This is a genomic window from Paenibacillus sp. PL91 (genome assembly GCF_012935325.2).
Classification (GTDB): Bacteria; Bacillota; Bacilli; order Paenibacillales; family Paenibacillaceae; genus Pristimantibacillus.
Map to the genome: position 1 here is coordinate 230,686 of NZ_JABBYG020000006.1, position 115,343 is coordinate 346,028.

A 115,343-nucleotide genomic window follows, 5' to 3' on the forward strand; every position below is an offset into this window, starting at 1 on the left:
AACCAATTCCTTCAGCTTCTCGTTTGTTCCAAAATGCGGATCAACCTTCATATAATCCTGCGTATCGTATTTATGGTTGGTCGTCGCTTCGAATAGCGGCGTGAAGTAGACCGCATTTATGCCAAGCTCGGAGATATGATCCAAGTGATCGATGACACCCTGCAGATCGCCGCCAAAAAAGTTTTGAGGAGTCGGCTCGCCGCCCCACGGCAGGACGTTTTTAGGACTCAGCGACGGATCGCCGTTCGCAAACCGCTCCGGAAAGATTTGATAGAATACAGCGTCCTTCACCCATGCCGGCGGCTCGAATACGTCGATCGGATTAATATAAGGGAAGTCAAAAAATGAATTGGAGTTATCAGGAAGCGTATGCTCAAAGCCTTTGTCGGAGAAAAGAATCGTCTCAGCACCGCTCGTTAAGCGGAACGCATAGCGCAGCCGGCGAAAAGGCGGAATAACGGCCGTTTCCCAATAATCGAACAGCGCATCGGAAGAAAAAATACGCATCGGGACGTTCGTGATGGTTTGATTCCATGCATACTTGTCGCCGACGATTGCTTCTACTGCCGCAACATCGTCTTTTTTGGTGCGCAAGCGGAGATGCAGCGTTTTGCCGTCGTAGGCGTACGCCCAGTTTTGTTTTGGTCTGTGATATACAGCTTCTAATAACATCATGAATCGCTCCTTATAAATCGTATAGAAAAGAGGGTGAAAACGCGAAAAAAGGTACAACCTCTGCTCATAAAGCCGAGGTTGTACCTTTTCCCATAACACGTTCAGGCGCCGCTTACGCGAAGCATATTGCGAACAAATGGTTGCGGTAGCATTGCCTTTCTATTGTAACTCTCAACCACTTTATTATACATAATTTGCACGTATTGTACCAGTCACTTTGCAAAAAAAAGTTTAGGCATGGACCTCTGCATGCGCCTGTGATTCCAAGAAGCGCTCGCAATCAAGAGCAGCCATACAGCCGCTTCCGGCAGCGGTAATCGCTTGACGGTAAGTGCGGTCTTGAACGTCGCCGCAGGCGTATACGCCTGGGATATTCGTCTCCGAGGTGCCTGGCTTCACGATAATGTAGCCTTGCTCATCGGTGTCGATTTGGCCGCCAAGGAAGCTTGTATTCGGCGTGTGGCCGATCGTAACAAATACGCCGTCTGTCTCGAGAAGCTCTTCTTCGCCCGTTTCATTATTGCGCACCTTCAACCCTTGCAAGCCCATGCCAGTTGCAGCGACTTCAAGCGGTGTGCGGTTCAAGCTCCATACGATTTTGTCGTTGGCGCGAGCGCGGTCCTGCATGATTTTTGAAGCGCGCAGATCGTCGCGGCGATGTACAAGTCTTACTTCGGAAGCGAAGCGGGTAAGGAATACGGCTTCCTCCATCGCGGAGTCGCCGCCGCCGACTACGATAATCTTTTTGCCGCGGAAGAAGAAGCCGTCGCACGTCGCGCAAGTGCTGACACCGCGTCCGATATTTTCTTGCTCGCCCGGAATGCCCAAATATTTGGCCGAAGCGCCAGTCGAGATGATGATCGATTCCGCCTGCAGTTCGCCAATGCCTTCCACGTCAAGCGTATAAGGACGTTTGCTGAAGTCTACGCTCTTCACGGAGCCTGTCTTGAACGTAGCGCCGAAACGCTGCGCTTGCTTGCGCATGTTGGACATCAGCTCGCTGCCTAGGATGCCGTCAGGGAAGCCTGGGAAGTTCTCAACCTCCGTAGTAGTCGTAAGCTGGCCGCCTGGCTGCCAGCCTTCAATAACGAGCGGCTCCATGTTCGCGCGGGCCAAATAAATAGCAGAGGTTAGTCCGGCAGGACCTGTACCGATAATAATCGTTTTATAAGTCATCTATGTTCTCCTCCAGTTAGAAATGCTCTGAGATAATAAATACTACTTTAAAATTATTATAATCTAGTATCAAAGTCAATATGATTCATCCATCATTCATGCATCGTTCATGTAACGTTCATGTTCATATTGTAAGCTGGTTGCATGAACGATATATGCAAGCTTGGAGGACGTACATAATGCCAAAAATCGTCGTAGCAGATGATGATCCGAACATTCGCGAGCTGGTCGGCCTGTTCTTGAAAAGAGAAGGCTATCAGGTCATTGAAGCGATAGATGGAGTAGATGCGCTTGAAAAGCTGGAAGCGATTCGCCCTGATCTGGCGATTATCGATGTGATGATGCCGCGCATGGATGGCTGGGCGTTATGCGCGGCCATGCGCTCCAGCTATGATATCCCGCTGCTGATGCTGACTGCCAAGGGAGAGACCTCGCAGAAGGTGAGGGGCTTCGAGCTTGGAGCGGATGATTATATGGTCAAGCCGTTTGATCCGCCGGAGCTGATCGCTCGGGTGAAGGCGCTGCTCAAGAGATACCGAATTACAGCATCTCAGACGGTCGAATTTGGCGATGTCATCATGAATCAAACCGACTTCCATATGTTCGCAAGCGGAGAGAGATTCACATTGCCGCCGAAGGAGTTCGAGCTCCTCTTCAAGCTGGGGAGCTATCCTGGGAAAACCTTCGCGCGGGATCAGCTTATTGAACAGATATGGGGGATGGATTACGAGGGCGACGAGCGAACGGTTGACGTACATATCAAAAGGCTTCGCGATCGTTTTTCCGAGGAGCAATACCGCTTCCGCATCGTAACGATACGAGGCCTTGGCTACCGGCTGGAGGAATGGGCATGATTCGGAGCTTGTATGTTCGCATAACGGCTACTTTTCTCATTATTGTTTTGATCAGCATTGGCGTTGCCTTTCTTTTTACGAATCAAATGTTTAAACGGGATGCAAGGGGACAGCTGCCGAACCAAATGGAGAAGTCGATAGAGCGAATCGAGCAGCTGTATGCGGTGTCTAAGCCGGCTTCGATACAGGAGTTTTTGGATGAGATGTCGACCTTGCAGGGGCAATCGATTATCGCAGTAAGCAGTACCAATCGGGTAGTGACTGTCGGTGAGCGAAGTCAGTTTATGCTGGCGAGAATTACATATGAACAGCTGGTTAAAGTTTTCAGAGGCAGCATAGTGCGGCTGGATGTATTCAGCAGCGCAGAAGGCGAGCCTCCCATGCCGCCGGCCTTTGGCAAAATGGTGCAATTCGGCAATGAGAATTGGGCATTATTCGTTCAACCCGACCGTTTTCCGCAAAATAGCAACTTCATATGGACGGCTGTCACGCTGCTCTTAACGCTGCTTGTGGTCGGAAGCGTCCTTATATTGGTGGCGGCTCGGTATTTGGTTAGGCCGTTAAAAATGATGACGAACGCCGCAACGCGAATGTCGGAAGGGGATTTTACCGTTCGCTTGCCTGCAAGGCGCGGCGATGAGCTTGGCGAGCTGGCCGAGAGCATGAACAAAATGGCGCTTAGCTTGTCGCAGCTTGAAATGATGCGGCAGGACTTCGTATCGAACGTGTCGCATGAAATCCAGTCGCCGCTCACCTCGATTGGCGGCTTCGCCGAGGCGCTGCGCAGCGAGGACGTAACCGAAGCTGAACGGGAACGCTATATTAACATCATCAAGCAAGAGAGCATGCGGCTTTCGCGTTTAAGCGAAAATCTGCTCAATTTGGCATCGCTGGATTCGCAGCAGCATCCGTTTCACCCAGAGTCCTATCGATTGGATCGCCAGCTTCGCGATGTCGTATTGGCTAGCGAGCCGCACTGGATCGCCAAGCGGCAGACCGTTGAGCTGTTAATGGAAGAAACGACGATTATTGCAGATCGGGATCAGCTTAATCAGGTGTGGATGAATCTGCTTTCCAACAGCATGAAATTTACGCCGGAGGACGGCAAGATCTCCTGCTTCCTATCGGAGCAGGACGGCTTCGCAGTCGTACGCATTTCGGACACGGGTATCGGAATAAGCGAGGCGGATCGCGAGCGCGTGTTCGAGAGATTTTATAAAGGAGATGTATCGAGGGATAGAAGTCAAGGCGGCAGCGGGCTCGGGTTATCTATAGTCCAGAAGATTGCGTTAATTCACGGCGGCAGCATTATGCTCGAGCCGGGTGCCGACCAGCTTGCCGGCGCAAGCTTTATTATTCGGCTTCCGCTTGCGCCGCCTGCCTAGCGAATAGCGCTGTAAAGCATGGATAAATAAGGGTAGAAACGTTATGATGAAGGGAGTAATAGCGTGTAATGTAACGATGTGGAGGAGAAGCTACAATGGAGAAGCGGATACGGAAAGCGATTATACCTGCCGGAGGGCTGGGCACCCGGTTTTTGCCGGCCACGAAGGCACAGCCGAAGGAAATGCTACCGATCATCGATAAGCCAGCTATTCAATATATAGTAGAAGAGGCAGTCCAATCCGGCATCGAAAGCATCGTAATCGTCAGCGGCCGCAACAAGCGGGCTATCGAGGACCATTTTGACAAATCGGCTGAGCTAGAAATGGAGCTGGAGGCCCGTCACAACGAGGAAATGCTGGATATGGTACGCAAAATATCGCAGCTCGCGGACATTTATTACGTTCGCCAGAAGGAGCCTCTGGGCCTGGGCCATGCTGTGTTGTGCGCGCGCCGCTTCATTGCGGACGAGCCCTTCGCCGTATTGCTAGGCGATGATATTTTGAAATCGGACCCGCCTTGCCTGCGCCAGATGATGGACGTGTACGAGCAGCAGCACTCGTCCGTCGTTGCCGTTATGGAGGTGCCTTGGGATCAGACGCATAAGTACGGCATCGTCGATATCGAGCGCGGCAAGCAGGTTGCGCGCGTACGCGATATTATAGAGAAGCCGGCGCAAGGACAAGCTCCATCCAACTATGCGGTTGTCGGCCGCTACGTCCTCGACCCTGTTATTTTTGACCTGCTGGAGAAAGCGACGCCGGGGAAGGCTGGGGAAATCCAGTTAACGGACAGCTTGCAGCAGTTAAACCGAATTTCTTCGTTATCCGCCTACCGCTTTGACGGACGCAGGCATGATGTCGGCGATAAGCTCGGCTTTGTGCAGGCTACGATTGATTTTGCATTAGAGCGTGCTGATCTGGGCGATGAGGTCAGAAGGTATCTGCTGGAGAGGCTGAAAGAGTCGAACGGATAACGCAATCATTTGAAGGCCGCCGCCGGGCGGCTTTTTCTTATTTTAGTGTACAGCCGCCAGCAATGATAAGATCATGTACGTACAAGTTAAGCATATGCTATACTACTGGCATACAACTACGGAGCTGAGGTGTGAAGTGAAGGAACAGCAAACGCCCAAATATATGCAATTAAAGCAGCAAATTTTATCCTGGATCGTCACGGCGCAGTTTAAGCCGCATGATAAGCTGCCTTCGGAGAACGAGATTGGCAAGCAGTTCGAAATGAGCCGCCAAACCGTTCGTCAGGCGCTAGGCGATTTGGAGCAGGAGGGGTGGCTTTATCGCGCCCAAGGGAAAGGTACGTTCGTCTCCGATCAATCGGCGCCAGAGCGGAAGAACTCCCCGCAAGGGATGACGATCGGCATGATTACGACGCATATTTCAGATTATATTTTTCCTACTATTGTTAGGGGCGTTGAATCGAGCCTGCGTGCGGTTGGCGCAAGATTGCTGCTCGCAAGCACCGATAATGAAAAGGAGAAAGAGAAGGACAGCTTGGAGTCGATGCTTCGCGAGCCGCTGACCGGACTGATTATCGAGCCGACGAAGAGTGCTGAAGGAAATCCGAACTTTAACTATTTTTTGGCGCTGGATGCGCTCAAAATTCCTTATATTATGCTCAATGAGCGTTACAGCGACGTGGATGCGCCATGTCTCCGGGTTGATGATGAGCTTGGCGGCTACCGGGCTGCTGAGCATCTCATTAAGCTTGGACATACGCGTATTGCCGGATTTTTCAAAACCGATGATTTTCAAGGCGTTCACCGGATGCGCGGCTTTCTAAGAGCCCACCGAGAGCAGGGACTGACGGTTCCGCCGGATTATTTGCTCCGCTACTCTACGGAGGAGAAGCAAGACAAGCCGGCACAGGCGCTGTCCGCGCTGCTTCAGCGAGAGCCCGGGGAGCGCCCGACCGCTATTATTTGCTACAATGACGAGCTTGCCGTTAGGATGCTCGATATCGTGCGGCAAATCGGACTTGCAGTGCCAGAGGATTTATCCATCGTTGGCTTCGATGATGCAAACCTGGCAACCGCTACAGAGGTGAAGCTGACGACCGTTGCCCACCCGAAAACCGAAATGGGGGCAGAAGCCGTCGTCATGCTGCTCGGCATGGTGGAGAAGCAGCAGCGCCGCCAGACGGTGGACAAGGTCTATGACCCGCAGCTCGTCATCCGTGAATCGACGCAGCCTCCCAAAAGCTAACCCTACGCTGATCAGTTCAACTGTGTAGGCAGGCCATCAACAAAAAAACACGTGACACACTTGTACGTACAACTTATAATAAAAACAGAGCTATTCGATGGTAATGTCCGTATAAGTGGTAATGGGCAAGTACATGAATGCAAGTTTGAAGGGAGCGTACAATTCTCATGTTGGAAGCGTTGAAGCATGCGGTTTGGGAAGCGAATATGGATCTTCCGAAATACGGGTTGGTCACTTTTACTTGGGGTAACGTAAGCGGCATCGACAGGGAGTCCGGCTATGCAGTCATTAAGCCTAGCGGCGTCCCTTATGAGGAGTTAAGAGCGGAGCAAATGGTTGTGGTGGATTTGGAAGGCAACGTGGTTGAAGGCAGCCTTCGTCCTTCCTCGGATACGGCAACGCATGTGTTATTGTATAAAGCATTTCCAACGATTGGCGGAATCGTCCATACGCACTCGCCATGGGCGACAAGCTGGGCGCAAGCGGGACGCGCCATTCCGGCGCTAGGCACGACGCATGGCGACTACTTCTACGGCGAGGTGCCTTGCACGCGCGCGATGACGGAAGCGGAAATCAAAGGCGCCTATGAGCTGGAGACGGGCAACGTGATCGTTGAAACGTTCGAGGCAAACAACATTGATCCGAATCAAGTGCCTTCGGTGCTCGTAAATAGCCATGCGCCATTTTGCTGGGGCAAGGACCCGCATAATGCGGTCCATAATGCGGTCGTGCTTGAGGAAGTGGCGAAAATGGCGCTGCATACGTTCCAGCTTAATCCGAACGTGCAGCCGATGGATCAATCGCTGTTAGACCGTCACTATTTGCGGAAGCATGGAGCAAACGCCTACTACGGCCAAAAATAAGGAGGACTCGGATAATGAGCAAAAAATATGCAATTGGCGTTGATTACGGCACGCAATCGGGACGCGCAGTTCTTGTTGATCTCTCTAACGGTGCTGAGGTAGCGGAGCACGTCACGCCTTATACGCACCACGTAATCGATGAGAAGCTGCCGGTCTCAGGCATTAAGCTGGAGTATGACTGGGCGCTGCAGCATCCGCTTGATTATATTGAAGTGCTGGAATTGTCCGTTCCTGCCGTGATGAAGGAATCCGGCATTGATCCTGCCGACGTTATCGGCCTAGGTATCGACTTTACCGCTTGCACCATGCTTCCGATTGATGCAGCGGGAGAGCCGCTTTGCACGCAGGATGCCTACAAGGATAATCCGCATAGCTGGGTGAAGCTGTGGAAGCATCACGCCGCCCAAGATGAGGCTAATCTTATTAATGAGATGGCTGTGCAGCGCGGTGAGAAATGGGTGCCGCGTTACGGCGGCAAAATTTCATCCGAGTGGATGATGGCCAAAGCTTGGCAAATTTTGAATGAAGCGCCCGAGATCTATGAAACTGCAGATAAATTTGTAGAAGCTACGGACTGGGTTATCGGCCAATTGACCGGCAATATCGTGCGCAATAGCTGTACTGCCGGCTACAAGGGGATGTGGCATAAGCAAGAAGGCTATCCGAGCAAGGAATTTTTCAAAGCGCTTGATCCGCGCCTTGAGAATCTGACGGAGACGAAGCTGCGCGGCGAGGTCGTTCCACTTGGCTCTAAGGCTGGCGAATTGCTTCCTGCTATCGCTGCTCGCATCGGACTGGCGCCAGGCACTGCGATTGCAGTCGGCAATGTGGACGCGCACGCGGCCGTTCCGGGTGTTGGCGTAGTTACGCCAGGAAAGCTGGTTATGGCGATGGGAACATCGATCTGCCATATGCTGCTCGGCACGGAGGAGAAGGAAGTGGAAGGCATGTGCGGCGTCGTTGAGGACGGCATCATTCCGGGCTACTTCGGCTATGAAGCGGGACAATCAGCGGTTGGCGATATTTTTGAATGGTTCGTAGAGGAATCGGTTCCTGCTTATGTCCTGCAAGAAGCGGAGCAAGCTGGCGAGAACGTCCATGTATATTTGACGCGCAAAGCAAGCGAGCTGAACGTTGGAGAATCCGGCTTGCTGGCGCTGGACTGGTGGAACGGCAACCGTTCGGTATTGGTGGATACGGACCTGACGGGTACAATCGTAGGCTTGACCTTGCTGACGAAGCCTTGGGAAATCTACCGTTCCCTGCTTGAAGCAACGGCCTTCGGCACGCGCAAAATCGTCGATGCGTTCCACAGCAACGGCGTAGAAGTCAATGAGCTTTACGCATGCGGCGGCTTGCCGCAGAAAAACGCGCTGCTCATGCAAATTTATGCGGATGTCACGAATCGCGAGATTAAGGTTGCCGCATCGAAGCAGACGCCTGCTCTTGGCGCAGCGATGTTCGGAGCGGTAGCGGCTGGCGCGGCGAAGGGCGGCTTTGACAACATCGTCGACGCCGCCCAGAAGATGGCCCGCGTACGTGAGGAAACGTTTAAGCCGATTCCGGCAAACGTTGCGGTATACGAGAAGCTGTATGCGGAATATAATCTGCTTCATGACTACTACGGCCGTGGTTCAAACGACGTGATGAAGCGTCTTAAGGCGATTAAAGAAGAGCAAGCTTAAACAGTTTACCGGATTAATTCTATACAAGAGAAGCCATACAAAACAAAAACGACTCCTGCAGCTATTGAAGCGGCGGAGTCGTTTTTGTTTGCCAACTTTGAGGATTGCAGGACCTTCGACAGCGTTCGGATTAGCGACCTGCGCATTCTGTCGAACTTGTACAGAAATTGTATAGTTTTGACTAGTAATATAGTAGTAGCTCTAAAGTATGACATTTAGGAAGGAGTTAGGTGTTTTGGACTTACCCGAAAAAAGATCCAAGGAAGGGAGATTGCACATATTGGAGTCTAGAAGTGTAAGAATGAAGAGCCGTAAGCAAAACCGCTTATGGGGGAAAAAGAGTCTCGCCTTATTTATGGCAATTGCCATATTATTGGTGCAGCTTCTTCCGGTTCCCTATTTTGTGAACGCTGCAGGAACGGATACGGGAGCTACATACTTCACCGGTATGGATAACTGGAAGGGCGGCGCTGCTGACAGCACGGCTGACAACGATATGGACAAGCTTGTCGGCAACGAAGGTGCCGAGAGCGCAAATGTGTATCCGATCGAATTTAAGATTAAAGATGTTAAGGCAAAGCCTACAAAAAGCGCCTATATGCTTGTTCGGGCTTATGATGTAGACGAGTATGATGAAGCGAATAAAAGCGGTACGGGCGAGTGGGACCGCGTCTATTTTTCATCCCAGCCTGAGGACATCGCATTGGCTGCTCCGACTACACCTTGGCGCTCGACGGGTTTCGGCAGTGCTACATACAAGAAGGAGTTTTCTCAAGCGTTCTACTTGGGAGCCCTGTCAGGAAAAGACAGCACATGGAATACAACAGTCATTGAAATTAAAGCAGATCAATGGGACCGAATCGCTGCTAATCAAGACCAATACGTAGGCATTTCCGTTCATCATTATTTTGATCATCCAAATGCCAAAAATGACTGGGTAACCAACGTGGATTGGGGCCAGCTTGTCATCGATGGCGGCATAAAGCAAACCGGTGAAATCACGGGTGCGACGGTAGCAGTCGGAACGAACAAGATAACGATTGACACGGGATTTTTGCCGAAAGAAGCCGGAGACTTCTACATGGAAGTCAACGTCATCCAGAAGACGCAAATCGGCACCAAAATCGTGGATCAAAACGTAGATTTGGAAGAGAAAAGCTTTTTAAACGCCAAACAAGGGGAACCGAACACTTGGGGTAATATTGAGCTTTCTGTTCCAGGAGCCGATCCCAATAAGGATTATACGGTGAATATCATGCTGTTCGATAAGCAGGCAGACAAAGCTCAGCCCGGCACCGCACAGCATATCTACTCCTTATCGACCTTGGACCCTGCTGTAAAGGATATGGCGAAGACTGGCCTTCAGTATGAGCCAACGACATTCGCATTAACAGATTTTAGCAGCAAGTATTATCGCGTGACTGGACAAGCACAGCCGACTAAGCTTGAGAAGGTGAAAATTGTCACGCTTCCGAGCGGGGGTACACTTAAGCTGCTGAATGCGGATGTGGCACTTGGCGATGAGATTGCTAAGGCTGACCTTGCTAACCTGACCTTTGTTCCTGCTGCTGAAGGGTTTACGGGATCCGCGTCATTTGATTGGAACGGCTATGATGGTACCAAGTATGCTGCTATCGATGCGAAAGTAACCATCACGGCAAATGCCGCTCCTGTAGTGGCTAATATCGCCAAGATGATTAATCAAGGCGAGACATTGGCTTTAGGAGCAACTGATTTTACAAGCCAATATACAGATGCAACTACGCCAAGCGAGAGCTTGAGCAGGGTGAAAATCACTTCATTGCCTGATCCGGCGCTAGGAAAACTATGGATCAAGACGGGCAGTAATCCAGCCGTAGCGGTTACAGTTGGCAGCGAAATTAGCGCAGCTGATTTGGGCAAGCTTATCTTTGTTCCGGCAAACGATGCCGTAGGCGCGGCTTCGTTCCAATGGAACGGCTCGGATGGCAAGCAATATGCGAAGGATGCGAAGACGGTGACCATTACCATCAATGCTGCGCCGGTAGTAAGCGATATCTCTTTCGCAGCTATAGCAGGTACGTCGGTTTCTTTGAAAGCAACGGACTTCGCTAACCCTAAGGCATATGCCGATGAGGAAAATGAAGCGCTAACGAAGGTACGCATTACGCTGCCAGCGAACTTTGCAAATAGCGGAAAGCTGATTTATACCTTAGCAGGCATTGAGACTCAGGTTGTATCGGGAACAGTCATTACGATTACGGATCTGAATAGCCTGCGCTTCGTGCCAGCCCTGAATTTGGCAGAAGAAAGCACGGTCCTATTTGATTGGGAAGGGTATGACGGCAATCAGTACTCCTTAGCGCCAGCTAAAGCCAGCATTACCTACACAAACGATCCTGTTGTCAGCAATATTGCCAAAACAGGGCTTCAATATGACCCAACCAGCTTTCAGGCAGATGAGTTCAAAAGCCATTATTCGAAGGCTAACGGAGCTTCTAACGCGAATGAACTTAAGCTTGTAAAGATTGTTACGCTGCCTGCAGCGGAACAAGGTGAACTATTCTTAAACGACGAAGCCGTTGCTGCTGGTGACGAAATCGCCATCGGTGACATTGCAAAACTAACCTTCGTTCCTGCATCAAGCGGGTTCACAGGTACAGCTGCTTTTGGTTGGAATGGCGAAAATGGCCAAAAGTACGCAGCGCTATCTGCTGCTATAACCATTACAGCTAATGCCGCACCGACGGTAGATCCGATTAACAAGTCGATTTTGAAAGGCGAGACGGTACCATTTAAGCCGGCAGGCTTTGCATCCGCATACAGCGACTCGGATCATGAGAGCATAGATAAAGTGAAGCTTGTAACGCTTCCTGATCCGGGTAAAGGCCAGTTAGTCCTGCAACTTGGAGACGGACCGGCAATGCCGATAACAACGCCGGGCTTTGAGATTAAAGCCGCAGAGCTGAGTGGATTAACCTTCATTCCTGCTTCTGGCGCGACAGGCTCGGTAACCTTCGACTGGAGCGGCTCGGATGGCAAGCAATATGCGAAGGATAACAAAAAGATAACGATTAACATCAACACACCGCCAGTTGTTGGCGATATCATCAAGGCTGGCCTATCGGGTAGAGTCATTGATTTTAAAACGATTGATTTCACAGAATCGCCACGTTTTACAGATGCGGATGGTGATCTATTAAGCACAGTTATTGTTACCCTTCCTGCACATTTTGAAGAGAGCGGTACACTTTGGTACACCTCTTCAGTAGGAGAATCCGTATATGTGGAGCAAGGCAGTGCCGCTCCGATTGCAAAAAACGTACTGGCAAGCTTGAAATTCCAGCCTTCAGTTCATTTGGCAGAAGGCAGCACGGTTGAATTCGAATGGAGCGCAAGCGACGGCAAGCAATATGCCGAAGCGCCAGGCAGGGTATTGATTGCATACAACGGAATGCCTGTTGCGGAGCCCATTACTGCAAATGTGGAAGAAGGCACAACTGAAATCATCATTACGTTTAAAGGGACGGACATGGAGACGGTGACGGAGCTCGTGTACGGATTAGAGAGCAATCCAGGCAAAGGCTCGCTCAGGCCCGCAGATGATGATGTTTCAGGAGATACTTGGATCTATACGCCAGATCCTGACTTTATTTCTGGACAAGATAGCTTCATGTACAGTGTAACGGATCAAGACGGACAGACTTCGGCTCCAGCAACCGTAACCATTAATATCCATAGAGCGCTGGATGGCTGGGTGGGCGACAAGGCCCAAGGTGACTCCACGGTATTTAAAATCATACCGGGCGAACAGCTTAAGCTGGGCGCTGTAAGCTCGTTGCTCGCGGAGAAGGTATATGCGAATGTGAACGGTATTAGGGTACCTCTTACACTTGTTAATCAGGACAGCTTTGAGCTGGACGGCTATAAAAAGTGGGAGAATACAACGTATTTGCTGCCTGAGGTGACTGTGGCGAACCAATACCAAGTTGATTTTACAGCAGTAGATGTAGAGGGAGGCCAATTAGCCCCTGAAATCAGACTGCTTGATAACGATTTTGAGTTGCTAAAAGCAGATCTTCAACTTACAGCAAGCCCGGAGAACATTTTGGGCGATGGCAAATCGAGTACCGAGCTATCAGCCGTGCTGACAAATGCTGACGGATCGCCAATTGCAGGAGTAAACGTTATTTTCACGGCTCCCGTAGATAAAGGTGAATTTGTAGGCGGCAATACAGCGGTGACGGATGAGCAAGGGATAGCAAGGGTTACTTATAAGTCGGAGAAAATTATGGGTGTCGACGAGCAGCTCATTCCTATTCGGGCGAATGTGTACGATAAGGCACTTGGCCTGAAGGCTCAGGATGTGGTTACCATTACATTCCTGCCTGCCGCAGTGAAAGGTTTTATTACGAAAGGCAGCTCAAATATGCCTGTAGCGGGAGCTAGCGTTCGCGTGACGCTTGATCTTGATGGAGACGGCATGATTACGGCAGGAGTAGATTTTGATCAAACGATCGTAACCGATGAAAGCGGAGCCTATTATGTTGTTGTACCGAAGGGTGACGTTATTTACGATTTGGATGTGACGCAATCGGTATATGTAGGCGGTGTTGCTACACCTGTTACGTACAAGCAAACAGCTCAGGTTGGTGAAGTTACTGGCTCGGTGGAAGAAAACTTCGACTCTGAGAAAACGGTAACGGGCATCGTGCTGCTTAAACAGCCGGACGGGAAGTCTTCCTTGTTTGGCGGCGAGCTGCTTGCCAAGACGACGATTTATTTGAAGCAAGCGGATGGCAGCTATGTATCAGAAGCCGGAGCTCCGAAAGCTTTTGCACTCAATGGACAAGGTGTATTTAATGCGGATGGACTGGCTATCGGCGAGTACGAACTTGAAATTAAATATGAGGTTGAGCCGGGCAAAGCGATCACATTTAGTCGGACTTCGGTGAGCGTAACAGCCTCCGGTGAGATGAATATTTCTGAAGCATTGGTCGATCCTTACGGTACGATTACCGATTCAGTAACGAAGGCTGTTATTGAAGGGGCAACGGTAGTGCTGCATTATGCAGACACTTTTCGCAATAAAGGCAAAGGCATTACGCCGGGAGCAAAAGTGACCTTGCCGGCTTTGGTAGGTTTTGCGCCGAATGACAATGCTAGTCCGGAGCAGCTAAGCGATGCATTTGGTTTCTATGCGTACATGGTCTACCCAGAAACCGATTATTATCTTGCTGTAACGAAGAACGGATACCAAAGCTACTTTAGCCCAATTCTTTCAGTAGAATGGGAAATTGTCAGACATGATTTGGAGCTGATTCCAGTTGCAGCGGATGTGCAAGCTGCGCCGTCAGCTGATCCGACGCTAACCCTTTCCATAGATAAAAACAAGGTAAAGGAAGGCACAAAATCAACGGTTTCAGTTGAATACAAAAATGCTTCCGGCAGCGCGCTTGCTGCTGGCGAGATTAAAGTGACGATTCCGGCAGGAGCTGTTATTGTAGATGCAGCTGGGGGAATCGTAAACGGAAACTCGGTAGTGTGGAAGGTTACAAATGTACTTGCAGGACAAAGCGGAGGCTATAAGCTCGTTATCGAATGGCCGCTTATGAAAGCAGCAGATACAGCATTCGATATTCCAGGCGAGCTTCTTGCTAACGGCACAACAATTAAATCATCTGTGAAAATCAATGTATACTCCGAGCGTTTTGGAGAGCTCGCGCATTATCGTTATATTTTGGGTTATCCCGACAAGGAGTTCAAGCCAGAAGGTTCGCTGACTCGTGCAGAGCTAGCCGCAATTGTTGCAAGGCTTACTGAAAACGAGGATGTTAACTATCCAATGTCTTATAATGATATTCGCAAGGATCACTGGGCGACGAACTACATTGAAATCGCAACAAAAAACAAATATTTCAGCGGCTACGAAGACGGCTCCTTCCGGCCTGATGCGTCTGTTACAAGAGGAGAGCTTGCATCCGTAATGGCAAGGTTCCTCAAGCTTGAAGTGAGCGCACCTGCGACAACACACTTTAAGGACACAACAGGTCATTGGGCAGCAGATACAATCGAAGCATTGTATAATGGCAAATTCCTTACCGGTTATCCAGACGGCAGCTTTAAGCCGACAAAAGAAATCGTTCGGGTCGAGGCTGTTACGATGATTAACCGTATGCTTTACAGAGGTCCATTGCAGGGCCTTGATCAACAATTCCCAGACATGCCGCAAAACCACTGGGGCTTTGGAGATGTGCAGGAAGCAACCATTTCTCACAGCGCCAAGCGTAAAGAAGATGGCAGCGAGAAATGGATCGCAAATCTTAGTGACGATGTAAAATAAACAACATTAATAAAGGCAGCTTCTCTGGTCAAAAACCATGAGGGGCTGTCTTTATTTGGTTAACTAAATTTCCCACTAATTTAAATGGAGATTACTTACTATTTCATATAGAATAGATAGATATGTAGAGAGAGAATCATGTGCTGGGAGATGAACGGAAGTGTATTGCCATCATTGCGGAAAGAAGCGGACCGACGATGCCATCTATTGCAGCCAGTGCGGCAGACTGCTTGCTATGGAAGAGGGGACGACAGCGGCAGTTTATGAGAATCAGACTGTGGTTTTATCGGAGACAGCCGTTTCTATAGAGACTTCATATGAGAGAGAATTAGCCAGTATGAACACCAGCTTGACTAGTGCTGTACGGAGAAGGAACACGAAGCGAACGATTTGGGCATGGTTAATGCCCATTATGCTTGCCATTGTCACGGCGGGATCTTTGTTTAGCTACTTTCTCTATCAATCAGGAATGAATGATAGAGTCGTCCAGCTTCATGCTAAGGCGAAGGAGGAGGCGCTGGCAGGCAAGTATGCGGAAGCGCAGGCGCTGCTTAAGGAAGCGCTGACCGTTCGTCCAGGCTTTGCTGCGGCGAAGAAGGATGCAGAGGTTGTTGAACATGTCGCCGCGCTGTCCCAATCTCTTGCGATTGTTGGCAAGAAGCTCGAGGAGCAGAAGCAAACGGAAGCGGAGGAGTTGTTAGAGCCGCTTAAGAGCGAGTTGAAGGGTCATACTGAGCCTATCTATGCCAAGGTGAAAGAACAGCTCGGCGAGTATAAGGTGCAGCTTGAACTGATGAAGCTGACGGAAGAGCTTGCTGATTTGAATACGGTGGACGAGCTTGCAGCAAAGCTTAATGTGGCGAATCATTTAGAGGGTGAAGAAGCCTCTGCCGTGCAGGAGCAGATTTTGGCGAAAATCGTAGATATCAGCTGCACGGAAGCGGAAGCTTTCCTTAAGACCAAGCAGTACTCAGACGCCCTAGAGGTAACGGAAAGGGCACTGGAATTCGCCAAAGACAACGAGCAGCTAGCCGCGCTTGAGAAAAAGATCAATAAAGCGCAATCCGACTATGAGAAAACGGAGCAGCAGCGGTTGGAGCATGCGATGCAGCAAGCGGCAGCTGAGGATTTAAAAAACCAGACAGCGGCTGTAGAGGTCATTAAGATTGATTCGATGCTTGATGAGTTTGGTGACCTTACGATTACTGCGGAGCTGAAAAATGCAGCCACGCGGCCTATTTATTCGATTACCGTGAAGTTTAAAGTTTATGATGCGGCAGGCGTAGAGGTAGGCTCAGGCACCGCAGCAGCCACCCCGGATTACGTCGATGCAGGCGAGAAAATGAGCTTCACCAGCACCGTTTACGGCATACATGTTGAAAATACGACCGTTGTCGTTGATCATGCGACTTGGTATTTGGATTAAAGGGGGCGATGAGATGAGTAGACGAGCATGGATCAGCGCCATCGCATCAACCCTGATTTTATGCGGAGGCTTGGCTGCCGCCTGGGGTATTCATACCGAGGTGCCTAAACAGCTTACAGGCAAGCCGCTGCTTGCGGTTACGGCAGAGAAAAAGACAAAGACGCTTAAGGACATCATTTTCGAGACGCAGAAGCTCGTCGTGATGATCGAGACGGAAGATGGCGATCAAGGCTCAGGCTTTCTCTATAATTTGGAGGGCGATCTGATCACGAACGCGCATGTCGTAGCTGGCTCCCATAAGGTGAAAATTAAAACGGCGGATGCGCGCGAGCTGGACGGCGAGGTTATCGGCATAAGCACGGAGACCGATATTGCCGTCGTCCGCGTAGCCGCTCTTGCAGGCACGGAGCCGCTGCAGGTTGTACGTGACGAGAAAGCGGAGGTAGGCGATGAGGTGCTTGCTGTAGGCAGTCCGCTTGGTTTTCAAAATACGGTTACGACCGGTATTATTAGCGGCCTAGGCAGAAGCTTTGAGATTGAGCCGTATTTGTACTCCGATTTATACCAAATCTCTGCCCCGATTGCTCCCGGCAATAGCGGAGGACCACTCGTTGATCGTAAGACGGGTGATGTGCTCGGCATTAACTCGGCGGGCTACGAGCAGGGCTCCATTGGCTTCAGTATTCCAATAGCGAACGTCATTGAGATAGCAGAGGGCTGGTCCAAGGAGCCGATGACGGAGCTTCCAGAGCTTGAGCAATCAGAGGAATCGGCTGATTTGGAGGATAATGCGTCGGTAGAAGAGTTCGCGGGTTACCTCGTTACGCATTTCTATGACAGTCTGAACAATGCCGATTACGTCTATGCGTACTCGCTGCTTGGCGGCAACTGGAAGGAAGGCACCAGCTACGAGAAGTTCAGGGAGGGTTACTTGGGTACGCTGAACGTCGTAATTGACAATATGCATGTTTATGACAGCAAGAACGAGAAGGCAACGGTTATTGCAGTCATTTCAGTAGACGAGCGGGTTGACGGCAAAAACGTGCTTAGCAAATACCAAGTGACCTATGAGGTTGGCTACGAAAATGATCAGCTAAAGCTTATTAGCGGCAAAGGAAAGGCGATTAAGTAAGAGGCTGCGGTGGCTGTGTAAAGAGAAAGAGAGAAAGAGCTAGAAAAAAACGAAACAGTTAGAAAGACCGAAAGAGCTAGAAAAAACCGTCCGGGGGTGACGGTTTTCTCTAGCTCTTTGTATTGAAGCTTCGATTTAGATTTCTTCTGAAGGGATGAAGCCTTCGTTTTGGTCAGAAAATTCCGCTTCGCTATCTTCCTCGCGTGGGAAAGGTCTAAAAATGAGCTCCAGAGCAACAGAGTCATTGCGCTGAACGGGGAAGTTAAGCAGCGTTGCTGGAATAATGCGTCCATTTAATAGCAGGCGGTAGCTAATATTGCCGCCAATCGGAATGCCGCTAACGGAAACGATTTGCCCGTTAAAGTTGAAACGTACGACTCCTGTTTCAGCAAGAGCTTGATAAATTGACAAGCCCGGACGGAAAGGCACGCGATAAGCTTGCGTCACGTACGGGAATATTCTTCCTCCATTAATGACGACCGTTACAGAAGCTTGCGGTACAGGAGGGAATGGGAACGGAATCGGAAATGGAATAGGGAACGGGAAAGGGAATGGCCCCGGTCCTGGCGGGAATGGCCCCGGCCCTGGCGGGAATGGCCCCGGCCCTGGTGGGAACGGCCCCGGCCCTGGCGGGAATGGCCCTGGCCCTGGCGGGAACGGCCCTGGCCCTGGCGGGAACGGCCCTGGCCCTGGCGGGAACGGCCCTGGCCCTGGCGGGAATGGCCCCGGCCCTGGCGGGAATGGCCCCGGCCCTGGCGGGAATGGCCCTGGCCCTGGCGGGAAGCCGCCCGGTCCACCCGGTCCGCCGCCTGGCGTAGGCATCGGCATGATCATGCGTGGTCCACCGCAGCCGCAGTCACTGCCGGCTTGTGCGTATTGCCGCGGAGCTGCAACAAATTGTTGCTCATTAGCGTAAGTATAGTCCATGCAAGCACTCAGTCTCCTTCACGAAACAGTTTAGGCATATATCCTTCTGTATCGTATGCGGCATACGCCTATGCGGTGTTCGCCAGTTTTTATAAAGGGAGCGATAATCCAAATAACTCCTGCTTCGTAATTGTGGCAACCGGAAACCCGCGACTTTGTCTGTATAGCAAAATATACATAGCAAAACAAGCTCTCAGATCGACTGTAGAAGCTCGTTTTATCTAGTGGATTTCATATTCGAATAGGAAAAATTATTCCAAATACAATGTTTTTACTGAGCTCGGCAAATACCCTCAACCGAAATGATTCCCGTGGGGCAGCTCGGGAAAAATAACGGGAAATTGTCCAGTTAATTTTGCGTTTAGAAAGCATTTCGATCATTTAACTGGAAAAACTCACGTTAAATAAAGCATATTCATCTCAACTGAGCCATATTTAAAAAATTAACGGGAGAAATTCCTTATATTTCCGATTTTCGTCCAAAATCATTCGAATTAACAGGAGTTTTTCCTGTTAATCATGCTGATGGTTGCCTGGAGCAATAGCTTGGCTGATACTGCCGTCTGCACCTGCGCAACGTAGGTAGTGGATGTTTCGGTTGAGGCTTGTGTCTGAATCTGCGCGACGTAGCTTGTGGATGTTTCGGTTGAGGCTTGTGTCTGCATCTACGCGACGTAGGTGGTGGATGTTTCGGTTGAGGCTTGTGTCTGCACCTGCTCGACGTAGGTGGTGGATGCTTCGTTTGAAGTTCAATCTGCACTTGTACAACGTTGGTGGTAGATGCTTCGTTTGATGCTCCGACTGCACCTGCACAACGTTTATGGTGGAAGCTTCGTTTGATGCTCCGTCTGCACCTGCACAACGTTTGTGGTGGAAGCATCGTTGATGCTCTGTCTGCACCTGGACAACGTTGGTGCTAGATGCTTCGTTTGATGCTCCGTCTGCTCCTGTACGACGTAGGTGGTGGAAGCTTCGTTTGATGTTCAATCTTCAATTGTACAACGTAGGTGGTGGATGTTTCGGTTGAGGCTTGTGTCTGCACCTGTGAAACGTAGGTGGTTGAAGCTTCCACAGTTCCTGCGCAGCGTTTCGCTGGCACTCCTCTCCGCGCGCAGAAGCGCTGCTTTCCTCCTAAGGACCAAGTTGACTGTCCCGTGTATTCACAAAACTGAAAATAAACAAAACAAAACGAGCCCCAGAATCGCTTCCAAGGCTCGCTTTGCATCGAGGGAGTCGTATAAGAATCCCTTAATATTTAGTTGATTCCCAAAACACTACTCTATTAATGAGGCAGCGTCAGTTAGGAAAAACGATATTATTTTACAGCTGCTTCGTAACGTTTGCCAACTTCATCCCAGTTAACTACGTTCCAGAACGCCGCGATGTAATCAGGGCGTTTGTTTTGGTAGTTCAGGTAGTAAGCGTGCTCCCAAACATCAAGACCAAGAATTGGCGTTTCGCCTTCCATGATCGGGCTGTCTTGGTTCGGCAAGCTGTATACTTTCAATTTGCCGTTTGCTACTGCTAGGAATGCCCAGCCGCTGCCGAAACGAGTTGTAGCTGCTTTAGCGAAGTCTGCTTTGAAAGTGTCAAAGCCGCCAAGCTCGCTGTCGATTGCTGCTGCAAGAGCGCCAGTAGGTGCTCCGCCTGCGTTTGGAGCGATTGTTTCCCAGAACAAGCTGTGGTTAGCATGTCCGCCGCCGTTGTTGCGAACAGCAGTACGGATTGCTTCTGGAACGCTAGCAAGATCGGAGATCAAAACTTCGATTGATTTGCTTTGCAATTCTGGAGCGGACTCCAAAGCAGCGTTAAGGTTAGTCACGTATGCATTATGGTGACGGCCGTGGTGAATTTCCATTGTAGTCGCATCGATATGCGGCTCAAGTGCGTTGTGCGCGTACGGCAAAGCAGGTAGTTGATGTGCCATTTTTTACAGCCTCCTAATTATATGTAGTTATCCAAATCCATTATCCCTTATCCGATTGAATAAATCAACATTAATCAACATTAATGTTTCAAAAGTCGCATGTGAGTAGGACGTTCAAACATACCTGAAATAGGGTAACACCATCCTGCATAAATTATGCGAGATAGTCGTTTCGAAACGTGTCCGTTAACAAAAAAAGCGATTAAAACGATGTAAGCGCTTAATATAAAGCGTTTTCAGGAGATAATCGATGATTTGTTTAATTTTTTTAAGGAATATTAAAGATAGAAGCAGGATTTCGTTAAAATTTGTCGTAATTAATCTAAATGCAGTACTATGACATGGTATAGAAGGTGTAATTTTAATGAATGTTCGTTCCTTCCAGTTGTCCGATTACCGACCAATTACAGCACTACTCGAGGATGTACTTACAGAAGAGTGCTACGAACAAACGATGGAGGCTTTTGCCCGCCAGTTGTCATGGGATAGTGATTTAGTTTTAGTCGCTGTCGAAAATTCCGAAATTGTGGGCATGATTATCGGTACGATTGATAATAACAAAGGTTATTATTATCGAATTGCCGTCTCTCCTCTCCACCAACGGAAAGGAATCGGTAGAACGCTTATCCAGGCATTGCGCCAGCGCTTCGAACAGCGCCATGTCACAAAGATACTAATAACCGCGGATGAGCATAATGAACCAGTTCTGCCGCTGTATGAGTCAATGGGCTATGTGGCCAACGATTTTATCAGATCATTTCAGAAACTGAGCATTGTTGCGGGTTAACGCGAACTTTACTGCATGTTAGATTGTACGCAGGGCATATCTGCATCGCCATTGCTTTTGGCGGTGAGATATGCTTTTCTTATTACTATATACTTTTACGAGGAGAACGGGATGGAACCATATCGGCACTGTGTCATCAAAAGCTTCAAACATAACGGTCACATTCACCGTACATGGCAGCAGAATTGGCTCGTCCCGGATGAGCTGCGTGCTGATGAGCATAAAGAGGAGTCGATGATCGTACTCATTAACCGCCAAACGCCGATTCAAGAGTCTGATGGCAAAGTATGGATCAGCCGCGTTCCCGCAGTCTCCTTTTTTATACCAGGGCAGTGGTTTAATATCGTCGCTTTGCTTGAAGAGGGAGGCGTCCGCTATTATTGCAACATTGCTTCGCCGCCTTACTTGCAAGGGGATGTGCTTACCTATATTGACTATGATTTGGATGTTATCCGGACGGTAGACGGCGAAAGGTTCGTTGTCGATCAGGATGAATACGAGATGCATAAAGCAGCTTACCACTATCCGAAAATGGTTGACGACAAAGTGCAGGAAGGTCTGGATGCGCTTTTGCAGCGGATTGATCAAGGGCGTGCGCCCTTTCAAGATCAACGAGTGATCCGCTATTATGAGGAATGGCGCAAACGCATGGATGAGGTGGAGCAATGAGCCCGTTTAATCAGGACCAGGAGGCAGAGAAGACCGCTGGCGAAGCTGCTGCAAGCAATACTACATGGCTGGAAGAGCTGCTGGACTGGACCAAAACATTAGTGTTTGCTTTTGCCGTTGTAATGCTTCTGCATTTTTTTGTATTTAATCTCTCCAAGGTCGAGGGGCATTCGATGGAGCCGACGTTAACGGCGCATGAATGGCTCTTTGTTAATAAATTCATCTATTTGGTTGGCAAGCCCAAGATCGGGGATGTCGTTATTTTGAAGGAGCCGAACACAGCCGCAAAAGAAGAGAAGTATCTGGTGAAAAGGGTAGTAGGCTTACCGGGCGATCGTATCGAGGTTCAAAATCAGCGACTATATCGCAATGGCAATCTAGTGGACGAGCCGTACACGGATACATTAATTGAAGATATGAGCTATGGACCGGAAGTAATCGGCGAGGGGCTGTATTTTGTCATGGGAGATAATCGACATGCAAGAGCCAGTCTGGACAGCAGGACATTTCATGCAGTGCCGGAAGAGCTGATAAAGGGCCGAGCCGATTATATTTTATGGCCATACAAGGAAATAAGAGGGCTGTAGCGCGGTGTGTTCGGAGTAAGTTTGCAACGCAGACCCAGTCTAGTTACATGCTAACGAACTAGGTTTGCTGCGCAAAATCTTTAAGGAGGGGTCGACAATGAAGGACGTTATCATCTATACAGACGGCGCTTGCTCCGGCAACCCGGGTCCGGGGGGCTGGGGAGCGGTGCTGTTTTTTGGCGTTCATCAGAAGGAGATTTCGGGCGGCGAAAAGCACTCAACAAATAACCGCATGGAAATTCAGGCGGTAATCGAAGGCTTGAAGCTGCTGAAGGAGCCCTGTCAAGTAAAGGTGTATAGCGATTCGGCGTATGTCGTGAATTGCTTCCAGAAGGGCTGGATCAACGGCTGGCTGCGCAACGGTTGGAAGAACAGCAAGAAGGAGCCCGTAGAGAACCAGGAGCTGTGGAAGGCGCTTTGGGAGCTTATGCAAAGGCATAAAGTAGAATACGTGAAGGTAAAAGGCCACAGCGATAACGAATGGAATAATCGCTGCGACGAGCTGGCTCGTGCAGCTATTAAAAGGTTATAGCTTATGACAAATAGATGGGCAAAGCTGAAAGAAGAAATGCTGGAGGCGGCACCAAGCCTTGGCATCGACAAAATCGGAATCGCCTCCGCCGATCCTTTCGTTTCTTTAAAACAAATTTTGATCAGGCATCGCGAACTCGGGAGAGAATCCGGCTTTGAGGAGCCGGACATTGAGAAGCGCACGAATCCGGCGCTGCTATTCGAAAATCCGCAGTCGATCATTGCGATCGCAATCGCGTATCCCTCGAAGCTGAAGGACCCTCCCAAATCGGAGCCAGGGGCAAGGCGGGGCATTATGTCGCGCTCGGCTTGGGGTGACGATTATCATAAGGTGCTGAGGAATCGGCTTGCCAAGCTGGAGGCATGGCTGAGAGAGCGAGTGCCGGAACTTCGCGCTGAAAGCATGGTCGATACGGGCGCCTTGTCCGATCGCGCTGTGGCAGAGCGTGCTGGCATAGGCTGGAGTGCGAAAAATTGCTCAATCATTACGCCCGAGTTTGGCTCGTGGATCTATTTGGGCGAGATGATCACGAATTTGCCTATTGAGCCGGATGAGCCGATTACGGATAGCTGCGGTTCCTGCACAAAATGCATTGACGCATGCCCGACGGACGCCTTGGTTGGGCCGGGACAATTGAATGCCAGCCGGTGCATTTCCTTCGTGACGCAAACGAAGGGAATGGTCTCGGACGAGTTTATGCGCAAAATCGGAAATCGGCTGTATGGCTGCGATACCTGCCAGACCGTCTGTCCGATAAATCGGGGCAAAAACTGGACACACCAGCCGGAGCTGCAGCCCGACAACGAGCTGGCAAAGCCGCTGCTCGTCCCCTTGCTTACGATAGGAAACAAGGAGTTTCAAGCGAGATACGGGAGCACCTCCTCGGCATGGCGCGGCAAAAAGCCGATCCAGCGCAATGCGGTGATCGCGCTTGGCAACTTCAAAGAGGCAAGCGCGGTGCCGGATTTGATTCGTGTGCTTGAGCAAGATACGCGGCCGGTGCTTCGCGGTACCGCAGCATGGGCGCTTGCGCGAATCGGCGGCGAGCAGGCCGAGGAGGCATTGCTTGCAGCTTCGAGCAAAGAGAGCGACGAGGAAGCGCTGCAGGCGATAGCAAATGCGCTTGCTCAAATCAACAAAGACGCTGAGAAGATGACGGAAGCAGGTGGCGTGATTGACTGAGCGGCTATACGCGGCCGAGATTGATTCGCCTATCGGAGCGATGACATTAACAGCAACGGACACAGGCATTTGCCATTTGGATTTCTCTTCGTACGCGGATGCCTTGGATAGGCTTCAGCCATGGGCGCTTCGCCATATAGGACCGCATATCTCAGACATTATGCTGGTTGATGCGCCATCCCACCCGCTGCTGAAGGAAGCAGACAGGCAGCTAAAGCTATATTTTGCCGGAGGACTGCAGCAGTTCGAGCTCCCTATTCAGATGTACGGTACGCCGTTTCAGCAGAAGGTGTGGGCAGCTTTGCAGCAAATTCCATTTGGCGAGACACGCACCTACAAAGATATTGCGGTGATGCTTGGCCAGCCAGGCGCGATGCGGGCCGTAGGCGGCGCGAATAATCGCAATCCCGTATCGATCATTGTGCCCTGTCATCGCGTGATTGGGGCGAGTGGCCAGCTGGTCGGTTATGGCGGTGGCCTTCCGATCAAGATGGCGCTGCTTGATCTGGAGTCAAGGACATAATACGTTCGAATTTGTCTGCCTCAAAATGGTTGCGATAAGTGCTAAGCTGTTCATTGCGAACATAGGGTGAACATGCTATCATGGGAACATTATACACAGCAGGAGATTTAGAAAGGATCAGGTGGATGTATGTCTTGGGTTAATATTGTGGTACCAATCGTAACTTTATTGGCAGGAGCTGTAGGGGGCTTTTTTGTAGGCGTTTTCTATCTGCGCAAGCAGCTTGAGAAGATGCAAAACGATCCTGAGATGATTCAAAAGATGGCTAAGCAAATGGGATACAACTTGAATAAACAGCAAATGCAAAAAGCTCAGCACATGATGAAAAATCAAAAAATGCCTCGCAGATAAAGAAAAGCGTAATGGTAGCCGGAAGGAGTGTTCAGAAATGGCGGGTAGGAAAGACTACGTCAATTCAAGTGTGACGAGCAATCGGGAGCAGATTGAACACCACGTGAGAGAAATATTGAAGCTGATTGGCGAAAATGTGGAGCGCGAAGGCTTGCTTGAAACGCCTGCACGCGTAACTCGGATGTATGAGGAAATTTTTGCTGGCTATGAGGTAGATCCACGCGAGGTGCTTGGTGTCACATTCGATGAGCAGCACGAGGAGCTTGTCATCGTCAAAGACATCGTATATTACAGTCAGTGTGAGCATCATATGGCGCCGTTTTATGGGAAGGCGCATATCGGTTACATTCCAAGTGGCAAAATCGCCGGGCTCAGCAAGCTGGCTCGCCTTGTAGAGGCAGTTACTCGCCGCCTGCAGGTGCAAGAGCGCATCACATCGCAAATCGCGGATATCCTTGCTGAGGAGCTGCAGCCAAATGGCGTGATGGTCGTCGTGGAAGGCGAGCATCTATGCATGTGCGCACGCGGCGTGAAGAAGCCTGGCAGCAAGACGGTAACATCCGCTGTACGAGGCGAGTTCCGCAGCAATGCAGCGCTTCGCTCCGAGTTTCTTACTTTGCTCAAGCAATAAACTGCTCGCAATAGAAAGTCCGTCATGGAGAATTACTCCTGGCGGACTTTTTTTAATGGCATTAAATGTTAGAATGGCACCCAAACCAGCCTGCGCGCCTCCTCGAATCGCTCATTCACGTAGTGCCAATTGACCACTTTCCACCAGTCATGCACATAGTCAGGGCGTCTATTTTGATGCTTCAAGTAATAGGCGTGCTCCCATACGTCCAAAGGCAGCAAGGGGACAATATCCCACTGCGATTGATTTTGATGTTTCTCCGCGGTTAAAATTTCAAGCCGTCTGCTGCGCGGACTCCAGACCAGAATAGCCCAGCCGCTGCCCTCGACCTTCTCTGCCGCCTCGCTGAATTGCTTCTTAAAGCCGGAGAAGCTGCCAAAATCGTTCCGGATCTGATTGCTGAGCGCCCCTATCGCCTCACCGCCGCCGTAGGGTGACATCACGTACCAGAACAAGGTGTGCAAGTAATGGCCGGCACCGTGAAAGGCCAGCTCGCGCTCCCAATGCTTCACGAGATCGAATTGACCGGTATCGCGTGCTGCCTGCAGCTGAAGCTCCGCTTTGTTCAAGCCATCGACATAGGATTGGTGGTGGACCTGATGATGAATATGCATCGTATGTTCATCGATATAAGGCTCAAGCTCATCGTAGGCATATGGCAAAGGAGGCAGCGTATGGCCGCCAATCGGAACCACCTGAAGGAGCGGGGTGCGCTGCCGGCTATTGCCGGGGCTATTCACAGCTTGACGATAAGCGCTCATCAGGCCGATGTAATAATTCGATTCCCGGATGGAATGCGAAATAACGGTTTTGGTTAAAGCTGTGGATACAGCAGCCGTTCGCTCAGTCAGCTGCGCGAGCTGATCGACATAGGTTCGGGATTGTTCAAGCGCAGCATCGACAAGCGCGTCAACGGTCTGCTCGACATGTGACGGTAAGCGTGACGGATAGGGCACCCAATCATCCAGCCATTGATTCGTATAATGGGCAGTTTGGGAGAAGATGGGCTCCCACGATTCAAGAAGCTGTACATACTGGCGCTCAAGCTCCGGGGTTGCCTGCAAAATAACGGCGGCATGCTCTTTTTCCTGGAGCTTCCAATGTCGGATTAATTCCATAACGCGAACGGGCATGAGCGTTCCATAAACAAAAAGCACGACCATCGCCTCCTTTTGTCGCAACAAGTGCATCTATGTTAGATGTATTCGTTGTGAAACGGGCTTATGTCGTGCTTTCTGTTTATAATCTTTCTGCTTGGAGCTGCTGATCGACTTGGCTCAGAAACAGGGCAGCTCTCTGAATATATTCGCTCGGATGTACTTGGAACAGCAGCTCATGCTTGCCATCAGGTACAATCCACGAGCGGGAGAGTACGTTGCCTTGCCCTTCAGCGATGGCTTCTGCCGTCTGAAAAGGAGCCTTCACGTCATTCGTGCCATGAATGATGAACAGCGGGATATCGTAGACGTTAGAGATAACCTCGCTTGCCGGAATCGAGCCAAAGCTTGTTCCCGTCCAAAGGGGAATCATCGATTCAATGAGCGGCAGCGAGAATCGCGGCAACGAGATAAATTGATTCAGGTTATCAAATAAAGCCTCCGGGCTTGGGATAAATAAGCTGTCGAGTATCATCGCATCGATAACATCGGTCTGCAGTGCAGCTTGAAGTGCGGTGCCAGCACCCATTGAGAAGCCCCAGACGACGATATCCTCGGCGCCGCGGGACTTGGCATAATCTACAGCAGCGAGCAGCTGCTGCGACTCCTCGAGGCCGCCAGTGGCTGGAGCCTTGTACTCCTTCGAGGCGTAGCCGTAGTCAAACAGCAAAATATTATAGTTTAAACCGTGCAGCAGCTTAGAGAGCTCATACATCGGTACCCAGGATTCTTCACGATTGGCGCCATAGCCATGGCTGAAAACAACAGTGCGCGCCGATGGCGCTGATTCGGTCGCGCCTGCTTCCGCAGGAATAAACCAGCCGCTGACCGTTGTATCTCCGCTTTTGCTAGGGAAAATGACATCCTCGTAATCTAGTCCGATAGCCGCTTGCGGATTAGAGGATAGCGGTGCCACAAAAGGATAAGCAAGCATCCAAGCGACATATCCATGAAAGATAATGAATGCAAGCAGGATCATGGCAGTGAGAGAGGCGATCGAGGCAACGAGCAAGTGCTTGCCGCGGCTTCTCGTTTTGCGAAGCTGGAACAGGTTCTCGGCATCTCCTAATGGGAAGGGCTGAAGGTTTTGCGGAAATCCGCCTTCAAGTGGCAATGGTGTCATAATGGTCGTGCTCATGTCGTTGTCCTCCCTCTGCTTACATCAATAAATGGGACTCGTTTACGCTCAGCGCTGTAAGCGCTTTTTCTCTTCTAGTACTTTAATCGTAGTCCGGTCCTATAAGCCTGTCAATTGATGTCGAGGTAATGTTAATCATTTGTAATATTGCTGTAATGTAAAGAACTTTTCTTTACGATAATGGAAGCGATGAGTTATACTGAATGAGAATTGGTTTCATTGGATGAAACTTTTGAGGAAGAGGTGCGGCTGCATGGAAGATGGAAAATCGACGGTTCGGGCTGTGGATCGAGCGCTTGATATATTGCTGTGCTTTACATCGAAGACGGACTGGGCGATGACGGAAATTGCTGAACATGTCGGCCTGCACAAAAGCACGGTTCACCGGATGCTCGCTACTCTCGAGGAGAAGGGCTTCATCGAGCGTGATCGCTCGACTGACCGTTATCATTTAGGATTAAAAATGTGGGAGCTGTCCGCCAATTTGTCGCGGTCAGACGACCAAGCAACGATATGGCTGCCAGAGATGGAGCGGCTTCGCGACCGGCTGGGTGAAACAGTCAGCATATATGTTAGGGACGGCTCCGAGCGGATCCGCATGCAAGCGGTGCAGAGCAATCAGCCCGTACGGCGGGTAGCGCCGGTAGGCGCAAGGCTGCCGCTTTATGCAGGCGCGTCAAGCAAGGTGCTTATTGCCTACTCCGATCCCCTTGTACAGGAAAGCATTTTTGGAGATCCGGCATGGCTTTACTCCATTGATCTAGACCAGTACAAGCAGCAGCTCGAAGAGGTTTGCCTGCAGGGTTATGCAACAAGCTTCGAGGAGCGCGAGACGGGCGCTGCGGCTTTGTCCGCACCTATATTTAATCGAACAGGTAAGATGACTGCCGCTTTGTCTGTATCGGGCCCTGCAAGCAGGCTGACGATGGAGACGATGAGGGAGTATGCGCCAGTCATGATGGAGTCCGCTAAGCGTATGGGGACTATGATTTTATAGCCAAGTAGAAACAGCAGAGCTGAGGCGTGCCTCGAGCCTGCTGTTTTCTGTTTTTTAACGTAAAAAAGAGCTTTGCCGTCTTATCGGCAAAGCTCTTTTTTGTACTTGCTCAGCAATTATGCTGTTGTATTCATGTTTGCGATCATTTGGCGAAGCACCGTTTGCAGGATACCGCCGTTGCGATAGTAATCGACGTCAACCATCGAATCTAGGCGCACGATTGCGGGGAAGTCGAAGGTTGTGCCGTCTTCACGAGTTGCCGTAACGGTAACTTGCGAGCTTGGCGTAACGTCATTGGACAAGCCAACGATATCGAACGTCTCGCGACCGGTAATGTTAAGCGTCTTCCAGCCTTGACCTTCTGGGAATTGGAGTGGCAATACGCCCATACCAACCAGATTGGAGCGGTGAATTCGCTCGAAGCTTTCCGCGATAACAGCTTTAACGCCGAGTAGGTAAGTTCCTTTTGCTGCCCAGTCACGGGAGCTTCCAGTACCGTACTCTTTACCAGCTAGAACGACTAGGTTTTTGCCGGATTTTTGGTATTTCATCGAAGCATCGTAGATCGACATGACTTCATCCGTAGGCAGGTAAGTCGTTACGCCGCCTTCTGTTCCTGGAGCCACTTGGTTACGAATACGAATGTTCGCGAACGTTCCGCGCATCATGACTTCGTGATTACCGCGGCGGGAACCGTAGGAGTTGAAGTCTTGGCGTTTCACGCCATTTTCGATCAAGTATTGGCCGCCTGGGCTGTTAACTGTAATGTTACCAGCAGGTGAGATATGGTCAGTCGTTACGGAATCGCCCATAAGCGCAAGCACGCTTGCTGAATGAATATCTTCGATATCCGTTAGATCAGGACCAAGGTTTTCGAAGAACGGCGGGTTTTGGATGTAAGTCGATTTTGCATCCCACTCGTAGCTTTCGCCTTTAGGTACTGAGATCGCGTTCCAACGCTCGTTTTGCGTAAATACGTTCTCGTATTTGTCGCGGAACATTTGCGGGTTAAGCGCAGCAGTCATCGTGTCTGTAATTTCTTGCGACGTAGGCCAGATATCTTTCAGGTATACGGCTTTGTTGTCTTCTGTATAACCGATTGGTTCGGTAGTCAAATCGATGTTCGTAGTTCCGGCAAGCGCATAAGCGATAACTAGCGGCGGGGAAGCCAAGTAGTTTGCTTTTACTTGCGCGTGAACGCGGCCTTCGAAGTTACGGTTACCGGAAAGCACTGCGGATACCGTCATATCGTTGTCTGCGATCGCTTTGCTTACTTCGTCTGGAAGCGGACCGGAGTTACCGATACATGTCGCGCAGCCATAGCCGGCAACGTGGAAGCCTAGAGCTTCAAGCGGCTCAAGCAGGTTTGCTTTTGTCAAATATTCCGTTACGACAAGCGAGCCTGGCGTCAAGGAGCTTTTTACATAAGCAGGCTTCTTAAGTCCAAGTGCAACTGCTTTTTTAGCAACGAGGCCGGCACCGACCATAACGCTTGGGTTAGAAGTGTTCGTACAGCTTGTAATTGCGGCAATTACGACTGCGCCAGTGCCCATTTTGCTCACTTGGCCGTCATTATGCTTAACCGTTACAACCTGATCGATTTTATCGTCAGTCAATCCGTATCCGCCTTTGTCGATCGGCGTGCGGATGATGCTGTTGAACGATTCTTTCATTGCAGTAAGCTCGACGCGGTCTTGTGGACGCTTCGGACCTGCAAGAGAAGGAACGATTGTGGAAAGATCAAGCTCGACGATGTCAGAGAATACCGGATCTGGCGTCTCATCCGTACGGAACATGTCTTGCGCTTTGTAGTATGAGCCAACAAGCTCGATCAGATCTTCAGAGCGGCCCGTTTGGCGCAAGTAGCTGAGCGTCTCGTTATCAACAGGGAAGAAGCCGATTGTTGCGCCGTATTCCGGTGCCATGTTGGCAACCGTAGCACGGTCGGCAAGGCTGATGTTGGACAAACCAGGACCGAAGAACTCAACGAATTTGCCGACTACGCCTTTTTTACGCAAAATTTGAGTAACCGTAAGCGCAAGGTCAGTTGCTGTTGAGCCTTCTGCAAGCTTGCCTGTCAATTTGAAGCCGATAACTTCCGGCATTACGAAGTAAAGCGGTTGACCAAGCATACCAGCCTCAGCCTCGATACCGCCAACGCCCCAGCCAACAACGCCAAGACCGTTGATCATCGTAGTGTGGGAATCCGTACCTACAAGGGAGTCTGGGTATACAACAGTCTCGCCGTCGATTGTTTTTGTTGCCGCAACGGATGCCAAGTACTCAAGGTTAACTTGGTGAACGATACCTGTGCCAGGTGGAACCGCGCGGAAGTTATCGAACGCCGTTTGTGCCCAGCGAAGGAAACGGTAACGCTCTTCGTTGCGCTCGAACTCAACTTTAGTGTTATATTCAAGTGCTTCAGGCGTACCGAAAGCGTCAACCATGACCGAGTGGTCGATTACAAGATCGACTGGCACGAGCGGGTTGATTTTTTTTGGGTCTCCGCCAGCTTTTTTCACAGTGTCGCGCATTGCCGCAAGGTCAACGACAACCGGTACGCCTGTGAAATCCTGCAATACGATACGAGCAGGGATGAAAGGAATTTCTTTATCTTCGCGTCCGTCAGCCCATGTAGCAAGCTGCTTCACATGTTCTGGCGTAATGGCACGGCCGTCAAATTGACGAACAGCAGCCTCAAGCAATACTTTGATGGAAAAAGGCAGTTTCGAAATATCGCCTAGTCCTTGCTCTTCAAGTCCGCCCAGACGGTAGTAAGCGTATGATTTGCCACCGGCGTCCAGCGTTGTGCGAACCGAATAATGATTTTGTGTAGACATCGTCATTCTCCTCTTTGAATGTAGTTTGTGTTTCATTCTGTGAAACACAATTTCAAAATCGCTATATCTATAGTATATCGTTAAAATAGTCCTTCCGTAAAGTCCAATTATGTCCTGTTGCGCCTGTAAATTGTGTGGAATCCATGAAGACGAATGTTACATGAAACGGAAGCCGGCTTCATATAATGAATCAGTTAATTAGCGTTAGGCTTTACGCCTATTCCGGCCGGCCGCATCTGTTTACGCCTTAAAATATAAGGATGGATAAGTAAGAGCCAATCCATTTCGGCTTATATTTTGTTGCGAAACGCTTATGTGCCTGCGGTTAGGTTGCAGCCGCTGCGCTTGCATGCACGACAAGGTTAAGGAGGATTGCAATGTCGCGAATGGGTAACGGAGGACAGGGCTTTCAGGGTCAAAAGCGCAACCAACCACCGTCCAAGCCGGTAGCAACACAGCGCAAGCCGCAGCAGAAGGCTTCAACACATGCTCTACAGAAGCAGCCATCGCCTTTCGAGCTGCAAGTGGAGAGGCATGCTGATACGCCAGATCACGAGCTGCCAAGTCAGACTAGAACAGCACAAGAAGCAAAGCCAGCCAAACAGCAAACGTCTAAGCTGAATTCGCTTATGCGTTCATCCGATTACGATCCTTATAGTCAGCAGGGGAAGCTGCAAGGCTGGAAATCTGCCGTACATCGCTATGTGAGCTTATATAATCAAGCCGAAGCGAATCAGCATGCGACCGTGCTGACGGATTACGTGACGGATGCCGATCACTGCGACCGGCTTCGGTGCAGGCTTGAGCGGCTGCGCGAGCGTGATTTGCTGAGAGGCGCACTGCCGGCAGGCAGCGAGACAAAAGCAGAGCTCATACGCTTTAATGAATCATCCAGTGAGGTTTCCGTGCTCATTCGGCTTCACATCAAAAGAAGAATGGAACAGTCTGGACGATTTTACATGGAGGAAAGATCCGAATTCGAGCGTCTTTGGCTTGGGCTGTCGGGCAATGCCTGGGAAGTCCTGCGTGTAGAGCCGATTATATCGGAGCGCAGGCCGCGTTTTGGCACTGTTTCAGATAACTGGATGACCGTCGATGAGCATTCGGAGCTATTTGGCGATCTATCGTCACAGTCAACACCATATTTAAATTATGACCTATTACAGCAATTCAAACACCGGCCAGCCGGCATTCGTTACAGGAGAGATTTGGTTGCTGCTTATGCGGATCGCTGGTGGAACGAGGGCAACCCTTCCTACGAGCTTTTTGAGGTGAATTGTACTCATTACGTGTCGCAGTGCATCTTTGCAGGCAATGCTCCTATGAACTATACTGGTAAAAGGGAAACGGGCTGGTGGTATAAAGGACGGAATAAGGGCAGCGAATGGTGGAGCTACAGCTGGGCGGTATCCAATGCGATAACGAATTATTTGACAGCATCCAGGTCTTCAGGCTTGCGAGCGGAGGTCGTGCAATCTGCCGATGAGCTTCAGCTTGGCGATGTCATTACGTATGACTGGAATGGCGATCAACGCTTTCAGCACAGTACAATCGTTACAGCCTTTGACTCGTTCGGTATGCCTCTGGTGAATGCCAATACTGTTTCCAGCAGGCATCGCTATTGGGATTATCGTGATTCCTATGCATGGACGGAACAAACGAAATATCGTTTTTTTCATATTGCAGATCTATTATAAATAATTGTACCGGAGGATATGCCATGGGGAGCAAGGTTAGAGTAGGTTTAGTTTACGGGGGGAAATCGGGAGAGCATGAGGTCTCTTTGCAAACGGCTTACGCTGTAATGGGAGAATTTGACTATAACAAATACGAAATTAAACCTTTCTATATTACGAAGCAAGGCGAATGGAAAACGGGCGATGCGCTGCATGCCCGTCCAAGCAGTGTCGAGGAGCTTCGATTTGCAGGGAGCGAGGCGAAGCAAACAGGCTTTGCGCTCGCCCCTTTGTTTGCAGGCTTAAACGGAGGAGCGTCTGCTGACAGCGAGACACGCATTGACGTTGTATTTCCGCTGCTGCATGGCACATTTGGGGAAGATGGTACAATTCAAGGCTTGTTCGAGATGGCGAACATTCCATACGTCGGAGCGGGCGTTCTCGCTTCTGCCGTTGGGATGGACAAGATTCTGATGAAAAAAGTATTTGCCCAAGAAGGCTTGCCGCAATGCGTGTTCCGCTTCTTCAACCGGACGCAATGGGAAAGAGATGCTTCCTTCTTCATTATGGAGTGCGAGGTTTCGCTCGGCTATCCTTGCTTCATTAAACCGGCTAATTTAGGATCAAGCGTTGGCGTATCCAAAGCCAAAAACCGCGAAGAATTAGTTGCTGCCGTTAATTATGCCTTCCGCTTTGACCGCAAAGTAATCGTGGAGGAGTTCGTAGATGCTCGCGAAATTGAAGTGAGCGTGCTGGGCAACGATGATGCAAAGGCATCCCTGCCAGGCGAAATCGCGCCTTCCAATGAGTTTTATGATTACAAAGCCAAATACATTGACGGTAAATCGACTATGCAAATTCCAGCAATTCTATCGCCAGAAATAACGGAATCCATTCGAGAAATGGCAGTCCGCGCATTCCAGGCAATTGACGGCTCAGGGTTATCGCGGGTAGATTTCTTCCTACGCAAAAACGATAACCAGATTTTTATTAACGAAGTTAACACCTTGCCCGGTTTCACGCCATTCAGCATGTACCCGCTCATGTGGAAGGAAACCGGCATTCCATATAAAGAGTTGTTAGACACCTTAATTTCCTTGGCTCTTGCTCGCCACGCCGAAAAACAACGCATAGACTTTACAGGCGATGCAGCACAGTAGGCCGTCGAATCCGTAACCGAGCATGATGAATAGATTTGGGAAAAAATCTTTTATTTATTGTTTTGGTATGGCACGGTTTTTATGTGCAGGGGAGGTGCTTTTACTCTGTTTTGTACATAAAAGCGTTCCGCGTAACCAAAAAATACTTAAAGGAGTTTTTTCTTTATTCATCATTTGGACAAGCTATTGAGGCGTATTTTTGTGTACGGTAGCTTGGCTTTTACATTTACACAAATCGCCGGAGCAATTAACAGGAAAAGCTCCATCTAATTGGTCAATCGGTCGGCTTTTACTTGATTTAACAGGAATTTCTCCCGTTAAATAAGAGCAAATCCTCTAAAAGGGGCACTTTACACCAAATTACATGGAGTAATTCCTGTTAATTACTGATTCGAGCATAAATTCGTGAATTTAACGGGAGTTTTTCCCGCTAAGTTAATATTCGACCAGTTAGCTCGTGACAAATAGTGCGGTGGTTCGAGCATGTCTCCAATGGGGAAAGTTTGGTAGGTGCGACTACGTCTGAAATTATGAGTTTAATGCCCTTAAAAGTAATATTCCAGCACAAACAGTAAGCGTGTCCCGCAGGGACGAAAGCGATCCACCGCAAACGCAGCTATTGAGCGTCACTTGAGCTCTTGCGTTAGTCCAGTTGCGGGTGTCCAGAGGGTGCAACCCTTGGGGCCCTCCCTTGGAAGGGAGGGTTTGGGTGGGTTCGAAAAGCCTGGTATAAATTTTCACTGAAAGGAGGGAAAAATAATGGGTTTTGCAACCGAATTTAACTCAGTCTGCAAATTTAAGTCCGAACAAGAGCTGTATGAATTGTTGGAGTATGGTCGGGGTAAAATGGTAAAGAGCGGCTTTCGCGTATTTCCGACTGGCCAGAAGGTTATCGCTTATACACCGGCCAATGAGGCCATTGCGATTGTCCGCATTTTAGCTTCTATCGCGGAAATTAATTTTCAAGGCGAAGAAGTGACACAAGTGGAGATGGAGCTCGTGAGAAAGCTGACCGAGGAAGAAGCAAAAATTCAAACGGCGCTTGCCTTTGAGATGTTTTTTGGCGAGAAGGCTTAATCGATGATCGTTAGATTAGGCTTTGTCGCGATGAGCTTGCAGGTAGAGAATGCATCACCGTCAAGAACGATGACGTTCGCAAATTTTTCGAAGCTGGATGACCGCGAGGCGGGCATTCGAAAACTGGAGAGAATTGCGGAGGAGAATCTACGGAGCACGCTGCGCATTTTGAAGCATTGCAAGGCTAGCGGCATTCAGATGTATCGATTTTCGTCCAAGCTTATCCCGCTTGCTACTCATGAGCATTTATTGGATTGGAATCCTTTTGCGGCACTTGCGCCTGCTTTCCAGGAGGTTGGCGAATTTGTTCGAAAAAACGGAATTCGCGTGTCCTTTCATCCGGATCACTTCTGCGTATTCAGCACGCCGAGACCTGAGGTTTTGGCTAAGTCGGAGCTGGATTTGCTCAATCATATTCGAATGCTAGAGGCAATGGAGCTGGACGAAGCGACCAAGTGCAACATACATATCGGCGGGGCATATGGCGACAAGGCAGTAGCTGCAGAGCGGTTTATCCGTCAATTCAGCGCCTTGTCGTCTCGTTTTAAGCATCGGGTTACGCTTGAGAACGATGACAAAACGTTTAATGCAAGAGAAACGCTTGAGGCGGCTGAGCAGGTGGGAGTCCCGATGGTCCTCGATATTCATCATCATGCGGTTAATCCGGGCGACATTGATGAGGACGAGCTCTATAGCGGCTTATGGCCAAGAGTGGAGCTAACCTGGCAGAAGGAACGCGAGCGGCTTGGCTTCTCTAGCGCCAGTCAGCTTCCAGCTAAAATTCATGCTTCCAGTCCCAAAAGCGTATCCGATCCTCGTGGTCATGCAGATTTTGTGGAAGCAGAGCCATTGGTGCAATTTTTGCGCCACGCGGCCCTCAACACGGAATATTTGGACTGTATGCTTGAAGCGAAGAGCAAGGACGAGGCTTTGTTCAAGCTCATGGAAGATTTGAAGCAAATGGAAGCAAGTGGAACAGGTATCAAGGTGCTGGACGGCGGACGAGTTGAAATTGCTGCTCAGCATTAAGGTTTGTTGCAAGCGCCGTCAAGGTTAGTCCTTGACGGTGTTATTGTATGTTTGCAGTCTCTCAGGTCCCAAAAACAAATAAGACGTTTTGAAAAAGTTGAAATAGGAGATCTCATCATGGAATGGATACTTCTCGTACTGCTCGGGATCGTAGCAGCGATGTTCGGCAGCATCGTCGGGCTTGGCGGCGGCATTATTATCGTGCCCGTGCTCATGCTGATCGGTCCGGTGCTTACGGGCGACGCGATCGGCCATGCAACGGCTGTCGGCATTTCATTAACGGTGTTAGTCGTTACGGCACTTGCATCAACGTTAAGCTATGCCAAGCGTAAAATTGTCGATTTCCGCAGCGGCTGGTTATTCTTCATCACGAGCGGACCAGCGGCGATGCTCGGCTCCGCATTGACGGGCGCGCTTCCAGCCGGCGTGTTCCAGCTTGTATTTGGCATTTTTATGCTTCTGATGGCATCGCTCCTGATTGCTCGCGACTACATGAAACCGTTTTCTAAACAATGGTCAACCGTCCGCACCATGACGGATGCATCAGGTGAAGTACATACTTACAGCTATGGCATCGTTCCGGCTCTAGCCATCGGTTTTGGCGTTGGCTTAATATCCGGATTATTTGGAATTGGCGGCGGGTCGTTGTTTGTGCCGCTTATGGTGCTGCTGTTTCGTTTTCCGCCGCATTTGGCAACGGCCACCTCGATGTTCGTCATTTTTTTGTCATCTATTCTTGGAAGCGGCATGCATATTTATTTGGGAGAGACGGATTGGATGCTTGTGCTTGCATTAGTGCCAGGCGCTTGGATCGGAGGTAAGCTTGGTGCTGCAATAGCGGTGAAAATGAGCGGAAAAGGCTTGTTATGGCTGCTCAGGGTAACGCTGCTTCTGCTAGCTGGGCAATTAATTATTGAAGGCTTAAAATCTTTTTAATATTGTGAGAACAGTCTTATGCGAAACTTGAAAGGTGCTCATACGTAATACCCGATTACATGAATGTAAACGATCGTAAATTTACATAGAGGAAGAGTGATGGACCGTGAGTGACCAGAACAACGCATTCGTTGTAGGCGGGAAAAGCTTTACTGCTGTCGCAATCAACTGCGCATCGAAAGCAGGAGAATGGATTAAGATGAAGCTTGGCAATCATGCCAGCCTTGATATAAAGTATTCCTCGCATGACCTTGTTACGGAAGTGGATAAAGGGTCGGAGAGGCTGATTAAAAATTTGATTTTGACTCATTTTCCGCACCATTCCTTTCTAGGCGAGGAGGGTGTGGAGCCCGGACCAGAGGCTTCTACGCGTGCGCTTGAAAATATTCGCGACGCTGAGTATTTATGGATCGTCGATCCGATTGACGGAACGACCAACTACGTACACGGCTTCCCTTACTTTTGTGTGTCGATCGCGCTTGCGCACAACGGCGAGGTCATCGTAGGCGTTATCTATGACCCGATGAGAGATGAGCTGTTTGTCGCGGAGAAAGGCAAGGGAGCCTACGTCCATGGCAAAAGGATGCAGGTGTCCAAAGATGATACGCTGCGCGGAAGCCTTGTTGCAACCGGGCTGCCGGCCGATCATCATTATGCACTTCCTCTTAATTTGAAAGGCATACAAGCGGTAGCCCCGCAGGTTCGGAATCTTCGTATTGCCGGCTCGGCAGCGCTGCATTTGGCGTACGTTGCAGCAGGACGGTTAAGCGGATTTTGGGAAATTGGTCTTAACAGCTGGGATTTGGCGGCAGGCTCGCTGCTTGTGCAGGAATCTGGCGGCGTCATAAGCAATACGCTTGGCAAGCCTTACGATTTGGGCGTTCGCAATGTCGTAGCATCGAATGGACTTATTCAAGAGGAGCTAATCAAAGCTTTAGCCGAAGCGGAAGCAAGCGAATAGAGGAGGAAGGACAGCGGACCGCTTACAAGCGGCTTCGGTGTCCTTCTCTGTCTCTGGCTTAAGCGCATCTACCCAATAGAGAGGGAGGAATCAAGCGGAAATGACTGGAAGGAAACGGATAGCCGCACTGATGATGACGATGGTATGCGTAGGTATGCTGGCTGCATGCGAGTCAAATGAAACTTCCGAATCGCAGCCAACAGCAACTACGCCAGTATCCGAAGCGACGGACAAGCCGCAAGAAGCGGAGACGAATGAGTCGGCAGAAACGGATGATACAGCCGCGGCGTACGAGGTGCTGGCGCAGGAGCTTCATGTGCCGTGGGTTATAACATTCGATGAGGATATCGTATATATTAGCGAACGAGAAGGAAATATTGTCAAGGTTGATGGCAATAAAATGACCCGTCAAGCGGTCCATTTGAGTAAAGGCGTGCATGGTATCGGCGAGGGAGGCTTTCTTGGCTTCCTGCTGGCACCGGATTTTGCAAAGTCAAAGCTGGCTTATGCCTATCACACCTACGAGGAGAAGGGCCGTATTTTGAACAGAGTTGTACTTCTGAAGCAAAATGGCGAGCAATGGGATGAGGTACGCGCTCTGCTAGAAGGTATACCGGGCGCGGCCAATCATGATGGCGGAAGGATGGCTTTTGGGCCGGACAATATGCTTTATGTGACGACAGGCGATGCGCAGCAACGGGAGCTGGCACAGGATCGCAACAGCTTGGCGGGCAAAATTTTGCGTATGTCGCCGGAGGGCAAGGTGCCAGAGGATAATCCGTTCCCCGGCTCTTATGTGTATTCGTATGGGCATCGCAATCCGCAAGGACTCGTATGGAATCACGAGGGTGTGATGTTTAATACAGAGCATGGTCCATCAGGAGATCCCGGCGGGCATGACGAGATCAACATCATTAAAGCGGGCGGCAATTACGGCTGGCCGACCATTTATGGGGATGATGAGCATGAGGGAATGATAACCCCGATTTACCATTCAGGGAAAAAGGCGATTGCGCCTTCGGGAGCGACGATTGATGAGAGCAACCGTATTTTGATTGCGACCTTGATGGGGGGAGCGCTTTATCGTTACGACCCGGCAACGAGAGAAATGGCAGTCCTATTCGAAGGGGAAGGCAGATTGCGGGATGTGAAAATAAAGGATGGACGGATCTACGTCATTACGAACAATACCGACGGGCGCGGCATCCCTTCAAAGACGGATGATCGTTTGCTGCTGCTTAAACCTATTGAGTAGCCAATTAGCAAATTGATCATATAGCGACATATAGTAAAAAAACGATCAGTCCTCTAAGGTCTGCTCGTTTTTGTGTGCATAACGCACTGTTGTTAGTTTAATTTAGCGAAAGCGTGATTAATCGCATGAATGGTTTCATCAATGTCGGCCTCTGTATGCGCCGTCGTGAAGAACCAAGCTTCGTATTTGGATGGCGCGAGGTTGATGCCCTGCTCCAGCATGAGTTTGAAAAATCTGCCGAACAGCTCGCCGTCCGTATCCTGCGCTTCATCGTAGTTGGTAACGGGATGGTCGCAAAAATGAGCCGAGAACGAGCCGCGAATTTGGTTGATCGTGAGCGGGATGCCATGCTGCTTCGCGGCAGCATGGAGGCCAGCCGCCAGCTTGGTAGCGAGGGCGTTCATACGGTCGTAAATGCCCGGCTCCTGAAGCAGCTCCAAGCAGGCGATGCCTGCCGAGATGGAGGCAGGGTTGCCGGCCATCGTGCCCGCTTGGTAGGCAGGGCCGAGCGGAGCGACCTGCTCCATAATTTCGCGGCGTCCGCCGTAAGCGCCGATCGGAAGGCCGCCGCCGATGATTTTGCCAAGCGCCGTCAAGTCCGGCTCGATCGCTTGATGATCAGGGAAAGCGACATATGTCTGTGCAGCGCCATAATGGAAGCGGAAGGCGCTGATGACCTCGTCATAGATGACGAGTGCGCCGGCATCGCGAGTGAGCTTGCACAGCCCTTCTAGGAAGCCTTCATGCGGCATGACCATGCCGAAGTTGCCGACAATCGGCTCAACCATAACGGCTGCCGTCTCGTGGCCCCAGCGATCTAGCGCTTCCTTCAGCGCAGGGAGGTCATTAAACGGCACGGTAATAACCTCGCTGGCGATGCTGGCGGGAACGCCGGCGCTATCGGGAATGCCAAGCGTGGAAGGACCAGAGCCTGCCGCGACGAGCACGAGGTCGGAATGGCCGTGATAGCAGCCTGCGAACTTGATGATTTTGGTTTTCTTCGTATAGGCGCGCGCGACGCGAATAGTCGTCATTACGGCCTCCGTGCCGGAATTGACGAACCGAACCTTGTCAAGCGAAGGGATCGCTTCCTTCAGCATGCGGGCGAGTGTAATTTCAAGCTCTGTTGGCGTGCCGTACAACGTTCCATTTTGCGCGGCGCGAACGATCGCTTCAGTTATATGCGGGTGAGCATGTCCGGTTATAATGGGGCCGTATGCCGCCAAATAGTCGATATAGCGGTTGTCGTCGACATCCCAGAAATAAGCGCCTTCTCCGCGTTTCATGAACACCGGCGCGCCGCCGCCTACCGCTTTGTAGGAACGGGAGGGACTGTTGACGCCGCCGACGATATGCTGCAGCGCTTCTTCATAAAGCTTATCTGAATTTGGTCGTTGTATTGCCATGGATAGTAGCCTCCAATAGAATGGGTTGTGGGTATTACAAGAAGCAAAATACACGCAACTTGAGACAAGCCGTTGCGTGTATTTATAGGTTATTCTTTCGAGCTGGAATTGGAATTGGAGCTCGAGCTGCTGGTCGCACCGTCGACTGGCGTGGTGGATTCGGTAGGCGTTGGCACCGTATCGTCCTGCTCTAGCGTCATTTGTACGAAGGCGCGAAGCTCATCCTCGTCGCTGATTCCAATGACGGATGCGCCGCCAACGCGGTCTTCCGCGATCAGCTCCATCGGCGGTATTTGCGTTGTGCTGGCTACATGGCTTTTGACGCCAAGCTGGCCGAGCTTCAGCATATCAGGCACGCTGATGTTCATTTTGACGTAAGGCTGTACGCTGTCGAGAATTTTTTTCATATTGATAATGTTCCAGGTCGATTGAAGCTCTTTGGAAACTGCCTGCAGGAAGTTTCTTTGGCGCTCGGTTCGCGTGAAATCGCTCATGGCGTCATGACGGAAGCGAACGTACTGAAGCGCTTTGTCGCCGTCCAGCAGCTGATACCCTTTTTTGAGATCGATATCATAGCGGTTGCCGTCCGCATTGTCCGTATAATGCATATCTTTCTCGACGTCGAAGTAAATGCCGCCAATCGTATCGATCAGCTTCTTAAAGCCTTCAAAGTCGGTATATACATAGTATTGAATGTCGAGACCAAGCAGGTCGCCGACTGTTTTCATCGCTAGCGGATATTCTCCCAGAGTGAGCGCAGTATTGATCCGGCCTCTGCCATGTCCTTCGATGTTGACGTAAGTATCGCGAAGCACGGAGAACAGATGCGCTTTCTTGGTAACGGGATCGAAGGAAGCGACCAATATGGAGTCCGAACGAGCCGCTTCGCCCTCATCTACTCCACGAGCGTCACCGCCGAGCAGCAAAATATTTACGCGTTCCTTGCCTTCCCATTCGGGAATCGGAACAGGGGTTGCTTCGACGTTGTCGACTGGCGTCTTCGTCTCCTCTGGATCGCTGAAATTATCGAGCGCATTATAGATGCCTACGCTCCAGTAAATGATAAAAGCTGCTGCTGCACCAAGAATTACGGCGAGGCTAATGTATAACCATTTCCATCTTTTTTTCTTATTCGTCTGTTTAGGCATTTCGTTAGACGTGCTCCCTTCAGATGCTGCTGGATCTTTTTGTCCCAAGGAGGGTACATTTCAAATGTAAGCATGAGCAAAGATGGCATAGCGAATGGTCCGCTTACAGTAGAAGGTTAGCGGAGCTGTTTACGCTAGAAATATAAGAACGCAATAAGGCCAGATCAATAACTTATATTTCATCAGCAAACGGAAGCTGCGCTATCCTCTTGCAGACTCAGCCGTTTACGCTAGGCGTGAACTACTGTATGATTACATATCATAAAATTATAAAGCTGAACGACATGCAGAAGCAAGTTTTATCGTTTTAGGTAAAAAAAGATCGGCATTTCCTAGGAAATGTCGAAGTGAAAGGGGCTATATCAACCAGATGTTAGCAATAGATGTAAAGGATTTACGCAAGCAGTTCAGCGTGCAGAAAAACCGTGAAGGCTTATCCGGCGCCCTCAAGGACTTGTTTAAACGCGAGTACAATGAGGTAACGGCGGTTAAAGATATTTCCTTTCAAATTCCGCAAGGCGAAATATGCGGCTATATAGGAGAAAATGGAGCAGGCAAGTCGACAACGATCAAAATGCTGACGGGCATTTTGGTGCCAACGTCAGGCGAGCTCAAGGTGAACGGCTACGTGCCGTTTAAGGATCGCGAGAAGTTCGTAAACGGCATCGGCGTCGTATTCGGCCAGCGCTCCCAGCTATGGTGGGACATCGGCGTAATTGAATCGTTCCAGCTGCTGCGCAAAGTATATCGCGTTTCCGAAGCGGATTTCCGCAAGAGGCTGAACGAGCTCGTTGAGCGGCTTCAGCTTGGCGATTTGCTCAATCGTCCCGTTCGGAAGCTTAGCCTCGGACAGCGGATGCGCTGCGAGCTTGTCGCTTCGCTTCTGCACAATCCATCCATTCTTTTTCTTGATGAGCCGACAATCGGCCTCGATATCGTCGTGAAGACGGAAATTCGCGATTTTCTCCTTCAAATGAACAAGGAGCAGGGAACGACGATTTTGCTGACGACACATGATTTACAGGATATTGAGGCGCTTTGCTCACGAGTTATCATGCTGGATGACGGCCGCATCATTTATGATGGCGGACTTGATGACTTGAAGAGCCGGTGGAGCAAGGGCCGGGAAATTCAGTTCCATTTTGCAGGGCATACGCCTCTTGCAGTCCTTCAGCAGCTGACCCATTCACTGAATGTAACTTGGACGATGGAAAATGAAGTGAGCGCGAAAATGTGGCTGCCGCATGCCGTTAATGTATCCGATGCGCTGGCATGCGTAGTAGGCGGCGTTGAAATACGCGATATCAAAATCATTGAGACCAACACGGACGATATCGTTCGCAGCATTTATTCCTCAGGCTCCGCGCAAGCGGCGAAGGAGACGGCCCAGTCATGATGAGCGCTTATATCGATTTTATTCGTATACGGTTTATCATGATGCTTGCTTATCGCGTTAATTATTATAGCGGAATTATTATTTATGCCATTAACATTGGCGCTTATTATTTTCTGTGGCAGGCGATTTACGGCGATAAGGAGACGCTTGCTGGCTTTACCGTGACTCAAATGACGACTTACGTCGCCGTGTCATGGATGGCTCGCGCCTTTTACTTCAACAACCTTGACCGCGAGATCGCGAATGAAATTCGGGACGGCAGCGTAGCTGTTCAGCTGATCAGGCCCTATTCCTATTTATTCGTCAAAATGATGCAGGGCTTCGGCGAAGGCTTATTCCGCATGCTGCTGTTCATGGTGCCGGGGATGATTATCGTTTGTCTCATATTCCCGGTTACGCTGCCTACAGATCCGATGACATGGCTCATTTATCTTGTCATGCTGTTCTTTAGCTTTCTTATCAATTCACAAATTAATATTTTGACCGGCTTGTTCGCGTTTTTCGTTGAAAATAACGAAGGCATGATGCGGATGAAACGGGTTATGGTCGATTTGTTTTCCGGCGTGGTCGTGCCGATTGCCTTCTTCCCAGGCTGGCTCTCCGCAATCATGCAGTGGCTGCCGTTCCAAGCCATCACCTATTTGCCGAGCTCCGTATTTACGGGACGGACGCCGAGCAGCGAAGTGCTGCCTGTATTCGGCATTCAAGTGCTATGGTTTGTAGGTTTGCTGGTGCCAATCTGGCTGACGTGGCGCGCTGCTCGCAAGCGGCTGTTCGTGCAAGGGGGTTAATAGTCATGAGATACGCATCATTGTTCTGGGAATATATTAAAAACTACGCAAAAACAAGGCTGACCTACCGCGCCGATTTCTGGGTTGAGGTGCTGTCTGATTTATTGTTCCAAGGGATGAACCTCATCTTCATCTTGATTGTGTTCCAGCATACGCCGTCCCTTGGGGGCTGGTCGGAGGCTGAAGTTGTGTTCGTCTATGGTTTCTTCATGATTCCTTACGGCGTGTTCAGCACCTTTTTCAGCATTTGGAATTTCAGCGAGCGCTATATCGTAAAAGGAGAGATGGATCGCGTTCTGACAAGACCGGCCCATAGCCTATATCAGGTGCTGCTCGAAAATGTTGATCCGCCGTCGCTAATCGGTTCCTTCGTCGGAGCGATAATAATGGTTCTCTGCTGGGCGCAGCTCGATCTGCCGTTCCAACTGCTCGATTTATTGATGCTCATGCTGCTCGTGCTGGGCGCGGTTCTCATTTATGCGGGACTGTATACGGCGCTCAGCGCCATATCCTTCTATTCCGACGCGCCGACCGGCATCGTGCCGCTGATGTACAACATTCAAAACTACGGCCGCTACCCGGTTAACATTTATAACAAAATGATTCGGTTCGTGCTGACCTGGCTGCTGCCATTCGCTTTCGTCGGAGTAATTCCAGCATCCTATTTCCTTGAGAAAAAGGCTGATGACCTGTCACAGCTTGCGCTGCTGACGCCTGTCATGGGCATTATCGTATTCTCATTGGGGCTGTGGCTATGGAACCACGGAGTGAAGCGTTATCGCGGAGCGGGCTCTTAGGCTGATCACTGCGAGCACCGCGCTTGCGGTACCATTACAAGTTGTTTTTGGAGGACGTTAAATGACACAGCTTCAAATTGGAGATACAGCACCGGATTTCGTATTGCCGGCATCAAATGGTAACGATGTTTCACTTCGTGATTATCGCGGGCAAAATGTAGTTCTCTACTTCTATCCGAAGGATATGACGACAGCCTGCATACAGGAATCCTGCGACTTTCGCGATGCAAACGTGGAGATGCTGAAGCATAACACCGTTATTTTGGGCATCAGCCTCGATACGGTAAAATCGCATCAGCGCTTTATAGAGAAGAAGGAGCTGCCTTTCCTGCTGCTGGCGGATACGGAGCACGCTGTGTGCGAGCTTTACGGCGTATGGCAATTAAAAAAGCTATACGGCAGGGAGTATATGGGACTAGTGAGGTCGACGTTTCTGATTGATGCGTCAGGCAAGCTGGTTCAGGAATGGCGCAAGGTAAGGGTAAAGGGGCATGCACAGCAGGTGCTTGAAGCGGTGCAGCAATTGCAGCCAAAGGTTACAGGGTAATACGAGGCATATAGTAAGTTGAAAATGGACGGCGCAGAGAACGATATCTGCACCGTCCATTTTTTTATTTTGGCCCAGCGTACCTTACAAACCTGTCACCAAAATTGTCACTCAAATCGATGGCTGACATTCGGTCGTTTCTATAGGATAGGTAGTAGATAAACAACACGCGAAGGAGGCAACAACAAATGAACAAATGGATAAAAACGATCACGACTGTCGCTGCCGTTATTATTGTTGTTATTTTCACAGGGCAAGATTCCTTTTAAATATAGGACCATTCATATGAAAAGCAGAGGAGATGGAAGATGAAAAGAGGGTTAACAATCGTACTGGCTGTTGTCGCAGTCATCCTAATCGCGGTGTTTGGCGGGAAAGCAATAATGGACAACATTTTCCCGCAAGCGGACGGGATCATTGCCTACGGAGAGAAGCAGCAGATAGATGCCGTTTTAAAGAACCATGCTAAGCAAATTGCTGCAAGTGATGTGTTTGCAATCAAAACTGCAGATGCTGACGGAAAAAAGATCATGTATCTGTCGCAAAAGACGATTGATGCGTTGATCCAAAAAAAGCTGCTTACAAAAGTAAACGAGGATGGAAACACGGAAACTTTGCTTTCATTGCCCCCGGTTTCAGAAGGAGAGGGCTTATTATTCGCCAAGCAAGAGGCGGACAAGGTTATAGGGAGCAAAAGCACGCTGCCGGTCAAATATGAAGGAAATATCATTATTGGGGATGGCCGAGCCTATGTAGATGTGTTTGTCGTGCTTGAGGACTCCCATTGGCAAGCGTTGCAAGAGAAGGAAAAAACGATGGCGGTTATGAAAACCAAAAAAAATGCTGAACGTTTAATGGGAACGTTTGAGGTGGAGACACAACAGCTAGTCAGCGTAAAATAACAGCACAACCTAATAGGTGCCCGCGAGTCGTTAAATCGACTTGCAGGGCGCTTTTTTGCTTTGTTCCCACGGCAGCTGCCAGAGTAAAAAATTGGAACGGGGAAACAATAGAGGAAGCTTACCCAACCGTGAAATAGAGGGGGTTGAACGGTGAATTTACATTAATTGTTTAATTTTGACATTGACAGCAAGCGGACTCATTAATACAATATTGTATTGCTTGTCCTATGGGGGGTTATACAACTGATTAGGCTCATTAACATCAAAAAATCTTACCGTGTAGGAGCTGTTTCGGTCGAAGCAGTTCGAGACGTTAGTTTATCGGTTAAAAAAGGTGAAATATTCGGCATTATCGGACATTCCGGCGCGGGGAAAAGCACGCTGCTGCGCTGTGTCAATCTGCTCGAGAAGCCGACGTCGGGCACTGTGACTGTGGGGGACGTGGAATTGACTGGCTTGTCCGAGCGGCAGCTGCAGACGCAGCGGCGGCGTATCGGAATGATTTTTCAGCATTTCAATCTGCTGTCGATGTCCACGGTTAGGAATAATATTGCCTTCCCGCTTGTGCTGGCTAAGCTTTCGAAGGCTGAAGTGAACAAGCGTGTAGACGAGCTGCTGAAGCTTGTTCAGCTTGATGGTCACGCAGACAAATTTCCTGCGCAGCTATCGGGCGGCCAGAAGCAGCGGGTCGGCATTGCAAGGGCGCTGGCAAACAATCCGGACGTTTTGCTGTGCGATGAGGCCACATCGGCGCTTGACCCGCAAACGACGAATTCGATATTGTCCTTATTGCTCGATATTAATGAAAAGCTTGGCATTACCATTTTGCTCATTACTCACGAAATGAACGTCATTCGTTCGATTTGCGACCGCGTGGCGGTCATTGATCAAGGCGAAATCGTTGAGATGGGCGACGTGCTTCACGTCTTTCTCAGGCCTGAGCATCCCGTTACCCGGGACTTCGTCGATCAAGTGTCGGACAGCGGGGCCAACGGCCAGCTGCTGCGCGGTCGCACGGGGCGTCTGCTTCGAATGACTTACATCGGCGATTTGACCTATGAGCCGATTCTGTATAATGCAGTGAAGCCAACATCGGTGCAATTCGCTATTTTGCAGGGTACCGTATCACGCATGAAGCAGACGCCATATGGCCAGCTTATCGTGGAGCTGATCGGCAGCAATGAGGAGATTGAACGGGTCATTGACGTGCTTCGCAAGGATGGTCTGGAGGTGGAGGCGATATGATGAGCTTCGAAAATGTTCGATGGCCGGAGATATGGGATGCGACCAAGGATACGCTCTATATGATGGCCGCCTCGCTATTCTTTACAATTATTTTAGGATTAGTAATCGGCATCATCCTGTTTTTAACGTCCCGCAGACAGCTGCTGCAGCAGCCTATCGTTTATGGCGTGCTTTCGTTTATCGTCAACGTGCTGCGTTCCGTTCCGTTCGTCATTCTTATGATATTGATTATGCCGCTCACCAAGCTGATTACGGGAACGACGCTTGGCGTGGAGGGCTCGATTCCACCGCTCGTCGTTGCGGCTACACCTTTCTTCGCGAGGCTGGTAGAAACATCGCTGCGGGAGGTGGATCGCGGCGTCATTGAAGCAGCTCAGGCGATGGGCGCTTCGAAATGGGATATCGTGCGGCGCGTGCTGCTGCGCGAATCCAGTCCGAGCCTGCTCGCCGCGGTGACGATCACGGCGGTTACGCTCGTCTCCTATACGGCGATGTCAGGCGTCATCGGCGGGGGCGGGCTTGGCGATCTGGCGCTGCGCTACGGCTATCAGCGGTTCCAGACCGATGTGATGCTCGTGACCGTTGCCCTGCTTATCGTACTCGTTCAGGTGCTGCAATCGATTGGCGATGCTCTGGTCCGTCGTTATAGCAGAAAGTAAATGTTTTGAGAGCTATGCCTTTTAAAATAAAATAACAACTTTGGAGGAAAGAACATGAAAAAGACAAGCTATATGATCATAGCTATGATGCTAATGTTCGCATTAACAGCATGCGGACAAGACAAAACTGCCGAGGGTAATACAAATGCGAATGGTGAAGCAGGACAAGGAGCAGAAGAGGTTACATTGAAGGTAGGCGCGTCTCCTGTGCCGCATGCGGAGCTGCTGGAATTCGTGAAGCCGATGCTGAAGGAGCAGGGCGTAAACCTGGAAGTTATGGAGTTTAACGATTATGTTCAACCGAACACGCAGCTTTACGAAAAAAATATCGATGCTAACTTTTTTCAGCATACACCTTATCTAGAGCAATTCAACAAGGATAAAGGCTATGATCTTGTTAACGTTGCAGGCGTTCACATCGAGCCCTTCGGCGCTTACTCGAAAAAAATAACAAAGATTGATGAGCTGAAGGAAGGCGCAAAAGTCGTTATTCCTAATGATCCTTCAAACGGCGGACGCGCGCTTGCGCTTATGGCAGAGAACGGGCTGCTGACGCTGAAGGACGGCGTGGGCGTTAACGGTACAGTAGCAGACATTACCGAAAATCCGAAGAAGCTTGAAATTACAGAAGTAGAGGCAGCGACGCTGCCGCGCGTGCTTGGCGAAGTAGATCTTGCGCTCATCAACACGAACTATGCGCTTGAAGCTGATCTTGTTCCAACAAAGGATGCGCTGTTCATCGAAGGCAAAGACTCGCCGTATGTAAACATACTGGTTTCGCGTCCTGACAACAAAGACTCCGAGGCAATTCAAAAGCTCGCAGCAGTGCTTCGTTCGCCTGAAGTAAAGAAATTTATCGAAGAAAAATATAAAGGCGCGATCGTAGCAGCATTTTAAGCGCCAATAGGTTAAGAAGCGCCCCTGCCAAGCTGGCAGGGGCTTTTTATTGAGAAGACTTGAAACATGAGGGGATTCGTATAGGGAATAATAGACTCCCGATATGAAAAATTCCAACCCACGCACGCACCAACCCACCAACCCATTACCAATCTACCGCCACGCTGACTAATCACATTCCCGCTAAACCAATCTAACGTCCTGTCAACCCACCATAATCCCACCGATCCATCGACCCACCAGTCCACCGCCGAGCTACCTGTCAATCTCACCACCAAAACGCGTTCTGTCAGCAAGATTAACGGGAAAAGCTCCTTTTAATTCTAGAAATATAAGGCGAAAATCAGGTTTAGAAGGATTTTCTCCCGTTAATTTTCGATTTTTTAACCAATTGGGGTGAATGTGCTTCATTAACGGGAGGTACTCCAGCTAAATGGTTTATTTACAGGTATATCAGACAAATTTGATGGACATTTTCCTGTAATTTCGGTTTATCTACAACGGTTAGAGGATGTTCTAATGTATGGAGTCGTATTCGATCCGAGCTGATTGGTGTACGTTTTCCGGTATCGCAACTTTTATAGACGAATGTGCGTTATTAACAGATGTAAAATCCAGTTAATTGAAGATGAGGAGATGATTGATAATGAAATGGGGATTTACAATCTTTATTTTGGCCTTATTGCTTATCCTTCCGACTACTGCTGGAGCTGCGGCGCAGGCAAAATATCAGTTCAGCTGGGATGACGGCAGAACTGGGAGCATTACTGGAACAGCACTTGTGAAGAACGATGTCACGTTCATACCGATGACTGGCGTAATCAATCAGTCGCGGCTAGAGCTGAGCTGGGACTCTACCGGCAAACGCGCTCAGTTCAATGGCTGGAGGAAATCTTTTGCCGTACGGATCGGCAATCTTACCAGCATGCTGGACGGGAAAATGATTAAGCTGGAGAGTGCTCCATTCCTTCATAATAAAGAGCTTTATCTGCCTGCCCGTTTTGTAGTCCGCGCGCTTAATGGTAAAAACACAACATGGGACGCAGGCACCAAGACGTTCAAGGCTAATCAGCTGCAAACGTTCAAAAAATACGAATTTGCTCATGAGGGAATGAAATATGCCGTAGAGGGCAAGAGCGGTGATATCTACGTTACTGACACCAAAGGCGTACAGCGTAAGCTTGCTAAGCTAGGAATTCCGATTAGAGAGTATTTGAACGTCGATTTCCAAAAAACGAAGGGCGGTCTGCTGCTTATGAATTTATACGATAACTACGGAGAGCCGCATCTTAATAATCAATATTTCACACTTATACTGGAAGATGGAAAGGTTATTCAGCAATCCAGCGTACATTATTGGAATCGATTAGAGAAAAATGTCTCAATAATAAATGACCAACTCGTATTGCTCGATGGGAAAACGCTTCGGCTGATCGAGGACGGCAGCGGAAAATTAATTGAAACGATCGATTTAGTGAGGCTAGGCGGAGAAGATGACAATTATTTTGTCGAGTATTTCGATAAGGATGTGCTCCTGCTGCGCGCAAACAAGAGTGGAATACTGAAGCTTGTTGACAGGGATACAGAGACCGTTACCGTTCTCTACAAAGAGCTGCTTGATGCGAAGCAGCAGGAATATGTAGAAACGAACGATACGCCTTATATTGGTGATTTTCTGAAGATCGTCAAGCGCGAAGGCGATATGCTTTTATTCAAAAATGAATTCCCTTATGACAAGGATAATAATACGTATAGTCTAAAGATTTCTGAATAGGCAAGGACACATTCCTAATGCCTTTATGTTTCCTGTAACGAAAGCCAATGACGGTCAACAGCCGTGATTGGCTTTTTTTATCTAGGAAAGCTAAGGGCTTAGTCATTTACTAGAGAAGCTGCTCATATAATCTATCAGAATGAATAAGAGTTTTATTCATAGGTAGAGAAGGGTGGCAGAGTGAATGCGGCGTGTGTTGCTGGCGACGATTGGTGTTATGGTCGTATGGTTTGGATTGTTTGAGATGGGGGGCTTTACAGCTTATAAGAGCGAGGGCGCTAATGAGCGGGAAATCGTGCAGGCAAGGGAAGCAGTTGCCTCGTTCACTACTTATTATGAAGCTAAGCCGCTTCTAGCTAAGCAGGTATCCTATGAAAATGATGTGAAGCAGGAGAGCGGAAAGGCAGAGCCTTCTGTGACGGCTCCTCAAAATGATAGAGAAGAGGCGGCGCCGGTCGATCCGAACCAGAAGATTTTGTATTTAACTTTTGATGACGGCCCAAGTGAAAATACGGAGCAAGTTCTTAATATATTGAAACAGGAAGGGATTTCGGCGACGTTTTTTGTGCTCGGCGAGCATGTGCTGAAGCAGCCGAAAATCGCTAAGCGAATCGTTGAAGAAGGCCATTCGATCGGCAATCACACATTTAATCATAAATATGAGCGATTATATGGAGGTTTTGCCGAGTTTGCGGAACAGATCATGAAAACCGACGAGGCGATTTACCGAACAACCGGCGTAAGAACGACGCTGGTTCGGGCACCGGGAGGCACGTATAGCAATTTTGACCGGAGCTACTTCGATGCGATGGCCGCAGCAGGCTATCAAGTGCATGACTGGAATGTGGACAGCGGGGATTCAAAGCGGATAGGCGTGCCTGCCTCCGAGATTTTGACCACGATAAAAAACTCCAAGCTTGCCAAAACGCTTAATGTGCTGCTTCATGACAGCGCGGGGCATGCGGAGTCCGTTAAGGCGCTGCCGGCTATTATTAAATATTACAAAAGCAAAGGCTATGCATTTGCAAAGTTAACGGATCAAATAGATCCCATTCAATTCAAGGTTGCCAAGAAGCTGAAATGGACTAGGGCGCAGGCGACAAAGCTGGAGAAGGCGAAGCTGGTTCAATTTTCAGAGAAGCTTGGTCAAAGCGTCCTGCTTGCGCAGACGAAGAATAATGCGCCGAGCCTCATTTTGCACCGCGGCCAGGAAAGTCTGGCGCTTGGAGCGAAGGATTACGTCTTAAGAGACGGCACTATAGAGGTATCGCTGTTTAAGCTGACGGAGTGGGTTTATGGCACCGTAGAATTCGATATAGACCACGGCGCGATTGAAGCTTACGTAGATGGCAATCGCGTGCTTGCTCTGCCCAGCCAGGCTAGCCAAACGTCTACGGAACAAGCGGACGAAATTGTTGTTCCGGTGCGATCGACGCTGCAAAAATTCGGAATGGAGATTACGAAATATATTTATAACGAGCAGCAGCGTGAAATTTGGGTGACAGAACAAACATAGCGCTTCTAGCAGGTCTAAAGAGAGAGAAAGCTGGGGACACTGAAAAATAGATAGATTTATTTTTCAGGAGGCGATTTATACGATGATTTCTCCCCAATTTTCAGATGATGCGAAAGAGGATCGTTATAGCCACTGGCCGGAAGCGCCGCAGGTGCTGCTGCATCGATTGCTAGTAAAGGTAGAGAACGTGCTGCTAGGAAAGCAGCAGGTCATTCGAAATACGTTAACCGCGTTGCTGGCAGGCGGTCATGTGCTGCTAGAGGATGTGCCAGGCGTTGGCAAAACGCTGCTTGCGCAGGCGTTCGCGAGAGCGGTAGGCGGCGATTTTAAAAGAATTCAGTTTACGTCCGACATGCTCCCGGCTGATATCGTAGGCGGAGTCGTATTGGATGCGCGAACTAGCGAGCTTGTCTATCGGCCTGGCCCGATTATGGGCAATGTGGTTCTTGCCGATGAGATTAACCGTACGTCGCCGCGTACGCAGTCTGCACTGCTTGAGGCGATGGAGGAGAGACGTGTTACGGTGGAAGGCAAAACCCGCAAGCTGCCCGTTCCTTTCATGCTGATCGCGACACAAAATCCGCTTAGCTTCGAGGGAACAAATACGCTGCCGGAAGCGCAGCTGGACCGATTTATGATGCGTCTGACGATTGGTTATCCTGGCTCCGCAGAAGAAAAGCGGATGCTGGCGCAGTATGCAGACGGCAATCGGATCGAGCCGGAACGGCTCCGTCCCGTCATTGCAACCGAGGAATGGCTGCAAATGCAGGCGGAGGCGCGTCAGACGCATATGCATCCAGCGCTGCTTGAATATATGGTGCAGGTGGCGGATGCGACACGCCGCGCGCCGGAGGTCATGCTGGGGCTAAGTCCGCGCGCGCTGCGCGACTGGCTGCGGGCATCGCAGGCCAATGCCTATATGGAGGGGCGCGGCTATGCGATTCCTGATGATTTGCTAGCGACGGCCGACGCAGTGCTGCCGCATCGATTATCGCTTCGTTTCAACGCTCACGCCAGTGGCAGTGATGCTGCTGCTGTCATTAGCCGGACGATTCGCGAATGCAAGATGCCGGCTGCCGCAGGAAGCGAGAAGCGGAGATGAATGCACCTTTTCAGGATGGTAGATTGACGGAGGAGCAGCAGGAGACAGATGTGACGGAGAGCCTATATTCATCACAAGAGCAAGTAAACGCAGAGCAGCGTGCTGGCGATAGGAATGCTGTCAACGGACAGAAGGCAGCTGCGGAACAAGTGAAAAAGGTTGACCAAGAGCAAGAGGAGCTTGCGGGTGCCTACCGTACAAGATGGATTGCCTGGGGGATCATTGCTGTCGGCTGGGCAGGAAGCTTGGCGGCGATTATACTGCGGGGCGGCGCGGTGGAGTGGTTTATGGCGGCGGTTCTTAGCATGATTATCGTCGTTAGCGGGATAGCTCCAATAATGGGTGCGGCTGGTTTAAGTGCCTATCGGTCGATGCCTAGAGGAGAGACGCGAGACGGTGGACAGCTGACGATTCGTTTAGCTGTCAGGAGATCCTATCTCGTTCCCTTCGTTTGGTTAGCGGTAAGAGAACAAACGGTTAACGAAAGCTCATCCGCCAATCGCGAAATAAGCGTTCGTTCGGTGTTTACTCCGCTGCTTCGCAAAGAAACAAGCTTCAGCTATACGCTGCACCATTTGCGCCGCGGGAGGCATCCCTTCGAGCATGTGACTGTTACGGTAGGAGACTGGCTTGGACTCACAGCTATTCATAAACGAATGGAAGCGAAGTCGGAGTTTGTCGTTCTGCCTGGGTTGCCAACAGTAGATACTGTGTATCGGCCAGAACGTTCCTTCGGTACTGCAGCTCATGCAGCGCCTTCGCTGGTCGTCAGCAGAGCTATGGACCCTCGCGGAGAAGCGGGACGGGAGGAAATTGAAGCAGCGGTAAAAGCAGCGGGGATCGGGCCAGATAGCCGTCCCTATCGCGAGGGTGATTCCTTGCGGCACTTGGACTGGCGCAGCGCGGCCAAAGGCCGGGGGCTTCAGACGAAAATCTATACACAGGAGCAGCCTGTCAAAACAATCATTGCCGTCGATACGCTCGCCTCTGCATACGAGAGGGATGATCGTCTGTTCGATGCTTGCGTAGGATGGTCTGCGCTTGCCATTTCACAAGCTGCTTCTTTCGGGAGTGCCATAACGCTGCTCCTTGGACAGGGTCAGACAGCAATGCATTCATCTTCTGACGGAGCGTCGCAGACTGGCTTGACCGATATGCTGCATGCGATGGCTTTGCTCCGTGCGGATGGTAAGGGCTCGCTGGCAGGAAGCTTTGTTAAAGGATCGAATTCGCTTCATCGAGGAGGCACGATACTCGTATTCACCGCCGATTGGAGAGGTGGACGGAGCTGGGGCGAGCTGGCCGGATATGCTGCTGAGCAAGGCTGCAGGGTGGAGCTATTTATCGTTACACGAGCGAACGTGCCTTCCTTCGCTATGCGAGAGCAGCAGAAGTGGCTGGAATGCGGCGGCGTCAAAGTGACGTGGCTGCATGTTCCTGCGGGTATGGACGCACTTCCTTATGCCGAGGCAGAGGAAGGAGGGGCAGCTCATGAGCTTGCATAAAAGCTTTATCGCGGACCGTACGGGAAAAGGACTTCAGGATGGCGGTAAACTGTCGAGCCGTGAAGCGGAAGAGGAGTCGTTCGGCTACCGCATGATCACTAGCCTGCTTCTATTCGGCTTGCTTGCGGAATGGCTGCTGCCATGGATGAATGCTGGCACATGGTCGAATATATACAACCCGGGGCCGCTGCTGCTTGTGATTGGCATCGTGATGCTGGCGGGATTGTTTCGAATGCCGTTTGCCGTTACCCTTTCGATGAATATGATATTGTGCGTGCTAAGCCTCATGTGGCTGTATAAGGGCGCTGACCAGAGCAGCCTGCAATGGCTTCTCGGCTTTCCGGTGATGCTGAAGGACCATATTATGCTGCTAGTGGAAAATGGGCTGTGGGCCATGTCTGGAGAGCTTCGGACGCTGCTGCTGTTTATCGGCTGGGCGATGCTTGCTCCGGCCTTGCAAGCGCTGCTCTGGATGCGTCAGACAGCGCTGGGCATCGCTTGCCTCACACTCGTTTATTTAATTACGCTTCATGTATGGCTCGGCCATGATGTGATGGGCGGCTTGATGCGTACCGTTGCAGAAGGTCTTCTGCTTGGCGCGATTGTCTCCGTTCCGCGTGTGCAACGGATTATTGATTGTGGCATCGGCAAGCTAAAAGGGCTTGATATGCGCTGGTTGACTGGATCGGTTTTTGTCGTGCTGACCATACTGGGCTGCGGCTTGCTGTTTGCAAGCGGCCGTGAGGCTTCTATGCCGCCCGCAAGCTGGACGAACACCTTTAACGATCGAATTGAGCAAGCTGTTCATTCACTAGGTCAGCAGAAGGGCTCGGTTACGGTTATGGGTCAAACTGGCTTCGATCAGTTTGGCGGTGCATTTACGGGCTATGGATTTGACGATAGCGAGCTTGGAGCGCCTGTACGGAAGGACGATAGTGTAATATTTATGGGAGCCTCCTCTGTCAAGGCTTATTGGCGCGGAGAATCGAAGATTTTATATGATGGGCGCGGCTGGCAAAATACGGTCAGCAATCCAGTGCTGCTGCCGGTTCGCGGCTCTGATGTTGCGGCGTCGGCGCAGGCTGCGAAGGATGCAGGAAGCAATCAGCTCGGCCTGGTCATTCAGCAAACAGTCGTCTGGGCCAAGCCGACTGCAGGGATGCCTCTTTTTACATCAGGCTTGTTCGGTCGCGTAACGGAGCTTGTTGCAGCCGATCCTCGCCGCAAACTGGGAAGCTATGTATACAATGACAGGAAGAGCTCTTTATACCCGCAGTCGGATACGGCGAAGGTGGAGCGTTATACGGTGGAAAGCGTCCTGTCAATCACAGATGAGGAGCAGCTCCGCGCATTAAGCCGTTCGGATGGAGAAGTGGTTTTAGGCGAAGACGGTAAAGCTACAGAGGCTTCCAGCTTATCGGAAGCTGAGCTTGAGCCTTATTTGCAGCTGCCCTCGGCGCTTCCAAGCCGGGTAACCGCCTTAGCCGCAGAGGTTGCGGGGGGCGGGGTTACGAGCCGTTATGACCAGGTAAAGGCGATCGAGGATTTTCTCAAAAGGAGCTATACCTACACGTTGGAAGGCAGTACAACGCCGCCGGAGGGCAGCGACTTTGTTGATCATTTCCTATTTGAGCAGCGCGAAGGCTACTGCGTGCATTTCTCTACGGCGATGGTCGTACTGCTTCGCTCGCAAGGCATCCCCGCTAGGTGGGTGAAGGGCTTTACTTCCGGCACTCCTGTCAGCATAAGCTCGGGCAGTATGCTTGGTGGGGAAAACGCTGGTGGAGCAAGCGCGAGCGAGAGTACGCTGGGCAAAGCGAATTCCGATGAAGCGGGCTTGGGTCAGGATAGACTGGACAAAGTGGATTCGGATGAAGCGGGCTTGATTCAAGATAGCCTGAGTAAGGCGAATTCGGATGAAGTAGGCTTGGGTCAGGATAGACTAAGCAAGGCGAATTCCGATAAAGCGGGATTGGGAGGAAGTGCGCTAGACGCGGGAAGCTCAAATGGTAAGAGCGCTAGCTCGGATAGCCATCAGCTGGTGAGTTATGAGGTGAAGGGCTCTGACGCCCACGCTTGGGTCGAGGTGTATTTCCCAGGCGCAGGCTGGGTGCCGTTTGATCCAACGCCGGGATTTAACGGCGTAGTTAATGTCGCGTCCGCCGGTTCTGCGGGCGGCGCGCTCGCTGCTCCCACGATGGGAGCAGCGCTGGCGAGCGGCGTAGGCACCGAGGCCTTTGGTCTTAGCGGGGCGAGCTCAGCGGGCCTCGCATGGATTGAGGCGGCGGCTGAGCAAGCCGCCTCTGCCGTGGCGCGAGGGGCAGACGCCCTCGCGCAGGCGGCGCGGAGCGCCGCCAAGGGCGCAGCGGCGGCATCGCCCGCCGCTGTAGCTGCCGCAGGCGCGGCGGCGCTAGCGCTCGCCGCCGCGGCCATTGCTGCGGCGCAGCACCAGCGGCTTCGCCTGGGGCTGGCGCTGCGCCGCTACGGCGCGGCCCACGCCGGCATCGCGAAGCTCGCCGGCGCAGCCGCGCCCTATCCGTCACATAACCCTGTGACGGACAGAGCTCCATCGCGCCGCGGCAAAGCACGCGGGCGCAGTCAAAAAGAGCGAGCGACAGACGAGCGGCTGCGCGACAGCTTTATTGACGTCGCCGCTGCGCTGGCGCCGCTGCTGCATCGCCGCTTCGGCGAGCACGCGCAGGGACTGACTGCGCGTGAATACGCGATCGCCGCAGAACCGGCGCTCGCGGCGGAGCAGCAGGACGCGCTCCGCCAGCTTACGAGCTGGATCGAGGAGGCGCACTTCGCACCGCCAGGCCCGTGGCCGGGTGCGCCGATGCCAGCCGCGCTGCGAACCGTTTTGCGCGTGCTCGACAAACAACAGCCCGTACACAAATCGAAGCGCCCCGCCGCAAAGCAGAAAAAGGAGCGGAAGAAGCGGACCTTCGATGTCAAAGCTCATAATAACGATTAAGCGATATGGTGGAGCTGGTTTTTATTGTATGGGCTCTCTCTAAAAATAATGAGCTTCTGTTCTGCAATGACATAGTCTTAGCCCTATTAAGACTGTCGTGTTTATGCAAACGGAATCGGATTCCCTTAAATAGAGTGAGAGCTTATTTCTATCAGCAAAAAATGGTACTGTAACATATAGCTGGAAAAACTCCTGCTAATTTTCGCTTAGTAAGCTGTTTGACAGCAATAACAGGATTTTATCCCGTTAATTTTTCGAATTCTCGTCGTTTGATGCATGAATCGTAAAATTAACGGGAGGAATTCCATCTAAATAGGAAAATACATCGAAATTCAGAAAAATAGATGGACAATTTCCTGCTATTTCATCTGTGCTCCTGTTTCGTGAACCTGGAACATATACAAAGCAGCTCCAACTAAGCTCTATAAGTGCTACTCTAGATTCAAAACTCCAACTCAGCTCTAAGCAGTGCTGCTCTGGATACAATCTCCAACTCTGCTCTAGCAGTGCTACTCTGGATTCAAAACTCCAACCCAGCTCTAATAGTGCTGCTCTGGATTCAAAACTCGAACTCAGCTCTTGCAGAGTTAACCTGGGTGCACATACGGATCTCAAATCTCTTACTCTGCTTTACTAAGCAAATCTAAATAACATCAAAGCCTCAACCCAGCTCTTGCAATGCTAATCCTGCTCATTTTTGACTATGAAAATCGCAAACAACCGATCTAAATAAAAAATCATCAGCCTCGCATCCTGAGGCGCTTTCCGCAAGTCTTCATCGCGTGAAGCGCTTCAATATTTTATCGAAAACGACGCTGATCATTCGAATTTGCTGCCTTTCAGACTATCCGATGTCGCTTCTTCTATGAATTGTCACGCTCATCGCCTTGACTCGCTTAAACAGCCTTATATATAATTACTACATAATTTGAGGGAGGCTCGGTAATGACTAAGCAAAATGAAATCATCGTTGTTCTTGATTTTGGAGGACAATACAACCAACTGATTGCACGCCGTATTCGTGATTTGGGCGTATACAGCGAGCTGCTGCCTTACAACACGCCGGTAGAACGGATCCGCGAATTGCAGCCGAAAGGTATTGTATTCTCGGGAGGACCGGCCAGCGTTTATGAAGAAAATTCACCAATGGTTGACCCGGCTATTTATGATTTGAACATTCCGATTTTCGGTATTTGCTACGGTATGCAGCTTATGTCGCACCAGCTCAGCGGTAAAGTTGAGCGTGCGGGCAAACGCGAGTACGGCAAAGCTGAGGTTGAATTTGTGGAAGGCTCCCGCATCGGCTTTGGTCTAGACAAGGTTCAATCCGTTTGGATGAGCCACGGCGACCATGTCGTTGAGCTGCCTGCCGGCTTCCAGGTTGACGCAAGCACGGAGCATGCTCCTGTTGCGGCAATGAGCCATCCGGAACGCGAGTTCTATGCTGTTCAATTCCACCCGGAGGTTCGTCACTCCGAATTCGGCAATGAGATGATCCGCAATTTCCTTTACAACGTTTGTGATTGCGACGGCACTTGGACGATGGAATCGTTCATTGAAGATGCGATTCGCGATATTCGCAACGAGGTTGGCGACAAAAAGGTGCTATGCGCGCTTTCTGGCGGCGTAGATTCTTCCGTTGTGGCGATTCTTCTTCACAAAGCGATCGGCGATCAGCTCACTTGTATGTTCATCGACCACGGCATGCTGCGCAAAGGCGAAGCCGAAGGCGTTATGGAAACATTCGTAGGCAAATTCGATATGAAGGTTCTCAAAATCGATGCGCAGGAGCGTTTCCTTGGCAAGCTGAAGGGCGTAGAAGATCCTGAGCAAAAACGTAAAATTATTGGCAACGAGTTTATTTACGTATTCCAAGAAGAGTCGGATAAATTGGATGACTTTGAATTTTTGGCGCAAGGCACGCTTTACACGGACATCGTAGAGAGCGGTACGGCTACGGCGCAAACGATCAAATCTCACCACAACGTTGGCGGCTTGCCGGAGGATATTAAGTTTAAGCTCGTTGAGCCTCTTAAAGCTCTGTTCAAGGATGAGGTTCGTAAAGTCGGCGAAGAATGCGGACTGCCGGAAGCAATCGTATGGCGCCAGCCATTCCCGGGTCCAGGTCTTGCTATTCGCGTTCTAGGTGAAGTAACGGAGGACAAGCTCCTGATTGTCCGCGAATCCGATGCGATTCTACGCGATGAAATTGCCAAAGCTGGCCTTGATCGTGAAATTTGGCAATACTTCACCGCGCTTCCGAATATGAAGAGCGTAGGCGTTATGGGCGATGCTCGTACGTATTCTTACACTGTCGGCATCCGCGCGGTTACTTCAATCGACGGCATGACAGCAGACTGGGCGCGTATTCCTTGGGATGTGCTCGAGAAAATTTCGGTGCGTATCGTAAACGAAGTAGACAACGTTAACCGTATCGTCTATGACGTTACTTCGAAACCGCCTGCTACAATTGAGTGGGAATAGCATAACAAGCACAAACCGCCGAGAGCATGCTCTCGGCGGTTTCTTATTTTGCAATATGATCCTCGTATATAGCTCTAAATAATCGACAACAAAAAGCAGATGCGAGCAAGAAAGCCACGTTAGGTTATGAACCGTAGGTTTCAAAATTTCACCACTTACATATGTTGTCAATAATTCGCCATCTGCTATAATTTAAATCAAGACTACACATAGAAAGTCGTTTTGCATTCGCAAAACGAAGCACATGCTTACGAAGTCGTTTTGCTTCGCAAAACGTGAAGGAGAAATAAAATGAAGCTATACCCTTCCATCAGCAAAGACCTTATCGAGCTGCCGCAAGCTTTTCCGATTATCATCTCGCAGTCTGTGGGGGTAAATCCTACCTTTCAAAGGCTGCACTGGCATATGGCGCTCGAAATAAACTACATTTTAAAGGGCAGCGGCTACTATTTAATCAACGGGAGTCGGTATGACTTCCAGCAAGGCGATATCGTTCTTATTCGTTCCAATGATCTGCATCGTGCGTTTGAGGCTGAGGATCTGGTGATGAATGTTATCATGTTTGACTCTGCGTATCTTGCTCTAGAACAGCGTTATGATGCGGAGCTGCTCATTCCGTTTCGTGAAACGGGCCTGCGGTTTGACAATGTGCTTGACCGGAGCCATCCGATGCTGGCATTGCTAGGAGAAATCATTTCGGATATGGCTGTTGAGTTTGAGCGCAAGGAGCCTCATTTTGAAGTGGTTGTACGGGCAAGGCTTATGCAGTTTCTTGCGTTTGTAAATCGTTATTTTTCGAAAAACAATGAAACAGGAACGCCATATGCGAGAGGAATGGAAACGATTCGAGGCGTCCTGCACGACATCGAGGCTGACATTTCTTACCCGTGGACGCTTAAAGAGCTGGCAGAGGCGGCGCATTTAAGTCCCTCGCGCTTCAGTACGCTGTTCGTTCAAGTCGTCGGAACTTCGCCTATGGATTATTTGATTCAATTGCGCCTATCGCACGCTGCTCATCTCCTGGAGTCATCCGACAAAAAAATTATTGAGGTTGCAGCAGAATGTGGGTTTCGTAATTTATCTAATTTTAATCGGCTGTTTAAGCAGCATGTAGGTAAGCTGCCTTCAGAGCTGCGCGAATAGAAAAAACAGTAAGATAGTATCACAACATCGTTCTTTTTCATTAGAGGAGCGGTGTTTTTTATTTTAAAATAGAAGAAAGTATAAATCATATGTTTTAATCGAAAGTAAAAAATTAGGAGCGTGACCGAATTGATTTTTCTTGGGGTAGATGCAGGAGGCACCAAGACGCATGCCCTGCTCGTTGACGAAACTGGTCATGTGCTAGGCAGAGGGCACGGTGGGAATGGCAATCACCAAACGGCGTTTGATGAAGCAAAGACAAGCATTGATCATGCTTGCAACCAAGCACTTCAAGAAGCCGGCGTGTCGAAGGAGCAGGTGACTTTTGCTTATTTTGGACTGGCTGGAGCGGATCGCGAGCCTGACTATGTCATTTTGCGTCCGATGATCGCCTCGTTAGGCTTCACAAATCATGCGATCGCATGCGATACGATGATCGGAATGCGTGCTGGTACTCACCAGTCGTATGGCGCGGTTATCATAAGCGGCACCGGCTTAAATGCGGCAGCCCGCAACCCGCAAGGCGATGAGCTTCAATATGGCGGCTTTGGTTATATGTTTGGAGACGGACTTGGCTCAGGAACCGATCTGGCGATTCATGCCTTCCGCAGCGCTATTCGGGCTTGGGAGGGCAGAGAGCAACCGACGCTTCTCACCGAGCTGGTCCCACAGCGGCTTGGCTACAATAGCATTCAAGAAATGTACGATGACGCATTGGAAAATAGCAAACGACCGTCCCACAGTCTTGCCAAGGTTATGTTTGAGGCAGCTGAGCAAGGCGATGCGGTGGCGATCCGTGTTTTGCAGGAGGCTGGCCGCGAGCATGGGAATTCGGTTAATGCATTAATTAAGCGGCTTGGCATGGAGCAGCTAACGTTTGATGTCGTTCTAACTGGAAGCGTGCTGTCGCGCGGCAGCTCCCCACATATGGTTGATGCCATTAACGAGGCGGTTCTTGCCGTTGCCCCGCATGCCAAAACCGTTAAGCTAACCGTTGACCCAGTCGTTGGCGCAGTTATGAGCGCGATGGATAGCAGCAGCATCGTTATTAGCGATGATGTAGATGCTGCGCTTAGAAAAATTACGTTATAAAGAAATCGGTTTAATCGTTTCAACATAAACAAAGAGCATTCATTCACATTTGCGAAAACATTGAGGGAGGCTATTTACATGTCCAAAAAACCACTAAAGGTCGCTGTCATTGGCGGCGGTTCCTCGTATACCCCTGAAATCGTAGAAGGTTTTATTAAAAAATACGACGAAATGCCAATTCGCGAGCTATGGCTCGTTGATATCGAAGAAGGCCGCCATAAGCTGGCGATCGTCGGCGAGCTTGCAAAACGGATGGTCGAGAAGGCTGGTCTGCCGATCGAAGTGAAATTGACGCTAGACCGTCGCGAAGCCATTGCTGGAGCGGACTTCGTTACGACGCAAATGCGGGTTGGGCTGCTTGAAGCAAGACGCCGCGATGAGCATATTCCGATTACGCATGGCGTAATTGGTCAGGAAACAACGGGCCCGGGAGGCATGTTCAAGGCGCTTCGTACAGTGCCTGTTATTCTTGATATTTGTAAAGATATCGAAGAGCTGGCGCCAGATGCTTGGATGCTTAACTTTACGAACCCTGCAGGTATAGTGACGGAAGCGGTACAGAAATACAGCAAGGTGAAGACGGTCGGCCTATGTAATTCACCTATTAATTTTCAAAAGTTTCTTGCTAAGGAGTACGGTGTCAGCGAGAGTGAAGTGTTGCCAGAATTCGTGGGCATTAACCATTTACACTGGGTTACGGCTGCCTATGTAAACGGCGAGGATAAGCTTCAGGAGATGATCGGCGGCGGACGCGATTATTCCGCTACGAACGTAACGGCTTTTGATTGGGACGCGGATTTCCTAAGCTCGCTTGGCGCACTGCCTACGTACTATCTTCGTTATTTCTACATGACAGACACGATGCTGGCTGAAATGAAGGAATCACTAGAGAAAAGCGGTACGCGTGCGGAAGTCGTTAGCCGGGTCGAAGAGGAATTGTTCGAGCTTTACAAGGACGTTAATCTAAACGAGAAGCCGAAGCAGCTTGAAAAACGCGGCGGTGCTTATTACTCCGAGGCGGCTGTTAACTTGATGCATGCCTTATACACGGATAAACGCGATATTCAGACGTTGAACGTGAGAAACGGCAGCATTATCGACTTCTTGCCGGAGGACGCAAGCATTGAGGTTAACTGTGTCGTAACGGCGCAAGGCCCGATTCCACTGCCGCTTCAACGTGTTCCCGAGCAAATTAAAGGACTTATGCATGCGGTCAAAACGTACGAAGCATTAACAATCGAAGCGGCTATTAGCGGGGACAGAGGCATCGCGCTGCAAGCGCTGGTTCATCATCCGCTCGTTCCGAGCGTATCTGTCGCGAAGGCGCTGCTTGAAGAAATGCTTGAGGCGAACAAAAAGTATTTACCAAACTTTTTTAAAAAATAATAAAAACCGGCTGCCGATAGGGCAGCTCAAATAGGAAGGGCGGGAGTCAGAATCCCGTCCTTTTTTTGTTCATAGAGCCATTTCACAAATGCTATAACATAAAAACTTTTACATTGACAATGGCGAAAAACGGTTATAAGATAACTGATGTAAATGATTATGATAATTATTATCAATCAAACAATAATGATTATCACCGAACAATGGGATGTAATGGTTTTTTAAAAATAGGGGGTAAGAGGAAATGAGTAAACGATTAATGAGTCTGATTTTGGTTATTGTAGTGATGCTAGTCGCAGCAGGCTGCGGAGCGAACGAAACAAATAATTCGGCAGCAGGCAGCGAAACAAGCGGCAATACACCGGAGACAAATACAAGTGCGGATACGGCTGCCGGTCCGATCGTCCTCAAGGATGCGAAAGGCGAAGTCAAGCTTGATAAGCCCGCTCAGAAGGTTGTTGTATTGGAATGGACATTTACCGAAGATATTATCGCACTTGGCATGCAGCCGATCGGTAGTGCCGACAATGAGAATTATAAGCTATGGGTCTCTTCTGAAGTCCCTTTGGATGCGTCCGTAACGGATGTTGGTTTCCGTCATGAGCCGAATTTAGAGACGATCGCATCATTGAAGCCCGATTTGATTATTGCGAATACGGATAGCCATGAGGCGATTTACGATCAGCTTAAAGGCATTGCGCCAACGCTCATATTTAGCCTGTACCCACCTGAAGGTGAAGGCGACCAATACACTCAGATGGTGGATATATTCAAAAATATTGCAGCAGCAGTCGGCAAGACCGCTGAAGGGGATCAAGTGCTCGCCGATTTGGATAAGCACTATACAGACGCAAAGGCTAAGCTGGCAGCAGCAGGCAAGGAAGGCTTGAACTACGTGCTTACCCAAGCATTCAGCTACCAAAACGCAGCTACGATGCGCTTGTTCACGAACAACTCTTTAGCTGTACAGACACTGGATCGCATTGGCCTCAAAAATGACTGGAAATCGGAGAACTTCGAGCTCTACGGCTTTAGCACATCGACGGTTGAAGCATTGCCTGCGGTAAAGGATACCAACCTGATTTATATCGTTCAGAAAGATGATGATATTTTCTCAAATGGCCTAAAAGATAATTCGGTATGGAACGGCCTGAATTTCGTGAAAGAAAAACGCACTTATGCACTAGATGGCACAACTTGGGTGTTCGGCGGCCCGATCTCCTCTAAAGTGATCGTGGATCAAGTCGTAAACGCATTAACGAAATGAGCGCCATGACGAAGGATCATAAGAAAGAAGCCAAAGCGGGTATGTTTTGGCGATTGATTGGTATTTTCGGGGGCGGCTTTGCCGCCCTTTTCGTTCTATCCATACTGAGTCTTTGCTTCGGTGAAGCAAAGATTCCGGCTGCAACCGTATTTGACGGTTTACTGCATAGGCAAGATATGATGGAGCATAATCTGCTGTGGGATATCCGGATGCCGCGAACTGTGATTGGCATTATAGCGGGCGCCGCGCTTGCGGCGGCTGGCGCGTTATTGCAGACGATAACGAGAAACCCGCTTGCTTCATCCGATACGCTGGGCATTAATGCGGGCGCTTATTTTATGGTTGTACTGGGCATGGTTGCTTTTCCAGCGCTGCAAAATCAATTCCCCTTTTTACTAGCAGTAGCAGGTGGCTTTCTCGCTGCGTTAGCAGCGTATTTCTTAGGCGGCGGCAAGACGGCAACGCCTGTAAGACTAGCTTTATCCGGTATGATCGTCTCGATGGTTCTCGGCGCCTTTACGTCGGCGATTCATATTTTCAAGCAAACGGAAACGCAATCTTTGTTTTTATGGGGCTCTGGCTCCTTGATACAGCTCGATTGGAGCGGTGTAGTGTATGCTTGGCCTTATGTGGCGGTATTGCTCGTTCTTGCCGTATTCGCAGGGAAGCAATTTGATGCGCTTGAGCTTGATGAATCGACTGCTCGCTCACTAGGGCAGCGCGTAGGCTTGACTCGCGCAGCGGGGCTGGCGCTTTCCGTGTTTATGGCAGCTATCGTGGTTAGCGTGGTGGGGCCAATCGGCTTTGTCGGACTCGTTGCGCCGCATCTCGTTCGGCTCAGCGGCATCCGCAAGCACCGCTTGCTTATCCCGGCGAGCGCGCTGTGGGGCGCGCTGCTGATTACAGCGGCAGATCTGCTTGCGCGAATGGTACGCAGCAGTCTTGGTGAAATGCCGGTTGGCGCTGTGATGGCGATCATTGGTGCGCCATGGCTTATTTGGCTGGTGCTTAGCAAAATGAAGCCTGTTTCCGGTTCCGGCGCGGGACAGTCCTCGATGAGCATTGGCGGAGCAGCGCTGCGTTTGCGCTTTGTACCGACGGCTATTTTTATGACCGTGCTTCTAATCGTTATTATCCTTGTCAGCCTAACGCTTGGTGGAACAAAAATTCCAATTGTCGATTTGCTTAGGAGTCTTGTTGGGACAGGTGATTCTTCTTACTCCGTACTGCTTAATTTGCGCCTTCCTCGTACGCTTGTTGCTGCAGGTGGAGGAATTGCCCTGGCTATAAGCGGCGTTCTCATCCAAAGCGCCGTTCGCAATCCGCTTGCGGACGCCTCCATTATTGGGGTGACCTCGGGTGCGGGCTTTGGCGCGTTAGTCGTGCTTGTCGCTTGGCCGACGCTGCCGATTTTTGTTCTTCCGATTGCCGCGATAGCGGGCGGGGTTATCGCTGCCGCTTTTGTGTTTTTCCTAGCGTGGCGCAAGTCGCTTAATCCATCGGTTCTTATTTTGCTCGGAATCGCGGTTTCAGCAATTGGCTCTGCCGGGATACAAGCGATGATCGTTAAGGCTAGTCTATGGAGCAGCACCGCCTTTGTCTGGATAACCGGCACGACCTACGGACGAGGCTGGAACCAGTTTAACAGCATATTCATTTTTCTACTTATCCTTGTGCCAATTGCTTATTATCTAGGCCGAAAATTTGATCTGCTGGCGTTTGGCGACGAGAGCTCGGCTGGCTTAGGCTTGCCGGTGCGAGGGGCGCGGCTGTGGTCGATGATCATCGGCGTGCTCCTTGCTGCCGGGGCAGTTGCGAGCGTAGGGACGGTTGGGTTCCTCGGTCTGATAGCGCCTCATGCGGTACGCATGATGATCGGGCATCATACAAGACGTTCCATTGTGTTATCGGGGCTGCTCGGCGGCTTACTGCTGGTTGTAGCGGATACGCTTGGACGAACAGTGATGGCGCCGAAGGAAATACCGTCCGGACTTATCATTATGCTGATTGGCGCGCCTTACTTTTTGTTTCTAATGTATCGTTCACTCGTCAAAAAGGGGTAAAACATTCGAAAGTATGGATAGAAACGAATAATACAGTTATTTATTGCCATTAATGTTCGTTAAAAATGGTTGACAAAGAGGCCGTATTCTCTATAAAATTGTAAACGGAAAACAACAACAGCATATTTTTTCGTATAATCTCAAGAATCGGCTTGAGAGTCTCTACTCGGTCACCGTAAATGATCAGGCTACGAAAATGGTGGAAAAGCTCGCTGCGGTCCGGCGGGTATACTTTTCCCCTTTTTGCAGAGCCTAGGAGAAATGCGTATTTTTGCATTTTTTTCTAGGCTTCTTTGTTTGTTCCACCACATTTTTGGGAGGTTAGTAATCAAAATGGAACGTTTCTTTCGCTTAAAGGAACACGGAACAAATGTCAGAACAGAGATTATGGCGGGGCTGACGACTTTCATGACGATGGCTTACATATTGGCCGTCAATCCAATCATACTCACACCGGCTGGTCTAGACTGGACAGCAGTATTTCTAGCGACGGCGCTTGCTGCCGGCATCTTCACCATTGCGATGGGCTTATTCGTTAACTTCCCTGTCGCGCTTGCTCCGGGAATGGGCTTGAACGCTTATTTTGCATCGGTTGTCATTGCATCAGCATCATCAGACACTCCGATCTCGCCTGCAATGGGACTGACGGCCGTCTTTATTTCAGGGATTATCTTTATCATTCTCACGCTGACCCAAATTCGCCAAATGCTTATAACAGCTGTTCCAGACAGCTTGAAGCATGCGATTACAGTCGGTATCGGTTTGTTTATTACCATTATCGGCTTGAAGAACAGCGGTATTATGACTATTGCTGTATCAAGCTTCACAGATATCAAGCAAGGCGTTTTCACGCCGGTTAGCGGCTCCGAAACCGTTATTCAGCTGGGAAGCTTCCACAATGAAACGGTTGTACTCACTGTCATCGCTTTGCTGCTAATCGGCGTACTGATGGTGCTTCGCGTACCAGGTGCCATTTTGTTCGGTATTTTGGGAACGACAGTCATTGCCATTCTGATTGGGCATGTAGACGTGAAGGCCGCCTTTACGAATCAAACCTGGGTGCCTGATTTTACGAAAATGAACTTCTGGCATTTTGATTTTGCGGGATTGTTCGAGGTTGGTCTCGTCACCGTCATTCTAACATTCACGTTCGTCGAGATGTTCGACACGTTCGGTACGCTTGTGGGTACCGCAAACCGTGCCGGTTACATGAAAGATGCGGAAAAAGGCAAAAAACGCATTGGTAAAGCGATGTTCGTGGATGCGATTGGCGTCAGCGGCGGCGCGGTGCTAGGCACAAGCACGGTTACTGCATTCGTAGAGAGCTCCGCAGGCATTGCGCAAGGCGGACGTACGGGACTTACGGCAGTAACGACAGGCATTTGCTTCCTGCTCGCGATCTTCTTGTCGCCGATCGTTGCGCTCGTTCCGGGTGCGGCTACAGCTGCTGCGCTTATTATCGTAGGGGTACTAATGATGCAATCGGTAAAAGATATCGACTTCTCGGATATGGTTTACGCGATTCCGTCCTTCCTGACGCTGGCATTCATGCCGCTTACGTACAACATTGCAAACGGTATTTCGTTCGGTATCGTATCGTACGTGCTTCTTGCAACGGTTGCTAACTTGTCGGGCAAAGGCAAGTACAAAATACACTGGCTCATGTGGATTCTAGCGGTGCTGATCATTGGCCGTTACGTATTCATGGGCGGAGAATAGACAATATTGAAGAAGCAGCGCTGGACCGGCGCTGCTTCTTTTTTTTGCATGTGAATCGGCTGGAATCCTTTTTACGGCAATCATTTGCTATACTTTTGAAAAAGGATGCTTCGGCAGGCGGAAGGGTGACAATATGCATTGCGTAGATTTGAATTGCGATATGGGAGAAGGCTTCGGCGTTTATCGAACGAGCTTGGACAGCGAGCTGATGAAATATATAACTTCAGCGAATATTGCATGCGGGTTTCATGCGGGAGACGCTGCGACTATTCGCCATACGGTTAAGCTGGCGCTTGCACATGGCGTTGCGATTGGCGCGCATCCCGGGCTGCCTGATTTGGCTGGCTTCGGCAGGCGTGCGATGGATATTACGCCAGAGGAGGCATACGAGCTGACGGTTTATCAGCTTGGCGCGGTCTATGCGTTTGCCAAATCCGAAGGAGGAGCCGTCGCGCACGTGAAGCCGCATGGCGCCTTGTATAATATGGCTGCCAAAAGCAGGCCGCTTGCCGATGCGATAGCGGAGGCGGTCTATAAAGTGGAGCCGAGCCTGCTGTTATTTGGTCTAGCAGGAAGCGAACTCATTCGTGCAGGTGATGCGATTGGCCTGCAAACGATCAGCGAAGTATTTGCGGACCGATCCTATGAATCGGATGGATCGCTTACGCCGCGGGGAACAGAAGGAGCGATCATTGCGGACCCTGCTCGCGCGGCAGAGCAAGCGATAAAGATGATCAGAGACGGCGAGGTTCGTACGCGGCAGCAAAGCAGCTTTATTTTAAAGGCGGACTCGGTTTGTGTACACGGGGATACGCCAGGCGCATTAGCGCATGCGATCAGGCTGCGGGCGGAATTAGAGGCAGAAGGCATTGCCGTGAAGAAGGCAGGTAGATGAGCGTGGAGAAAGAGACATCCATGTTGAATGCTTCTTACGAAATGATGCCGCTTGGCGATTCTGCCGTAATCATTAGGTTTGGCAGCAGCATGGACACGGAAACCAACCGGATTGTCATGCATTTAAGCCGAGCATTAGAGGAACAGCCATTTGCCGGATTAATCGAATGCGTGCCGTCCTTCGTATCGGTAGCCATTCACTATGATCCGCTCCTTGTACAGAAAAGCAGGGCAGGGGCGGAGCACCAGCATGCTACGATTTTTGAAACCGTATGCGCTAAAGTGCAGCCCTACCTATCCGATGAGCAGCTGTGCGCTTCCAATCAACCGGCTAGAACGATTGAAATCCCTGTTTGCTACGGCGGGGAATATGGCCCTGACCTTAGGCTCGTAGCTGAGCGGAATGGACTTTCGGAGGAAGAGGTGATCGCCATTCATGCGGATGGGCACTATTTGGTGCATATGCTCGGTTTTGCGCCAGGCTTTCCTTATCTGGGCGGGATGTCGGAGAGAATAGCCGCGCCGAGACATCAGACGCCAAGAACGATCATCCCGGAGGGAAGCGTTGGCATAGCAGGTAAACAGACAGGCGTTTATTCGGTAGCAACGCCAGGCGGCTGGCAGCTGATCGGGAGAACGCCGCTTGTTTTGTTTCGTCCTCAGGACGAGATTCCGAGCCTGCTAAGACCGGGGGACTCGGTTAGATTTAAGCCGATAACGGAGCAGCAATATAAGCTTTATATAGAAGGTGAATTATGAGTATACAAGTGATCCGTCCCGGTTTGTTCGTTACTGTGCAGGATCTCGGGAGGCATGGATTTCAAAAATATGGCGTAGTCGCCGGCGGGGTTATGGATAAGGGAGCGGCGCGAGCGGCTAATCTGTTAGTCGGCAACGAGGGGCATGAAGCGGTGCTTGAAATTACGCTTACCGGAACGGTGCTGGTTTTGGAGAAGGATATGCTGCTCGCGATTTGCGGTGCACGTATGTTCGTCACTGCCGATGGCGGGGAGCTGCCTCTATGGAGACCGGCGCTCGTTCGCGCGGGAACCATCGTCAGATTCGGTGCCTGCGAATCCGGCTGCCGCTCCTATTTGGCCGTTGCGGGCGGACTGGATGTGCCGGAGGTGATGGGCAGCAAAAGCACCTACCTGCGCGGCGCTATCGGAGGTTATCAGGGAAGGGCATTAAAGGCAGGAGATGTGCTGACTGCCAAAGCTCCCGGCTTGCTGTCAGAGCGATTGAAGCATGCTTTGAGCCGAGGCTGGGAGGGCAGCTTTGCGGTACCGCTTTGGCATGCAAGTCACTTCGCCATCGCGGATAATCTGGCAGACCCGATCATTCGCGCGATGCCGGGTACCCATTACGAGTTGTTCACACCGGAGAGCCGGACGAGCCTATTTCGCCAAACCTTTCAAATATCCGCTCAATCAGACCGGATGGGGTACCGACTTGAAGGCGCGCAGAAGCTTATGCTCGCTGCTCCCATAGATCTGCTATCGGAGGCCGTTGCAAACGGAACCGTACAAGTGCCTTCTGACGGAAATCCGATCGTCCTGCTAGCCGATAGACAGACGACGGGCGGTTATCCCCGAATCGCGCAGGTCGCAACGGTCGACATTCCTGTTTTCGCACAGCTAAAGCCGGGTGAACGCTTTCGCTTCGAATGGATTACGCAGCAAGAGGCGGAGGAGCTTTATTTGGACAGCGAGCGTGACATGAGAATGCTGAAGGCCGCTATAGCATTAAAATTTAATGCCGCAAAATAAGGCGATGCAAGATGAAGATTGCACTTAGCGACTGAGCCTCTTTGCTTGATTTATGGTAGACTACTAATCAAGAAGCTGGAAATACCGGAAGGCACGGCATAGAGGAGTGATAGCAATTGTTCGCACAGCAGCGGCATCAATTAATTATCCAAAAAATTAATAGCGATAAATCGATTCGAGCATCGGAGCTTATGGAATCGTTTGGCGTTTCTTTTGAAACGATAAGGCGCGATTTGGAGCATTTAGAGAACATTGGCTTATTGCAGAGGGTTCATGGCGGGGCGATATTAAAAGAACCGGATTATAGCCGGGAAATCCCGCTGCCGATTCGTGAATCGATTTACATGACAGAGAAGACGGAATTGTCGCAGATCGCCATTCGATATGTGACGGAAGGAATGTCCATCGCACTCGATGTGAGCACAACCAATACTCAGATTGCGAAGATGCTCAAGACAAAGTTCGAGCGCTTGACGATTATTACGAATTCGCTTCCGATCGTAAATGAATTAATCGATGTGCCTGGTTTTACGCTGATCATGATCGGAGGCGTTATCCGTCAAGCAGAACAGAGCATAATCGGAGATTTGGCCGAAGAATTCGCTTCCCGCTTTCATGCGGATTTGTTTTTTATGAGCATGAGCGGAGTTACGTTGGACGAGGGCATTACCGACAATGCGATTGGCGAGGTACAGGTGAAGAAAATTATGCAAGCAAACGCGAAACGTACGATCGCGCTTGCCGACAGCAGCAAATTTGATCACGTCTCCCTGCTCAAGGTATGCGGTTGCGCGGATGTAGAGCGTTTCGTTACCGATTCGAAGATCAACCATGAGCTAGTCGATAAATATAAACGGAGCGGCATTGAAATTGTTTGTGAGTAGGGATAAGCAATGAAAGGGGACTTTAATTGTCCTAACGACCCTTGGTTAAATACCAAGGGTCTTTTTTTTTGAGATCTAATGAAAAGTTGATATTAAGATATTGTAAATATGTGCGTTTATGTGATATTGTGTTGGAATATATGGATTTCATGTGTGATACTGAGGAGGTGTTACTGAATTGATTGTCATTTCTCTTATTCTCGTCTTGTGTTCCGGTTTGGCGCATGCAGTGTGGAATATGCTGGCTAAGCAAAGTACGGATAAAGCGTTGTTTTTATGGGTGATTTATATGCCTGCAACCATTCTTTTGCTGCCGACACTCATCAATGAATTGGCTAGTGCGTCATTATCGCAGACGCAGTGGCTGTTAATCGGGGCATCGTTAATGATGCAAAGCGTATATTCGTTGCTGCTCGCCTACACCTATACTGCTGGCGATTTATCGCAAGTGTATCCGATCATGCGGGGGACGCCAACCTTGCTTATCCCGGCCATTGGCGTATTGTTATTGAAAGAGACGCTGCCCTTGTGGGGCTGGATCGGACTCAGCTTTATGCTGGTCGGGTTCGTCGTCATGCTCGGAAGATCTTCGGGAAAAGGGCAGCATCAGTCTGTTTATAAGCCTGTGCTGCTGGCGATGAGCGTTGGATTATGCATTACTACCTACACGCTTATCGATAAAGTGAATTTGCAGCATCTTTCTCCGCTTGCGCTGCTGGAAGTGACGAATATCGGGTTTGTACTAGGACTGACGCCTGCCGTTCTTCGTTCAAAACGGCTTAAGCATGTCATTCGTACACATCTCCATATTATTTGGATTGGGGCGATTTTGTCGCCAGGCTCGTATTTGCTGTTTTTGTTTGCAGCGAGGAGTGCCAATGTTTCTACTGTTGCACCTATGCGCGAGGTAGGCATCGTGTTTGGCACGCTGCTTGGCCTATTTGTTTTAAAAGAGTCGCAAGGGACCCGCAGAATTACGGCTTCGATCGCTGTAGTAATGGGCATCATCATGATTGCGTCATCAGGGCATTAAACAATAGCGCGTGAATACCTAACGGAGAGGGAGTAAGGATGAAGATGGAAAACGCCAAAGAGCTTCGTTTTCGCAAAGACGGCACTTTTACAATTGTCCAGTTCACAGATATTCATTGGCAGGACGGATCGGATTTAGATTTGCGTTCCAAAGCTGCGATGGAGCTTGTGCTTGAGGCAGAACAACCGGATTTTGTCATGTTTACAGGAGATGTCATCTATACGGGCAGAGGTTCAGACGGGGCAGTCTTATGCCAAGATCCGCTTCAAGCGTTCCGGGATGCGGTTGCAGCTGCCGAGAAGCGCGGAATTCCATGGGGCATCGTTTTCGGCAATCACGATACGGAGAACGATATTACCCGCGATGAGCTGATGGGCGAGGTGCAAAATCACGCTCACACCTTTGCCGAACCGGGACCGCGAGATATCCATGGCACAGGCAACTACGCGTTACCTGTACTCGGGTCTGACAACGATCAAGCGGCAGCTGTGCTCTATTGCCTGGACTCCGGCGATTATTCCAAGCTGCCTGGCGTACCCGGCTACGATTGGATTCAGCATGATCAAGTGCAGTGGTATATGGAGCAATCCAAGGAGTGGAAGGCTCGGCAGCGAGGCGCAGCATTGCCGGCACTCGCATTTTTCCACATCCCTCTGCCCGAATACCAAGAAGTGTGGGACCGGGAAGTGTGCTATGGCCATAAGCATGAGGAGGTATGTGCGGCAAGGACGCAAGCAGGCTTCTTCTCGGCTATGCTGGCGCAGGGAGACGTCATGGCAGCGTTCTGCGGCCATGACCACACGAATGACTATTGGGGAGAGCTTTACGGAATTCGTCTTTATTACGGACGCGCAACAGGCTATAATACTTACGGCAAGGAAGGCTTCCCGCGTGGCGCCCGCGTGATTCGCCTAACCGAAAACGAACGGAAAGTGGAATCATGGCTGCGTCTTGATGACGGCTCGGTCGTCCAGCAGCAGCCGGAGCATCGGCCGGATAACGTTTAATACAAGCACGTCTAATAAAATAGCCCGAAGAAGCATCGATGTCCCGAATATTCTTAGGAATGCGGGACATCTTTTTTTTGCGGAAAAGAGTCTGCTAAAATTCATGTAGAGGAAATTCAAGGACAAAGGCCGAACCTTATGAGGTTGAAATGAGGCGTCGCAACAGTATTTTTAATGGTTTTCTACAAAAAAGGATATCGTGTAAAGAATCGTGAATCGCTGTTTGTACAGAAATGAATACCGTTACAGCAATTGAAAATGTACGAGGCTTCTATTATCCATTAGATTGGGACTAGGGCGAGCTGGCAACTGGCAAACGCCTTATAAATAAATTCGTAAAGGGGAGTCACGCATGAAAAAAAGGATATTTACTAGAATTGCTCTGCTGCTTGCCATCGTATTGATGTTCGGAGGAATTGCAACGGCTTGTTCCAGCGGCAAGTCAGAACAACCCGCTAATAACGCGGCATCCAGCAGCGGAACGAAAGAAAATGCGGGGAAAGATGATACGTCGGCTGAACCTGTACAGCTAAAGCTCTGGCATCCTTTAAACCCTAATGCGCAAGCCGTCGTTCAAAGCTTAAGCGATGTAGCGATGGTGCAGGAATGGGAGAAAAAGACGAATGTGAAATTCGACTTTGAACATCCGACGGGTACGGGCGCCGACGCTCAGCAGCAATTCGGCGTGATGGTAGCGTCCAATGTACTTCCGGACCTGATTGTTTGGAACATGTCCAACTTCCAAGGCGGTCCAGCCAAGCTGTATCAAGATGGAACGATCATTAAATTAAACGATCTTATTGATCAGCACGCACCGAATTTGAAAAAAATTCTCGAGGAAAATCCGCTTATCGCCAAGCAAATTAAAGCGGATAACGGGGATATTTACGTATTCCCTAACTTGAAGGTTGGCGATCACGGCAAGTACAAAACGTTCTCCGGCCAGATGATACGCAAGGATTGGCTCGATGAGCTGGGCTTGCAGCTGCCTGAAACGATCGACGAATGGGAGCTCGTTCTAAAAACGATTAAAGAGAAAAAAGGCGTCATTCCATATACATCCGAGAAAGACACGCTTCTTGGATCAAAAAGTTCGATGGACTTTATCGGGGCTTACGGCATCGGCAAAGACTTTTATCTGAACGGCGACAAAATCCAGTATGGGCCGCTTCAGCCTGCATTTAAAGACTACTTGGCGCGCATGCAAAAATGGTATCAAGAAGGTCTGATTGATCCGGACTATGCTTCCAACGACAACAAAGCGAAGGAAGCGAAGATCACTTCAGGCAAAGCAGCCTCTACCTTCGGTTACATTGGCGGCAGCATGGGCGCATGGCTTCCTTCCTTGCAGCAGGCGGATCCAAAGGCGATGCTTTCCGCCGTTCAATATCCGGTGCTAAATAAAGGAGATGAGCCTAAATTTACAGAAACCGGCTGGGATTACAGCAATACGGGAGCCGTCATCACAAGCGCGAACAAAAATCCGGAAGCTACGATAAAGGCGCTTGATTATTTGTTCAGTGAAGAAGGCGCTATGCTGAAAAACTTCGGTATTGACGGAACAACATATACGCTGGTGGATGGCCAGCCTAAATTTACGGATTTGATTATGAAAAATCCGGACGGCCTGCCGATCGGCCAAGCGATGGCGAAAAACTTCATTGCGAACTATCCGTTCCCAGGTCCGGACGATGACCGCTATAATGACCAATACTATTCGCTCGACGCCCAGAAGGAAGCGGTAAAAGCGTATGCCAAATTCGCCAAAAACTCTGCCTCCGTTCTCATCCCTCCCGTTTCCTTGACGCCGGAGGAAGCAAGCGAATTCAGCAAAATTATGACGGATGTGGATACGTATCGTTCAGAGATTGTCACGAAACTGATTATGGGCACCTCTAGTTTGGACAGCTTCGATAAAGCGATCGAGCAGTTTAAGAAAATGGGAATCGAGCGAGCGATAGAAATTCAGCAAGCCGCTTTCGACCGTTTCAACAAACGATAAACCGATTGAAGCGAAGGGGAGACATTCTCCCCTTCTTTTATCAATCAATCTCGGTGGAAAGAGAGTGCACCTGCGATGATGAAAAAACTAGCTAACGATCTTGTGAGAAATAAAGCCATCTATTTTATGGTGCTGCCAGTCGTTTTATATTATTTTATTTTCAAATATCTTCCGATGTACGGTTCGATTATTGCTTTTAAGGATTTCAGCATTGCCAAGGGTGTATGGGGAAGCCCGTGGGTTGGAATTGACAATTTCAAGGACTTTTTTGACAGCATCTACTTTTGGAGGGTGCTGCGCAATACACTGCTGCTAAGCTTCTATCAGCTCTTATTCGGTTTTCCTGCGCCGATCATTCTTGCCATTTTACTCAATGAAATCCGTTTGAAGCTGTTCAAAAACGTTGTTCAAACGGTCGTCTATCTGCCTCACTTTGTATCGCTCATTGTCATTTGCGGACTCATTCTCGATTTTACGAACCGCGATGGGATCATCAGTACGATGATCGAATTTTTCGGGGGCGAACGCACTACTTTGCTTGGCGATGCGGCTAATTTTCGGTTCATTTATGTATTCTCCAGCATATGGCAGGAGCTTGGCTGGTCGTCCATCATCTTCTTGGCGGCGCTCAGCGGCATTAATCCCGAGCTCTACGAAGCGGCTAGAGTCGATGGCGCCGGGAGGTTTAGGCAAATGTGGAGCATTACGCTTCCGGGCTTGGTTCCGATCATTATGATTTTGCTCATTCTTCGAATCGGGGGACTTATGGATATCGGATTTGAGAAAATTATTTTGCTCTACAATCCGAATACCTATGAGACTGCGGATATCATCTCTTCCTTTGTGTACAGGAAAGGGCTTGCAGAGGGCCAGGATTACAGCTTTACTTCTGCCGTCGGCTTGTTTCAAGCGGGCATCAACTTTGTTTTGCTCATCAGCGCTAACTGGTTTTCCCGCCGGGTATCCGGGAACCGATTATGGTAAGGGGGAATGGGAACTTGAAAAATAATACCATGACAGACCGCACATTTGATATTTTGAACGCTATCCTCATGCTTTTGCTCATCATTGTCACCATTTATCCTTTTTATCATGTCGTTATGGCTTCCTTAAGCGACTCTAATCGATTGATTGCACATCAAGGAATGCTCCTAGGTCCGCTCGGATTTAGCTGGGAGGCGTATTCCCGCGTGCTCGACAATCCGAATATATTCAGCGGTTACCGGAATACGCTGCTCATTCTTTTCTCGGGAACGCTGTTCAACTTGTTTTTCACGGCGCTTGGCGCCTATGGCTTATCCCGTAAGTTCATGCTGCGCAAACCGATCATGATCGCTATCATTTTTACGATGTATTTCAGCGGCGGCTTGATTCCAACTTACTTATTGATCAACAATTGGCTGCATATGGGCAACAGCTTGCTGGCGTTAATCGTGCCGGTCGCAATCAGCACATGGAACCTGATCATCATGCGTACCTCCTTCGAGGCGATTCCCGAGAGCTTAATTGAATCTGCCAAAATAGACGGCTCCGGGGAGTTCGGTATCCTGTTCAAAATTGTCGTTCCGCTTTCCATGCCGATTATCGCGGTAATGATTCTTTATTACGGCGTTGCACACTGGAATTCTTGGTTCAATGCGATGCTGTTCATCCGTGACCGTGAATTGTTTCCGCTGCAAATCATTTTACGGGAAATACTGGTCATTAACGATACGAGTTCTATGCAGCTGGGAGACGCGATGGCTGATCAAGAAGGGATCAGGGAAAGCATCAAATATGCCACGATTATGGTTGCGACGCTTCCCATATTGCTTGTGTATCCGTTTCTGCAAAAGTTTTTCGCGAAGGGCGTTATGATCGGTGCGGTAAAAGAGTAGTTGGTATATACTCGGAGTATACTTCTCTGGCGGTGGATGCTCATATGAAACGCAAGGTTTATAAGTTTTGGCTGTACTCGTACTTATTTGTCTTATTTATTCCAATCCTTATTACCTTGATCGTCCTGCTGCAATCACAAGAAATGCTGGTCAAGGAAGTGCGCAGAGCTAACGACACGCTCCTCGATCAGGTTCGGCAATTAGTGGACAATCAGATCACTGACATTCGCAGGTTAGGCACGCAATTATCGTTTGACCCGAGGGTCATGACGTATTTAAACCGTGAAACGTTGGATACGGCGGAAGCCAGGTTCGGTACGATGGATATGATCTCAAGCCTTCAGTCTTATACGATTGCAAACGGAAATATAACCGATGCCTATATCTATCTCAAGAACAATGACTCCGGAATAACGACAACGACGTTTATGCCGGCAGATGATTTGTATTCCGTGCTCCATAAGGCATCGGGAAAAAGCTTTGCGGAATGGACAGAGTGGCTCCAGGCGAGCCATGCTGGGCTTTTCGTTACATTGAATGAAGGCGCTAAGCAGACGGAAAACTCGCTCGTTTACGTGCAATCTTTGCCTATTCAAGAGATTAAAGCTGCCCCTGCGACTCTCGTTGTGCTGCTCAATCAGGAGCGGCTCAAGCAAGCCATTTCGAAAATCGGTCTAGCAACCGAGGGCTCGGTTTATATCCTCGATCGCGAGGGCCATCCCATTATGATTACAGGCTGGGAGACTGGACTGGCTGAGCTGCCGATACAGAAAATGAGCAATCAAAGCGGATTCCTTACGGAATTGGTGGACGGCAACGATGCGGCCATATCTTATGTGAAGTCGGATACGACGAATTGGACCTATATTTCGGTTTTGCCGGAGCAAGTGTATTCCGCTAAAGTGAAGCTGCTGAAAAATTTGATTTATATTGCGATGCTGCTTTGCATCGGGCTGGGCGGGCTTAGCGCCTTTTGGCTTACGCGAAGAAATTATGCCCCTATTCAAAATATGATGAATTTTGTTTCGACAAAGGTCAAAACAAATATGATGAATATGCCGAACGAATTTGCGGTCCTGCAATCGTTTATGACCGACAGCGCAGCAATTCAAGACGAAGCAAGCAGAAAGCTGCTCGAGCAGCATCAAGTGCTGCGCAACCAATTTTTGGCCCGTCTGCTGAAAGGCCGAGTGGATATGAGCTCCGCGCTGCCGCAAGCCATTGAATCGTTCGATTTTCGGTTCGAGACGGACCGTTTTGCCGTCATGCTGCTGCAGATCGAAGACTATGAGCCTCTGTTCCAGGCGAATCAAGAAATGGATGCGGAGAAAAAGATCCAATTCGTTTACTTGATCGTTACGAACATTTTTGAAGAGCTTTTATCCGCAGGCCATCGCTCCTATTTCACGGAAGTTGACGGCATGATTGCATGTGTAGTGAACGTCCTAGGGAAAGAGAAGGAAGCGAAAAAAGAGCTGCTCAAAGCGGCAAATGACGCCAAACCATTTATTCAAGAGAAATTTTTCGTTCGTTTTTCCGTCGGTGTCAGCGATATCCATACGTTTTGGTCGACGCTGCCAAAATGTTACGAAGAGGCGGTCGAGTCTTTGGAATACAAGCTTGTTCTTGGCTCCAACCAAATCATTTCCTATGAATCCATTAAGCGGCCCAAAAATGATTTGTATTATCCGCTTGATACCGAGCGCCAATTGATTAACTTGATGGCGGCTGGCAATTACGATGAGGCGGCAGCTGTCCTGCAGCGCATCCTCATTACGAATTTTTCCGAGGGAACGCTGTCCATTCAAATGGGCAAATTGCTGATGTTCGAATTGGTCGGCACGATGCTGAAAGCGGTAGAGCAGCTTCAGCTCAGCACGAAAGAAATCATGGTAGAGAAAACGGATTTAATTAAGCAGATTACGGAATGTGAAACCTTCGCAGAGATGGAAGAAGAAATTTTGGACTTCCTAAAGAAAGCCTGTGATTATTTGCAGCAAAAGAAGAAAAGCCATAATACCGATCTGAAGAGCCAAATTGTCGAGCATGTGCTGCATAACTTGGATGATATGAATATTAGCTTGACGAGCATTTCGCTTGCTTTCGATATTAACCCGACTTATTTATCCCGATTTTTCAAAGAGCAAACCGGAGAGAATCTCGTCGATTTCGTTAATAAGCGGCGTGTCGATAAAGTGAAATCGCTGCTTGCTGAAACCAACCAAGCCATTCAAGATATTGCTGAGCAATGCGGCTTTGCTAGCAGCCAATCGCTGTTAAGGGTGTTTAAAAAGTACGAAGGCATTACGCCGGGACAGTACAGGCAGAGCAGGGACGGAAGAGAAGCGTTAGAGCGGTGAGGCTCGGAGCCGTCTATTATTTTTATATGATGCCGGAATAGGGGGAGGATGAATCACATGAGCGTATGGCAAACAGCTATTGAGGACGTTTTACGGAAGACAAGGCGAAATATCGCTAAGTTCGGCGACCAATTTCCGCATGTCAGCACGGACGGAGGCCGCTCGTATGTGTTGAACGCCAACGATGATTGGACCGACGGCTTTTGGTCCGGCATGTTATGGCTTTGTTACGAATACAGCGGCGACGACGCATTTCGGCAAGCGGCAGCCCGAACCGTTGAAAGCTTCCAGGAGCGCTATGAGGCGAACCGGGTGCTGGACCATCATGATATCGGGTTTTTGTACTCGCTGTCAGCCAAAGCGCAGTGGATCGTAGAAAAGGATCAGGCTGCCAGGCAGCTTGCGCTAAGAGCCGCCGACAAACTAATGGCAAGGTGGCGCGAGCCGGGTCAATATTTTCAAGCGTGGGGACCTGCTCATGACCCCGTAAACGGCGGCCGGATTATTATCGATTGCATGATGAATTTGCCTTTGCTTTACTGGGCCTTCGAGCAGACAGGCGATGAACGGTACCGCCAGGCTGCGGTTATCCATGCCGATAAAAGCCGGCGTTATCTCGTCCGCGGGGATGACTCGTCCTATCATACCTTTCATTTTGATCCAAAAAATGGCGAACCGATCGGCGGCGATACCGCTCAAGGCTATACAAACGGGTCGACGTGGACGCGGGGACAAGCATGGGGCGTTTATGGATTCGCGCTGTCGTACCGGTATACGGAGGATCGGCTTTACCTGGAGACGTCAAAAAGGCTGGCACGTTTTTTCCTGAGCCATCTGCCGGAGGATGAAGTTGCTTACTGGGACTTTAATGCCCCTATCGAGGCGAGAACGCCTCGCGACAGCTCGGCCTCTGCCATCTTTTGCGCCGGTTTGCTGGAGCTGCTCGATTTGATGGATGAGGGTGACCCGGAGCGCGCGTATTTCGAACGAAGATTACGGCTTTCGATGGAGTCGCTTGTACTCCATTATGCGACCATTAACGACCCTAATGCGGAAGGATTGATCAAAAGAGGCTCTTACCATGTTCGAGGCGGATCCTCTCCGGACGATTTTATGATTTGGGGCGATTATTATTATTTGGAAGCTTTGCTTCGCCTAGAGAAGGGAATCAAAGGGTATTGGTACGAAGACCGATAAAAAAACAGTCGAGCAGGTAAAGCGATCCTGCTCGACTGTTTTGGCTTTAATAACGTTTCTCCGACGGTCTACTTAGGGGAGCCCTTCTTTAAACCGGACATATTTTTAAGAACGAGCATAAGGTTTGCAGGTTTCTCGGCAAGCCTGCGGGTGAAGTAAGGATACCACATGGCGCCGTATGGGACATAGCAGCGGATGCGATAGCCTTCTTTGGCTAGCTTAGCTTGCTCATTCATGCGAAGTCCATACAGCATTTGAAATTCAAAAGCATGCTTCGGGATTCGATGCGTGCGCGCGTAAGCCTTCACCCAGCTGATGATCGCATCGTCATGCGAGGCGATTGCCGTATAGACGCCTCTGTCCAAATGAAGCTTGATCAAGTTTTTGAAGCTTGCTATGACCTCGTCTGGCTTCTGATAGGCGACATTATCCGATTCTTTATAGGCACCCTTCACGAGGCGAAGGTTAATGCATGCTTGCAGCATATCCTTAGCGTCCTGCTCCGTTCGGAATAAGTACGCCTGCAGCACGGTCCCCACATTCGTTAAGCCTTCGGCATGCAGCCGCTTCACGATATCGATCGTCGCCTGCGTATAAGGCGTATTTTCCATGTCGATCCGGACAAAATTCCGATGTCGCCGAGCATGCTTCACCACATCGCGAATGTTGGCATAGCAGGCGGCCTGGTCCAGGGCGAGTCCCATTTGGGTTGGCTTTAACGATACGTTGGAGCTTGCCTTGCAGGCAGCAATGCCTTCAATAAGCTTTAAATATTGCTCCTTATATACGGAAGCCTCGCTTATATCGCGAATGCCTTCGCCTAGATGATCGAGCGTAGCCATAATGCCGAGCTTGCCGAGCACCTCGATTTCCTTCAGAGCTTCCTCAAGCGTCTCACCTGCAATAAACTTGCCGGCAAGCCTCTTGCCATAGGTCGTTGACAGCTTCTCTACAAGCGGAATACCCGTGATCGTCAATAATGTTTTGCGATACCATGTTGCTCCGATGCCCATCACTGCTGCTCCTTTCCCAAAAAAGCGTTAGTAGGAGTCTGATTCAGGGAGTTCGGTATTAGTATATTCACAAATTATCGCTATCGCGCTATGCGAGCCTAATTATTTAAAAAACAGAAAATGCGTCGGCAGCTTGCGAAGCTGGCCGTCGGAAGGCTTATTGATGACGCGCCCGTTAAAAATGAGCGAGGAAGAGCCGCCGCCATCCAAATTATAGCCGTCTACCGCACCATACCGCTGCAGCAATAGCTGCATTTCGCCAAGTGTAGCGCCGGAGCTGCCGGATTCGTTATATCCATCAGCGACAAGAAATAGCAGCTGTTCATCCTTGTAGTTGGCTATAATGGTTCGCGGAGCGCGCTTCGGGCTCGTTTGCCATTTTACCGGAATCGGCTGTGGAGCTCCGCCGCGCAGCAAGACAGGCACAAAGGATGCGCCGAACCTCGGATTATGAGCATCAAGCTGCTGCTTGGTCGCGAACTTCCCGCCGATCAGCTCATTCTTATCGTTTAACCCGACAAAAAACAAATCCTTATGGGGCGGCTCGAAGCCGGTCGCATAGCTGCCGTCAACGATAGTCGTGCTTAGCGGATATCGCTTTCCGCGGCCATCGGCAAAGCCGCCGGCATTAATGCCAGCTACAGCCTGATGACGATTCACGGCGGCCAGCGTGGTCTCGGCCTTGCCAAGCTTATCCCCGCCAAGCGCCATCGTCATCGCGTCTTTGCTCTTCAGCTTCACTTTGAGCGCATAGGCCGTAAAGTTCTCTGCTTTTATGTAGAAGAGCTGAGCTCTCAGCTTGTCCGATTCGATAGTAGCGGAAGCATTGCCCAGCTTCCTCGTTATATTGCGATCGTAAATTTGAAGCGGCCTCATTGCTTGTGAGGCTGCCATCGATGTAATTTTTGCCATATCGGCATTCGTTTGCTTATACAGCTTTATTTGCCTTTGTATGGACTCACGAGTTTGTGACGCCGTTTCCTGGGCGAGATCAAGACCAGTCGCGGCAGGCTTAATATCCGTTTCAGGAAGCCTTACTTGTTCGGTTATGGGCTTTGGAAATGCCTGAGAAGGCAGCTGGATGACAATATCGGAAAATAGCAGCCAAATCATAATGCCGAGAAAAGGTGCGCAAGCGAGCAAGGCTGTGCGGTTCAACGCTCTGACGGTCAGATTCATTTGAGCACATCCAAGCTCTTCTGCAGCTCGTTCAGCTGCTTCTTGACTTCATTCAACTGTGTATACAGCTTATTGCTGTTGTCGGTCTTGGAAGCGGCGTTATCCTTCGTGAACGTAAGCAGCTCATTTAGCGCATCGACCTTGGCTTTTAGCTCGGAAAGATCGGTCGTGTAGTTCGTTTCAAGCTGAAGCATGCGAGCCTCGTAGGCTTGCTGCATCGCCGAAATTTGACTGGCGGTTTGTCGCTCCAGATCAGCGGACAGCGTCTGCTGAATCCGTTCAGTATACCATTTGGCGCCTAGTATGCCGGAGCATATAATAATGAGCCATACGCAAACGAAAAGGAGGAAGGGACGGTTTCCTTTCTTTCTGCGCGTCTTCTTGTCGGTTTGGCTAGCAGTGCGTTGTTCCAAAATCAAATCACTCATTCTATTCATTCACCTCTCTTGTTAGTCACTTGCACGAAAGATCGGATGAACGAACTGCAAGCATTGGGACTCATAGTTTTAGACATCTATTGCTGGTAAATAGTTGCGCATGTCATCTTATTGTAACAAAGAGAGGTATAGAAGTCCTCTGCGATAAGTGGGAATTTTATGTAAATTTGATTTTTCACCGGAACATTCTCCCCCTTACCTGCGTCTAACCATACGGGATGCGGCAGTCGATGCCGCAAATTGGAAGGAGATTAAGATGAATAGAGAGAATTGGTTCAAGCGAATTGCTAAGCGAGCAATCGTAGCCAGCTTGCTAGTAACGCTTGTAGGCACAGGTTTTGGAGCGAAGGAGCAGGCAGATGCAGCAGAGCGTCAGCCCATTAAGCTGGTGTTTGTGCACGGGTCGAAGCAAATGACGTTAAATGGCAAGGTGCAGAAAATGGCAACGCCGCTGCCGGTAGTAAAAGGGGTCACCATGATTCCGGTTCGTACAATGGCCACCTCAGTAGGGGCTAGCGTATATAACGATAGCAAGGGCACTCATATCGATACTTATCTCAACAAAGTGACGTTAAACGTCAACATGCGCGGCGCGGTCCGCAACGGAAAATATATGGTCATGCCAAATGCGGCAACCCGCATAAATGGCACCATGCATGTGCCATTGTCCTCCGTTAAGCTGCTCTGGAACGCAGCATATGTGTACAATGCACAGCTAAAGCAAATAACGATAACGATTCAGCCAGATCCGAATATCGCTCCGATTGCAAATTTTAAGGCACCGGTGCAAGTGAAGCTTGGCGAGCCCGTAGAATTCGAGGATCTTAGCCATGATCCTGATGGAAAGATCATGAAAACGGAATGGACGGGACGCAAAAGCGCGTACTTTGAGCCAGGGGTTTATACGGTAACGCAATCCGTTTATGATAACGATGGCACTTGGAGTCCCCAAGCAACGCAGGATATAACGGTTACGGACGAAGTCATGTACACGCCTTATGAATACTACATGCGCTATGGTAATCCCGGCGATAAATTCGGCGTAGATGCAAAGCTGATGAATAGCTTTGAGGATGTAAATACTTTTGAAACAAAAGGCTACACGACCTTGTATATGTCCAATGCGCCGGAGCGGTTTTTTGGTGAAGGACTGCTGTACGAGGATGTACTGGATGGTCCAAGCCGATTGTTCATTCATCATCGGAACGGCGCTGAAGAACGGATGAAGTTAGCGGTTGTGGTGACGAATATGCAGAGCGAAGCGATTAAATTGACGTTAGGTAACCGAGGCTTAGCGGGTCCAAGCGTAAATGCTATGCAATTTGGATCTGCTGCAGTGACAAGATACCTGACAGGCAGCTTGCCTCGCGAGATGATTATTGAACCAGGCGCATCTGCTGTGCTGCTGCCTGAGCTTGAGAAAATCATTATGAATCCAGGTGAAGGTTTTTCTGGTTTGCTGGATGTTGACTCGGATGGACCATTGACGTTCTCGACGATGGCTCTGAGAGAATGGTCGGACGCTCTCAGCTCGGTGTTTAATTTGGATCAGCTTGAGAAGGTTGGCAATCGAGGAAGATTTTTGGATACGGATCAGTTAATTGAAGTGAATGAGACAATTGGCCTTAAAGAAAGCAAGCTGCGTCTAGGCAGCCGCGGCACCAGCATGGTTGGAGTAGATGCACTGACTGGTGAATCGACATTCAACGGCGGGGAATATGGGGCCGTAACGACAATCAAGCTTAAGGATGTCGCCTACGGAACCCGCATTATCCTGAATCCGCGTGCAGGCATTTTCCAAGGCGCGGTCTCTGTGAATGGCCATGTTGTATCTGTTCCGACAGGCGGGCATTTGAACTTAGGCGAGGGCGTATTGATTTATACGCAGATCAAACCGGAGGACGGGCAATCGGCTCCTAAGCTGCCGCCGGAGGTTACGATTACTTATACATCACCAGGAGCAAGTTCGTTACCGATCTTATTCGTATTTTTTCCAGGCTCCAATTTTGAATAATTGACGACAGGAGGATATGCCGTTTAAAAGCGGCAGTCCTCTTTTTTGTGATTAGCGGCAGTCCTCATGTATAATAGAGGTGCTAGTTATGATTTGAACCAATTAGGAGGGTGATCAGCATGGATCAACCAATCACAAATAACGGCGCAAGCCGAGCTCAGGCGAAAGCCATGTTCGCAGGAGGCTGCTTCTGGTGCATGGTATCACCATTCGAGGAAATGCCAGGCATTATAAAGGTCGAATCCGGATACACGGGCGGGCATACCGTAAACCCAACTTACCAGGAGGTTTGCTCGGAGACGACAGGACATGCGGAGGCCGTGCAAATTACGTATGATCCGCAAATTTTCCCATACGAGAAGCTGCTTGATATTTTTTGGAGACAAATTGATCCGACGGATGCAGGCGGGCAGTTCCATGATCGCGGCGAATCGTATAGAACTGGCATTTATTATTATGATGAGGAACAGCATGCGCTTGCGGAAGCTTCCAAGCAGGAGCTGGAGGCAAGCGGCCGCTTTGATCGTCCAATCGTAACGGAGATCGAGCCTGCGCAAGCTTTTTATCCGGCAGAGGACTATCATCAGGGCTATCACAAAACGAATCCATACCGCTACAAAATGTACCGTAATGGCTCCGGCCGCGATGCGTTTATTTCGCAAAATTGGACCGTTAAGAAGGATCAAGCCGAGCTTAAGCAGCGGCTGACGCCAATCCAGTACGAAGTGACGCAAAACAGCGGCACCGAGCGTCCGTTCACCGGCGAATACTGGGATCATACCGAGGATGGCATTTATGTGGATATCGTCTCGGGAGAGCCGCTGTTCAGTTCCCGCGACAAATACGATGCGGGCTGCGGCTGGCCGAGTTTCACGAAGCCGCTGCAGGCTGCCGCGGTTTCCGAGCATACAGACACGACGCACCATATGGTGAGAGTCGAGGTTCGCAGCAAAGAGGGCGATTCTCATCTTGGCCATGTGTTCGATGACGGACCGAAGCCGACAGGGCTCAGGTATTGCATTAACTCCGCATCGCTGCGGTTCGTCGCCAAGGATAAGCTGGAGCAGGAAGGGTACGGCGAGTACCTGCATCTGTTCGAGCAATAGAAGCGGAGGACCCGTTAAAGTTATTTGATCGGAGGAGATTCGGAAGATGAACATTGAGGAAGCGATTCGTACTCGGAGAACGATAGGTAGAGTGAAGAAGGACCCCGTTGAGCGTGCGTTAATTGAAAAGCTGCTGGACGCAGCAGCTTGGGCGCCTAGTCATTTTAATACTCAGCCATGGTCTTTTATTGTCATGACGGGTGACGGAAGAGAGCGGCTTGCCGAGGGCTATGCACGCGTATCTGCTGCCGCTGTTCCTGAGCTGAGCGGTGAGCAGCTTGAAGAGCGATTGGCTAAGGAACGTACGAAAGCTTATCGTTCGCCTGTCGTAATTGCAGCCGTTTGCTCGCCGTCAGACGATCCGCGCGCGGTGCTGGCAGAAGAGCTTGCGGCTGCTCAGGCCGCTGTGCAAAATTTGCTGCTTGCTGCCCATGCAAATGGTCTTGGAGCGATTTGGCGCTCCGGTGACCCGATGTACCATCCGCTTATGAAAGAAACGTTTGGTCTTGTGGAGAAAGACCAAATCGTCGGGTTTATTTACTTGGGGTATCCAGACATGGTTGCGCCAGAGCCTAAGCGAATTCCTGCTACGGCGAAGACAGTATGGCTGGTGTAGAATCTATGGAAAAGCCCGCAGTGTTCGTGATCTACGAGCGCTGCGGGCTTTTTTTTTGTCAAAAGAGGCGGAGTCTATACAAGTTTCTTAATCGTAAAGTTGGCTTGAAGCACATACCAATTTTGCGGGAACGGAACGCCAAGCACCCAGTAGCTGAAGCCGCGCAGTTTATAGGTTTTGACCAGATTGAATTTGGCCTGTACGCTGCGTGCGTCCTCGTACCAGACGATATGCTCGCGCCCTTCCTCATCGTAATAGTTGTAGTAAGGCGATTGGCTCTCGTCGTCGTATTGGATTTCAGCCCCATATTTGCCTGCACGGTCTACCGCTTCCTTTGGACTGACGGTAGGGGCCCATTTAGCGCCTTGCACATAAGGAAGCGTCCAGTCATAGCCGTATAACGGCATGCCCATGACGATTTTTTCGGCCGGAATGACGCTCAGGGCGTAGCTAAGCACTTTATTAACCTCGTTCAGCGGCGCGACGGCACGCGGGGGACCGCCGGACCAGCCCCATTCATAGGTCATTAATATGACAAAATCAACGATACGTCCATGAGCGGGATAATCATGTGCTTCATATAGCGTGCCGGTCTGGCTGGCGCTTAATTTGGGAGCGAGGCAGGTGGACACGAGATAGTTCTCCGGATGAAGGCCGTCGACAAGTCTTTGCAAAAATGCGTTGTAAAGCTCGCGGTCGGCGGGTGGCACGTACTCAAAATCTACATTGAGGGCTAGATAGCCCTTTTGCTTCATCGTAGCAAGAATGTTTGAGATAAGCTTTTGTTGAATAGCTGGATCAGACAAAACCGCATGAGCGATATCCTGGCTGAAGGTACCGTTCTCGAAATTCGTAATCACCATCATTGGAGCGGCACGCTTGGCGTAGGCGGCGTTAATGATAGCTGAGTCATCTAAAGTGGTAAAACTGCCATCGGCTTGTACGCGGTAGCTGAACGGGCTTAAGTAAGTTAAGTACTCACCGATTTCCTCGACGATTTCGACGCCGGCGGATCCGAATTTCTCCGTATATGCGTTGACTTCAATCGTTGGCCGAGCTGGCTGCGGAATGACGATCGTTTGGCCGGGATAAATCAGTGCAGGATTAGTGATCTGGTTGACAGCCGCCAGCTCCTGCAGCGAAACGCCGTATCGCTGGGCAATTTGCCACAGTGTTTCGGAAGCACGCACCCTGTGACTGGCTGCTTCTGTTGGAATGATGAGCGACTGGCCAATGACGAGTACATTTTGATTGCTCAATCCGTTGGCTGCCGCAATATCATCTACGGAAACGTCATGGTTCTGTGCCAGCTTATAAAGCGTGTCACCTTTTTGCACGACATGGATCAGCACCTTCGCCGAACCTCCTTTACAAAAATCAATCTACATGCTCACGCGACAGCCCTTGCTGCCGCTTCTTATTCCAAATAACCCACCGTTATAACTCTATTCAAAAAGAGCTATTCCTAGTCTGCTTATAACAAAGTGCGGCTGTATAAGGCAACTGCTTTGGTGACAGTGAAATTTCGGAAAAATGATAGCCAAAGTGCGGAAGGAATACGGAGTCTTGGGAATAATACGCAAATAGGGAGGAAAAACGGTGAAAGATGCCTTTTTTTCTTTCGGTGGATCCTGTTCATTGTTTTGGTGATCGATACTTTGCTGACGCTGCTGGTTGCTTCGGTTGAGGCGCAAGAGCGATGAAAGCGGTGTATATCAGCGGGTAAACCCCTTTTTTTGGTTATACAGTTCGCATTTTCCGGCTCTTTTCTTCAAAAAAACGAACCTTTATAAAACATTCTCTTTTAATGTTCGTATTTCATTGACAGTAGTTTGGGGATTAGATAAACTAGAATAGGTTTGAGGCAGAGCTACTGCCGAAGCGGAAACGGCTGTCGAATTTCCTCGAATGAAGGCAGCGGCGTTGCGCGTAAATTTACAATTGGAACATAAGGATGAATCTGAATATTTTCTTCCTATTTTATGAAAAGTCATCTCGTATATATTTGGGATTAGGCCTGAATGTTTCTACCCGGAAACCTTAATTTTCGGACTACGAGCAAGATGAATGGACAAGCGAACAAGCGAGTTGTATCGAGTGACAACAACAGGATCACGGCTTGGATCGCCATATAGCAAATTCGCAGCTCATATATGCCCTTTAAATTGGACATAGGTTGCCTCTCTTACGGGGCAGCCTTCTGTTGTCTCTCAGGCATAGCGGCACGGCTTGCTCGTCCTCATTGAAGTGAAGCTTAATGAATGCCCGCAGTCATAGCGATTGCTTGTCGTTCCTTATGCTTCCGCTCGAGTCCTGCGGCATTCCTATTCAATTGGTTGCTGACGGGATTTTTCTGTTTTTTAGGCTTTAAGTCATAGTGGCTTGATGGTTTATAAACTTATACATGAAAGTGGGTTTGATCGCATGTCTGCGAAGGTTGGCGTCATCATGGGCAGCAAATCGGATTGGGACACAATGAAACTAGCCTGCGACGTTCTGGAGGAATTGCAAATTCCTTATGAGAAAAAGGTCGTTTCGGCACACCGGACGCCGGATCTCATGTTTGAATACGCGGAATCTGCAGTAGAACGCGGGCTTAAGGTGATTATCGCCGGAGCTGGCGGAGCTGCTCATTTGCCCGGCATGGTCGCTGCGAAGACGATTTTGCCGGTTATTGGCGTTCCCGTAAAATCATCAAATTTGAGCGGGCTTGATTCTTTGCTCTCCATCGTTCAGATGCCTGGCGGCATTCCGGTAGCTACAGTAGCCATCGGCAACGCGGGCGGAACGAATGCGGGACTTCTGGCAGCACAAATGCTCGGGGCTTTCGACCCAGAGGTGCAAGCACGCGTGGAAGCGCGCCGCGAGCGCATTAAGCAGGAAGTGCTTGAAAGCAGTGAAACGCTATGAGCAGCGAAGCAGGCAAGCAGCCTCAGCTAAAAACGCTGCTTCCAGGCAGCACGATCGGCATACTTGGCGGCGGGCAGCTAGGCCGAATGATGGCGAATGCGGGCAGTGCGATGGGCTATCGGTTCATCGCGCTTGACCCGGCGGTCGACAGCCCGGCCGGGCAGGTTGCGGAGCAAATCGTTGCCGCCTATGATGATCGCGAAGCGGCGCGCGAGCTTGCGAAGCGATCGGATGTCATAACCTACGAATTCGAGAATGTGGACGCCGATGTGGCAGCGATGCTGATGGAGGAGTCCTACGTGCCGCAAGGCAGCAAGCTGCTTTACACTACGCAGCATCGGCTTCGCGAGAAGCAAGCGATTGAAGCGGCAGGCGTGCGGGTTGCTCCTTACCGCGAGATTCGCAGCGTCGAAGAGCTTCGCGAGGCGGTTTCCGCTTTCGGAACGCCCTGCGTGCTGAAGACGGCGATGGGCGGCTATGACGGCAAGGGCCAATGGGTCATTCGCAGCGAGGGCGAAATCGACGAAGCATACGAGACGCTCTCCCGTGCAAAGGTACAGTTGGTACTGGAGCAGTTCATTCGCTTTGATAAGGAATTATCGGTTATAGCGGCAAGAAGTCCGCAGGGGGAGATCAAAGCTTTTCCCGTTGCGGAAAACATACATGTCGATAATATATTGCATCTGTCTATTGTTCCGGCAAGAATCAGCGAGGAGCTGCAGCGCGAAGCGGAACGGCTTGCGATGAAGATTGCTGAAGGGCTTGGCGTAGTTGGCCTAATCGCAGTAGAGCTGTTTGTGACGAATGAGGGCGAGCTGTTCGTGAACGAGCTTGCGCCTCGCCCGCATAACAGCGGTCACTACACGATGGAGGCATGCCGGACGTCGCAGTTCGAGCAGCATGTGCGCGCTGTGTGCAACCTGCCGCTCGGCGACACGAAGCTGATGAGCCCTGTTGTTATGGTTAATGTGCTCGGACAGCATGTTGAGCCGCTCCTTGAGCTCACGGCACGTCAGGATGAGGCCGCAAAGCGTCTCAACGTAGCGCCGAAGCTGCATTTGTACGGAAAGAAGGAAGCCGTCTTTAAGAGAAAGATGGGACATGTCAATGTCCTGGCAGCGAACATAGATGCTGCGCTTAGCTGGATCGAAGAAACAACTATTTGGAAGGTGTGAAAAATTAATGTTAGAGCGTTACAGCAGACCGGAAATGAGAGCGATTTGGACAGAGGAAAATAAATTCAGAGCGTGGCTGGAGGTTGAGCTTTGCGCATGCGAGGCTTGGTCAGAGCTGGGCGTTATCCCGAAGGAAGACGTAGTCGCGCTTCGCGCCTCCGCAGACTTCGATATCGACCGGATTTATGAAATCGAGCAGGATACGCGCCATGACGTTATCGCGTTCACGCGCGCCGTATCAGAGAAAGCAGGCCCAGAGGGCAAATGGGTACATTACGGACTTACTTCCACAGACGTTGTGGATACGGCAATCGGCTACCTGCTGCTTCAAGCGAACGCAATTCTTGTCAAAGATATTGAACGCTTTATCGAAATTCTAAAAAACAAAGCGCTGCAGTACAAAGATACGCCTATGATGGGCCGTACGCATGGCGTACATGCTCAGCCAACGACCTTTGGCCTGAAAATGGCGCTTTGGTACGAGGAAATGAAGCGCAACCTGGAGCGTTTCCATCATGCGGCTAACAACGTTCAATTCGGCAAAATGTCCGGCGCTGTAGGTACCTTCGCAGATATCGATCCTTTTGTTGAAGAATTTGTATGCAACAAGCTTGGAATCACTGCTGCTCCTATCTCTACACAAACGCTGCAGCGTGACCGTCACGCTGAATATATGGCGACACTTGCTCTTGTAGCTTCATCGCTCGACAAGTTCGCAACCGAAATTCGCGCCCTGCAAAAGAGTGAATTCCGTGAAGTCGAAGAGCCGTTCGCCAAAGGTCAAAAAGGCTCCTCGGCGATGCCTCATAAACGCAACCCAATCGGCTGCGAGAACATTTCCGGCTTGTCACGCGTCATTCGCGGACATATGGTTACGGCTTACGAGAACATTGCCCTATGGCATGAGCGCGATATTAGCCACTCTTCCGTTGAGCGGATCATTTTGCCGGATGCAACGATGCTGCTTAACTACATGCTGAACCGTTTGGGCAACATCATCAACAACCTGACCGTGTTCCCGGAAAACATGAAGCGCAACATGCAAGCGACATACGGCGTACCGTTCTCGGGACGCGTATTGACGAAGCTGATCGACAAAGGCTTCAGCCGCGAGAAAGCTTATGACACCGTTCAACCGCGCGCGATGCAGGCGTGGGAGACGCAGCGCCAATTCCGCGACATCATCGGTGAGACTGAGGAAATTACAAGCGTGCTGACTACGGAAGAAATCGACGATTGCTTCAACCCGGCTTGGCACCTCAAGCATGTCGATACGATTTTCACTCGTTTGGGATTGATTTAAGGGGAGGCTAGCCTGATGACCGCAACATCGCAAGCTTTATCGACGGCTGTCGATTATATCAAGGCTCCGCTTATTTACAAAGGCAAGGTTCGCGAGCTCTATGATCTGGGCGAGCATTTCCTGATCGTCGTAACCGACCGCATCTCTGCGTTCGACTACGTGCTTGACCCGGCTGTGCCGGACAAGGGCAATGTACTGAACCGCCTGTCGGCTTACTGGTTCGAGCAAACAGAGGGCATTCAAGTGAATCACGTTGTTCACACTGACGTAGAGAAGCTTGGCGATCTTGTAACTGAGCCTGAGCTGCTCAAGAACCGTATCATGGTTACACGCAAAGCAGAGCGCATCGATATCGAATGTGTCGTTCGCGGCTATATCACAGGCGGCGGCTGGAGACAATATCAGCAAACGTCTGCAATCAACGGCATCGAGCTTCCGGCGGGCCTTCGCAAAAACGAACGTTTTCCTGCGCCAATCTTCACGCCGGCTGCGAAAAACGACGTTGGCCACGACGAGGACATCCCGTTTGAGAAGATGGCTGAAATGGTCGGCGCCGAGCTTGCCGAAGAGCTTCGCGACCGCAGCATCAAGCTTTATGAATTCGCTCACGGCTATTGCGCCGAGCACGGCATCATCCTAGCCGATTGCAAATTCGAATTCGGACTTATCGACGGCAAAGTCATCCTGATCGACGAAATCTTCACGCCTGACTCCTCCCGTTTCTGGGCGGAGGGCAACTATGCGCTTGATATTGAGATCGACAGCATGGACAAAGAACCGGTACGCACGTACTTGCTAGGCTCCGACTGGGATCGCGACAGCAAGCCGGCACCGCTCCCCGAGTCCGTAGTAGCCGAAACAACGGCGCGTTACCGCGATATCTATCGCCGCCTTACAGGCGCTGAGCTATAAGAAGCTTTACGGTAAGCAAGTATTAATCTTAAAAACGTCAAGCGCAAGCAAAGACGCTTAAAAAAGGCACGCGCCATAGCGCAAGCCGCAAGGCAGGCAGCCAGCGAGAGCGCTGCTGCACCCCATAAATGCAAGGCAGCCATTGCACTGGCAAAGCTGCACGAATCAAACCGGTGGCCAGTGGAACGCGGCCACAAAAAATTGCTTCACCGACCACTCGCAAGGATTTGATGAAGAGAGTGCATGCGCGAAGCGTGGAAAGTTGTTGTCGTAGAGCGAAAGCGATCGCTTCTTGAAGCCGGGGAATTACCGCTAAGCGGTTTAATCAAAATTCCCCCGCTTCGAAAGCGACGTAGACAATAACTCCCACGCCCGCGCCCAGCACGCCCTCACCATCACTTCCTGCGAGAAAAACCCACATTTTCAGGAGGCTATTATGAAGGCAACCGTCTACGTCACCATCAAGCAAAACGTTTTGGATCCACAAGGAACCGCTGTACAAGGCGCGCTACACACACTGGGCTTCTCCGAAGTCGAAAAAGTACGCATCGGCAAATATTTGGAGCTTGACCTTGACACGACTGACCGCGCAGAAGCGGAAGTACGCATCAAAGCAATGTGCGAAAAGCTGTTTGCGAACACGGTTGTAGAAGATTTCCGTTTTGAACTGGAGGGATAAGGCGATGAAGTTTGCGGTACTTGTATTTCCTGGCTCCAACTGTGATATCGATTGCTACAAAGCAGTCGAAGACACCATCGGCCAGTCGGTTGATTACGTATGGCACACGACTACGGATTTGTCCGCTTATGACGCAATTCTAGTGCCGGGCGGCTTCTCCTACGGCGACTACCTGCGCTGCGGCGCAATCGCACAATTCGCAAGCGTGATGGGCGAAGTGAAAAAAGCGGCCGAAGCAGGCAAGTATATCCTGGGCATTTGCAATGGGTTCCAAATCTTGACGGAGGCTGGCCTTCTGCCAGGCGCATTGATTCGCAACAACGGACTGAAGTTCCGCTGTCATCAATCGCAGCTTGAAGTGGTGAACAACAGCATTCCTTTTACAAACCAATATTCGCAAGGCGAAATTATAAATATTCCTATCGCTCACGGCGAGGGCAACTACTATTGCGACGACGCAACGCTGGCTGAGCTCAAAGCGAACGATCAAATCATTTTCCGCTATGCGGGCGACACGAACCCTAACGGTTCGGTTGAGAACATTGCGGGCATCAGCAACATAGCAGGCAACGTAGTAGGAATGATGCCGCATCCAGAGCGCGCAATTGATCAATTGCTCGGCTCGGAAGACGGCAAACGGATGTTTACATCGATTTTGAATGCATGGAGGGAACAACATGGCGCAGCAGTTAACAGCTAAAGAACCGACAGCGGAGCAAATTGCCGAGCAAAAGATTTACAGCCAGTTTGGCGTATCCGATTATGAGTTTGAGCTGATTTGTGGATTTCTAGGCCGTAAACCTAACTATACAGAGATCGGCGTATTCAGCGTCATGTGGTCAGAGCACTGCTCTTACAAAAACTCCAAGCCGATCCTAAAGAAATTCCCGATTACGGGACCTCGCGTTCTAATGGGACCGGGCGAAGGCGCGGGTATCGTAGATATCGGCGACAACCAAGCGGTTGTATTCAAAATCGAATCGCATAACCATCCGTCGGCGGTTGAGCCTTACCAAGGCGCAGCAACGGGCGTTGGCGGCATTATCCGCGACATTTTCTCCATGGGCGCTCGTCCGATCGCTTTGCTGAACAGCTTGCGTTTCGGTCGCCTAGAAAATGAACGCGTTAAATATTTGTTCGAGCATGTCGTCAGCGGTATCGCTGGCTACGGCAACTGTATCGGTATTCCGACGGTTGCAGGCGAGGTTATGTTCGATGAGAGCTACGAGGGCAACCCGCTCGTTAACGCCATGTGCGTAGGCCTAATCGATCATGATAAAATTCAGCGCGGCGTCGCTAAAGGGGTAGGCAACCCGGTATTCTACGTAGGTCCTGCTACTGGCCGCGACGGTATTCACGGCGCTACATTCGCATCCGTAGAGCTTTCCGAGGAATCCGAAGAGAAGCGTACGGCGGTACAAGTCGGCGATCCATTCATGGAGAAGCTGGTTATGGAAGCGACGCTTGAGCTTATCGATTCCGGTATCGTGCTTGGCATTCAAGATATGGGAGCAGCAGGTCTTACTTGCTCCAGCGCAGAGATGGCTTCCAAAGCGGGCAACGGCCTTGAGCTTTACCTTGATGAGGTGCCGCAGCGCGAGACAGGCATGACGCCTTATGAAATGATGCTTTCCGAGTCGCAAGAGCGTATGCTCTTCGTCGTAGAGCCGCAGCATGAAGCGCAAGCGAAAGAAATTTTTGACCGTTGGGGCATTATTTGCGCCAAAGTAGGTAAAGTAACTGATGACGGACGTCTCCGCTTGTTCCACCAAGGCCAAGAGGTTGCCGATATGCCGGTTAAAGCGCTCGTTGACGAGTGCCCTGTATACGACAAGCCTTCCAAAGAGCCTGCTTACTACAGCGAAAATGGAGCAGTAGACACTTCGGCTTATGAAGAAGTAACCGATTTGACTGGCGCGCTGGAGAAGGTTCTTGCTTCCCCTACAGTTGCTAGCAAAGAGTGGGTTTACAATCAATATGACTACATGGTTCGTACATCAACAGCTGTTCAACCAGGCTCCGATGCGGCAGTCGTAACGATTCGCGGCACGCGCAAGGCGCTTGCGATGACAACGGACTGTAACGGACGTTACGTATATCTAGATCCAGAAGTAGGCGGACGAATTGCAGTAGCAGAAGCAGCACGTAACATCGTGTGCTCCGGCGCTGAGCCGCTTGCTGTAACAGACAACCTGAACTTCGGTAACCCGGAGAAGCCGGAAGTGTTCTGGCAGCTTGAGAAATCGGCAGACGGCATGTCTGAGGCTTGCGTCGTGCTAAATACGCCGGTAATCGGCGGAAACGTAAGCTTGTACAACGAGAACGCTAAGGGCGCCATCTACCCGACACCGGTAATCGGTATGGTCGGTCTCGTACATGACATTGACCACATTACGACACAAGGCTTCAAAGCAGAAGGCGACGTTATTATTCTCGTTGGCGAGACAAAAGCGGAGCTAGGCGGAAGCGAGCTGCAATACGTATTGCAAGGCGCTGCTGCAGGCCGTCCTCCTGAAATTGATCTTGCAACTGAGAAAAAGGTTTTGGATGCCGTGCTTGGCGCTATTCAAAAAGGTCTTGTGGCATCGGCTCATGACTTGTCCGAAGGCGGTATCGCCGTTGCAGTTGCAGAATCATGTATCAGCGGACGCCTTGGCGCGGAAGTGGCATTGACGTCTGAGCTGCGCGCGGATCACTTGTTGTTCAGCGAATCGCAGTCCCGTATCTTGCTTTCGGCTAAGCCTGAGCAAGCGGCAGCATTGCAAGCCCTGCTTACAGAGCAAGGCGTCGTTCATGCGCAAATCGGTAATGTTAAAGGCAGCAGCCTGACCATAAGCGTTAACGGAAAAGCCGGCATTCAGGCGCCGGTACAACAACTGGAGAAGGTCTGGAAGGATGCGATTCCATGTCTGATGAAATAAGACAGGAGCCTTTGCTGTGGACAGGAGATCACTATAACGAAGGCATTGGCCGTGACGATATTTTTGACAAATTGCGTGAGGAATGCGGCGTGTTCGGGGTATTCAATCTCCCCGAAGCGTCCAACCTCTCTTATTACGGGCTTCATGCGCTTCAGCACCGCGGAGAGGAAAGCGCGGGAATCTGTACCGTTGATACGAAGAACGGCAACAAGTTCGCTTATCACCGCGGCATGGGCCTTGTAAAAGAAGTATTCGACAAAGAAAAGCTCGATATGCTTGCCGGTGACCGTTCCATCGGTCATGTGCGTTACTCGACAGCAGGAGAGAGCAAGCTTGCCAACGCGCAGCCGCTTATTTTCCGCTATAGAGATGGCGACCTTGCGGTTGCGACGAACGGCAATATCGTAAACGCGCCGGAAATCCGCCATGAGCTGGAAATGTCGGGCTCGATCTTCCAAACGTCCAGCGACACGGAAGTGATTGCACATCTTATCGCGCGCTCGTCGAAGGATTTCGAGACGGCTGCGAAGGAAGCGTTGCAGCGCATTGTCGGCGGCTTTGCTTTCCTTATTATGACCAATGACAAGCTGCTTGTTGCGTCTGATCCGCATGGCTTGCGTCCGCTCGTAATGGGCCGCATCGGCGATGGTTATGTATTCTCCTCCGAATCCTGCGCGTTTGAGACGATTGGCGCTGTGTATGAGCGTGATGTTCAGCCGGGCGAATTGCTTATTTTGGACGTGAACGGCATGCGCGAGGATCGTTACGCGAAGGTTGACCGCCGCGCGACCTGCGCGATGGAATACATTTATTTTGCCCGCCCGGACAGTGATATTAATGGCATTAACATCCACTCGGCACGCAAACGGATGGGACGCCAGCTCGCTACGGAATCGTTCGTTGATGCGGATATCGTAACGGGCGTTCCCGATTCGAGTATCTCGGCAGCGATTGGCTATGCAGAGCAAACGGGCATTCCGTACGAGCTTGGCTTGATCAAAAACAAATACACCGGCCGGACGTTCATCCAGCCTTCTCAAGAGCTTCGCGAGAAAGGCGTCAAAATGAAGCTGTCCGCCGTTCGTAAAGTCGTAGAAGGAAAACGCGTCGTCATGATTGACGATTCGATCGTGCGCGGCACGACGTCTCTGCGTATCGTGAACCTGCTTCGCGAGGCGGGAGCGACTGAGGTGCATGTTCGGATTACATCGCCTCCTTTCAAAAACCCTTGCTACTACGGCATCGATACGCCGGATCGCAAGGAGCTCATCGCTTCTTCCCGTACGGTTGAAGAAATCCGGAAGCAAATCAACGCGGACTCTTTATCCTTTTTGAGCGATCAAGGCTTTGTTGAATCGGTTGGCGGCAATGACGGAGCGTATAATCGCGGCATGTGTCTAGCGTGCTTCGATAATGACTACCCAACGCCGGTTAACGAAGAGTCGGATAAAAGTTGCAGCTGTTAATAGCATATAAGATTAACCCTATGGAGCGATTGCTGCTCATAAATTAGTTAAGGAGTTGACCGAGAGTGTCAGAAGCGTACAAAAAAGCCGGCGTCGATATCGCGGCAGGCAACGAAGCGGTTGAACGGATGAAGAAGCACGTAAAGCGGACTTACCGTCCTGAGGTGCTGGCAGAGCTTGGCGGCTTTGGCGGTCTGTTCAGCCTGAACAAGGACAAGTACGATGAGCCTGTGCTCGTGTCTGGAACGGATGGCGTCGGAACGAAGCTGAAGCTTGCTTTTGCAATGGACAAGCATGACACGATCGGCATTGATGCCGTTGCTATGTGCGTGAACGATATTATCGTACAAGGCGCGGAGCCGTTGTTCTTCCTCGATTACTTGGCATGCGACAAGGTTGTGCCTGAGAAAATCGAAGCGATCGTTAAAGGGATCGCGGAAGGCTGCGTGCAAGCAGGCTGTTCCTTGATCGGCGGCGAGACGGCTGAAATGCCTGGCATGTATCAAGGCGGAGAATACGATATTGCCGGCTTTACGGTTGGTATTGTAGATAAGAAAAAAATGATCGACGGCTCGACAATCGCTGCTGGCGACGCTGTAATCGGCTTCGCATCAAGCGGCATTCACAGCAACGGCTTCTCGCTAGTTCGCCGTTTGCTTCTTGAAGATGCGGGCTACTCGCTTGATCAAGAGCTGGAAGAGCTTGGCGGCGCGAAGCTTGGCGACGTGCTGATCGAACCAACTCGCATCTACGTGAAATCAACGCTTAAGCTGGTTGAGCAAGTAGAAGTGAAGGGTATGGCGCATATTACGGGCGGCGGCTTTATCGAGAACATTCCGCGGGTTCTGCCTGATGGCGTGAACGTTGACGTGGAATACGGTTCTTGGCCGATTTTGCCGATCTTTGATTTGATGCAAACTAAAGGCGGCATTACGAATCGTGATATGTTCACGACTTTTAATATGGGTATTGGCCTCGTTGTAGTTGTACCGGCTGATCAAGCAAATGAAGCTCTTCGCATTGCAGCTGAGCTTGGTGAGCAGGCTTACCGTATCGGAACGGTTACGGAAGGAAGCCGCATCGTGACGTTTACGGGAGCGGACGTATAATGGGAACACTTCGCATCGCTGTTTTCGCTTCGGGACAAGGTACGAACTTCCAAGCGATTGTAGATGCGGTGCAGGAGGGGAAGCTCGATGTAACCATCGAGCTTCTTGTTTGTGACAAGCCTGCCGCTCCCGTTGTGGAGCGCGCACGGAAGGCTGGCGTGGACACGTTCCTGTTCACGCCAAAGGAATATCCGTCTCGCGAGGCTTATGAGACGGAAATCATCGCCGAGCTTCAACGCCGCGGCGTGGAGCTGATCGTGCTTGCGGGCTACATGCGCATTATCACGTCAGTGCTCGTTGAGCCGTTCTACGGCAGGATGATTAACATTCATCCTGCGCTGCTGCCGGCATTTCCCGGCGTGAACGGCATAGGGCAAGCGCTGGCGTACGGCGTCAAGCTGACCGGCGCCACTGTTCACTACGTCGACGGCGGCATGGACAGCGGTCCGATTATCGCGCAGCGCGCAGTTGAAGTAGCGGACGACGATACCGAAGACTCGCTCGCAGAGCGCATTCATACAGCCGAGCAAGCGCTGCTGCCTGTCGTTATTCAGCAGATCGCGCAGGGCCGCGTCTCGCTGAACGGGCGCCACGTAACGGTTAGCAGCCGCTAGTGCAGCAGCAAGGTGGGATAGAGCTAGAAAATAGCTCTATTCCACAAACTTCGGCTCTTTTGTGCGAAATAGGTCTAGAATCTAGACCTATTGCCAGCAGCAGCGGCGGGAATGAGCTCGTACGGGGTTAGTTGGAGAGAATAGAGCTAGAAAATAGCTCTATTCCACAAACTTCGGCTCTTTTGTGCGAAATAGGTCTAGAATCTAGACCTATTGCCAGCAGCAGCGGCGGGAATGAGCTCGTACGGGGTTAGTTGGAGAGAATAGAGCTAGAAATTAGATCTATTCCACAAGCTTCGGCTCATTAGAGCGAAATAGGTCTAGAATCTAGACCTATTGCCAGCAGTAGCGGCGGAAATGAGCTCATACGGGGTTAGTTGGAGAGAATAGAGCTAGAAAATAGCTCTATTCCGCAAGCTTCGGCTCATTAGAGCGAAATAGGTCTAGAAACTAGACCTATTTGCCTGCCGGCGGGAATGAGCTCATACGGGGTTAGTTGGAGAGAATAGAGCTAGAAAATAGCTCTATTCCACAAGCTTCGGCTCATTAGAGCGAAATAGGTCTAGAAACTAGACCTATTGCCAGCTGTAGCGGCGGAAACGAGCTCAATTTGGGGTTGCATCTACCTTAGAGTATGGAATGGTATTGTGGATCGGACGATTGGAAGGCTTTCTTTTGAGATAAGCAAAGGTTTGGTCAAATAGATGAGGAGGTATTTGCGTGGCTATTCGTAGAGCGTTAATTAGTGTTTCCGATAAGTCGGGAATCGTGGAGTTTTCCAGAGAGTTGGCAAGCCAAGGTGTGCAAATCATTTCGACGGGCGGTACGTTCAGCCTGCTTCAAAAGGAAGGCGTACCGGTTATCGGCATTTCCGATGTGACGGGCTTCCCGGAAATTTTGGATGGACGCGTGAAGACGCTTCACCCAGCTGTGCATAGCGGATTGCTTGCCGTACGTGATGATGAAGAGCATCAAAAGGCGATGAAGGAGCTTGGTCTAGACTACATCGACCTCGTAATTGTTAACCTTTATCCGTTCAAAGAAACGATCGCGAAGCCAGACGTATCGTATGAGGATGCCATCGAGAACATCGATATCGGCGGGCCAACTATGCTGCGTTCCGCTGCTAAGAACCACGCATTCGTTACGGTTGTTGTTGATGCAGGCGACTATGGCACGATTCTAGAAGAAGTAAAAGCACAGGGCGACACTACTCTTGAAACACGCAAACGTCTGGCTGCAAAAGTATTCCGTCACACGGCGGCATACGATTCCCTAATCTCGGATTACCTCTCCAAGCAAATGGGCGAGCCGCTTCCTGAGACTTATACCGTTACTTACGAGAAGGTGCAGGATCTTCGTTACGGCGAGAACCCGCATCAGAAAGCTGCTTTCTACAGCAAGCCGCTTGCAGCGGCAGGCAATGTAACGACGGCTGAGCAGCTGCACGGCAAAGAGCTTTCTTACAACAACATCAGCGACGCCAACGCTTCGCTCGCAATCTTGAAAGAGTTCGACGAGCCAGCGGTTGTTGCCGTTAAACATATGAACCCATGCGGCGTAGGTATCGGAGCAACGATTCACGAGGCTTACCAAAAAGCATACGCAGCAGACCCTACCTCGATCTTTGGCGGTATCGTTGCGGCTAACCGTACGATTGGCGCTGACACAGCTGAGCTGCTTAGCGGCATTTTCCTCGAAATCATCATTGCGCCAGACTTCACGCCTGAGGCGCTTGATATTTTGACGAAGAAGAAAAACATTCGTTTGCTCAAGCTGGGCGAGCTGTCCGCAGCTGGCGAGCGCAAGCCGGAATGGCTTGTGACATCGGTTGACGGCGGCATGCTTGTACAAGAAAGCGACGTTCACAGCGTGACAGAAGCGGATCTGCAGTTCGTAACGGATCGCAAGCCGACTGCGGAAGAGCTGAAGCAGCTTCTATTCGGCTGGAAGGTTGTTAAGCACGTTAAATCCAATGCGATTTTGCTTGCGAAGGATGACATGACGATCGGCGTTGGCGCTGGCCAAATGAACCGCGTTGGCGCGGCTCGCATTGCGATTGAGCAAGCGGGCGAAGCAGCTAAAGGAGCAGCGCTTGCTTCCGATGCATTTTTCCCAATGGGCGATACGGTAGAGCTTGCGGCAAAAGCGGGCATTACAGCCATCATCCAGCCAGGCGGCTCCATTAAGGACGAAGAGTCTATCGCTGCGGCGAATGCAAACAACATTGCAATGGTGTTCACAAGCGTACGCCACTTCAAGCACTAGATTCGTAGGGAAGCTATTCTATTGCAGCCGCATGCTTACGACAGGAAGCTGGCGAAGGCGGCGGCTGTATCTGTTTCATATAGTCAAATAGGGGGTTAGTGGATATGCGTATTTTGGTAGTAGGCGGCGGCGGACGTGAGCATGCCATCGTCTGGGCGCTTAAGAAGAGCGAGAAGGTTAAAGATATTTATTGCGCGCCCGGCAATGCCGGTATTGCACAGCTTGCGGATTGCGTGCCGATTGCAGTCAGTGATTTCGACGAGCTGATCCGCTTTGCGAAGGATGCATCGATTGATCTTGTCTTTGTAGGCCCGGATGATCCGCTTGCGGATGGCATCGTAGACGCGTTCGAGGCAGCCGGCATTCAGGCGTATGGCCCTCGCAAAAACGCGGCGGAAATCGAAGGCAGCAAAATTTTCATGAAAAATTTGCTTAAGAAGTACGATATTCCAACTGCGAAATACGAAACGTTCACCGATTACGAGACAGCTTCCGCGTACCTTCGCGAGCAAACGGCTCCAATCGTTATCAAAGCGGACGGCTTGGCTGCGGGCAAAGGAGTAACAGTTGCGGCTACGCTTGAAGAAGCGGAGCAAGCGCTGCGCGAGATGATGGTCGATAAAGTGTTTGGCCAAGCAGGCAGCCAAATCGTAATCGAAGAATGCCTAGTCGGTCAAGAAATGTCGATTCTAGCTTTCGTTGATGGCGAAACGGTTCGCGCTATGGTTCCCGCACAGGATCATAAGCCGATTTTTGACGGTGACAAAGGCCCGAATACGGGCGGCATGGGCACCTATACGCCGCTTCCGCATATCGATCAAGCGATTATTGATGAATCTATCCAGAACATCATTATTCCTACCGCAAAAGCGATGGTTAGCGAAGGCAGGCCGTTCCGCGGCGTTTTGTTCGCAGGCCTAATGATTACAAAAGACGGCCCTAAAACAATCGAGTTTAATGCGCGCATGGGCGATCCGGAAACGCAGGTCGTATTGCCACGTTTGCAAACGGATTTGGTCGACATCGTGCTTGCATCCCTTAGCGGCAACCTAGACCAGTTGGACATTCAGTGGAGCGACGAAGCAGCCGTTTGCGTCGTTGTCGCATCAGAAGGCTACCCAGCTTCGTATCCAAAGGGCAGAGTCATTACTGGACTTGCAGAAGCAGAAGAGCAAGGCGCGCTCATCTTCCACGCCGGTACTGCCGAGAAGGACGGGGAATTCGTTACTAACGGCGGACGCGTGCTTGGCATCGTAGGCCTTGGCCGCGATATCGCGGAAGCGCGTGCCCGCGCCTACGAAGCCGTCAGCGTCATAGACTTTGAAGGCAAGCAAAACCGTACGGACATTGCAGCAAAAGCACTTATATAAGCAAAAAGCAGGCTTTGCTTGCTATCCAGGTATAAAGAGAGACCGACCCATTGCGATGCTCGTTTAGAGCAGCGTGAGGGGTCGGTTTTTGTCTTATTAGGGCGGCCTTAGCTTTCTGGCTGGCCTTTTTTTGTTCGCTGAATGTGTCAGATCCACTCGAAAGGTGTTACTTATTTGTAACTCTATTAATTTGCAGTAGGGTTACAATCAATCTATCAGCGAGGAATAGTAGGTGAGTGGAATGGCAAAAGCAAAAAAGCATCGGCGCAATATTTTTACAGGGATCATTATGGCTGCTGTGTTAGTGTTGATCAGCGGCTGCTCGGCAAGCGAGTCTTTCAGTTTGGCATCTTTTTTGAGCAGTGAGAAGTCCCCTGTTGTAAACGAGGGCAGCGTTGGGAAGGGGCCACAGATGGCAGACGGAGCAGGCGCCACTGGGGATGTCGTTATCGTAGGCAATAGCGGCACCGCCGAAGGTGGTGGAATTATCCAAGGCAGCTTCGAGGGAGAACCGTCCACAGGCGAGGCGATTGACCCCCCTAACACACAAACGGACGGAGATAAGCCGGATGCAACAGCAACGGACAAACCGGACGCAACGGCAACGGACAAACCGGACGCAACGGCAACGGACAAGCCGGATGCAACAGCAACGGACAAACCGGACGCAACGGCAACGGACAAACCGGATGCAACGGCAACGGACAAACCGGACGCAACGGCAACGGACAAACCGGACGCAACGGCAACGGACAAGCCAGATGCACCACCATCAGCCGGAAAGCCGGACAAAGCTGTTGATAAGCTGGACAAGCCTGATATGCCTGTATCGGAAGCGAAGCCTAGCAAGAGCGATAAGCTGATCGCGCTCACGTTCGATGACGGGCCGGATCAGCGTTATACGACCGATATTTTGGATATCCTGAAGGAAAAAGGTGTAAAGGCTACTTTTTTTGTAGTCGGACAACAGGTGAGTAAAAATCCAGAGGTGCTTCAGCGCATCGTGGACGAAGGGCATGCAGTTGGCAATCATACTTACAATCATAAGGATTTATCGAAGCTGAATAAGCAGCAAATCATCGAGGAAGTTAAAACAGGCGATGCGGCGATCAAGAAAGCAATAGGCTATACACCTGCCATGGTCCGCGCACCATACGGCGCTGTATCGGATACGCTGAAGGGGGTATTAAAATCGAATAATCGTGAATTAGTCGGTTGGAACATAGATACGCGGGATTGGGCAGGCACTTCGGCAGCCAATATCCGCAAAATGATTAAGAACGAGGCGAAGCCTGGTGGTATAATATTAATGCATTCTTTTGGCGGCAAGCATATTAAGAACACGGTACAAGCTCTGCCAGACGTCATTGATGATTTGGTGAAAAAGGGTTATACGCTCGTTACCGCCGATCAAATCGATTAACACGGTTACATGCACGAGGAGGCTTTAAAGTTGGATGACGGAAGTGATACTAATGCCAAGCATAGGCGTGGGAAAATAATGTGTTGGAGCTTTCTGCTCTGCGGCGCTATCTCACTCCTATTCTTGTCAACTGGCTGTCGTTATACAGCCGCGCCTGCAGATCTTCTGCAGAAGCCAGCCATTTCGCCTGAGAAGCAGGCCATTGTACAAGCGATTGAAAAAAATCTGCCTGTTTACAGCAAGCTTACGCTTCCTCTCAGGGAGGAGCATATGGAAGCGATTCGCCTAATCGATGTGGATGGAGACGACGCGAAAGAGGCCATCGTTTCTTATTACAATGAATACAGTTCACCTGAGCTTATGGTGTTTAAATATACAAATTCTTTATGGAAGCCTTGGGTGCTTGTGCAGCAGCCGCTGGCAAGAATGATCGACTGGCTGAAAATCGAGGATCTCGATAAAGACGGGCATATGGAAATTTTGATCGGGTGGATCGGCGCATTCGATAGTCCGAACGTGCTCGAGATCTACTCATTTGATTCTGCGCCAGTACGTAATGAGACGGGCAAGCTGGCGCTGAAGCCAGTGGAGTCGATGCCCTACTCCTACGGGGATACAGGCGATATTAACGAGGATGGACAGCTGGAGCTGGCGATCATTTCAGAGCTCGGAACGAATCAGGAATTGGCGCTGCCTGAATTTTATTTAACCCTTTACCATTGGAAAAACGGCGGCATGCAGGAGCTGTACACGGAAAAGCTGTATGACGGAGTCAATGGCTATGACCGTTTGCTGATCGGAAAAATATCGGAGCGGCATAGAGGGATTATTTTGGAGGCATCCACGGGGGCTCATGCTACTTATACCGCCATGTATGTGTGGGAGAGAGGCAAGCTGCGGCTCGTATATCCAAACTTCGACCTTGAGTATGAAGGGTTTAGCGGTACGCCTACGATGAGCAAGGATATTAACAGCGATGGCATATTGGAGCTGCAGTGGGCAAAGGAGGCTCCGGGCTATCCGAACGTCTCTTATGCGGATTCGAAATGGTTGAATGAATGGGTGCAATGGGATGGCAAAAATGATTTTGTGAAGGTTAGAGAGGAATTCACCGATTATCGATACGGCATGCAGCTTCAAATTCCGAAGCAATGGATGGGACGCTACACGCTGCACAGCTCGGATGAGCAATACGCCTTCGTGGCGATTGATTATTGGAATGAGGAAACGAAGGTTACGGCCAAAATGGCTACTTTATATGCTGTGCCCCAGAAGCTTTGGGAGAGCGTCGAAAATGCTTGGAAGCAGGAAATGAAGCCTTACCGGCAGCTTTTGACGGACAGCGGCAACGTGTTTGCGGTTTCGTTCGTAAATGAAGCGCCGACGGGCTGGCCCGAGGCGGAGCGGCAAGCATTCAGCGAGATGGTAGGAGTCGAAGCAGAATTCGCTTCTTCTTTGACGATTCGCAACGATTAAGAGAGAAAAGCGGGTGCTCTAAGCTATGCGAATATTATTGTTGGAGGACGAGGAGTCCATCCGCGGCTTTGTCCGTATTAATCTGAAGCGCAACGATATGGAAGTGATTGAAGCTGAAACGGGCGAAGAGGCCATGGCGCTCGCCGATACGGAAGGGCCTATCGATATCGCGCTTCTCGACGTTATGCTTCCTACGATTAGCGGCTTCGAGGTATGCGAGCAGCTTCGCTCGCAATATCCGCGAATGGGCATCATTATGCTCACGGCGAAGTCGCAGGAGGAGGATAAAATACATGGGCTGGAGCTGGGTGCTGACGATTACGTGCAAAAGCCGTTTAGCCCGGGAGAGCTCATCGCGCGCATTAAATCTCTCTATCGCAGAATGAAGCCGGAGACCGCAGCGCCGGAGCGGGAGGCCGCAGCTGCCGAAGATGGGATTGCGGCGGCTAAGGAAGGAGCTGCTGAAGTTAATGCGGCAGCGGCGGATAGACATGAAGCTGCAACGTTCGCACCCTTCGCACAGCAGCCGATTCCAATACAGCAGGTGCCTGCTCCTTATGCGACGATTTTCCATCAAGAGCTTCGCGTAGAGCCGTTTCGCTTGTCCGTTGCTGAGCGCAAGCTGTGGAAGCAGGAGAAGGAAATTATTTTGACGCCAACGGAATGGACGCTGGTCAGGCTGCTGATGGAGCGCGTAGGCGAAAGCGTCAGCCGTGACCATATTTTGACTGAGGTGTGGGGTCGGTATTATGTGGGTGACCTTAAGGTGGTTGACGTGAACATCAGGCGAATCCGCCAAAAAATCGAGAAAAATCCGTCTGATCCCGCTTTTATTGAAACGGTTTGGGGCTATGGCTATCGGTGGAAGAGAGGCTGCGTCGAATGAAAAGCGTGCAAACGAGAATGGTGTGGAGCTATTTGCTGCTCATCGTGCTTGTCGTCAGCGTACTCGGCGGCGTGTTCGCGGCTTTGATGTGGAACTATTATTACGGGAGCGCGCAGAGCTCGGTCAAGCAAAGAGCGGAGTCGGCGTTATCGCTGCATAGCCGTTCACTTTCCTCGTTAACCGTGCAGGATCAAGGCGATTATATGCTGCAATATATGGTAGAGAGCAGCACCAGGCTGCAATTGCTCGACAGCACCGGCCAAATACGGATTGACTCGGATGGCTTTGCGCCGGATATCCATTATACGACAGCTGACGTGAAGGCGGCTATTGCCGGGAAGTCCGGGAGCTGGCGCGGCATAGATCCGTACTATGGCGAGCGCGTCATGTCGGTGACCATTCCGCTCTGGAATGAAACGCGAGTCGTATCCATGCTGCGTTATTCAGCTTCATTGAAGCAAGTGGATGCGATGGTCAGCCTGCTCATTCGAATGGCAGCCGCAGTTGGTGTGGGAGTCGTGCTGCTGTTTCTCGGTTTAAGCTTATTTCTCGCGCAGCGTATTGTAAAGCCGATCCGCGAGCTCACGCGGGCGGCACGCTACATGGCTGAGGGGGACTGGACGCGGCGGGCTGTACATCGGAACGATGATGAAATCGGACAGTTGGCTGAAACCTTTAATGCGATGGTCATGGAGCTGAGCAAGCGGGAAAAGCTTAAGGACGATTTTATATCATCGATTTCGCATGAGCTGCGCACCCCTTTGACCTCCATAAAAGGATGGAGTGAGACGCTAAAGGAAAGCGAGCCTACCGAGGATGACGAGGAGGTTAAGCTAGGCCTCTCGATTATTAGCAAGGAGACGGAACGGCTATCGGGGCTTGTCGAGGATTTGCTCGATTTCTCGAAGCTTTCTGCGCGAACGATGGAGCTGCACAGCGAGGTGCTTGATTTCAACAGTCCGGTTAAGGAGACCGTTAATCAATTGGCTGTACGCGAGGAGCACACACGGGTACGGATACTTGCCAACTATGGAAAAAGCCCGATCGTCGTGCGAGGGGATGCGAATCGGCTCAAGCAGGTCATTATTAACCTAATTGACAATGCGCTTAAGTTTACGCCAGCGGGCGGAACGATACGAGTCGCCACTACGATTGAACAGGACCAGGCGATGCTCACTGTAGCGGATACCGGCTGTGGGATCGAAGCAGAGGATCTGCCGCATGTAACGGAAAAGTTTTATAAGGCAAACACAGGTCAAGGCGGTTCTGGGCTTGGACTGGCGATTTGCAAAGAAATCATAGAGCTCCACGGCGGCCAGCTTACGATAGACAGCGAGCGTGGAGCCGGTACGATTGTGACGATTCGAGTGCCGATTATGCATGAGGAGTAATCCTCTGCTTATTGGTGCCCCGATCGTCATTCTTTATAGAACAACAATTTCCGATTGGCAATCACATAAATAACGGCAACAACAGTTCCTAGGATAAGCAGGAAGGAAAGCCAATGTTCCTTCAGCCATTCAATCCACAAAGGCATGGAAGCACCTCCTAAAAGTTTTGTGAAGCAAAACTTGCTTCGTAAGCGTGAGCTTTAAAGTTTTGTGAAGCAAAACTTGCTTCGTAAGCATGGGCTTTAAAGTTTTGTGAAGCAAAACTTGCTTCATGTTATTTCATGTGCATAGTATGTCCCGATTAAGCGGCAAAATAATGATCGCAAGCCTGATATGGCATAATAACCGAGGATAACTCCGCGAACGGGTTTATTTTCCTTTGTGTGATTGACAGGCTGAGAGCAGTGATGCTATTATGGGTTTATCGTTAATTCAAAGTATACGGGTAGGAATTATTATATATAAGCTATCAGGAGGTTATCGGGATGGAAAAGCACTTGACGCTGCGACACGACGGGCTTGAGCTTGCGGCAACGCTGCATTACCCCACTGACGGGAACAAAACCGATTCAGAGAAAAGGCAAGCCATTATTATATGCCATGGATTCATTGGCTCCCGTGTAGGAGTTGATCGTTTATTTGTGAAAACGGCGCGCGCGCTCGCAGCGCAAGGCTCTTACGTCCTGCGCTTTGATTACGGCGGATGTGGCGAGAGCAGCGGCGATTATGGCGCGCTTGGCTTCGATTCGATGGTAGACCAAACAAGAAGCGCGATCGATTATGTGGCAAGCATGGAATGTGTGGATCCGCTTCGAATCGTATTGCTTGGCCATAGTCTTGGCGGGGCGGTTGCGATTATGACGGCCGTTAAGGACAGACGGGCAAAGCGGCTTGTGCTATGGTCACCGGTTGCTTATCCTTTTAATGATATTGTGCGAATCGTCGGACGCAGCAGCTATGATAATGCGGTTACGACAGGCAGCTCGGATTACCAAGGCTATACGCTGCAGCCTGTGTTTTTCGAGTCGCTGCTTCAGCATCAGCCGTTTCAAGCGGCGACTAGATTTGGCGGGGAGGTGCTGCTTGTCCATGGAACGAGCGATGAGCTCATTCCAGTCGACTATAGCTTCCTCTACCAGAAGGTTTTCTGGACGCGCAGCGAAGGCTTATGCGACAAGGAAATTATTTTTCAAGCGAATCATACGTATTCTGCCCGCGAACATCAGGAGGGAGCGATTCGCGTTACCTCAGAGTGGCTGAACGGTCTCGACAAGCAGCAAGAGGATTGGCATCACTGGAGTATATAAGCGAGTTAAATAGGATGAAAAGAAGGGGCGAGCTTTTTTTGATTATAAAAAAGCTTGCTTCTTCTTATTTGGTTTGGCGTTTGTATTTGCCGTTATCTTATTTGTCGAGACATACGTCCTGAATTGTGTTTAAATGGAAGTTAAGTGAAAACGAATACAAGCTGAGCAAAGCGGGAAAAGGCAGGGTTTGTGCATGAATAAAAAAATTAAAAATTCGGCAGTTTTGCTATTATTGTCGCTCAGTCTATTTCTAACGGCATGCAGCGGGGGCAACGGAGGCAACGAATCTCCGGAGCAAACGAGTGAAACGAGCGAACCGACGGTCATGGCTGAGCCCGTTGCTACGGCTGTGCCGCTACCTTTTGATGCGCCGTTAACCGGATTGAAGCTAGAGAAGGCTGCTACTGCAAGGCCGATTGTCGTCATGATCAACAATTTTGCAGCAGCTCGTCCGCAATCGGGGCTGACAAACGCTGATGTCATTTGGGAAGTGCTTGCGGAAGGCGGCATTACACGGTTGATTGCCGTATTTCAAAGTACAAGCGCAGCAACGGATACCATTGGTCCGATCCGCAGCATCAGGCCTTATCTGATCGATATTGGGGATAGCTTTGGAGCGGTGCTCGCCCATGCAGGCGCCAGCAACGACGGCTATGCGGTTTTGCAGCGGCAGGGCAAGCCCTATTTGGATGAAATTTCGAATGCGGGCAGCTATTTCTGGAGAAGCAAGGAACGGAAAGCGCCGCATAATCTTTATTCGAGCTTGGAGAAGCTGCGTACGGGCGCTGAGAAGAAAAAATACAGCATGGATAAGCAGGTTCCGCCTTATACGTTTGCGGAAGCGGGTTCTACGGAGATCGGCGTTCCGGCAAGCGACATTACGGTATCCTTTTTACTCAAAAATTATAGTGTGGGCTACAAATACGATTCGGCGGCTGGATTATACAAACGTTCGATCGGCGACAAGCCGCATATTGACCTAAATAATAACGAGCAGCTTTCGGCTGCGAATCTAGTCGTGCTTGGTGCGGATCACAAGACGCTGGACAATGAAGGGCGGCTTTCCGTGGACCTGAATGAGGGAGGCTCGGCGATTTTGTTCCAGAAGGGTAAAGCGATCGAAGCGGAATGGGTACGTGCTTCCGATGGCATGATTAGAATCGTGATAAACGGGGAAGAGCTGCCATTTGTTCCGGGCAAAACATTCTTTCATATCGTGCCGAACAATCCGACATTCGAAGGACATGTTACATGGGTACAATCGTAGTAGTTTGGAAACACTGTTAACAGACGTTAACGGATGAGCTTCCAAGGATAGAAGGGACGCAATCTTGTTTCGAGATTGTGTCTTTTTTATGTTTTTTATGAAAATTAAAAAGTTTTCTTAAAACCTTTACATTCTCTTAACAATTCACATGTAAACTATGTTAAGATATTGTGGGCTCACAACAGTACGCCTAAACATCAAGTCGGATAAAGGGGATTACGATGTTCAAGAAAAAGGATATTTTCTTTAAGACGTTCGAAGAAATGGCAGACGCCATTGTTGAGGCAGTTGAGTATTTCGCCAAAGGCCTATCAGATCTATCGGATGTATCAGCTTTCGCTAAGACGATGAAGGAATACGAGAGCAAATGCGACAAATACGTGCATACGATTTTGAAGGAATTGAACAAAACGTTCATCACTCCGATCGAGCGCGAGGATATTATGGCCCTTACTACTTCGCTTGATGATGTGCTTGATGGCATTGAAGCTTGCGCGTCCCGGTTTGAGATGTACAACATTCGTGAAAAGGATGAGTACATAACGCTGTTCGGCGATATTCTAGTTCGTTCATCTCACCAAATTAAGAAGGCTATCTACTTGTTGACAGAGCGTAAACTGCTTGCGATTCGCGAGCCGAACATTGCGCTTAACGAGCTGGAGAACCAAGCGGATGACCTGCTTCGGGTCTGCATCAAGAGCTTATTTACGAATGTCAAAGATCCAATTGAACTGATGAAGCGCAAAGAGATTTACGAGATGCTGGAGCAAACGACCGACTTCTGCGAAGATGTGGCTAATACGCTGGAATCGATCATTATGCGTAACAGCTAATCTGAGGAGTAGGAGTATTACACAATGGATTTAATCGTTCTATGGATTGTTGTCTTTTTGGCGCTTTCGTTTGATTTTATAAATGGGTTTCACGATACGGCGAACGCGATTGCAACAGCCGTATCCACGCGGGCATTAAAGCCTCGCGTCGCAATCGTTATGGCTGCCGTCATGAACTTCGTCGGTGCAGTTACTTTTACGGGCGTTGCAGCGACTATAGGTAAAGGCGTCGCCAATCCGGCGGAGCTGGAGCATGGCGTTCCAATTGTTATCGCAGCATTGTTGTCGGCAATCGCTTGGAATTTGCTTACATGGTGGTTCGGTATTCCTTCCTCATCCTCACATGCTTTGATTGGCTCTCTTGCAGGAGCAGTCATCGGCGGTGCAGGCATGAGCGCCATTAACTCCGGCGGTCTGATCAAAATCGTTCAAGCGTTGATTTTTTCACCGCTGATCGCTTTCTCTGCTGGTTTTATCATCATGTGGATTTTGAAATTGATTTTTGCCAAATCAAGTCCGCATCAAGTGAATAAAGGTTTCCGGTTTGGCCAAATTCTCACGGCTGCGTTCCAATCGTTCTCGCACGGCACGAATGACGCTCAAAAAGCGATGGGCATTATCGTATTTGCCCTTGTTGCATCCGGCCTTCAGACGACGATGGACGTTCCGCTCTGGGTTAAGATTTCCGCTGCGACAGCAATGGCGCTAGGTACATCGGTTGGCGGCTGGAAAATTATTAAGACGATGGGTAC

92 protein-coding genes and 2 riboswitches (2 of these 94 only partly in view) are annotated in these 115,343 nt (G+C 50.2%); of the genes, 79 read left to right on the plus strand and 13 right to left on the minus strand.

The genetic code is table 11. The annotated features are described in order from the left end of the window. A protein-coding gene (locus HI950_RS16300; protein ID WP_169086126.1) for a glycoside hydrolase family 13 protein crosses the window boundary here: on the minus strand, positions 1 to 672 show its 5' portion. It extends 1,332 nt beyond the left edge of the window; the window shows 672 of its 2,004 coding nt (coding positions 1–672); the start codon lies at positions 670 to 672; its stop codon lies beyond the left edge, outside the window. A 234-nt stretch (positions 673 to 906) separates the two neighbouring features. Beyond that, positions 907 to 1,851 (minus strand): thioredoxin-disulfide reductase, encoded by a 945-nt coding sequence (gene trxB, locus HI950_RS16305; RefSeq protein ID WP_169085939.1) that lies wholly within the window; start codon positions 1,849 to 1,851, stop codon positions 907 to 909. A gap of 179 nt (positions 1,852 to 2,030) precedes the next feature. On the opposite strand from trxB, the gene HI950_RS16310 reads away from it, so the two are divergent. The 9 genes from HI950_RS16310 (at position 2,031) to HI950_RS16350 (ending at position 17,738) form a co-directional block, all read left to right on the plus strand. Then, positions 2,031 to 2,705: a response regulator transcription factor gene (locus HI950_RS16310; protein ID WP_169085941.1), complete on the plus strand. Its 675-nt coding sequence runs from the start codon at positions 2,031 to 2,033 to the stop codon at positions 2,703 to 2,705. Beyond that, complete coding sequence (locus HI950_RS16315; RefSeq protein WP_169085943.1) at positions 2,702 to 4,090, plus strand: HAMP domain-containing sensor histidine kinase; 1,389 nt, start codon at positions 2,702 to 2,704, stop codon at positions 4,088 to 4,090. The genes HI950_RS16310 and HI950_RS16315 overlap by 4 nt, the downstream gene beginning before the upstream one ends. A gap of 95 nt (positions 4,091 to 4,185) precedes the next feature. Next, positions 4,186 to 5,064 (plus strand): UTP--glucose-1-phosphate uridylyltransferase GalU, encoded by an 879-nt coding sequence (gene galU, locus HI950_RS16320; protein WP_169085945.1) that lies wholly within the window; start codon positions 4,186 to 4,188, stop codon positions 5,062 to 5,064. Positions 5,065 to 5,200: 136 nt separating this feature from the next. Further along, complete coding sequence (locus HI950_RS16325; protein WP_169085947.1) at positions 5,201 to 6,310, plus strand: GntR family transcriptional regulator; 1,110 nt, start codon at positions 5,201 to 5,203, stop codon at positions 6,308 to 6,310. Between the two features lie 167 nt (positions 6,311 to 6,477). Then, on the plus strand, positions 6,478 to 7,173 hold the full coding sequence (gene araD / locus HI950_RS16330; RefSeq protein WP_169085949.1) for an L-ribulose-5-phosphate 4-epimerase: 696 nt from the start codon (positions 6,478 to 6,480) through the stop codon (positions 7,171 to 7,173). A 14-nt stretch (positions 7,174 to 7,187) separates the two neighbouring features. Further along, positions 7,188 to 8,858: a ribulokinase gene (locus HI950_RS16335; RefSeq protein WP_169085951.1), complete on the plus strand. Its 1,671-nt coding sequence runs from the start codon at positions 7,188 to 7,190 to the stop codon at positions 8,856 to 8,858. A 280-nt stretch (positions 8,859 to 9,138) separates the two neighbouring features. Beyond that, entirely contained in the window at positions 9,139 to 15,180 is a 6,042-nt protein-coding gene (locus HI950_RS16340) for an S-layer homology domain-containing protein (RefSeq protein WP_169085953.1), read from the plus strand. A gap of 160 nt (positions 15,181 to 15,340) precedes the next feature. Beyond that, positions 15,341 to 16,606, plus strand: coding sequence for an FxLYD domain-containing protein (locus tag HI950_RS36725; RefSeq protein ID WP_169085955.1), 1,266 nt, complete (start codon positions 15,341 to 15,343; stop codon positions 16,604 to 16,606). Between the two features lie 13 nt (positions 16,607 to 16,619). Further along, a complete protein-coding gene (locus HI950_RS16350; protein WP_169085957.1) occupies positions 16,620 to 17,738 on the plus strand; it encodes a S1C family serine protease in 1,119 nt (372 codons plus the stop codon). Between the two features lie 135 nt (positions 17,739 to 17,873). Here HI950_RS16350 and HI950_RS16355 read toward each other — a convergent pair whose 3' ends face one another. Then, positions 17,874 to 18,665 carry a hypothetical protein gene (locus HI950_RS16355; RefSeq protein WP_187768106.1) on the minus strand — a complete coding sequence of 264 codons (792 nt, stop codon included), beginning with the start codon at positions 18,663 to 18,665 and terminating at the stop codon, positions 17,874 to 17,876. 1,315 nt (positions 18,666 to 19,980) lie between these two features. Then, the gene (locus HI950_RS16360) at positions 19,981 to 20,592 is read right to left on the minus strand and encodes a superoxide dismutase (RefSeq protein WP_169085959.1); all 612 of its coding nucleotides are present in this window, start codon (positions 20,590 to 20,592) and stop codon (positions 19,981 to 19,983) included. Positions 20,593 to 20,956: 364 nt separating this feature from the next. Here HI950_RS16360 and HI950_RS16365 point away from each other — a divergent pair, with 364 nt between their 5' ends. The 8 genes from HI950_RS16365 to folE all read left to right on the plus strand — a co-directional run bounded on the left by HI950_RS16365 (position 20,957) and on the right by folE (position 25,854). Beyond that, positions 20,957 to 21,379, plus strand: a complete 423-nt coding sequence (locus HI950_RS16365) for a GNAT family N-acetyltransferase (protein WP_169085961.1) — start codon at positions 20,957 to 20,959, stop codon at positions 21,377 to 21,379. A 111-nt stretch (positions 21,380 to 21,490) separates the two neighbouring features. Further along, positions 21,491 to 22,048, plus strand: a complete 558-nt coding sequence (locus tag HI950_RS16370; RefSeq protein ID WP_169085963.1) for a DUF402 domain-containing protein — start codon at positions 21,491 to 21,493, stop codon at positions 22,046 to 22,048. Then, a complete protein-coding gene (lepB, locus tag HI950_RS16375; RefSeq protein WP_169085965.1) occupies positions 22,045 to 22,635 on the plus strand; it encodes a signal peptidase I in 591 nt (196 codons plus the stop codon). The genes HI950_RS16370 and lepB overlap by 4 nt, the downstream gene beginning before the upstream one ends. A gap of 97 nt (positions 22,636 to 22,732) precedes the next feature. Beyond that, on the plus strand, positions 22,733 to 23,167 hold the full coding sequence (rnhA, locus tag HI950_RS16380) for a ribonuclease HI (RefSeq protein ID WP_169085967.1): 435 nt from the start codon (positions 22,733 to 22,735) through the stop codon (positions 23,165 to 23,167). 3 nt (positions 23,168 to 23,170) lie between these two features. Further along, positions 23,171 to 24,349 carry a tRNA epoxyqueuosine(34) reductase QueG gene (queG, locus tag HI950_RS16385; protein ID WP_169085970.1) on the plus strand — a complete coding sequence of 393 codons (1,179 nt, stop codon included), beginning with the start codon at positions 23,171 to 23,173 and terminating at the stop codon, positions 24,347 to 24,349. Next, positions 24,342 to 24,872, plus strand: a complete 531-nt coding sequence (locus HI950_RS16390) for a methylated-DNA--[protein]-cysteine S-methyltransferase (RefSeq protein ID WP_223285318.1) — start codon at positions 24,342 to 24,344, stop codon at positions 24,870 to 24,872. The genes queG and HI950_RS16390 overlap by 8 nt, the downstream gene beginning before the upstream one ends. A 129-nt stretch (positions 24,873 to 25,001) precedes the next feature. Further along, positions 25,002 to 25,223: a YneF family protein gene (locus HI950_RS16395; protein WP_169085972.1), complete on the plus strand. Its 222-nt coding sequence runs from the start codon at positions 25,002 to 25,004 to the stop codon at positions 25,221 to 25,223. Positions 25,224 to 25,260: 37 nt separating this feature from the next. Beyond that, entirely contained in the window at positions 25,261 to 25,854 is a 594-nt protein-coding gene (gene folE, locus HI950_RS16400) for a GTP cyclohydrolase I FolE (protein ID WP_169085974.1), read from the plus strand. Positions 25,855 to 25,922: 68 nt separating this feature from the next. Here folE and HI950_RS16405 read toward each other — a convergent pair whose 3' ends face one another. Both HI950_RS16405 and HI950_RS16410 read right to left on the minus strand, forming a co-directional pair. Next, entirely contained in the window at positions 25,923 to 27,011 is a 1,089-nt protein-coding gene (locus HI950_RS16405; RefSeq protein WP_169085976.1) for a Fe-Mn family superoxide dismutase, read from the minus strand. 82 nt (positions 27,012 to 27,093) lie between these two features. Then, the gene (locus HI950_RS16410; RefSeq protein WP_169085978.1) at positions 27,094 to 28,149 is read right to left on the minus strand and encodes an alpha/beta hydrolase; all 1,056 of its coding nucleotides are present in this window, start codon (positions 28,147 to 28,149) and stop codon (positions 27,094 to 27,096) included. A 253-nt stretch (positions 28,150 to 28,402) separates the two neighbouring features. Here HI950_RS16410 and HI950_RS16415 point away from each other — a divergent pair, with 253 nt between their 5' ends. Next, positions 28,403 to 29,146 (plus strand): IclR family transcriptional regulator, encoded by a 744-nt coding sequence (locus HI950_RS16415; RefSeq protein WP_169085980.1) that lies wholly within the window; start codon positions 28,403 to 28,405, stop codon positions 29,144 to 29,146. A gap of 116 nt (positions 29,147 to 29,262) precedes the next feature. Here the strand turns inward: HI950_RS16415 and acnA are convergent, their stop codons facing one another. Continuing rightward, on the minus strand, positions 29,263 to 31,986 hold the full coding sequence (acnA, locus tag HI950_RS16420; protein ID WP_169085982.1) for an aconitate hydratase AcnA: 2,724 nt from the start codon (positions 31,984 to 31,986) through the stop codon (positions 29,263 to 29,265). Between the two features lie 377 nt (positions 31,987 to 32,363). Here acnA and HI950_RS16425 point away from each other — a divergent pair, with 377 nt between their 5' ends. From HI950_RS16425 to HI950_RS16455, 7 genes are all read left to right on the plus strand, one after another. Next, positions 32,364 to 33,683 carry an amidase domain-containing protein gene (locus tag HI950_RS16425; protein WP_317618386.1) on the plus strand — a complete coding sequence of 440 codons (1,320 nt, stop codon included), beginning with the start codon at positions 32,364 to 32,366 and terminating at the stop codon, positions 33,681 to 33,683. Positions 33,684 to 33,706: 23 nt separating this feature from the next. Continuing rightward, entirely contained in the window at positions 33,707 to 34,822 is a 1,116-nt protein-coding gene (locus HI950_RS16430; RefSeq protein WP_169085984.1) for a D-alanine--D-alanine ligase, read from the plus strand. Between the two features lie 759 nt (positions 34,823 to 35,581). Next, entirely contained in the window at positions 35,582 to 35,899 is a 318-nt protein-coding gene (locus tag HI950_RS16435; protein WP_169085986.1) for a hypothetical protein, read from the plus strand. A 3-nt stretch (positions 35,900 to 35,902) separates the two neighbouring features. Further along, positions 35,903 to 36,928 carry a UV DNA damage repair endonuclease UvsE gene (uvsE, locus tag HI950_RS16440; protein WP_169085988.1) on the plus strand — a complete coding sequence of 342 codons (1,026 nt, stop codon included), beginning with the start codon at positions 35,903 to 35,905 and terminating at the stop codon, positions 36,926 to 36,928. Positions 36,929 to 37,045: 117 nt separating this feature from the next. Next, positions 37,046 to 37,864 carry a sulfite exporter TauE/SafE family protein gene (locus HI950_RS16445; protein ID WP_169085990.1) on the plus strand — a complete coding sequence of 273 codons (819 nt, stop codon included), beginning with the start codon at positions 37,046 to 37,048 and terminating at the stop codon, positions 37,862 to 37,864. A 106-nt stretch (positions 37,865 to 37,970) separates the two neighbouring features. Continuing rightward, positions 37,971 to 38,825 (plus strand): inositol monophosphatase family protein, encoded by an 855-nt coding sequence (locus tag HI950_RS16450; RefSeq protein WP_169085992.1) that lies wholly within the window; start codon positions 37,971 to 37,973, stop codon positions 38,823 to 38,825. A 100-nt stretch (positions 38,826 to 38,925) separates the two neighbouring features. Further along, positions 38,926 to 40,080, plus strand: a complete 1,155-nt coding sequence (locus HI950_RS16455; protein ID WP_223285320.1) for a PQQ-dependent sugar dehydrogenase — start codon at positions 38,926 to 38,928, stop codon at positions 40,078 to 40,080. Between the two features lie 92 nt (positions 40,081 to 40,172). Here HI950_RS16455 and HI950_RS16460 read toward each other — a convergent pair whose 3' ends face one another. Together HI950_RS16460 and HI950_RS16465 are read right to left on the minus strand one after the other, a co-directional pair. Then, positions 40,173 to 41,486, minus strand: coding sequence for a glutamate-1-semialdehyde 2,1-aminomutase (locus HI950_RS16460; RefSeq protein ID WP_169085994.1), 1,314 nt, complete (start codon positions 41,484 to 41,486; stop codon positions 40,173 to 40,175). Between the two features lie 89 nt (positions 41,487 to 41,575). Beyond that, positions 41,576 to 42,634, minus strand: coding sequence for an LCP family protein (locus HI950_RS16465; protein ID WP_169085996.1), 1,059 nt, complete (start codon positions 42,632 to 42,634; stop codon positions 41,576 to 41,578). Positions 42,635 to 43,004: 370 nt separating this feature from the next. Here HI950_RS16465 and HI950_RS16470 point away from each other — a divergent pair, with 370 nt between their 5' ends. The 31 genes from HI950_RS16470 (at position 43,005) to HI950_RS16620 (ending at position 82,916) form a co-directional block, all read left to right on the plus strand. After that, positions 43,005 to 44,030 carry an ABC transporter ATP-binding protein gene (locus HI950_RS16470; protein ID WP_169085998.1) on the plus strand — a complete coding sequence of 342 codons (1,026 nt, stop codon included), beginning with the start codon at positions 43,005 to 43,007 and terminating at the stop codon, positions 44,028 to 44,030. Further along, positions 44,027 to 44,821, plus strand: a complete 795-nt coding sequence (locus tag HI950_RS16475) for an ABC transporter permease (protein WP_169086000.1) — start codon at positions 44,027 to 44,029, stop codon at positions 44,819 to 44,821. The genes HI950_RS16470 and HI950_RS16475 overlap by 4 nt, the downstream gene beginning before the upstream one ends. A gap of 5 nt (positions 44,822 to 44,826) precedes the next feature. Then, positions 44,827 to 45,618, plus strand: a complete 792-nt coding sequence (locus tag HI950_RS16480) for an ABC transporter permease (protein ID WP_169086002.1) — start codon at positions 44,827 to 44,829, stop codon at positions 45,616 to 45,618. A gap of 61 nt (positions 45,619 to 45,679) precedes the next feature. Beyond that, positions 45,680 to 46,165 carry a thioredoxin-dependent thiol peroxidase gene (gene bcp / locus HI950_RS16485; protein ID WP_169086004.1) on the plus strand — a complete coding sequence of 162 codons (486 nt, stop codon included), beginning with the start codon at positions 45,680 to 45,682 and terminating at the stop codon, positions 46,163 to 46,165. Between the two features lie 308 nt (positions 46,166 to 46,473). Then, on the plus strand, positions 46,474 to 47,067 hold the full coding sequence (locus tag HI950_RS16490; RefSeq protein WP_169086007.1) for a lipoprotein BA_5634 family protein: 594 nt from the start codon (positions 46,474 to 46,476) through the stop codon (positions 47,065 to 47,067). A gap of 243 nt (positions 47,068 to 47,310) precedes the next feature. Continuing rightward, the gene (locus HI950_RS16495) at positions 47,311 to 48,312 is read left to right on the plus strand and encodes a methionine ABC transporter ATP-binding protein (RefSeq protein ID WP_169086134.1); all 1,002 of its coding nucleotides are present in this window, start codon (positions 47,311 to 47,313) and stop codon (positions 48,310 to 48,312) included. After that, positions 48,309 to 48,971, plus strand: coding sequence for a methionine ABC transporter permease (locus tag HI950_RS16500; RefSeq protein WP_223285321.1), 663 nt, complete (start codon positions 48,309 to 48,311; stop codon positions 48,969 to 48,971). Before HI950_RS16495 ends, HI950_RS16500 begins: the two co-directional genes overlap by 4 nt. A 54-nt stretch (positions 48,972 to 49,025) precedes the next feature. Further along, positions 49,026 to 49,868, plus strand: a complete 843-nt coding sequence (locus tag HI950_RS16505) for a MetQ/NlpA family ABC transporter substrate-binding protein (protein ID WP_169086009.1) — start codon at positions 49,026 to 49,028, stop codon at positions 49,866 to 49,868. A gap of 646 nt (positions 49,869 to 50,514) precedes the next feature. Next, complete coding sequence (locus HI950_RS16510) at positions 50,515 to 51,642, plus strand: stalk domain-containing protein (protein ID WP_169086011.1); 1,128 nt, start codon at positions 50,515 to 50,517, stop codon at positions 51,640 to 51,642. 184 nt (positions 51,643 to 51,826) lie between these two features. Next, positions 51,827 to 53,158 (plus strand): polysaccharide deacetylase family protein, encoded by a 1,332-nt coding sequence (locus HI950_RS16515; RefSeq protein ID WP_169086013.1) that lies wholly within the window; start codon positions 51,827 to 51,829, stop codon positions 53,156 to 53,158. Between the two features lie 82 nt (positions 53,159 to 53,240). Then, positions 53,241 to 54,260, plus strand: a complete 1,020-nt coding sequence (locus HI950_RS16520; RefSeq protein ID WP_169086015.1) for an AAA family ATPase — start codon at positions 53,241 to 53,243, stop codon at positions 54,258 to 54,260. Next, positions 54,257 to 55,765, plus strand: a complete 1,509-nt coding sequence (locus tag HI950_RS16525; RefSeq protein ID WP_169086017.1) for a DUF58 domain-containing protein — start codon at positions 54,257 to 54,259, stop codon at positions 55,763 to 55,765. The genes HI950_RS16520 and HI950_RS16525 overlap by 4 nt, the downstream gene beginning before the upstream one ends. Further along, positions 55,752 to 58,739: a transglutaminase domain-containing protein gene (locus tag HI950_RS37290; protein ID WP_223285322.1), complete on the plus strand. Its 2,988-nt coding sequence runs from the start codon at positions 55,752 to 55,754 to the stop codon at positions 58,737 to 58,739. The genes HI950_RS16525 and HI950_RS37290 overlap by 14 nt, the downstream gene beginning before the upstream one ends. 945 nt (positions 58,740 to 59,684) lie before the next feature. Beyond that, on the plus strand, positions 59,685 to 61,223 hold the full coding sequence (guaA, locus tag HI950_RS16535) for a glutamine-hydrolyzing GMP synthase (RefSeq protein ID WP_169086020.1): 1,539 nt from the start codon (positions 59,685 to 59,687) through the stop codon (positions 61,221 to 61,223). Between the two features lie 291 nt (positions 61,224 to 61,514). Further along, the gene (locus HI950_RS16540) at positions 61,515 to 62,366 is read left to right on the plus strand and encodes an AraC family transcriptional regulator (protein ID WP_169086022.1); all 852 of its coding nucleotides are present in this window, start codon (positions 61,515 to 61,517) and stop codon (positions 62,364 to 62,366) included. Positions 62,367 to 62,486: 120 nt separating this feature from the next. Further along, entirely contained in the window at positions 62,487 to 63,458 is a 972-nt protein-coding gene (locus HI950_RS16545; RefSeq protein ID WP_317618387.1) for an N-acetylglucosamine kinase, read from the plus strand. 78 nt (positions 63,459 to 63,536) lie between these two features. Continuing rightward, positions 63,537 to 64,844 carry a 6-phospho-beta-glucosidase gene (locus tag HI950_RS16550; RefSeq protein WP_169086024.1) on the plus strand — a complete coding sequence of 436 codons (1,308 nt, stop codon included), beginning with the start codon at positions 63,537 to 63,539 and terminating at the stop codon, positions 64,842 to 64,844. Positions 64,845 to 65,088: 244 nt separating this feature from the next. After that, a complete protein-coding gene (locus tag HI950_RS16555) occupies positions 65,089 to 66,111 on the plus strand; it encodes an ABC transporter substrate-binding protein (protein ID WP_169086026.1) in 1,023 nt (340 codons plus the stop codon). A gap of 5 nt (positions 66,112 to 66,116) precedes the next feature. Then, complete coding sequence (locus HI950_RS16560; protein WP_169086028.1) at positions 66,117 to 68,174, plus strand: iron ABC transporter permease; 2,058 nt, start codon at positions 66,117 to 66,119, stop codon at positions 68,172 to 68,174. A gap of 110 nt (positions 68,175 to 68,284) precedes the next feature. Then, a riboswitch (purine riboswitch) is annotated at positions 68,285 to 68,385 on the plus strand. Between the two features lie 122 nt (positions 68,386 to 68,507). Continuing rightward, entirely contained in the window at positions 68,508 to 69,893 is a 1,386-nt protein-coding gene (locus HI950_RS16565) for an NCS2 family permease (RefSeq protein WP_169086030.1), read from the plus strand. Between the two features lie 133 nt (positions 69,894 to 70,026). Then, positions 70,027 to 70,788 carry a 5-oxoprolinase subunit PxpA gene (locus tag HI950_RS16570; protein WP_169086032.1) on the plus strand — a complete coding sequence of 254 codons (762 nt, stop codon included), beginning with the start codon at positions 70,027 to 70,029 and terminating at the stop codon, positions 70,786 to 70,788. Next, positions 70,785 to 71,546 carry a 5-oxoprolinase subunit PxpB gene (pxpB, locus tag HI950_RS16575; RefSeq protein ID WP_411268100.1) on the plus strand — a complete coding sequence of 254 codons (762 nt, stop codon included), beginning with the start codon at positions 70,785 to 70,787 and terminating at the stop codon, positions 71,544 to 71,546. Before HI950_RS16570 ends, pxpB begins: the two co-directional genes overlap by 4 nt. Then, entirely contained in the window at positions 71,543 to 72,556 is a 1,014-nt protein-coding gene (locus HI950_RS16580; protein ID WP_169086034.1) for a 5-oxoprolinase subunit C family protein, read from the plus strand. The genes pxpB and HI950_RS16580 overlap by 4 nt, the downstream gene beginning before the upstream one ends. 116 nt (positions 72,557 to 72,672) lie before the next feature. Further along, positions 72,673 to 73,440 (plus strand): DeoR/GlpR family DNA-binding transcription regulator, encoded by a 768-nt coding sequence (locus HI950_RS16585; protein WP_169086036.1) that lies wholly within the window; start codon positions 72,673 to 72,675, stop codon positions 73,438 to 73,440. Positions 73,441 to 73,618: 178 nt separating this feature from the next. Beyond that, complete coding sequence (locus tag HI950_RS16590; protein ID WP_169086038.1) at positions 73,619 to 74,473, plus strand: DMT family transporter; 855 nt, start codon at positions 73,619 to 73,621, stop codon at positions 74,471 to 74,473. A 38-nt stretch (positions 74,474 to 74,511) separates the two neighbouring features. Further along, positions 74,512 to 75,480 carry a metallophosphoesterase family protein gene (locus HI950_RS16595; protein WP_223285323.1) on the plus strand — a complete coding sequence of 323 codons (969 nt, stop codon included), beginning with the start codon at positions 74,512 to 74,514 and terminating at the stop codon, positions 75,478 to 75,480. A gap of 352 nt (positions 75,481 to 75,832) precedes the next feature. Then, entirely contained in the window at positions 75,833 to 77,482 is a 1,650-nt protein-coding gene (locus tag HI950_RS16600) for an extracellular solute-binding protein (RefSeq protein WP_169086040.1), read from the plus strand. A gap of 78 nt (positions 77,483 to 77,560) precedes the next feature. Beyond that, a complete protein-coding gene (locus HI950_RS16605; RefSeq protein ID WP_187768113.1) occupies positions 77,561 to 78,466 on the plus strand; it encodes an ABC transporter permease in 906 nt (301 codons plus the stop codon). Continuing rightward, positions 78,460 to 79,359 carry a carbohydrate ABC transporter permease gene (locus HI950_RS16610; protein WP_054026506.1) on the plus strand — a complete coding sequence of 300 codons (900 nt, stop codon included), beginning with the start codon at positions 78,460 to 78,462 and terminating at the stop codon, positions 79,357 to 79,359. The genes HI950_RS16605 and HI950_RS16610 overlap by 7 nt, the downstream gene beginning before the upstream one ends. A 44-nt stretch (positions 79,360 to 79,403) precedes the next feature. Continuing rightward, entirely contained in the window at positions 79,404 to 81,719 is a 2,316-nt protein-coding gene (locus tag HI950_RS16615) for a helix-turn-helix domain-containing protein (RefSeq protein WP_169086044.1), read from the plus strand. Between the two features lie 57 nt (positions 81,720 to 81,776). Further along, positions 81,777 to 82,916, plus strand: a complete 1,140-nt coding sequence (locus HI950_RS16620) for a glycoside hydrolase family 88 protein (protein WP_169086046.1) — start codon at positions 81,777 to 81,779, stop codon at positions 82,914 to 82,916. A 68-nt stretch (positions 82,917 to 82,984) separates the two neighbouring features. On the opposite strand, the gene HI950_RS16625 is transcribed toward HI950_RS16620, so the two are convergent. The 3 genes from HI950_RS16625 to HI950_RS16635 form a co-directional block, all read right to left on the minus strand. Beyond that, the gene (locus tag HI950_RS16625) at positions 82,985 to 83,929 is read right to left on the minus strand and encodes a proline dehydrogenase family protein (protein WP_169086048.1); all 945 of its coding nucleotides are present in this window, start codon (positions 83,927 to 83,929) and stop codon (positions 82,985 to 82,987) included. A 102-nt stretch (positions 83,930 to 84,031) separates the two neighbouring features. After that, entirely contained in the window at positions 84,032 to 85,108 is a 1,077-nt protein-coding gene (locus tag HI950_RS16630) for a phosphodiester glycosidase family protein (RefSeq protein ID WP_169086050.1), read from the minus strand. After that, complete coding sequence (locus HI950_RS16635; protein WP_169086052.1) at positions 85,105 to 85,536, minus strand: hypothetical protein; 432 nt, start codon at positions 85,534 to 85,536, stop codon at positions 85,105 to 85,107. The genes HI950_RS16630 and HI950_RS16635 overlap by 4 nt, the downstream gene beginning before the upstream one ends. 265 nt (positions 85,537 to 85,801) lie before the next feature. Here HI950_RS16635 and HI950_RS16640 point away from each other — a divergent pair, with 265 nt between their 5' ends. The 3 genes from HI950_RS16640 (at position 85,802) to HI950_RS16650 (ending at position 89,281) form a co-directional block, all read left to right on the plus strand. Beyond that, positions 85,802 to 87,559 (plus strand): stalk domain-containing protein, encoded by a 1,758-nt coding sequence (locus tag HI950_RS16640; RefSeq protein WP_169086054.1) that lies wholly within the window; start codon positions 85,802 to 85,804, stop codon positions 87,557 to 87,559. Between the two features lie 119 nt (positions 87,560 to 87,678). Beyond that, a complete protein-coding gene (gene msrA / locus HI950_RS16645) occupies positions 87,679 to 88,665 on the plus strand; it encodes a peptide-methionine (S)-S-oxide reductase MsrA (RefSeq protein ID WP_169086056.1) in 987 nt (328 codons plus the stop codon). A 46-nt stretch (positions 88,666 to 88,711) separates the two neighbouring features. Further along, complete coding sequence (locus HI950_RS16650; protein WP_169086058.1) at positions 88,712 to 89,281, plus strand: nitroreductase family protein; 570 nt, start codon at positions 88,712 to 88,714, stop codon at positions 89,279 to 89,281. Between the two features lie 74 nt (positions 89,282 to 89,355). Here the strand turns inward: HI950_RS16650 and HI950_RS16655 are convergent, their stop codons facing one another. Then, complete coding sequence (locus HI950_RS16655) at positions 89,356 to 90,633, minus strand: glycoside hydrolase family 18 protein (RefSeq protein ID WP_169086060.1); 1,278 nt, start codon at positions 90,631 to 90,633, stop codon at positions 89,356 to 89,358. Positions 90,634 to 91,256: 623 nt separating this feature from the next. Then, a riboswitch (purine riboswitch) is annotated at positions 91,257 to 91,356 on the plus strand. Positions 91,357 to 91,705: 349 nt separating this feature from the next. Here HI950_RS16655 and purE point away from each other — a divergent pair. The 20 genes from purE to HI950_RS16755 all read left to right on the plus strand — a co-directional run. Next, entirely contained in the window at positions 91,706 to 92,191 is a 486-nt protein-coding gene (gene purE / locus HI950_RS16660; protein WP_169086062.1) for a 5-(carboxyamino)imidazole ribonucleotide mutase, read from the plus strand. Beyond that, complete coding sequence (gene purK, locus HI950_RS16665) at positions 92,188 to 93,366, plus strand: 5-(carboxyamino)imidazole ribonucleotide synthase (RefSeq protein ID WP_169086064.1); 1,179 nt, start codon at positions 92,188 to 92,190, stop codon at positions 93,364 to 93,366. Before purE ends, purK begins: the two co-directional genes overlap by 4 nt. Before the next feature lie 7 nt (positions 93,367 to 93,373). Beyond that, positions 93,374 to 94,669: an adenylosuccinate lyase gene (gene purB / locus HI950_RS16670; protein WP_169086066.1), complete on the plus strand. Its 1,296-nt coding sequence runs from the start codon at positions 93,374 to 93,376 to the stop codon at positions 94,667 to 94,669. 15 nt (positions 94,670 to 94,684) lie between these two features. Then, positions 94,685 to 95,581: a phosphoribosylaminoimidazolesuccinocarboxamide synthase gene (locus tag HI950_RS16675; RefSeq protein WP_169086068.1), complete on the plus strand. Its 897-nt coding sequence runs from the start codon at positions 94,685 to 94,687 to the stop codon at positions 95,579 to 95,581. A gap of 433 nt (positions 95,582 to 96,014) precedes the next feature. Then, complete coding sequence (gene purS, locus HI950_RS16680) at positions 96,015 to 96,260, plus strand: phosphoribosylformylglycinamidine synthase subunit PurS (protein WP_187768114.1); 246 nt, start codon at positions 96,015 to 96,017, stop codon at positions 96,258 to 96,260. Positions 96,261 to 96,264: 4 nt separating this feature from the next. After that, a complete protein-coding gene (gene purQ / locus HI950_RS16685) occupies positions 96,265 to 96,960 on the plus strand; it encodes a phosphoribosylformylglycinamidine synthase subunit PurQ (protein WP_169086072.1) in 696 nt (231 codons plus the stop codon). Beyond that, complete coding sequence (gene purL, locus HI950_RS16690) at positions 96,938 to 99,181, plus strand: phosphoribosylformylglycinamidine synthase subunit PurL (protein ID WP_169086074.1); 2,244 nt, start codon at positions 96,938 to 96,940, stop codon at positions 99,179 to 99,181. Before purQ ends, purL begins: the two co-directional genes overlap by 23 nt. Next, entirely contained in the window at positions 99,166 to 100,647 is a 1,482-nt protein-coding gene (gene purF, locus HI950_RS16695; protein ID WP_169086076.1) for an amidophosphoribosyltransferase, read from the plus strand. The genes purL and purF overlap by 16 nt, the downstream gene beginning before the upstream one ends. A 65-nt stretch (positions 100,648 to 100,712) precedes the next feature. Then, positions 100,713 to 101,756, plus strand: coding sequence for a phosphoribosylformylglycinamidine cyclo-ligase (purM, locus tag HI950_RS16700; RefSeq protein ID WP_169086078.1), 1,044 nt, complete (start codon positions 100,713 to 100,715; stop codon positions 101,754 to 101,756). Then, positions 101,756 to 102,370 carry a phosphoribosylglycinamide formyltransferase gene (gene purN, locus HI950_RS16705; protein WP_169086080.1) on the plus strand — a complete coding sequence of 205 codons (615 nt, stop codon included), beginning with the start codon at positions 101,756 to 101,758 and terminating at the stop codon, positions 102,368 to 102,370. Before purM ends, purN begins: the two co-directional genes overlap by 1 nt. Before the next feature lie 720 nt (positions 102,371 to 103,090). Further along, positions 103,091 to 104,638: a bifunctional phosphoribosylaminoimidazolecarboxamide formyltransferase/IMP cyclohydrolase gene (gene purH / locus HI950_RS16710; protein WP_169089713.1), complete on the plus strand. Its 1,548-nt coding sequence runs from the start codon at positions 103,091 to 103,093 to the stop codon at positions 104,636 to 104,638. 104 nt (positions 104,639 to 104,742) lie between these two features. Then, on the plus strand, positions 104,743 to 106,008 hold the full coding sequence (gene purD / locus HI950_RS16715; RefSeq protein ID WP_169089715.1) for a phosphoribosylamine--glycine ligase: 1,266 nt from the start codon (positions 104,743 to 104,745) through the stop codon (positions 106,006 to 106,008). Positions 106,009 to 106,249: 241 nt separating this feature from the next. Then, positions 106,250 to 107,431 (plus strand): polysaccharide deacetylase family protein, encoded by a 1,182-nt coding sequence (locus HI950_RS16720; protein WP_169089717.1) that lies wholly within the window; start codon positions 106,250 to 106,252, stop codon positions 107,429 to 107,431. A 30-nt stretch (positions 107,432 to 107,461) separates the two neighbouring features. After that, the gene (locus HI950_RS16725; protein WP_169089719.1) at positions 107,462 to 108,907 is read left to right on the plus strand and encodes a hypothetical protein; all 1,446 of its coding nucleotides are present in this window, start codon (positions 107,462 to 107,464) and stop codon (positions 108,905 to 108,907) included. A 25-nt stretch (positions 108,908 to 108,932) separates the two neighbouring features. Then, complete coding sequence (locus HI950_RS16730) at positions 108,933 to 109,793, plus strand: response regulator transcription factor (protein WP_169089721.1); 861 nt, start codon at positions 108,933 to 108,935, stop codon at positions 109,791 to 109,793. Next, a complete protein-coding gene (locus HI950_RS16735; RefSeq protein ID WP_169089723.1) occupies positions 109,790 to 111,184 on the plus strand; it encodes a sensor histidine kinase in 1,395 nt (464 codons plus the stop codon). The genes HI950_RS16730 and HI950_RS16735 overlap by 4 nt, the downstream gene beginning before the upstream one ends. A 485-nt stretch (positions 111,185 to 111,669) precedes the next feature. Beyond that, positions 111,670 to 112,491 carry an alpha/beta hydrolase gene (locus HI950_RS16740; protein WP_169089725.1) on the plus strand — a complete coding sequence of 274 codons (822 nt, stop codon included), beginning with the start codon at positions 111,670 to 111,672 and terminating at the stop codon, positions 112,489 to 112,491. A gap of 193 nt (positions 112,492 to 112,684) precedes the next feature. Continuing rightward, on the plus strand, positions 112,685 to 113,758 hold the full coding sequence (locus tag HI950_RS16745) for a DUF3048 domain-containing protein (protein ID WP_169089727.1): 1,074 nt from the start codon (positions 112,685 to 112,687) through the stop codon (positions 113,756 to 113,758). Positions 113,759 to 113,979: 221 nt separating this feature from the next. Continuing rightward, a complete protein-coding gene (locus HI950_RS16750; RefSeq protein ID WP_065386477.1) occupies positions 113,980 to 114,591 on the plus strand; it encodes a DUF47 domain-containing protein in 612 nt (203 codons plus the stop codon). Between the two features lie 24 nt (positions 114,592 to 114,615). Next, a protein-coding gene (locus tag HI950_RS16755) for an inorganic phosphate transporter (protein WP_169089729.1) crosses the window boundary here: on the plus strand, positions 114,616 to 115,343 show its 5' portion. It continues 268 nt past the right edge of the window; only the first 728 of its 996 coding nucleotides appear in the window; it begins with the start codon at positions 114,616 to 114,618; its stop codon lies off the right edge, out of view.

Bases quoted from the DNA above. Each gene is read 5' to 3' on its own strand.
- trxB (WP_169085939.1), bottom strand. From the start codon at position 1,851: ATGACTTATAAAACGATTATTATCGGTACAGGTCCTGCCGGACTAACC.
- HI950_RS16310 (WP_169085941.1), top strand. From the start codon at position 2,031: ATGCCAAAAATCGTCGTAGCAGATGATGATCCGAACATTCGCGAGCTG.
- HI950_RS16315 (WP_169085943.1), top strand. From the start codon at position 2,702: ATGATTCGGAGCTTGTATGTTCGCATAACGGCTACTTTTCTCATTATT.
- galU (WP_169085945.1), top strand. From the start codon at position 4,186: ATGGAGAAGCGGATACGGAAAGCGATTATACCTGCCGGAGGGCTGGGC.
- araD (WP_169085949.1), top strand. From the start codon at position 6,478: ATGTTGGAAGCGTTGAAGCATGCGGTTTGGGAAGCGAATATGGATCTT.
- HI950_RS16335 (WP_169085951.1), top strand. From the start codon at position 7,188: ATGAGCAAAAAATATGCAATTGGCGTTGATTACGGCACGCAATCGGGA.
- HI950_RS16350 (WP_169085957.1), top strand. From the start codon at position 16,620: ATGAGTAGACGAGCATGGATCAGCGCCATCGCATCAACCCTGATTTTA.
- HI950_RS16355 (WP_187768106.1), bottom strand. From the start codon at position 18,665: ATGGACTATACTTACGCTAATGAGCAACAATTTGTTGCAGCTCCGCGG.
- HI950_RS16360 (WP_169085959.1), bottom strand. From the start codon at position 20,592: ATGGCACATCAACTACCTGCTTTGCCGTACGCGCACAACGCACTTGAG.
- HI950_RS16365 (WP_169085961.1), top strand. From the start codon at position 20,957: ATGAATGTTCGTTCCTTCCAGTTGTCCGATTACCGACCAATTACAGCA.
- HI950_RS16370 (WP_169085963.1), top strand. From the start codon at position 21,491: ATGGAACCATATCGGCACTGTGTCATCAAAAGCTTCAAACATAACGGT.
- lepB (WP_169085965.1), top strand. From the start codon at position 22,045: ATGAGCCCGTTTAATCAGGACCAGGAGGCAGAGAAGACCGCTGGCGAA.
- rnhA (WP_169085967.1), top strand. From the start codon at position 22,733: ATGAAGGACGTTATCATCTATACAGACGGCGCTTGCTCCGGCAACCCG.
- queG (WP_169085970.1), top strand. From the start codon at position 23,171: ATGACAAATAGATGGGCAAAGCTGAAAGAAGAAATGCTGGAGGCGGCA.
- HI950_RS16395 (WP_169085972.1), top strand. From the start codon at position 25,002: ATGTCTTGGGTTAATATTGTGGTACCAATCGTAACTTTATTGGCAGGA.
- folE (WP_169085974.1), top strand. From the start codon at position 25,261: ATGGCGGGTAGGAAAGACTACGTCAATTCAAGTGTGACGAGCAATCGG.
- HI950_RS16410 (WP_169085978.1), bottom strand. From the start codon at position 28,149: ATGAGCACGACCATTATGACACCATTGCCACTTGAAGGCGGATTTCCG.
- HI950_RS16415 (WP_169085980.1), top strand. From the start codon at position 28,403: ATGGAAGATGGAAAATCGACGGTTCGGGCTGTGGATCGAGCGCTTGAT.
- acnA (WP_169085982.1), bottom strand. From the start codon at position 31,986: ATGTCTACACAAAATCATTATTCGGTTCGCACAACGCTGGACGCCGGT.
- HI950_RS16425 (WP_317618386.1), top strand. From the start codon at position 32,364: ATGTCGCGAATGGGTAACGGAGGACAGGGCTTTCAGGGTCAAAAGCGC.
- HI950_RS16430 (WP_169085984.1), top strand. From the start codon at position 33,707: ATGGGGAGCAAGGTTAGAGTAGGTTTAGTTTACGGGGGGAAATCGGGA.
- HI950_RS16435 (WP_169085986.1), top strand. From the start codon at position 35,582: ATGGGTTTTGCAACCGAATTTAACTCAGTCTGCAAATTTAAGTCCGAA.
- uvsE (WP_169085988.1), top strand. From the start codon at position 35,903: ATGATCGTTAGATTAGGCTTTGTCGCGATGAGCTTGCAGGTAGAGAAT.
- HI950_RS16445 (WP_169085990.1), top strand. From the start codon at position 37,046: ATGGAATGGATACTTCTCGTACTGCTCGGGATCGTAGCAGCGATGTTC.
- HI950_RS16455 (WP_223285320.1), top strand. From the start codon at position 38,926: ATGACTGGAAGGAAACGGATAGCCGCACTGATGATGACGATGGTATGC.
- HI950_RS16460 (WP_169085994.1), bottom strand. From the start codon at position 41,486: ATGGCAATACAACGACCAAATTCAGATAAGCTTTATGAAGAAGCGCTG.
- HI950_RS16465 (WP_169085996.1), bottom strand. From the start codon at position 42,634: ATGCCTAAACAGACGAATAAGAAAAAAAGATGGAAATGGTTATACATT.
- HI950_RS16470 (WP_169085998.1), top strand. From the start codon at position 43,005: ATGTTAGCAATAGATGTAAAGGATTTACGCAAGCAGTTCAGCGTGCAG.
- HI950_RS16475 (WP_169086000.1), top strand. From the start codon at position 44,027: ATGATGAGCGCTTATATCGATTTTATTCGTATACGGTTTATCATGATG.
- HI950_RS16480 (WP_169086002.1), top strand. From the start codon at position 44,827: ATGAGATACGCATCATTGTTCTGGGAATATATTAAAAACTACGCAAAA.
- bcp (WP_169086004.1), top strand. From the start codon at position 45,680: ATGACACAGCTTCAAATTGGAGATACAGCACCGGATTTCGTATTGCCG.
- HI950_RS16490 (WP_169086007.1), top strand. From the start codon at position 46,474: ATGAAAAGAGGGTTAACAATCGTACTGGCTGTTGTCGCAGTCATCCTA.
- HI950_RS16500 (WP_223285321.1), top strand. From the start codon at position 48,309: ATGATGAGCTTCGAAAATGTTCGATGGCCGGAGATATGGGATGCGACC.
- HI950_RS16505 (WP_169086009.1), top strand. From the start codon at position 49,026: ATGAAAAAGACAAGCTATATGATCATAGCTATGATGCTAATGTTCGCA.
- HI950_RS16510 (WP_169086011.1), top strand. From the start codon at position 50,515: ATGAAATGGGGATTTACAATCTTTATTTTGGCCTTATTGCTTATCCTT.
- HI950_RS16515 (WP_169086013.1), top strand. From the start codon at position 51,827: ATGCGGCGTGTGTTGCTGGCGACGATTGGTGTTATGGTCGTATGGTTT.
- HI950_RS16520 (WP_169086015.1), top strand. From the start codon at position 53,241: ATGATTTCTCCCCAATTTTCAGATGATGCGAAAGAGGATCGTTATAGC.
- HI950_RS16525 (WP_169086017.1), top strand. From the start codon at position 54,257: ATGAATGCACCTTTTCAGGATGGTAGATTGACGGAGGAGCAGCAGGAG.
- HI950_RS37290 (WP_223285322.1), top strand. From the start codon at position 55,752: ATGAGCTTGCATAAAAGCTTTATCGCGGACCGTACGGGAAAAGGACTT.
- guaA (WP_169086020.1), top strand. From the start codon at position 59,685: ATGACTAAGCAAAATGAAATCATCGTTGTTCTTGATTTTGGAGGACAA.
- HI950_RS16540 (WP_169086022.1), top strand. From the start codon at position 61,515: ATGAAGCTATACCCTTCCATCAGCAAAGACCTTATCGAGCTGCCGCAA.
- HI950_RS16550 (WP_169086024.1), top strand. From the start codon at position 63,537: ATGTCCAAAAAACCACTAAAGGTCGCTGTCATTGGCGGCGGTTCCTCG.
- HI950_RS16555 (WP_169086026.1), top strand. From the start codon at position 65,089: ATGAGTAAACGATTAATGAGTCTGATTTTGGTTATTGTAGTGATGCTA.
- HI950_RS16560 (WP_169086028.1), top strand. From the start codon at position 66,117: ATGACGAAGGATCATAAGAAAGAAGCCAAAGCGGGTATGTTTTGGCGA.
- HI950_RS16565 (WP_169086030.1), top strand. From the start codon at position 68,508: ATGGAACGTTTCTTTCGCTTAAAGGAACACGGAACAAATGTCAGAACA.
- HI950_RS16570 (WP_169086032.1), top strand. From the start codon at position 70,027: ATGCATTGCGTAGATTTGAATTGCGATATGGGAGAAGGCTTCGGCGTT.
- pxpB (WP_411268100.1), top strand. From the start codon at position 70,785: ATGAGCGTGGAGAAAGAGACATCCATGTTGAATGCTTCTTACGAAATG.
- HI950_RS16580 (WP_169086034.1), top strand. From the start codon at position 71,543: ATGAGTATACAAGTGATCCGTCCCGGTTTGTTCGTTACTGTGCAGGAT.
- HI950_RS16595 (WP_223285323.1), top strand. From the start codon at position 74,512: ATGAAGATGGAAAACGCCAAAGAGCTTCGTTTTCGCAAAGACGGCACT.
- HI950_RS16600 (WP_169086040.1), top strand. From the start codon at position 75,833: ATGAAAAAAAGGATATTTACTAGAATTGCTCTGCTGCTTGCCATCGTA.
- HI950_RS16605 (WP_187768113.1), top strand. From the start codon at position 77,561: ATGAAAAAACTAGCTAACGATCTTGTGAGAAATAAAGCCATCTATTTT.
- HI950_RS16610 (WP_054026506.1), top strand. From the start codon at position 78,460: ATGGTAAGGGGGAATGGGAACTTGAAAAATAATACCATGACAGACCGC.
- HI950_RS16615 (WP_169086044.1), top strand. From the start codon at position 79,404: ATGAAACGCAAGGTTTATAAGTTTTGGCTGTACTCGTACTTATTTGTC.
- HI950_RS16620 (WP_169086046.1), top strand. From the start codon at position 81,777: ATGAGCGTATGGCAAACAGCTATTGAGGACGTTTTACGGAAGACAAGG.
- HI950_RS16625 (WP_169086048.1), bottom strand. From the start codon at position 83,929: ATGGGCATCGGAGCAACATGGTATCGCAAAACATTATTGACGATCACG.
- HI950_RS16630 (WP_169086050.1), bottom strand. From the start codon at position 85,108: ATGAATCTGACCGTCAGAGCGTTGAACCGCACAGCCTTGCTCGCTTGC.
- HI950_RS16635 (WP_169086052.1), bottom strand. From the start codon at position 85,536: ATGAGTGATTTGATTTTGGAACAACGCACTGCTAGCCAAACCGACAAG.
- HI950_RS16640 (WP_169086054.1), top strand. From the start codon at position 85,802: ATGAATAGAGAGAATTGGTTCAAGCGAATTGCTAAGCGAGCAATCGTA.
- msrA (WP_169086056.1), top strand. From the start codon at position 87,679: ATGGATCAACCAATCACAAATAACGGCGCAAGCCGAGCTCAGGCGAAA.
- HI950_RS16650 (WP_169086058.1), top strand. From the start codon at position 88,712: ATGAACATTGAGGAAGCGATTCGTACTCGGAGAACGATAGGTAGAGTG.
- purE (WP_169086062.1), top strand. From the start codon at position 91,706: ATGTCTGCGAAGGTTGGCGTCATCATGGGCAGCAAATCGGATTGGGAC.
- purK (WP_169086064.1), top strand. From the start codon at position 92,188: ATGAGCAGCGAAGCAGGCAAGCAGCCTCAGCTAAAAACGCTGCTTCCA.
- purB (WP_169086066.1), top strand. From the start codon at position 93,374: ATGTTAGAGCGTTACAGCAGACCGGAAATGAGAGCGATTTGGACAGAG.
- HI950_RS16675 (WP_169086068.1), top strand. From the start codon at position 94,685: ATGACCGCAACATCGCAAGCTTTATCGACGGCTGTCGATTATATCAAG.
- purQ (WP_169086072.1), top strand. From the start codon at position 96,265: ATGAAGTTTGCGGTACTTGTATTTCCTGGCTCCAACTGTGATATCGAT.
- purL (WP_169086074.1), top strand. From the start codon at position 96,938: ATGGCGCAGCAGTTAACAGCTAAAGAACCGACAGCGGAGCAAATTGCC.
- purF (WP_169086076.1), top strand. From the start codon at position 99,166: ATGTCTGATGAAATAAGACAGGAGCCTTTGCTGTGGACAGGAGATCAC.
- purN (WP_169086080.1), top strand. From the start codon at position 101,756: ATGGGAACACTTCGCATCGCTGTTTTCGCTTCGGGACAAGGTACGAAC.
- purD (WP_169089715.1), top strand. From the start codon at position 104,743: ATGCGTATTTTGGTAGTAGGCGGCGGCGGACGTGAGCATGCCATCGTC.
- HI950_RS16720 (WP_169089717.1), top strand. From the start codon at position 106,250: ATGGCAAAAGCAAAAAAGCATCGGCGCAATATTTTTACAGGGATCATT.
- HI950_RS16730 (WP_169089721.1), top strand. From the start codon at position 108,933: ATGCGAATATTATTGTTGGAGGACGAGGAGTCCATCCGCGGCTTTGTC.
- HI950_RS16735 (WP_169089723.1), top strand. From the start codon at position 109,790: ATGAAAAGCGTGCAAACGAGAATGGTGTGGAGCTATTTGCTGCTCATC.
- HI950_RS16740 (WP_169089725.1), top strand. From the start codon at position 111,670: ATGGAAAAGCACTTGACGCTGCGACACGACGGGCTTGAGCTTGCGGCA.
- HI950_RS16745 (WP_169089727.1), top strand. From the start codon at position 112,685: ATGAATAAAAAAATTAAAAATTCGGCAGTTTTGCTATTATTGTCGCTC.
- HI950_RS16750 (WP_065386477.1), top strand. From the start codon at position 113,980: ATGTTCAAGAAAAAGGATATTTTCTTTAAGACGTTCGAAGAAATGGCA.